The sequence below is a fragment of the Rhizobium mesoamericanum STM3625 genome (assembly GCF_000312665.1).
GTDB classification, from domain to species: Bacteria; Pseudomonadota; Alphaproteobacteria; order Rhizobiales; family Rhizobiaceae; genus Rhizobium; species Rhizobium mesoamericanum.
The window spans coordinates 498798-612525 of record NZ_HF536772.1 but is presented as its reverse complement, the minus strand read 5'-3'; the positions used below and the strand labels follow the sequence as shown (position 1 = coordinate 612525).

The 113728-nt window shown below is 59.6% G+C and carries 110 protein-coding genes and 1 pseudogene (1 of these 111 running past the window's edge); 69 read left to right on the top strand and 42 right to left on the bottom strand.

What is annotated here, in order from left to right:
• From BN77_RS03015 to ffh, 7 genes are all read right to left on the bottom strand, one after another.
• Positions 1 to 486: the 5' portion of a transporter substrate-binding domain-containing protein gene (locus tag BN77_RS03015; RefSeq protein WP_007528260.1), read on the bottom strand. It extends 312 nt beyond the left edge of the window; 486 of the gene's 798 nt are visible here — the first part of the coding sequence; its start codon is at positions 484 to 486; the stop codon falls past the left edge of the window.
• 146 nt (positions 487 to 632) lie between these two features.
• Positions 633 to 1169 carry a 50S ribosomal protein L19 gene (gene rplS / locus BN77_RS03010; RefSeq protein WP_007528259.1) on the bottom strand — a complete coding sequence of 179 codons (537 nt, stop codon included), beginning with the start codon at positions 1167 to 1169 and terminating at the stop codon, positions 633 to 635.
• Between the two features lie 240 nt (positions 1170 to 1409).
• Complete coding sequence (gene trmD, locus BN77_RS03005; protein WP_007528258.1) at positions 1410 to 2090, bottom strand: tRNA (guanosine(37)-N1)-methyltransferase TrmD; 681 nt, start codon at positions 2088 to 2090, stop codon at positions 1410 to 1412.
• Between the two features lie 7 nt (positions 2091 to 2097).
• Entirely contained in the window at positions 2098 to 2667 is a 570-nt protein-coding gene (gene rimM / locus BN77_RS03000) for a ribosome maturation factor RimM (RefSeq protein WP_040677538.1), read from the bottom strand.
• Positions 2668 to 2782: 115 nt separating this feature from the next.
• Positions 2783 to 3142 (bottom strand): 30S ribosomal protein S16, encoded by a 360-nt coding sequence (rpsP, locus tag BN77_RS02995; RefSeq protein ID WP_007528256.1) that lies wholly within the window; start codon positions 3140 to 3142, stop codon positions 2783 to 2785.
• A gap of 48 nt (positions 3143 to 3190) precedes the next feature.
• Positions 3191 to 3511, bottom strand: coding sequence for a chorismate mutase (locus BN77_RS02990; protein WP_007528254.1), 321 nt, complete (start codon positions 3509 to 3511; stop codon positions 3191 to 3193).
• A gap of 15 nt (positions 3512 to 3526) precedes the next feature.
• Positions 3527 to 5101: a signal recognition particle protein gene (gene ffh, locus BN77_RS02985; protein WP_007528252.1), complete on the bottom strand. Its 1575-nt coding sequence runs from the start codon at positions 5099 to 5101 to the stop codon at positions 3527 to 3529.
• A gap of 305 nt (positions 5102 to 5406) precedes the next feature.
• On the opposite strand from ffh, the gene BN77_RS02980 reads away from it, so the two are divergent.
• Positions 5407 to 6411, top strand: a complete 1005-nt coding sequence (locus BN77_RS02980; RefSeq protein ID WP_007528251.1) for an MBL fold metallo-hydrolase — start codon at positions 5407 to 5409, stop codon at positions 6409 to 6411.
• 3 nt (positions 6412 to 6414) lie between these two features.
• On the opposite strand, the gene BN77_RS02975 is transcribed toward BN77_RS02980, so the two are convergent.
• Entirely contained in the window at positions 6415 to 8373 is a 1959-nt protein-coding gene (locus BN77_RS02975; RefSeq protein WP_007528249.1) for an elongation factor G, read from the bottom strand.
• Positions 8374 to 8573: 200 nt separating this feature from the next.
• Here BN77_RS02975 and dapF point away from each other — a divergent pair, with 200 nt between their 5' ends.
• The 5 genes from dapF (at position 8574) to BN77_RS02950 (ending at position 13633) form a co-directional block, all read left to right on the top strand.
• Positions 8574 to 9479 carry a diaminopimelate epimerase gene (gene dapF, locus BN77_RS02970; protein WP_007528247.1) on the top strand — a complete coding sequence of 302 codons (906 nt, stop codon included), beginning with the start codon at positions 8574 to 8576 and terminating at the stop codon, positions 9477 to 9479.
• Complete coding sequence (gene mtaB, locus BN77_RS02965) at positions 9476 to 10750, top strand: tRNA (N(6)-L-threonylcarbamoyladenosine(37)-C(2))-methylthiotransferase MtaB (RefSeq protein WP_007528245.1); 1275 nt, start codon at positions 9476 to 9478, stop codon at positions 10748 to 10750. Before dapF ends, mtaB begins: the two co-directional genes overlap by 4 nt.
• Positions 10751 to 10765: 15 nt before the next feature.
• Complete coding sequence (gene ftsY, locus BN77_RS02960; protein ID WP_007528243.1) at positions 10766 to 12340, top strand: signal recognition particle-docking protein FtsY; 1575 nt, start codon at positions 10766 to 10768, stop codon at positions 12338 to 12340.
• Between the two features lie 64 nt (positions 12341 to 12404).
• The gene (locus BN77_RS02955) at positions 12405 to 13049 is read left to right on the top strand and encodes a septation protein A (protein ID WP_007528241.1); all 645 of its coding nucleotides are present in this window, start codon (positions 12405 to 12407) and stop codon (positions 13047 to 13049) included.
• Complete coding sequence (locus BN77_RS02950; RefSeq protein WP_007528238.1) at positions 13046 to 13633, top strand: DUF2585 domain-containing protein; 588 nt, start codon at positions 13046 to 13048, stop codon at positions 13631 to 13633. Before BN77_RS02955 ends, BN77_RS02950 begins: the two co-directional genes overlap by 4 nt.
• Here the strand turns inward: BN77_RS02950 and BN77_RS02945 are convergent, their stop codons facing one another.
• From BN77_RS02945 to ccmA, 5 genes are read right to left on the bottom strand one after another with little or no spacing between them, the layout of a single operon-like run.
• The gene (locus BN77_RS02945; RefSeq protein WP_007528236.1) at positions 13634 to 14239 is read right to left on the bottom strand and encodes a DsbE family thiol:disulfide interchange protein; all 606 of its coding nucleotides are present in this window, start codon (positions 14237 to 14239) and stop codon (positions 13634 to 13636) included. It abuts the gene before it with no gap.
• Positions 14236 to 14403 carry a heme exporter protein CcmD gene (gene ccmD / locus BN77_RS02940; protein WP_007528234.1) on the bottom strand — a complete coding sequence of 56 codons (168 nt, stop codon included), beginning with the start codon at positions 14401 to 14403 and terminating at the stop codon, positions 14236 to 14238. Before ccmD ends, BN77_RS02945 begins: the two co-directional genes overlap by 4 nt.
• A gap of 2 nt (positions 14404 to 14405) precedes the next feature.
• Positions 14406 to 15167 (bottom strand): heme ABC transporter permease, encoded by a 762-nt coding sequence (locus BN77_RS02935; RefSeq protein ID WP_007528232.1) that lies wholly within the window; start codon positions 15165 to 15167, stop codon positions 14406 to 14408.
• A 47-nt stretch (positions 15168 to 15214) separates the two neighbouring features.
• Positions 15215 to 15874: a heme exporter protein CcmB gene (gene ccmB, locus BN77_RS02930; RefSeq protein WP_007528230.1), complete on the bottom strand. Its 660-nt coding sequence runs from the start codon at positions 15872 to 15874 to the stop codon at positions 15215 to 15217.
• Entirely contained in the window at positions 15871 to 16512 is a 642-nt protein-coding gene (ccmA, locus tag BN77_RS02925) for a heme ABC exporter ATP-binding protein CcmA (RefSeq protein ID WP_007528229.1), read from the bottom strand. The genes ccmB and ccmA overlap by 4 nt, the downstream gene beginning before the upstream one ends.
• A gap of 258 nt (positions 16513 to 16770) precedes the next feature.
• Between ccmA and acnA the strand changes: the two genes are divergently transcribed.
• The 3 genes from acnA to BN77_RS02910 all read left to right on the top strand — a co-directional run bounded on the left by acnA (position 16771) and on the right by BN77_RS02910 (position 21195).
• Positions 16771 to 19461 carry an aconitate hydratase AcnA gene (gene acnA / locus BN77_RS02920; RefSeq protein WP_040676655.1) on the top strand — a complete coding sequence of 897 codons (2691 nt, stop codon included), beginning with the start codon at positions 16771 to 16773 and terminating at the stop codon, positions 19459 to 19461.
• A 231-nt stretch (positions 19462 to 19692) separates the two neighbouring features.
• A complete protein-coding gene (locus BN77_RS02915; protein WP_007528227.1) occupies positions 19693 to 20430 on the top strand; it encodes a DUF1223 domain-containing protein in 738 nt (245 codons plus the stop codon).
• Positions 20431 to 20793: 363 nt separating this feature from the next.
• Positions 20794 to 21195 carry a DUF2794 domain-containing protein gene (locus tag BN77_RS02910; protein ID WP_007528226.1) on the top strand — a complete coding sequence of 134 codons (402 nt, stop codon included), beginning with the start codon at positions 20794 to 20796 and terminating at the stop codon, positions 21193 to 21195.
• 6 nt (positions 21196 to 21201) lie between these two features.
• Here the strand turns inward: BN77_RS02910 and BN77_RS02905 are convergent, their stop codons facing one another.
• From BN77_RS02905 to BN77_RS02890, 4 genes are all read right to left on the bottom strand, one after another.
• Complete coding sequence (locus BN77_RS02905) at positions 21202 to 21759, bottom strand: GNAT family N-acetyltransferase (RefSeq protein WP_007528225.1); 558 nt, start codon at positions 21757 to 21759, stop codon at positions 21202 to 21204.
• 110 nt (positions 21760 to 21869) lie between these two features.
• Positions 21870 to 22598 (bottom strand): Bax inhibitor-1/YccA family protein, encoded by a 729-nt coding sequence (locus tag BN77_RS02900; RefSeq protein ID WP_007528223.1) that lies wholly within the window; start codon positions 22596 to 22598, stop codon positions 21870 to 21872.
• 180 nt (positions 22599 to 22778) lie between these two features.
• Positions 22779 to 25322: an ABC transporter permease gene (locus BN77_RS02895; RefSeq protein ID WP_007528222.1), complete on the bottom strand. Its 2544-nt coding sequence runs from the start codon at positions 25320 to 25322 to the stop codon at positions 22779 to 22781.
• Positions 25319 to 26026: an ABC transporter ATP-binding protein gene (locus tag BN77_RS02890; protein ID WP_007528221.1), complete on the bottom strand. Its 708-nt coding sequence runs from the start codon at positions 26024 to 26026 to the stop codon at positions 25319 to 25321. Before BN77_RS02890 ends, BN77_RS02895 begins: the two co-directional genes overlap by 4 nt.
• Positions 26027 to 26079: 53 nt before the next feature.
• On the opposite strand from BN77_RS02890, the gene BN77_RS02885 reads away from it, so the two are divergent.
• Positions 26080 to 26724, top strand: coding sequence for an arylesterase (locus BN77_RS02885; RefSeq protein ID WP_007528220.1), 645 nt, complete (start codon positions 26080 to 26082; stop codon positions 26722 to 26724).
• Between the two features lie 68 nt (positions 26725 to 26792).
• Positions 26793 to 27386 carry an RNA 2',3'-cyclic phosphodiesterase gene (gene thpR, locus BN77_RS31850; protein ID WP_007528219.1) on the top strand — a complete coding sequence of 198 codons (594 nt, stop codon included), beginning with the start codon at positions 26793 to 26795 and terminating at the stop codon, positions 27384 to 27386.
• Here the strand turns inward: thpR and BN77_RS02875 are convergent.
• A complete protein-coding gene (locus BN77_RS02875; protein ID WP_007528218.1) occupies positions 27293 to 27793 on the bottom strand; it encodes a low molecular weight protein-tyrosine-phosphatase in 501 nt (166 codons plus the stop codon). The genes thpR and BN77_RS02875 overlap by 94 nt on opposite strands.
• 35 nt (positions 27794 to 27828) lie before the next feature.
• Here BN77_RS02875 and BN77_RS02870 point away from each other — a divergent pair, with 35 nt between their 5' ends.
• Together BN77_RS02870 and BN77_RS02865 are read left to right on the top strand one after the other, a co-directional pair.
• On the top strand, positions 27829 to 28134 hold the full coding sequence (locus BN77_RS02870; protein WP_007528217.1) for a 4a-hydroxytetrahydrobiopterin dehydratase: 306 nt from the start codon (positions 27829 to 27831) through the stop codon (positions 28132 to 28134).
• 51 nt (positions 28135 to 28185) lie between these two features.
• Complete coding sequence (locus BN77_RS02865) at positions 28186 to 28575, top strand: YkvA family protein (protein WP_007528216.1); 390 nt, start codon at positions 28186 to 28188, stop codon at positions 28573 to 28575.
• A gap of 13 nt (positions 28576 to 28588) precedes the next feature.
• Here the strand turns inward: BN77_RS02865 and BN77_RS02860 are convergent, their stop codons facing one another.
• The gene (locus tag BN77_RS02860) at positions 28589 to 29149 is read right to left on the bottom strand and encodes a sigma-70 family RNA polymerase sigma factor (RefSeq protein WP_007528215.1); all 561 of its coding nucleotides are present in this window, start codon (positions 29147 to 29149) and stop codon (positions 28589 to 28591) included.
• A gap of 334 nt (positions 29150 to 29483) precedes the next feature.
• Here BN77_RS02860 and BN77_RS02855 point away from each other — a divergent pair, with 334 nt between their 5' ends.
• The 5 genes from BN77_RS02855 to BN77_RS02835 all read left to right on the top strand — a co-directional run bounded on the left by BN77_RS02855 (position 29484) and on the right by BN77_RS02835 (position 34346).
• Positions 29484 to 30047, top strand: a complete 564-nt coding sequence (locus BN77_RS02855; RefSeq protein ID WP_028747499.1) for an invasion associated locus B family protein — start codon at positions 29484 to 29486, stop codon at positions 30045 to 30047.
• Between the two features lie 229 nt (positions 30048 to 30276).
• The gene (gene rlmN / locus BN77_RS02850; protein WP_007528211.1) at positions 30277 to 31509 is read left to right on the top strand and encodes a dual-specificity RNA methyltransferase RlmN; all 1233 of its coding nucleotides are present in this window, start codon (positions 30277 to 30279) and stop codon (positions 31507 to 31509) included.
• 94 nt (positions 31510 to 31603) lie between these two features.
• Positions 31604 to 32557, top strand: a complete 954-nt coding sequence (locus BN77_RS02845) for an ABC transporter substrate-binding protein (RefSeq protein WP_007528210.1) — start codon at positions 31604 to 31606, stop codon at positions 32555 to 32557.
• A 116-nt stretch (positions 32558 to 32673) separates the two neighbouring features.
• Positions 32674 to 33555, top strand: coding sequence for an ABC transporter permease (locus BN77_RS02840; RefSeq protein WP_007528209.1), 882 nt, complete (start codon positions 32674 to 32676; stop codon positions 33553 to 33555).
• Positions 33552 to 34346 (top strand): ABC transporter ATP-binding protein, encoded by a 795-nt coding sequence (locus BN77_RS02835; RefSeq protein ID WP_007528208.1) that lies wholly within the window; start codon positions 33552 to 33554, stop codon positions 34344 to 34346. Before BN77_RS02840 ends, BN77_RS02835 begins: the two co-directional genes overlap by 4 nt.
• A gap of 40 nt (positions 34347 to 34386) precedes the next feature.
• Here BN77_RS02835 and BN77_RS02830 read toward each other — a convergent pair whose 3' ends face one another.
• Entirely contained in the window at positions 34387 to 35028 is a 642-nt protein-coding gene (locus BN77_RS02830; protein WP_007528207.1) for a LysE family translocator, read from the bottom strand.
• A gap of 82 nt (positions 35029 to 35110) precedes the next feature.
• Positions 35111 to 35965, bottom strand: a complete 855-nt coding sequence (locus BN77_RS02825; RefSeq protein WP_007528206.1) for an SDR family NAD(P)-dependent oxidoreductase — start codon at positions 35963 to 35965, stop codon at positions 35111 to 35113.
• A gap of 186 nt (positions 35966 to 36151) precedes the next feature.
• On the opposite strand from BN77_RS02825, the gene BN77_RS02820 reads away from it, so the two are divergent.
• Positions 36152 to 37375, top strand: coding sequence for an argininosuccinate synthase (locus tag BN77_RS02820; protein WP_007528205.1), 1224 nt, complete (start codon positions 36152 to 36154; stop codon positions 37373 to 37375).
• Positions 37376 to 37423: 48 nt separating this feature from the next.
• Here BN77_RS02820 and BN77_RS02815 read toward each other — a convergent pair whose 3' ends face one another.
• Positions 37424 to 38608, bottom strand: a complete 1185-nt coding sequence (locus BN77_RS02815; RefSeq protein WP_007528204.1) for a multidrug effflux MFS transporter — start codon at positions 38606 to 38608, stop codon at positions 37424 to 37426.
• 202 nt (positions 38609 to 38810) lie between these two features.
• Between BN77_RS02815 and BN77_RS02810 the strand changes: the two genes are divergently transcribed.
• Positions 38811 to 39452, top strand: coding sequence for a LysE family translocator (locus tag BN77_RS02810; protein ID WP_007528202.1), 642 nt, complete (start codon positions 38811 to 38813; stop codon positions 39450 to 39452).
• A 2-nt stretch (positions 39453 to 39454) separates the two neighbouring features.
• Here BN77_RS02810 and BN77_RS02805 read toward each other — a convergent pair whose 3' ends face one another.
• Positions 39455 to 39880 (bottom strand): hypothetical protein, encoded by a 426-nt coding sequence (locus tag BN77_RS02805; protein ID WP_007528201.1) that lies wholly within the window; start codon positions 39878 to 39880, stop codon positions 39455 to 39457.
• 213 nt (positions 39881 to 40093) lie between these two features.
• Between BN77_RS02805 and BN77_RS02800 the strand changes: the two genes are divergently transcribed.
• The 5 genes and pseudogenes from BN77_RS02800 (at position 40094) to ppa (ending at position 45792) form a co-directional block, all read left to right on the top strand.
• Positions 40094 to 42181, top strand: coding sequence for a M3 family metallopeptidase (locus BN77_RS02800; protein ID WP_007528200.1), 2088 nt, complete (start codon positions 40094 to 40096; stop codon positions 42179 to 42181).
• A 69-nt stretch (positions 42182 to 42250) separates the two neighbouring features.
• Positions 42251 to 42421 (top strand): annotated as a pseudogene (locus BN77_RS02795) (alkaline phosphatase D family protein); the annotation flags it as partial.
• Between the two features lie 122 nt (positions 42422 to 42543).
• Entirely contained in the window at positions 42544 to 44364 is a 1821-nt protein-coding gene (gene typA / locus BN77_RS02790; RefSeq protein ID WP_007528198.1) for a translational GTPase TypA, read from the top strand.
• A 201-nt stretch (positions 44365 to 44565) separates the two neighbouring features.
• Positions 44566 to 45072 carry a GNAT family N-acetyltransferase gene (locus BN77_RS02785; RefSeq protein WP_007528197.1) on the top strand — a complete coding sequence of 169 codons (507 nt, stop codon included), beginning with the start codon at positions 44566 to 44568 and terminating at the stop codon, positions 45070 to 45072.
• 183 nt (positions 45073 to 45255) lie between these two features.
• A complete protein-coding gene (ppa, locus tag BN77_RS02780; RefSeq protein ID WP_007528196.1) occupies positions 45256 to 45792 on the top strand; it encodes an inorganic diphosphatase in 537 nt (178 codons plus the stop codon).
• On the opposite strand, the gene BN77_RS02775 is transcribed toward ppa, so the two are convergent.
• Positions 45793 to 46107 carry a DUF167 domain-containing protein gene (locus tag BN77_RS02775; protein ID WP_007528195.1) on the bottom strand — a complete coding sequence of 105 codons (315 nt, stop codon included), beginning with the start codon at positions 46105 to 46107 and terminating at the stop codon, positions 45793 to 45795.
• Positions 46104 to 46394 carry a YggT family protein gene (locus tag BN77_RS02770; protein ID WP_016556606.1) on the bottom strand — a complete coding sequence of 97 codons (291 nt, stop codon included), beginning with the start codon at positions 46392 to 46394 and terminating at the stop codon, positions 46104 to 46106. The genes BN77_RS02775 and BN77_RS02770 overlap by 4 nt, the downstream gene beginning before the upstream one ends.
• A 139-nt stretch (positions 46395 to 46533) precedes the next feature.
• Here BN77_RS02770 and BN77_RS02765 point away from each other — a divergent pair, with 139 nt between their 5' ends.
• Complete coding sequence (locus BN77_RS02765; protein ID WP_007528190.1) at positions 46534 to 47775, top strand: MFS transporter; 1242 nt, start codon at positions 46534 to 46536, stop codon at positions 47773 to 47775.
• 12 nt (positions 47776 to 47787) lie between these two features.
• On the opposite strand, the gene BN77_RS02760 is transcribed toward BN77_RS02765, so the two are convergent.
• From BN77_RS02760 to hemC, 7 genes are all read right to left on the bottom strand, one after another.
• Positions 47788 to 48273, bottom strand: coding sequence for a RidA family protein (locus BN77_RS02760; protein WP_007528188.1), 486 nt, complete (start codon positions 48271 to 48273; stop codon positions 47788 to 47790).
• A 145-nt stretch (positions 48274 to 48418) separates the two neighbouring features.
• Entirely contained in the window at positions 48419 to 49177 is a 759-nt protein-coding gene (locus BN77_RS02755) for a glutamine amidotransferase (RefSeq protein ID WP_007528187.1), read from the bottom strand.
• Positions 49167 to 49652: a tellurite resistance TerB family protein gene (locus BN77_RS02750; protein ID WP_007528185.1), complete on the bottom strand. Its 486-nt coding sequence runs from the start codon at positions 49650 to 49652 to the stop codon at positions 49167 to 49169. Before BN77_RS02750 ends, BN77_RS02755 begins: the two co-directional genes overlap by 11 nt.
• Positions 49653 to 49667: 15 nt before the next feature.
• Positions 49668 to 51260 (bottom strand): heme biosynthesis protein HemY, encoded by a 1593-nt coding sequence (locus BN77_RS02745; protein ID WP_007528184.1) that lies wholly within the window; start codon positions 51258 to 51260, stop codon positions 49668 to 49670.
• A gap of 3 nt (positions 51261 to 51263) precedes the next feature.
• Positions 51264 to 52493 carry a COG4223 family protein gene (locus tag BN77_RS02740; RefSeq protein WP_007528182.1) on the bottom strand — a complete coding sequence of 410 codons (1230 nt, stop codon included), beginning with the start codon at positions 52491 to 52493 and terminating at the stop codon, positions 51264 to 51266.
• Positions 52494 to 52581: 88 nt separating this feature from the next.
• Positions 52582 to 53289 (bottom strand): uroporphyrinogen-III synthase, encoded by a 708-nt coding sequence (locus BN77_RS02735; protein ID WP_007528181.1) that lies wholly within the window; start codon positions 53287 to 53289, stop codon positions 52582 to 52584.
• Between the two features lie 7 nt (positions 53290 to 53296).
• Positions 53297 to 54226: a hydroxymethylbilane synthase gene (gene hemC, locus BN77_RS02730; RefSeq protein WP_040676645.1), complete on the bottom strand. Its 930-nt coding sequence runs from the start codon at positions 54224 to 54226 to the stop codon at positions 53297 to 53299.
• 73 nt (positions 54227 to 54299) lie between these two features.
• Here hemC and tsaD point away from each other — a divergent pair, with 73 nt between their 5' ends.
• Genes tsaD through BN77_RS02705 form a run of 5 tightly spaced genes read left to right on the top strand, consistent with a single transcriptional unit; the run spans position 54300 to position 57771 of the window.
• Positions 54300 to 55397, top strand: a complete 1098-nt coding sequence (gene tsaD, locus BN77_RS02725; RefSeq protein ID WP_007528177.1) for a tRNA (adenosine(37)-N6)-threonylcarbamoyltransferase complex transferase subunit TsaD — start codon at positions 54300 to 54302, stop codon at positions 55395 to 55397.
• Positions 55394 to 56377 (top strand): NAD(P)H-dependent glycerol-3-phosphate dehydrogenase, encoded by a 984-nt coding sequence (locus BN77_RS02720; RefSeq protein ID WP_007528175.1) that lies wholly within the window; start codon positions 55394 to 55396, stop codon positions 56375 to 56377. Before tsaD ends, BN77_RS02720 begins: the two co-directional genes overlap by 4 nt.
• Before the next feature lie 10 nt (positions 56378 to 56387).
• Entirely contained in the window at positions 56388 to 56681 is a 294-nt protein-coding gene (locus BN77_RS02715; RefSeq protein WP_007528173.1) for a YciI-like protein, read from the top strand.
• Between the two features lie 2 nt (positions 56682 to 56683).
• Entirely contained in the window at positions 56684 to 57115 is a 432-nt protein-coding gene (locus BN77_RS02710) for an EVE domain-containing protein (protein WP_040677534.1), read from the top strand.
• A gap of 8 nt (positions 57116 to 57123) precedes the next feature.
• Positions 57124 to 57771 (top strand): class I SAM-dependent methyltransferase, encoded by a 648-nt coding sequence (locus tag BN77_RS02705; RefSeq protein WP_007528169.1) that lies wholly within the window; start codon positions 57124 to 57126, stop codon positions 57769 to 57771.
• Here the strand turns inward: BN77_RS02705 and BN77_RS02700 are convergent.
• A complete protein-coding gene (locus tag BN77_RS02700) occupies positions 57761 to 58282 on the bottom strand; it encodes a hypothetical protein (protein WP_040676642.1) in 522 nt (173 codons plus the stop codon). The two genes, BN77_RS02705 and BN77_RS02700, sit on opposite strands and share 11 nt — an antisense overlap.
• Positions 58283 to 58594: 312 nt before the next feature.
• On the opposite strand from BN77_RS02700, the gene sdhC reads away from it, so the two are divergent.
• The 17 genes from sdhC to BN77_RS02615 all read left to right on the top strand — a co-directional run bounded on the left by sdhC (position 58595) and on the right by BN77_RS02615 (position 76626).
• Complete coding sequence (gene sdhC, locus BN77_RS02695) at positions 58595 to 58990, top strand: succinate dehydrogenase, cytochrome b556 subunit (protein ID WP_028747470.1); 396 nt, start codon at positions 58595 to 58597, stop codon at positions 58988 to 58990.
• An 11-nt stretch (positions 58991 to 59001) separates the two neighbouring features.
• Positions 59002 to 59382 carry a succinate dehydrogenase, hydrophobic membrane anchor protein gene (gene sdhD, locus BN77_RS02690; RefSeq protein ID WP_007528163.1) on the top strand — a complete coding sequence of 127 codons (381 nt, stop codon included), beginning with the start codon at positions 59002 to 59004 and terminating at the stop codon, positions 59380 to 59382.
• A gap of 7 nt (positions 59383 to 59389) precedes the next feature.
• Entirely contained in the window at positions 59390 to 61231 is a 1842-nt protein-coding gene (gene sdhA, locus BN77_RS02685; protein WP_007528161.1) for a succinate dehydrogenase flavoprotein subunit, read from the top strand.
• A gap of 342 nt (positions 61232 to 61573) precedes the next feature.
• A complete protein-coding gene (locus BN77_RS02680; protein ID WP_007528158.1) occupies positions 61574 to 62353 on the top strand; it encodes a succinate dehydrogenase iron-sulfur subunit in 780 nt (259 codons plus the stop codon).
• Positions 62354 to 62809: 456 nt separating this feature from the next.
• Positions 62810 to 63319: a protease inhibitor Inh/omp19 family protein gene (locus BN77_RS02675; RefSeq protein WP_007528157.1), complete on the top strand. Its 510-nt coding sequence runs from the start codon at positions 62810 to 62812 to the stop codon at positions 63317 to 63319.
• A 50-nt stretch (positions 63320 to 63369) separates the two neighbouring features.
• Positions 63370 to 64533 carry a cell division protein ZapE gene (gene zapE / locus BN77_RS02670; protein ID WP_007528156.1) on the top strand — a complete coding sequence of 388 codons (1164 nt, stop codon included), beginning with the start codon at positions 63370 to 63372 and terminating at the stop codon, positions 64531 to 64533.
• A 178-nt stretch (positions 64534 to 64711) separates the two neighbouring features.
• The gene (gene mdh, locus BN77_RS02665) at positions 64712 to 65674 is read left to right on the top strand and encodes a malate dehydrogenase (RefSeq protein WP_007528155.1); all 963 of its coding nucleotides are present in this window, start codon (positions 64712 to 64714) and stop codon (positions 65672 to 65674) included.
• Between the two features lie 39 nt (positions 65675 to 65713).
• Positions 65714 to 66907: an ADP-forming succinate--CoA ligase subunit beta gene (gene sucC / locus BN77_RS02660; RefSeq protein WP_007528154.1), complete on the top strand. Its 1194-nt coding sequence runs from the start codon at positions 65714 to 65716 to the stop codon at positions 66905 to 66907.
• Positions 66908 to 66926: 19 nt separating this feature from the next.
• Positions 66927 to 67832: a succinate--CoA ligase subunit alpha gene (sucD, locus tag BN77_RS02655; RefSeq protein ID WP_007528153.1), complete on the top strand. Its 906-nt coding sequence runs from the start codon at positions 66927 to 66929 to the stop codon at positions 67830 to 67832.
• Positions 67833 to 67990: 158 nt separating this feature from the next.
• Positions 67991 to 70975, top strand: a complete 2985-nt coding sequence (locus BN77_RS02650) for a 2-oxoglutarate dehydrogenase E1 component (protein WP_007528152.1) — start codon at positions 67991 to 67993, stop codon at positions 70973 to 70975.
• 12 nt (positions 70976 to 70987) lie between these two features.
• Positions 70988 to 71305 carry a YciI family protein gene (locus BN77_RS02645; protein ID WP_007528151.1) on the top strand — a complete coding sequence of 106 codons (318 nt, stop codon included), beginning with the start codon at positions 70988 to 70990 and terminating at the stop codon, positions 71303 to 71305.
• Between the two features lie 29 nt (positions 71306 to 71334).
• Positions 71335 to 72582, top strand: coding sequence for a 2-oxoglutarate dehydrogenase complex dihydrolipoyllysine-residue succinyltransferase (gene odhB, locus BN77_RS02640; protein ID WP_007528148.1), 1248 nt, complete (start codon positions 71335 to 71337; stop codon positions 72580 to 72582).
• 51 nt (positions 72583 to 72633) lie between these two features.
• Positions 72634 to 73185, top strand: coding sequence for a hypothetical protein (locus tag BN77_RS02635; RefSeq protein WP_007528146.1), 552 nt, complete (start codon positions 72634 to 72636; stop codon positions 73183 to 73185).
• Positions 73182 to 73934 (top strand): SDR family oxidoreductase, encoded by a 753-nt coding sequence (locus BN77_RS02630; RefSeq protein ID WP_007528144.1) that lies wholly within the window; start codon positions 73182 to 73184, stop codon positions 73932 to 73934. The genes BN77_RS02635 and BN77_RS02630 overlap by 4 nt, the downstream gene beginning before the upstream one ends.
• Before the next feature lie 20 nt (positions 73935 to 73954).
• Positions 73955 to 74593 (top strand): LysE family translocator, encoded by a 639-nt coding sequence (locus tag BN77_RS02625; protein WP_007528142.1) that lies wholly within the window; start codon positions 73955 to 73957, stop codon positions 74591 to 74593.
• 26 nt (positions 74594 to 74619) lie between these two features.
• Positions 74620 to 76026, top strand: coding sequence for a dihydrolipoyl dehydrogenase (gene lpdA, locus BN77_RS02620; protein WP_007528140.1), 1407 nt, complete (start codon positions 74620 to 74622; stop codon positions 76024 to 76026).
• 96 nt (positions 76027 to 76122) lie between these two features.
• On the top strand, positions 76123 to 76626 hold the full coding sequence (locus BN77_RS02615) for a cytochrome b (protein ID WP_007528138.1): 504 nt from the start codon (positions 76123 to 76125) through the stop codon (positions 76624 to 76626).
• Here the strand turns inward: BN77_RS02615 and BN77_RS02610 are convergent.
• Together BN77_RS02610 and BN77_RS02605 are read right to left on the bottom strand one after the other, a co-directional pair.
• A complete protein-coding gene (locus BN77_RS02610) occupies positions 76623 to 77702 on the bottom strand; it encodes a TraB/GumN family protein (RefSeq protein ID WP_007528137.1) in 1080 nt (359 codons plus the stop codon). The two genes, BN77_RS02615 and BN77_RS02610, sit on opposite strands and share 4 nt — an antisense overlap.
• 81 nt (positions 77703 to 77783) lie before the next feature.
• Positions 77784 to 78716, bottom strand: a complete 933-nt coding sequence (locus tag BN77_RS02605) for a tyrosine recombinase XerC (RefSeq protein ID WP_007528136.1) — start codon at positions 78714 to 78716, stop codon at positions 77784 to 77786.
• A gap of 141 nt (positions 78717 to 78857) precedes the next feature.
• On the opposite strand from BN77_RS02605, the gene BN77_RS02600 reads away from it, so the two are divergent.
• The 17 genes from BN77_RS02600 (at position 78858) to BN77_RS02515 (ending at position 96631) form a co-directional block, all read left to right on the top strand.
• Complete coding sequence (locus tag BN77_RS02600) at positions 78858 to 79805, top strand: GNAT family N-acetyltransferase (protein ID WP_007528135.1); 948 nt, start codon at positions 78858 to 78860, stop codon at positions 79803 to 79805.
• Positions 79806 to 79925: 120 nt separating this feature from the next.
• Positions 79926 to 82142, top strand: coding sequence for a primosomal protein N' (locus BN77_RS02595; protein WP_007528134.1), 2217 nt, complete (start codon positions 79926 to 79928; stop codon positions 82140 to 82142).
• A gap of 79 nt (positions 82143 to 82221) precedes the next feature.
• Complete coding sequence (locus BN77_RS02590) at positions 82222 to 82611, top strand: AGROH133_08824 family phage infection protein (RefSeq protein WP_007528133.1); 390 nt, start codon at positions 82222 to 82224, stop codon at positions 82609 to 82611.
• Between the two features lie 259 nt (positions 82612 to 82870).
• Positions 82871 to 83431 (top strand): F0F1 ATP synthase subunit delta, encoded by a 561-nt coding sequence (locus BN77_RS02585; RefSeq protein WP_007528132.1) that lies wholly within the window; start codon positions 82871 to 82873, stop codon positions 83429 to 83431.
• Positions 83431 to 84960, top strand: a complete 1530-nt coding sequence (atpA, locus tag BN77_RS02580; protein ID WP_007528131.1) for a F0F1 ATP synthase subunit alpha — start codon at positions 83431 to 83433, stop codon at positions 84958 to 84960. Before BN77_RS02585 ends, atpA begins: the two co-directional genes overlap by 1 nt.
• Before the next feature lie 23 nt (positions 84961 to 84983).
• Positions 84984 to 85868 carry a F0F1 ATP synthase subunit gamma gene (locus BN77_RS02575; protein WP_007528129.1) on the top strand — a complete coding sequence of 295 codons (885 nt, stop codon included), beginning with the start codon at positions 84984 to 84986 and terminating at the stop codon, positions 85866 to 85868.
• 23 nt (positions 85869 to 85891) lie between these two features.
• A complete protein-coding gene (gene atpD, locus BN77_RS02570) occupies positions 85892 to 87340 on the top strand; it encodes a F0F1 ATP synthase subunit beta (RefSeq protein WP_007528128.1) in 1449 nt (482 codons plus the stop codon).
• The gene (locus tag BN77_RS02565) at positions 87340 to 87576 is read left to right on the top strand and encodes a hypothetical protein (RefSeq protein ID WP_007528127.1); all 237 of its coding nucleotides are present in this window, start codon (positions 87340 to 87342) and stop codon (positions 87574 to 87576) included. Before atpD ends, BN77_RS02565 begins: the two co-directional genes overlap by 1 nt.
• Entirely contained in the window at positions 87576 to 87983 is a 408-nt protein-coding gene (locus BN77_RS02560; RefSeq protein ID WP_007528126.1) for a F0F1 ATP synthase subunit epsilon, read from the top strand. Before BN77_RS02565 ends, BN77_RS02560 begins: the two co-directional genes overlap by 1 nt.
• 317 nt (positions 87984 to 88300) lie before the next feature.
• A complete protein-coding gene (locus BN77_RS02550) occupies positions 88301 to 89071 on the top strand; it encodes an SDR family NAD(P)-dependent oxidoreductase (protein WP_007528124.1) in 771 nt (256 codons plus the stop codon).
• Between the two features lie 105 nt (positions 89072 to 89176).
• Entirely contained in the window at positions 89177 to 89518 is a 342-nt protein-coding gene (locus BN77_RS02545) for an ArsR/SmtB family transcription factor (protein ID WP_040676636.1), read from the top strand.
• Positions 89519 to 89588: 70 nt separating this feature from the next.
• Complete coding sequence (locus tag BN77_RS02540; protein ID WP_007528122.1) at positions 89589 to 90482, top strand: LysR family transcriptional regulator; 894 nt, start codon at positions 89589 to 89591, stop codon at positions 90480 to 90482.
• Positions 90483 to 90651: 169 nt separating this feature from the next.
• Positions 90652 to 91131, top strand: a complete 480-nt coding sequence (locus tag BN77_RS02535; RefSeq protein WP_007528120.1) for a formate dehydrogenase subunit gamma — start codon at positions 90652 to 90654, stop codon at positions 91129 to 91131.
• A complete protein-coding gene (locus BN77_RS02530; protein ID WP_007528118.1) occupies positions 91128 to 92684 on the top strand; it encodes a formate dehydrogenase beta subunit in 1557 nt (518 codons plus the stop codon). Before BN77_RS02535 ends, BN77_RS02530 begins: the two co-directional genes overlap by 4 nt.
• A 5-nt stretch (positions 92685 to 92689) precedes the next feature.
• Positions 92690 to 95569: a formate dehydrogenase subunit alpha gene (gene fdhF, locus BN77_RS02525; protein WP_007528115.1), complete on the top strand. Its 2880-nt coding sequence runs from the start codon at positions 92690 to 92692 to the stop codon at positions 95567 to 95569.
• A complete protein-coding gene (gene fdhD / locus BN77_RS02520; RefSeq protein WP_007528114.1) occupies positions 95569 to 96396 on the top strand; it encodes a formate dehydrogenase accessory sulfurtransferase FdhD in 828 nt (275 codons plus the stop codon). Before fdhF ends, fdhD begins: the two co-directional genes overlap by 1 nt.
• A complete protein-coding gene (locus tag BN77_RS02515; protein WP_040676633.1) occupies positions 96386 to 96631 on the top strand; it encodes a formate dehydrogenase subunit delta in 246 nt (81 codons plus the stop codon). Before fdhD ends, BN77_RS02515 begins: the two co-directional genes overlap by 11 nt.
• 111 nt (positions 96632 to 96742) lie before the next feature.
• On the opposite strand, the gene BN77_RS02510 is transcribed toward BN77_RS02515, so the two are convergent.
• The 4 genes from BN77_RS02510 to rocF all read right to left on the bottom strand — a co-directional run bounded on the left by BN77_RS02510 (position 96743) and on the right by rocF (position 100389).
• Positions 96743 to 97219 (bottom strand): chemotaxis protein CheW, encoded by a 477-nt coding sequence (locus BN77_RS02510; protein ID WP_007528110.1) that lies wholly within the window; start codon positions 97217 to 97219, stop codon positions 96743 to 96745.
• A gap of 175 nt (positions 97220 to 97394) precedes the next feature.
• On the bottom strand, positions 97395 to 98156 hold the full coding sequence (locus BN77_RS02505) for a glycerophosphodiester phosphodiesterase (protein ID WP_007528109.1): 762 nt from the start codon (positions 98154 to 98156) through the stop codon (positions 97395 to 97397).
• Positions 98157 to 98242: 86 nt separating this feature from the next.
• Positions 98243 to 99442 (bottom strand): ornithine--oxo-acid transaminase, encoded by a 1200-nt coding sequence (gene rocD, locus BN77_RS02500; RefSeq protein ID WP_007528108.1) that lies wholly within the window; start codon positions 99440 to 99442, stop codon positions 98243 to 98245.
• Between the two features lie 11 nt (positions 99443 to 99453).
• On the bottom strand, positions 99454 to 100389 hold the full coding sequence (rocF, locus tag BN77_RS02495) for an arginase (protein WP_007528107.1): 936 nt from the start codon (positions 100387 to 100389) through the stop codon (positions 99454 to 99456).
• Positions 100390 to 100523: 134 nt separating this feature from the next.
• Between rocF and BN77_RS02490 the strand changes: the two genes are divergently transcribed.
• The gene (locus BN77_RS02490; RefSeq protein ID WP_007528105.1) at positions 100524 to 100952 is read left to right on the top strand and encodes an Lrp/AsnC family transcriptional regulator; all 429 of its coding nucleotides are present in this window, start codon (positions 100524 to 100526) and stop codon (positions 100950 to 100952) included.
• On the opposite strand, the gene BN77_RS02485 is transcribed toward BN77_RS02490, so the two are convergent.
• From BN77_RS02485 to BN77_RS02475, 3 genes are all read right to left on the bottom strand, one after another.
• Entirely contained in the window at positions 100949 to 107056 is a 6108-nt protein-coding gene (locus BN77_RS02485) for a translocation/assembly module TamB domain-containing protein (protein ID WP_007528103.1), read from the bottom strand. The genes BN77_RS02490 and BN77_RS02485 overlap by 4 nt on opposite strands.
• Before the next feature lie 67 nt (positions 107057 to 107123).
• On the bottom strand, positions 107124 to 109055 hold the full coding sequence (locus BN77_RS02480; RefSeq protein WP_208856418.1) for an autotransporter assembly complex protein TamA: 1932 nt from the start codon (positions 109053 to 109055) through the stop codon (positions 107124 to 107126).
• Between the two features lie 172 nt (positions 109056 to 109227).
• On the bottom strand, positions 109228 to 109491 hold the full coding sequence (locus tag BN77_RS02475) for a glycine zipper domain-containing protein (RefSeq protein WP_028747436.1): 264 nt from the start codon (positions 109489 to 109491) through the stop codon (positions 109228 to 109230).
• 267 nt (positions 109492 to 109758) lie between these two features.
• Between BN77_RS02475 and BN77_RS02470 the strand changes: the two genes are divergently transcribed.
• The 3 genes from BN77_RS02470 to BN77_RS02460 all read left to right on the top strand — a co-directional run bounded on the left by BN77_RS02470 (position 109759) and on the right by BN77_RS02460 (position 113488).
• On the top strand, positions 109759 to 110250 hold the full coding sequence (locus BN77_RS02470) for a (2Fe-2S)-binding protein (protein WP_007528097.1): 492 nt from the start codon (positions 109759 to 109761) through the stop codon (positions 110248 to 110250).
• 82 nt (positions 110251 to 110332) lie between these two features.
• A complete protein-coding gene (locus BN77_RS02465; protein ID WP_007528095.1) occupies positions 110333 to 112678 on the top strand; it encodes a xanthine dehydrogenase family protein molybdopterin-binding subunit in 2346 nt (781 codons plus the stop codon).
• Positions 112679 to 112690: 12 nt separating this feature from the next.
• Positions 112691 to 113488, top strand: a complete 798-nt coding sequence (locus BN77_RS02460; protein WP_007528093.1) for an FAD binding domain-containing protein — start codon at positions 112691 to 112693, stop codon at positions 113486 to 113488.
• Positions 113489 to 113728 lie beyond the last annotated feature (240 nt).

Genomic DNA, 113728 nt, shown 5'->3' with positions numbered 1-113728 from the left:
AATCTCGTAAACGGCAGTGTAGAATGGTGACGTGCCCGGTTGGGCACCGACGAGGCCTTCATTGAAGGCACCGAAACTCTTGGCATCGGTAAAGCGTTTCTCGTCTCCGCGCACCAGCATGAACTGCTGCGAGCGCATGTAGGGATCGGAGAAATCAACCTTGGCCTTGCGTTCATCCTTGATGGTGATGCCGGTCATGCCGATGTTGTACTGGTTGTCGGAGACTGCCTGGATCATCGCGTCCCAGCTGGTGTTCTGGTACTCGACCTTGAAATTCAGCCGCTTGGCGATCTCGTTCATCGCATCATATTCCCAGCCGATCGCCTTGCCGGACTTCGGGTCGACAAACTGCAGCGGCGGATAGGCATTCTCGGTCACGACGATTACTGACCTGCCCTTGAGGTCTGGAAGGTCGGCGGCGAGGGCGGCCAACGGCGACATGACGAGAGCGGTCAGTCCGGCAAGGACGGCGCGGCGAAATGGCATGAAGTATCTCCCCGAAATATAGCTCGCGAAACTGTCACAGTTGCGATGTGGATGGCAAGAGCATTGCCGTAGGCGAATGCCCAAAAACAGAAAAGGCGGCTCGAAGACCGCCTTTCCATGCAAAGATTTTTGCGTTGCCGCAGAACTTACTCTGCTGCCGGCTCTGCCGCTGCTGCAGCTTCTGCCGCTGCCTTGGCTTCTGCGGCTTCCTGTGCTGCCTTTTCGGCTGCGAGCGCCTGAGCTGCTGCAACCTTCTCGGCTTCCAGGCGTGCCTTTTCGTCTGCCACAGCCTGACGCTCGGCGTCGTTGAGCTTACGGGCGCGGGTGCCGGTGTTCTCGACGATACGAGCCGACTTGCCGCGACGGTCGCGCAGGTAGTAGAGCTTCGCGCGACGGACCTTACCGCGGCGAACGACTTCTACGCTCTCGATAGCCGGGGAGCAGACCGGGAATACGCGCTCGACGCCTTCGCCGTAGGAGATCTTGCGAACCGTGAAGTTCTCCTGCAGGCCGCCGCCGGAGCGAGCGATGCAAACGCCTTCGTAGGCCTGTACACGGGTACGGTTGCCTTCCTTGACGCGAACGTTGACGCGAACGGTGTCGCCCGGGGAGAATTCCGGAAGCGTGCGCTGGGCTTCGATCTTGGCGATCTGTTCGGCCTCAAGCTGCTGAATGATGTTCATGACTCAACCTCTTTGTTGGTTCAACAGCCAGAGCGCTCTGAACGATCTATCCTTGGTCGAGCCGCAGATATTTGCCTGTGAGGGCAGGAGCGAATTCGTCTGTTTTTCTTTACGTGGCTGATGGGAGTTTTCCCATTCCGGGCGTGCGCATACCGTATTGCGCAGGCTTTGTCACCCCTTTGGGCCGGAAATATTGTCTGCCCGGCCGTTAAATTTGGCCGCCTGGTTGCCGACCATCTCTCATTCTTCCAAAAGGTCTGGTCTTCGTGCCCGGGTCAGCTCAAGTGCCTGCTCGCGGCGCCATTCGTCGATGGCACCGTGATTGCCGGATGTGAGAACCGCCGGAATCTTGTGGCCCTCCCATTCCTGCGGCCGGGTATAGTGCGGATGCTCGAGAAGGCCGGCTTCGAAGCTCTCATGCTGTCCGGAAAGATCATTGCCCATGACGCCTGGCAGAACGCGGACGATCGCATCCAGTACCGTCAGTGCCGCCGGTTCGCCGCCCGATAGCACGTAATCGCCGATCGAGACTTCTTCCAACTCGCGAGCATCAATAACGCGCTGGTCGACACCCTCGAAGCGACCGCAAACGATGATGATCCCATTGCCGGACGCCAGTTCGCGCACCCGCTCCTGCGTCAGCGGCTTGCCGCGCGGGCTCATCAGCAGGCGCGGACGGCTATCATTCTGCGAAGCACTGTCGATGGCGCGGGCAAGCACGTCGGGCTTGAGGACCATGCCGGCACCGCCGCCGGCGGGCGTATCGTCGACGGTCCGGTGCTTGTCGGTGGCAAAATCGCGGATCTGGACGGTATCGAGCGACCATTGGCCACGCTCCATCGCCTTCCCGGCCAGGGAGTATCCGAGATGACCCGGAAACATCTCCGGGTAGAGGGTCAGCACGGTCGCACGAAACGCCATCGACACCTCACTTCTTCTTTTTCGGCTTTTCAGGTGCGAATTTCGGGCCTTCGTCCTCGTCATCGACAAGTCCGGCAGCCAACGGATCGATCGTGATCTTGCCGCTTTCAAGGTCGATGTCGAGAACCGAGGCTTCGGAGAAGGGGATCAAAACGGGACGCTTGCCGGGACCTTTCAACTCCAGGAGATCGCCGGCGCCAAAATCGAAAACACCGGTGATGGTGCCGTAGCTGACGCCCTGGTCGTCGAGCGCCTCCAGCCCCTCGAGGTCGGCATAGAAGAATTCATCCTCCTCCAGCTCCTCGTCCGGCAGGTTCTCGCGCTCGATGTAGAGCTCCAGTCCGTTCAGCGCCTCGGCGGCATTGCGGTCGTTGATCCCGCGGAAGCGGACGACGACGACGTTCTTCATTTCTCGGATGTCGAGAATCTCGAAGGTACGTCCGTCCATGCTGTGCAGGTTGCCGTAGTCGCCAAGCGCTGTCGGGTCTGCGGTGTAGGCCTTGGCGCGCACTTCTCCGCGCAGGCCTTGAGCGCCACCGATCGTTGCCATCAGAACCGGATTTTCAAGCTTTGCCATGACGTCCTTCACATGAAGCCGCAAATCTGGGCTTCTCTTAAACGAAGTGCGGCGGATTGGAAATGAAAACGGGCGGCATGTCGCCATGCCGCCCGTTTGATAGGAACGTTACCGATTATTCTGCGGAAGCAGCAGCGTCGGCGGCCTTCTGAGCCTTTTCAGCAGCGCGCTCCTGAGCCTTCTTACCCGGCTTTGCCTTTTCAGGGTTGTTCTTGGCGTCGCGCTTTGCGAGGCCGGCCTCGTTGAGGAAGCGAAGAACGCGGTCGGTCGGCTGTGCGCCCTGCTCGAGCCAGTGCTTGATGCGGTCGTTGTTCAACGTGACGCGAGCGTCGTTCTCCTTGGCGAGCATAGGGTTCCAGGAACCGAGGTTCTCGAGGAAGCGGCCATCACGCGGTGAACGGGCGTCGGCAAGAACGATGTGGTAGTACGGGCGCTTCTTGGAACCACCGCGGGCGAGACGAATTTTCAGTGCCATTTTCTTTACTCCTTGGACTTTCTGGACCGCCTGATTGGGCGGTACGGTTCATTTTGCTGCGGCGCCGTTTTCAGCGTGGTCGGCAGCGATCTGCTCATGATGCCGGATGACTTCCTTGATGATGAAGTTCAGGAACTTCTCGGCGAAATCCGGATCCAGATTGGCATCCTTCGCCAGCCGGCGGAGGCGTTCGATCTGGTATTCTTCGCGCGCCGGATCGGCCGGCGGCAACTTGTACTTGGCCTTGAGAACGCCGACCTCTTTGGTGCAGCGGAAGCGTTCGGCCAGGATGTGGACCAGCGCCGCATCGATGTTGTCGATCGACTGGCGATAGTTCGAAAGTCGGGCTTTGATTTCAGGATCAATCATCGTTCATGCGACCCTTCACTTCTTCTTAGGCAAGCCGGGAAGCCCCGGGAAACCACCACCAAGGCCCGGCAGCTTTGCGCCGCCGAGACCTGGCAAACCACCGGACATGCCGCCGAGACCAGGTAGGCCGCCGCCCGGCTTTCCAAGACCAGCAGCTTCAGCCTGCTTTTGGAGCGCTTCGAGTTGCTTGGGATCGATATTCGAAAGATCGGGCATGCCAGCGCCGAGGCCACCAAAGCCCATCTTGCCGGCAAGGCCGCCCATCATCTGCTTCATCAGGCCGCCCTTGCCCTTGCCGCCAATCATCTTCATCATGTCCGCCATCTGGCGATGCATCTTCAGAAGCTTGTTGATGTCGGCGGCATCGGTGCCGGAGCCGGCGGCGATGCGCTTCTTGCGGGAGTGCTTGAGAATATCGGGGTTGGCGCGCTCGGCCTTGGTCATCGAGGAGATGATGGCGAGCTGGCGACCGAAGAGACTGTCGCTGAGACCGGCCGAAGCCATCTTGTCTTTCATGCCTGCCATGCCGGGCATCATGCTCATGATACCGCCCATGCCGCCCATCTTCTGCATCTGGCGCAGCTGGTCGGCGAGGTCGTTCAGGTCAAACTTGCCCTTGGCCATCTTGGCGGCCATGGCCGCCGCCTTTTCGGCGTCGATATTTTCGGCGGCGCGCTCGACCAGCGAAACGATGTCGCCCATGCCGAGGATGCGGTCAGCGATACGGCGAGGATGGAACTCCTCAAGCTCGCCCATGCGCTCACCGACACCGATGAGCTTGATCGGCTTGCCGGTTACGGCTCGCATCGAGAGCGCCGCACCGCCCCGGCCGTCGCCGTCCATGCGGGTCAGCACGAGACCGGTGATGCCGACGCGTTCATCGAAGTTGCGGGCAAGATTGACGGCGTCCTGACCAGTCAGTGAATCCGCGACCAGCAGGATTTCATGCGGGTTCGACTTCTTCTTGATGTCGGCCATTTCGACCATCAAGGGTTCATCGATATGCGTGCGGCCGGCGGTGTCGAGAATGACGACATCGTGGCCGCCAAGTTTTGCTGCCTGCACCGCGCGGGCGGCAATGTCGGTCGGCGACTGGCCTGAGATCACGGGAAGCGTGTCGACACCAGTCTGTACGCCGAGCTGGCGAAGCTGCTCTTGTGCTGCCGGACGGCGCGTATCGAGCGACGCCATCAGCACCTTCTTCTTCTCGCGGTCGGCGAGCCGCTTGGCGATCTTCGCCGTGGTCGTCGTCTTGCCGGAGCCCTGCAGGCCGACCATCATGATGACGACGGGGGCTACGGCATGCAGATCGACGCCGACACCTTCGCCGCCGAGCATCTCGATCAGCTCGTCGTGGACGATCTTGACGACCATCTGGCCTGGCTTGATCGACTTCAGGATTTCAGCACCGACGGCTTTTTCGCGGACACGATCGGTGAAGGAGCGCACGACATCGAGCGCCACGTCTGCCTCCAGCAACGCGCGGCGCACCTCGCGCAGCGCTGCGGAAACATCGCTTTCCGAAAGTGCGCCACGGCCTGTCAGTCCATTCAGAATGGATCCAAGACGGTCCTGGAGGTTTTCAAACATCGGCTCTTCCTTGTGATTTCCGCGATGGCGGAAACCTTGTGCTTTTCCTTGACGAAAACAAGACGCAAAGCCAAAAAGCACCCGAGGGCGCATCGCGCTGTCGGGTGTGGACCTCCGGGATCTCTTTATACCTTTGCGGGTCCCAGTCGGTGGCTCGAGTCTTGAAGCTCGTCGCAGATTGAGCGGCGGTAAACAGGAAAACGGGCCGAGAGTCAAGGGAAAGCCGAGAAAAGACTGCCTTTGGATCTTTCAAAAGCACGCGCCCAATCCCAGATCTGTTTTTCGTTCAAACGGAATATTTCTGTATGCCCACTGGCCAGCGACGCAATCCCTACTATCAAGGGCCTGTCTCCGATCATTTTGATGGCACGTATTTTTTCAATCCGGATGGTATCGAGCCTCTCGGCTTTCGAGACTTGATGCGATGGCAGTTCGGCGGCGGCCGAGATCGCTGGCCGAGGTTGGTTCCGAGTCCCTATGTACGAGCCAAGCCAGATGCGCGCGTGGATGGCGAGGCTCTACGGGTGACCATGGTCGGCCATGCGACGATGCTGGTGCAGGTCGCGGGGCTCAATATCCTGACTGATCCCGTCTGGTCTGACCGCGCCAGCCCCTTTGCCTTCGCCGGACCCAAGCGCGTTGTGGCGCCCGGGATCGCGTTTGACGACCTGCCGCCGATCGATCTCGTGCTCGTTTCGCATAACCATTACGATCACCTCGATATCACGACACTCAAGCGGTTACAGGAAAGACATCGGCCGCATGTCGTAACGCCGCTTGGCAACGATACGATCATTCGTCGCGCCGTTCCTACCATTCAGGTTACGGCGCTGGATTGGGGCGAGCGCATTCCTTTTGCCGGCATCAGGATCGACGCCGAGCCTGCCCATCATTGGTCGGCGCGCGGTACCGGGGATCGGCGCATGGCGCTATGGGCGGCCTTCGTCCTGTCGACACCGGCAGGGAAGATCTATCATGTCGGGGATACCGGCTTTCACGGCGGCGTCAACTACAAGGCCGCTCAACAGAAGCATGGCGCCTTTCGCCTCGCCGTCCTGCCGTTCGGAGCCTATGAACCGCGCTGGTTCATGAAGGGTCAGCATCAGAACCCTCAAGAAGCGGTGATGGGAATGCAGCTTGCCAACGCCGCCTATGTTGCCGGGCACCACTTCGCCACGTTCCAGCTGACGGACGAGGCGATCGATGCGCCGGTCAAGGCACTGAAGGCAGCCATGGCCGATCACAGCGTCTCACCTGAGCGGTTTCGGCCGCTCAGGGCGGGCGAGGTCTTTGACGTGCCGGTCGCATGAGAATCAGTGCGACTGAGCCCCTGAACCATGCGTATTGATGATGGTGTCGGCCTCCTTGCCGTAAAGCTCCTCGAAATGATCGAACGTCTTCGAGAAATGGCCGATGCCCTGGGTCGCGGATTTCAGGGACCGTGCCAACTCTTCCAGTACACCGCCCGGTACTAGTGCTCGGAACACGTCCCAACCCTTCGCATTCTCGTCTCGGTCGAAGCCGAGCACCTGTCCTTTGAGCGAGGAGACGAGCGTCACCATGCCGCCGGAATAGACCGAGGGGATGTGGATATCGACCCTGATGACAGGCTGCATGAGAACGGCGGATGCCTGCGACAGTGCCTGCTTGACACCCATCTTTCCCGCCGCACGGAAGGCGAAATCGGAGCTGTCGACCGAGTGATACTGGCCGTCTGTTAATGTCACATCTACGTCGATGACCTGGAAGCCGAGCGGCCCCTTTTCCATAGCTTCGCGGGCACCGGCCTCGACGGCCGGTATATAGTTTCGCGGCACGGTACCGCCCTTGACGCTTTCGCCGAACGTGAAGCCCTGGCCGCGCTCGTTCGGTCGGACGCTAAGCTGCACATCGGCGAATTGGCCGGCTCCGCCCGTTTGCTTGCGGTGCCGGTATCTCACGTCCGAGGGCTTGGAAATGGTTTCCCGGTAGACGGGGTTTGGTGCCCGTTCGGACACCTCTACCCGAAAGACCTCCAACAGCGTCTTTCGTAGATCGCGCAGATGGACCGGTCCCTGAGCGCAGATCAATGCTGCACCGGTGCCTTCCTCCTGCATCACCTTCAGGCCGCGATCGGTTTCCGCCAGTTTCGCCAGTGTTGCCGAGAGCTTGGTTTCGTCACGCTCACTGCCGGGAATGAGAATTCTCTCCAGCATCGGTGTCGGCGGTGTAGTCCAGTCTGGGGGGCCGACGCTGGCCGACTGCGTCAGCAGGGCGGGTGCGGGCAGATGATCCGATTTCAGAGCGGCAAACACACTCCCTGCCTGCACAGTGCCGCCGATTGGTTTTCCGCTGCCGGCCTCCTGCAAGGGACCCAGAGTACCGCCGCCGAGGGAGGCACCCTGCTTCAAGCCATCTGCAAACGCGCGTATGAGCACTGTCTTGCCGACGTTGGCCCTGTGGTAGGCGTGGAAACTCGCGGCGGAAATTGCCGTCTCCTGTGCGGCGGAACTTCCAGCGAGCCTCTTCCGCAGCGCTGCTGCCGGTGGCGCCTCGTGGCGAAGGGCCTTCATTAGGCGCATGATGCCGTTGCTGTGCGAGGCGGCACCGAACAGCACGGGGATGACTCGATTTTCTTTAAGAATGCGTGAGGAGATTGCAAATATTGTATCACTTGCTGGTTCGCGGTCCTCGATTAGCTCCTCCAGCAGCCAGTCGTCGAACTCCGAAAGCTGCTCCAGCATCTCTGACCGCGCCTCGTGCTCGCGCTCGATGGTATCCGGCGGCAGTTCGATGAGTGCCGAGGGCTGCCCCTCCCGGTAGCGCCAAGCGCGTTCGGAAATGAGGTCGCAGCTGCCGACAATCGTGTCGCCCTCGCGGATCGGGACCTGCCGCAGGACAAGGGGATGGTTGGAATAGGTCTGAAGAGCGGCGATGACGTCGCGCAATCGGCCGCGCGGCTCGTCTATCCTGTTGATGAAGACCAGGCAAGGTGTGCCCGAGGCCTCGATTGCGCGCAGGTAGGGCGCGGTCAACACGGCATCGTCAGGTGTCGGCGAAATGCAAAGAATACAGGCGTCGCTAGCGAGCAGGGCATCCTGGGCGAGGGCGAGAGCCTCGTTTGCCCCGGGCGTATCGATTGCACACCATGATTCGTTCTTGAAATCGAACTCTGTGAGGCTTGTTCCGTATGGAGAGGCTGACTTTCTGGGCATTCCCTCGAGCGAGGCCAGCTTTGCGACGAGTGTCGTTTTGCCCGTCTGCGAGGGCCCAAGTACGGTGAAGCAGCGCATCGGCGATCCTCCCTGCCAAAAGCACGCATCCGAGACCAAAGAATGCCTCCAAGCGAAGAAAAGCGCCAGATAGTTGCGATCACTTGAGGCTTCGGAATGGCTCTCCATGAATGTGTCGCAGTGCTCGGGTCCGTCAAGCCACTGGTAATTCCTCGGCATTTCCGCCATATACAACGCAGACAGAGACGGACATGATACCTATGAGCGCAACGGTCGAATTCGCGAAGATGAACGGGCTTGGCAACAAGATCCTGGTCGTTGATATGCGCGGCCGTGGCGACAGAGTGACGCCTGCCGCTGCGATCGCGTTGAATGCCGGGCCGGATACGCAGTTCGACCAGATCATGGCGATTCACGACCCGAAGGCGGCGGGTACTGATGCCTGGATCGATATCCTCAATTCGGACGGCTCGAAGGCGCAGGCCTGCGGCAACGGCACGCGCTGTGTCGTACAGGCGCTTGCTTCCGAAACCGGAAAGAAAGTGTATACCTTTCAGACGGTGGCAGGCATTCTGAATGCTATTGAGCACGAGGACGGGACGATCTCCGTCGATATGGGCAAGCCGGTCTTCGAGTGGGACAAGATCCCGCTTGCCGAAGAGTTCCAAGATACCAGCCGCATCGAGCTGCAGATCGGGCCTATCGACAATCCCGTGCTGCATTCGCCCTCCGTCGCGTCGATGGGCAATCCGCATGCGATCTTCTGGGTTGACCGCGATCCGATGTCATTCGATCTCGGCCGCTTTGGACCGCTGCTTGAAAACCATCCGATGTTTCCCGAGCGTGCCAACATTACACTGGCTCAAGTCACTTCTCAAAGTTCGATCACGACTCGTACCTGGGAGCGGGGCGCGGGATTGACGCTAGCCTGCGGTTCTGCCGCTTGTGCGACGGCCGTTTCCGCCGCTCGCACCCGACGGACCGGGCGCGAGGTCGCGGTGAAGGTTGCAAGCAGCCCTAACCAGGGTGTTCTGACGATCGAATGGCGTGAACGCGACGGGCACGTCATCATGACGGGTCCGGCCGAATGGGAATGGTCAGGGACGCTCGATCCGTCGACGGGTGCTTGGTCGCGCGATGCGGCGCATGGAGCGGAAGCACGGTGAGCGGCGTCGAGGTCATCACTTTCGGCTGTCGTCTCAATACGTACGAATCCGAAGTGATGCGGACGGAGGCCGAAAAGGCCGGGCTCAACAATGCCATCCTCGTGAACACCTGTGCTGTTACCGGGGAAGCTGTGCGGCAGGCTCGCCAGGCGATCCGACGTGCTCGGCGCGACAATCCGCATGCCCGAATCATCGTGACCGGTTGTGCGGCCCAGACGGAAAAAAAGGCTTTCGCCGACATGGCCGAGGTCGATGCCGTCCTCGGCAACGAGGAGAAACTGAAGAGCGCTTCCTATCGCGCTCTGCCGGATTTCGGAGTTTCGGCGGAAGAGAAGCTGCGCGTCAACGACATCATGAGCGTGCGCCAGACGGCGCCACAGATGGTCAAGCACATCGATGGTCATGTGCGGGCTTTCATCCAAGTCCAGAATGGTTGCGACCACCGTTGCACTTTCTGCATCATTCCCTATGGCCGTGGCAATTCGCGCTCCGTGCCGATGGGGGCGGTCGTTGACCAGGCGCGCAAGCTCGTCGAAAGCGGCTACCGGGAGATTGTGCTGACCGGAGTCGACGCAACCAGCTATGGCGCCGACCTGCCCGGTGAGCCGACGCTCGGGTTGCTTGCGAAGACGCTTCTGAAACAGGTGCCCGATATTCGCCGCCTGAGGCTTTCATCGATCGATAGCATCGAGGCGGACAAACATCTGCTCGATCTGATCGCTGATGAGGTCCGGTTCATGTCGCATCTTCATCTTTCGCTTCAGCATGGCGACGACATGATCTTGAAGCGGATGAAGCGCCGCCACTCGAGCGCGGATGCCTTGGCTTTCGTCAACGACGTGCGTCGCCTGCGACCGGAGATGAGCTTCGGTGCTGACATGATCGCCGGCTTTCCGACCGAGAGCGAAGCGATGTTCGCCAATGCAGTACGCCTGGCGGAAGAGGCCAATATCGCCCATCTCCACGTCTTTCCCTATAGCCCGCGACCGGGAACGCCTGCCGCGCGCATGCCGCAGCTCGATCGTGTGCTGGTCAAGGAACGGGCGGCGCGACTCCGCGCCACTGGACATCGCCTACATCAGTCCCATCTCGACGGGATGGTCGGAACGCAGCAATGGCTGCTGGTGGAAAACAACGGTTTGGCGCATACGGAGAATTTCACGCTTGTCGCGGCGGTGGGTCTGGCACCTCGCAGCTTCGTGCAGGCGATTATTACCGGGCACAACGGCAAACACCTCGACATGCAATTGACGGCCGCCGACGCGGCCTGAATTTACGGAATCCTCATGGCGTTCAATTTCATCAAAAAGGTCTTCACCTTCGGCCCGAAGCCTGAGGAGGAGCGGGCGCCGGAGCCGGACGAGACAAAGGCGCTCGAATCGGAGCTGGAGCCACGTTCGCGCGAAGAGAACCTTCCTGTTGCCGCCGACCCGGTTCTGGCAGAGGAGATGGATACTGCTGGCGGTCCCGCCGATGACGTAGGCCAAGATACCCTTGAGGAGCTTGCCGAGCGGGCCGAAGCGCTCGCTAATGAGGACGACGTTTCAGAGATCGTGCCCTCTGAGGTGCAGACGAGCAATGTAGGCGTGGTGCCGCTCTCTCCGCTTGAAGCGGAAGCCGAGGTCGATACTCTTTCTGAAAGCGCGCTGGGAGAGACGATTCCCGTCCTGCCGCCGGAAGTCGGCGAACAGGCAGAGGAAGAAGTCTCGGAAGCAGCATCCGATGCCGAAACCGAAGTGATATCGGCTGCAGAGCTTGCAGCGGAAGCCGATGCGGAGCAGCAGCCCCTGACCGATCGGGCCTCTCAGGCCGAGCAAGAAATACCTTCACCGGCGGAGCACGACGACGTCTCGAGCGACACCCCCGCCGCTCCGGTCCTTCCGAAGGGATTCGCCACCGGCCCCGCGGCTTCCGAGGCCGCGTCTCTGGTGCCAGCGCTAAAACTCTCATGGTTCCAGCGCCTACGCGCCGGCCTTGCCCGCACCTCGTCGCAGCTCACCGGTCAGATTGCCGCCCTCTTCACCAAACGCAAGCTCGACGACGATACGCTGCAGGATCTCGAGGATCTGCTGATCCAAGCGGATCTTGGCGTCGAAACGGCAATGCGGGTCACCGATACGCTAGCCTCTGAGCGCTATGGCAAGGACGTGACGGGCGAAGATGTCAGCCGCATCATGGCAAGCGAGATCGCCAAGGTGCTGAAGCCAGTTGCCAAGCCGTTGCAGCTCGATCTCAGCCATAAGCCGCACGTCATCCTCGTCGTCGGCGTCAACGGAACCGGCAAGACGACGACGATCGGCAAGTTAGCGGCGAAGCTGTCTGGCGCCGGCCTAAAGGTGATGGTGGCTGCTGGCGATACATTCCGCGCCGCTGCCATCGAGCAGCTGAAAATCTGGGCCGAACGCACCAACTCGCAGTTCATCGGTACCAAGCTCGGTGCAGATGCGGCGGGTCTCGCCTATGATGCATTCGAGCAGGCCAAGGCGAAAAAGTGCGATGTGTTGATCATCGATACGGCCGGTCGCCTGCAGAACAAGGCGGAGCTGATGGCCGAACTCGAGAAGATCGTTCGTGTTCTTGGCAAGCTCGATCCGGATGCGCCGCATACGGTGCTGCAAACGCTCGATGCGACGACGGGGCAGAACGCCCTGTCGCAGGTGGAGATCTTCCGCAACGTCGCCGGTGTCAACGGCCTGATCATGACGAAGCTCGACGGCACGGCGCGGGGTGGCATCCTGGTGGCGATCTCCGCCAAGCACAAGCTGCCGGTCTATTTCATCGGCGTCGGCGAAGGCGTCGAAGATCTCGAACCTTTCGAGGCCGAGGATTTCGCGCACGCCATTGCCGGGCTCGGCCAATAATGCCACAGATATGCCGACAAGCACAGGCAAGCGTCTCGTGTGGCACAAACGGATTTGAGATAGAATGACGACAGAGAGCGATATCACCCCAAGCGCGGCCGACCGGCATCACCCGATGCTGAAGTTGGCGCTGGAGCTTGGCCCGCTGCTGATCTTCTTCTTCGCCAACCTGCGCGGCGCATGGCTGGTCGAGCGGTTTCCGGCCCTTTCGGAGCTTGGCGGGCCACTGTTCGTCGCAACGGCCCTCTTCATGGCGGCGACGGTGCTCTCGCTGGTCGTTTCGAAGGTCGTACTCGGGCATCTTCCAATCATGCCCTTCGTGTCGGGTATCGTGGTCGTGATCTTCGGATCGCTGTCGATCTACCTGCAGAATGAGACCTTCATCAAGATGAAGCCGACCATCGTCAACGCGCTTTTCGGTGTTGCGCTGCTTGGGGGTCTCGCTTTCGGCAAATCGTTGCTCGGCTACGTCTTCAACGCGGCCTTTCAGCTTGACGCCGAGGGGTGGCGCAAGCTGACGATCCGCTGGGGCATCTTCTTCCTCTTCCTCGCTGTGTTAAACGAGGTCGTCTGGCGCAATTTCTCCGATGATTTCTGGGTTGCCTTCAAGGTTTGGGGCACCATGCCGATCACCATCATCTTCACGATGGCGCAGATGCCCCTCATCATGAAGCACACGGTGACGCCGGCTGGAGAGGCTGAGAAGTGACAGTCGCAGAGACGCAGACCAGGGTTCGGCATCAGACGTTCTGGTTTGTTGCCTGCCTACTTGTTCTTTTGGCGCAGGTGGTCGTCGAATATCTGATGGGCCGCACGCCGATCTGCACCTGCGGCTATGTCAAACTGTGGGAAGGTGTCGTCAAATCCAGCGGCAATTCCCAGCACCTGTCGGACTGGTACACGCCCTCGCATATCATTCATGGGTTTATCTTTTATGGCGTGACCCATCTCGTGCTGCGCGGAAAACCGTTGGCGGCCCGCCTGCTGCTGGCGCTGGTCATCGAGTCCGGATGGGAGCTGCTGGAGAATTCGCCAATCATCATCGATCGCTATCGTTCGGTAACGATCTCGCTCGATTATTACGGCGACAGCATCATCAATTCGTTGATGGACACGGTGTTCATGATGGTAGGCTTTGTGTTCGCCTCGCGGGCCCCGGTTGCGTTGACGGTGGCCATCGCGATCTTCTTCGAGCTTTTGACCGGTTACCTGATCCGCGACAACCTGACGCTTAACGTGCTGATGCTGATCTGGCCGGTCGATGCGATCAAGACCTGGCAAAGCGCGATCTGATCACGAAGCCGGCTTGCCGAGCGCCTTTTCCATGGCGGGGAAGAGACCTTCCTTCAAACTGATATCGTCGAACGGGCCGACCCTCTTGTAGAGGATCGTGCCGTCAGGAGCGACGAGATAGCTTTCCGGGATGCCGTAGACACCCCAATCGATGGCTGCCTGTCCCTTGGGATCAACACCGATGGCGGCAAAGGGATTGCCGAGTTCGCCGAGGAAGCGAAGCGCGTTGTCGTTCTTATCCTTGTAGTTGATGGCAACCACGTTGAGGCGGCTGTCCTTTGCCAGTTCCATCAAGATCGGATGCTCTTCTCGACAAGGAACGCACCACGAGGCAAAGACGTTGACGAGCGTCAGTTTTCCCTTGATGGCACTGTCGGTCATGGCCGGCCGGTTGGCGCCTTCGAGCGGCGGCAGGTTCAACGTCGGCGCTTTCGTGCCGATGAGCGCCGAGGGGATTTCCGAGATATCTTTGCCGTGGACATCCTGATCGTAAAGCATCTTGGCCGCGGTCGCTGCGATGCCGGCAAAGACCACCAAAGGGATCAAGGCGACGGCATAGCGTCCGAATCGGCGCTTGGCGGGGCTCGTTTCAGGCGCGGGACTCATTCGCCATCCTTTGCTCTTGTCGAGCGGCGGCGGATCCCGGAAGCCTCAAGGGCTGCAAGTTCGTTGCGGCGAGCGCGCCCGTCTGCCCAGGTCCAAAGGGTGACCGCCACGGTAACAAGCGCGGCGAAGCCGTAGGAGCCATAGACATAGAAAGTGTGTGTCATGGCTATCCCTCGCGATTCGCTAGGCGGGCCGCCATGCGGCGTTGTGCCGCGACGCGGCGACGCCAGATTTCGTTGCGCATGGCCATGATGTGCAACGTGAAAAAGAGCGCGGTGAATGCAACCGCCATCACCAGCAGTGGCCGCAGAAACTCCGGATCGATAGCGGGGCCGCCGAGGCGCAGAACGCTCGCGGACTGATGCAAGGTGTTCCACCAGTCGACCGAGAACTTGATAATCGGGATGTTGACGAAGCCAACGAGGATGAGGACGGCACTGACGCGGGCGGCCTTCGAAGGGTCGTCGATCGCGCGATTAAGGGCGATGAGTCCGAGATACATAAGGAACAGGATGAAAACGGATGTTAGCCTTGCGTCCCAGACCCACCAGGTACCCCACATCGGCTTGCCCCATAAGGATCCTGTCACCAGGGCAATCAGCGTGAAGGCGGCGCCGAGTGGGGCGGCGGCCTTCGCCGATACATCCGCCAGCGGGTGGCGCCAGACCAGCGTGCCGATCGCTGAGAGACTCATGATCGTATAGCCCATCATCGCCAGCCACGCGGTCGGCACGTGGATATACATGATGCGAACCGTTTCTCCTTGCTGGTAGTCGCCTTCGGTCGTGAAGCTGAGATACAGCCCCATGATAAAACAGAGGGCCGTGAAACCGGCCATCCAGGGAAGGATGCGTGCAGCCAGCGCCAGAAACCGCGTGGGGTTGGCGAGATCGCTGAATTTCGTGATGGCAAGGCTCGTTTCGCTCATGCCGTTTCCTTACCGCGATATACCTTATGCCGCAATCGGGCGCTCCATCAATCCGATGTGTTGCGCAGCGCCAATGCCGCCGCCGCCGGACCTATGACGGCGAAGAACAACGTGAGTGCGACGAGGATTAGGAAAGGCGGCAGGAAGGGCGACGGTTCCTCGACGGCCGCATAAGTAGCGCTAACCCCAAAGATCAGCACGGGGATGGTCAGGGGTAGCACCAGGATTGAGACGAGCAGGCCGCCGCGGGGCAGGGCGACGGCAACGGCCGCGCCGACGGCGCCGATAAAAGTAATAGCAGGCGAACCGACCAGCAGCGTCAACATCGTCGCGCCGATCGCCGTCTCGCTCATGTTCATGAAAAGGCCGAGCAACGGTGAGGCGATGACGAGCGGCAGGCTGGTGGCGACCCAGTGTGCCAGGCACTTGACCAGCACCGTCAGGACAAGCGGGGTCTCCTGCATCAACATGAGATCGAGCGAGCCGTCGTCACGCTCGGCCTGAAACAGCCGGTCAAGGCCGAGAAGAGCTGCAAGCAGTGCGCCGATCCAGACGATGGCCGGGCCAATGCGAGACAGCAGTGCCAGATCGGGCCCGACGCCGAAGGGGATGACTGCGACGACGGTCAGGAAGAAGAGGACGCCGATCAGCGCGCCGCCGCCCGCGCGGATCGAGAGTCTGAGATCGCGCAACAGAAGTGCGGTCATTCCCATACTCCCGGTCCGGAATGGGAAAATCCCGCCATCCGCAATTCCTGTGCCTCGGCCAGACCAAGGGGCTGGTGGGTTGCTGCAAGCACGATCCCGCCCTTGCGGCGATGGGCCTCGACAAGTTCGGCAAAGAGGTGGTCGCCGCTTGCGTCCAGCGCTGCGGTCGGTTCGTCAAGGATCCATACCGGTCGGTAGGTGATAAGCAGCTTGGCAAAAGCAAAGCGGCGTTGCTGGCCGGCCGAGAGGTAGCCGAAGGGGAGGTGCGTGATCCCTCCAAGCCCAACCGCCTCGGCGGCCTCATCTATGGAAACGGCAGTGTGCGTTTGTCCAAGAAAGCGGCGCCAGAAATCGAGGTTTTCGGCGACCGTCAGTTCGCTCTTCATTGCATTGCGATGGCCTAGATAGTGACTGATTTCGCCGACCCGGCGGAGAGTGTTGCCCTGCGCATCGGTGAAGCTCACCGAGCCTCTTTCCTGATGCAGTAGACCGGCAACCACGCGCAGCAAAGTGGACTTTCCGGATCCATTTTTGCCTGTCAGAACCAGTGCTTCGCCAGATTCCAGGCGAAAGGATACGCCCTCGAAGATCAGGTCTTCTCCTCGGCGCGCGGCCAGATTGGCGGCCGCCAGATGCATGACTTTTCCGTGGTTTAATTTTTCAGTCATCGCAATGCAAAAAAATCCGAAATGGGTCACGCACTCTCTGGCACCTTTCATAGAAATTATCTATAAGACCCGCAACCACGCCAGCGGTCGGCGTGAATTTCATCCTTGCGCCGAACATGGGCTTCGCTCCACGTGCGGACAGCGGAAATGGCCGTACCCGCATCCTGATGTGCATTACGTGCATAGGCGTCCGCACGATTGTGTTCGCTATCAGAAACGGGGTCTCTCGTGTCTAAATCTCTTGACAGCTTCAATTGTCGTTCCACGCTCACCGTGAACGGAAAGGACTACGTCTATTTCAGCCTGCCGAAGGCTGAGGCGAATGGCCTGCCGGGTGTCTCGAAGCTTCCCTACTCGATGAAGGTTCTGCTCGAGAACCTGCTTCGCTTCGAAGACGGTCAGTCGGTGACCAGGGAACACATTCTGGCCGTTGCCGAATGGCTTAATAACAAGGGTGCTGTCGAAAACGAAATCGCTTATCGTCCCGCGCGTGTGCTGATGCAGGACTTCACCGGCGTTCCGGCCGTCGTCGACCTGGCCGCCATGCGTGACGCGATGGTTTCGCTCGGTGGCGACCCCGAGAAGATCAACCCGCTGGTTCCCGTCGACCTCGTCATCGATCATTCCGTTATCGTCGACGAATTCGGCACGCCGCAGGCTTTCGCCAAGAACGTCGAGCTGGAATATCAGCGCAACGGCGAGCGCTATCGCTTCCTGAAGTGGGGCCAGCAGGCATTCAAGAACTTCCGCGTCGTTCCTCCTGGCACTGGCATCTGTCACCAAGTCAACCTCGAATATCTCGGCCAGACCGTGTGGACGAAAGAAGAGGACGGCGAGACCATCGCTTACCCCGACACCTGCGTCGGCACCGACTCGCACACGACGATGATCAACGGTCTTGGCGTTCTTGGCTGGGGTGTCGGTGGTATCGAAGCGGAAGCGGCCATGCTCGGCCAGCCGGTCTCGATGCTCCTGCCTGAAGTCATCGGCTTCAAGCTCACCGGCAAGCTGAAGGAAGGCGTCACGGCGACCGACCTCGTGCTGATGGTCGTGCAGATGCTGCGCAAGAAAGGCGTGGTTTCCAAGTTCGTTGAATTCTTCGGGCCGGGCCTTGACAACATGCCGCTCGCCGACCGTGCGACGATCGGCAACATGGGGCCGGAATACGGTGCGACCTGCGGTTTCTTCCCGGTCGACGGCGAAACCATCAACTACCTCAACATGTCGGGCCGCACCAAGGACCGCATCGCTCTCGTTGAAGCCTATTCGAAGGCGCAGGGCATGTGGCGCCAAGGCGACGGTTCGGACCTCGTCTTCAGCGACACGCTGGAACTCGACCTCGGCGACGTCGTGCCTGCCATGGCCGGCCCGAAGCGTCCGGAGGGCCGCATCCCGCTTGAAAACATCGCTTCCGGTTTTGCCGGTTCGATGGATGCCGACTATAAGAAGCCCGGCCAGCTCGCCAACCGCTACCCGGTTGAAGGCACCGACTTCGATCTCGGCCATGGCGACGTTGCCATCGCTGCCATCACTTCCTGCACCAACACCTCCAATCCGTCGGTTCTGATCGCCGCCGGCCTTCTCGCTCGCAACGCAGTTGCCAAGGGCCTGAAGTCCAAGCCGTGGGTCAAGACCTCGCTGGCACCGGGATCGCAGGTCGTAGGCGAATACCTCGCCAAGTCCGGCCTTCAAGCCGACCTCGACAAGCTCGGCTTCAACCTCGTCGGCTTCGGCTGCACGACCTGCATCGGCAACTCCGGTCCGCTGCCGGCGCCGATCTCGAAGACGATCAACGACAAGGGCCTGATCGTTTCTGGCGTTCTCTCTGGCAACCGTAACTTCGAAGGCCGCATCTCGCCGGACGTCCAGGCGAACTACCTGGCCTCGCCGCCACTCGTCGTCGCCTACGCGCTCGCAGGATCGGTCCAAAAGGATCTGACCAAGGAGCCCATCGGCGAGGACCAGAACGGCAACCCGGTCTATCTCAAGGACATCTGGCCGACCTCGCACGAGGTGCAGGACTTCATCCAGAAGTATGTCACCCGCGAACTCTACGAAACGAAGTATGCCGACGTCTTTAAGGGCGACGCCAACTGGCAGGCTGTCGACGTTCCTGCCGGCAAGACCTATGCTTGGGACGATAAGTCGACTTACGTGCAGAACCCACCGTACTTCGTTGGCATGGGCAAAAAGGGTGCCGGCACCTCCGACATCAAGGGCGCTCGTGTTCTTGGCCTCTTCGGCGATAAGATCACGACCGACCACATTTCGCCGGCTGGCTCGATCAAGGCTGCCTCACCGGCAGGTTCCTATCTGCTCGGCAACGGCGTCACCGTGGCCGACTTCAATCAGTACGGCACGCGGCGCGGTAACCATGAAGTGATGATGCGCGGCACGTTTGCCAACATCCGCATCCGCAACCACATGCTCGGCCCGAACGGCAAGGAAGGCGGCTACACCATCCACTATCCGTCGAAGGAAGAGGAATCGATCTACGACGCGGCCATGCAGTACAAGGCTGAGGGCGTTCCGCTCGTCATCTTCGCTGGTGTCGAGTATGGCAACGGCTCGTCGCGCGACTGGGCGGCGAAGGGCACCAACCTGCTCGGTGTCAAGGCAGTGATCGCTCAGTCCTTCGAGCGTATTCACCGTTCGAACCTGGTCGGTATGGGCGTCATCCCCTTCGTGTTCGAAGAGGGTACGACTTGGCAGAGTCTCGGGCTTAAGGGCGACGAACTCGTCACCATCGAAGGCCTTGAGAACATCAAGCCGCGCGAAAAGAAGATCGCCAAGATTACCTACGGTGACGGCACGGTGAAGGAAGTTCCGCTGCTGTCGCGTGTCGATACGCTCGACGAAGTGATCTACCTCAACAACGGCGGCATCCTGCAGACGGTTCTGCGCGACCTCGCTGCCTGATTGTTAACAGACGTCCATGACAATGGCCGCCGGAAAGGGATTTCCGGCGGCTTTTGTTTGAGCGCAACGTATTAAATGCCCGGTCACGCTGATGTGTTTCTGTTAGCTTCTCCGGAGCTTGGTCTCACCCCTTCGTGACTTTCCGTTTCGGTTCAGAACCATTATCTCTACGTTCAGACATCGGAACCTGCGGCGAAGCGTGGCAGTGGGTGCTGAAGAAAAGGTGCATGAATGTCCCCGCGGTTTCTGATTTCTCTGGTTGCAAGTGTGGCGCTTGCCAGCCCACTTTTTGCCCAGGACGCGCCGAAAGGTGTCGTTGAACTCTTCACCTCACAGGGATGTTCTTCTTGTCCTCCAGCCGATGCGGCTTTCCGTAGGCTCGTCGAGGCCGGGGGCGTCATCGCTCTCGCCTATCATGTCGATTATTGGAACTACATGGGATGGGCCGATACGCTGAGTTCCAAGGAAAATACCGAGCGGCAGTATGGTTACGCGCAGTCGATGGGCCGTGCCAACGTCTATACGCCTCAGGTCATCATCAATGGCCGTGACCACGTCGCAGGCGCCGATCTCAGCACGATCAATAAGAAGATAGATGATTATGCAGCCGAAGGCATGGGCCTGACAGTGCCGGTGAAGGCTGAGATGCGCGACGACCAACTCGAGATCAAGATCGGGGCAGGGCAAGGCAAGGCCAATGTCGTCATGGTCTATTTCAACCGGGAGAAAACTATCGACGTGGAGAAGGGCGAAAACAGCGGCCAGAAGATTGCCTACCTCAACAGCGTTGCCGATGTGGAGACCGTTGGCATGTGGGAAGGCAAGGAAACGAGCTTGACGCTGCCGGCAAGCGTAATGCAGAAGCCGGACCTTGAGGGCTGTGCTATTCTACTTCAAACCTCCACTGCTGACGGCAATCCATCTGCGATCCTGGGAGCGGCAGTCGTCATGGCCGGGAAGAACATCTGATGTTTCATCTGCATGAGCGGATGGAAAAGGGGCGGCCCGGCTGAACGTATTCGGGGCTGGGGTTAAGGTCGATACGGTCAGCCGGGCCCTTTGGCGCGCTGGCGCCAAACTCGCACACAACCCCTTTGGCAGACCGATCTGGCAAAATGATCATGCGCAATTCGTGTACAACGCCGGGCCGAATGGCCCCGCGGCGCAGTCGTGAGGGAATTTCCCTTGCAAATGAGGCGCTGTTTTGACTGAATTGCGGCACTCGGGAGATTGCACAGACTATGATTAATGTGACTGATCGCCCGCTTGCAATTTATAAACGCTAAGGCAAACTGTCATTCTCCTGTCACGAGCGGAGGCACAGGGAGACTGATGACAGATCAGCAGGATTTGCGGCGCGGCGAAAGCCGATCGGCCGAGAACAGTTCCTCAGTCGTCGTAGATCTCAAGGAATACAAGCAGAGCAAGGACCCACCGCCGGTCACCTTTCACCGTCGCGAGCTGGACGCAATCCTGTGGATCTACGGCCGCATGGTCGGGGATGGTGAGTGGCGGGATTATGCGATCGATCATCTGAAAGACCGCGCGATCTTCTCGGTTTTCAAGCGATCGGGCGAAATGCCGCTCTTTCGTATCGAGAAGAATCCGAGGCTCGCCGCCAAGCAGGGTGCCTACTCCGTCATTAACACGCACGGCGTCATCCTGAAGCGCGGGCACGAATTACAGCAGGTCTTGAAGGTCTTCAACAAGGTCTTGAAGCTGGTGGAGACGTAGCTCGGCTCAAGCTTTGAACAGAGTGCCCGGATAGGTCGAGGTGTCGGGGTCTGATGCCGACCCATCACCCAAGGGGCGCTGCATGATCATGGTATCGAGCCAGCGGCCATGCTTGTAGCCCGTTCCTTTCAGGCGGCCGGTTTCCTCGAAGCCGAGTGCCTGATGCAAGGCGATCGACGCCGGATGTGCGCCGCCGATGACGGCCACCATCTGGCGAAAGCCAAGATCCGTGCAACGTCGGATCAGTTCGGTGAGCAGCAGCGTTCCAATTCCCCTGCCGCGTGCCTCAGGCCCCAGGTAGATCGAATCCTCGACCATCCAACGGTAGGCCGGCCGTGTGCGGAAGGCTGAGGCATAGGCGTAACCAAGCAGGCTGCCACCCTCGTCGATCGCGGCGATGTACGGATAACCCTGGCCGGTGATTGCGGAAAAGCGCGCCGCCATCTCGCCCTGTTCAGGCGGGGCGATCTCATAACTTGCGACACCATTCAGGACGGCTTCTCGATAGATCGCTGTGATCGTGGGAAGGTCGAATGAGCAAGCATCGCGGAGGAAGATGGGCATTCAGTCAGCCATCGGAAATGACAATGGGCTCCTTCAGAAATCATTCTCCGCAGAGCCAGGCAACAAAAAAAGGCGGCCGAAGCCGCCTTTTTCGATAGCGTTCCTATTTCTTACTTGCGGTCGCCCATGAACTGCAGGAGGAACATGAAAAGGTTGATGAAGTCTAGATAAAGCGTCAGTGCACCCATAATGGCCTTGCGGCCGGCAACATCCGCACCGTCGGCTTCGTAGTACAGTTCTTTGATGCGCTGCGTATCGTAAGCGGTAAGGCCTGCGAAGATCAGGACGCCGATCACCGAAACTGCGAACTGAAGTGCCGACGATGCCAGGAATATGTTCACGATCGACGCGATGATCAGACCGAAGAGGCCCATGATCAGGAATGAGCCCATCGCGGAGAGATCACGCTTGGTCGTGTAGCCGTACAGCGAGAGTGCACCGAAAGAAGCTGCCGTTACGAAGAACGTCTGTGTGATGCTCGACTGCGTATAGACCAGGAAGATCGACGAAAGCGATAGCCCCACCAATGCGGCGTAGACCCAGAAGGTCGTCTGCGCGGCGGCAACGCTCATCCGATTGATCCTGAAGCTCAGGAAGAACACGGCAGCCAGCGGTGCAAGAATGACCACCCAGCGGAGCGGCGACTGGAAAAGCAAAACGCCAAACTGCGTCAGTTGACCGTCTTGGACGGCGAAATTGAAGCCTAGATAGGCGGCTACACCCGTGATCGCCAGACCGAGCGCCATCAGGTTGTAGACCTTGAGCATATAGCTGCGCAGTCCCTGGTCGATCATCTCGCCAGTCTGTACGCGGCCTTGGTAGTTACGAAGGTCAGCCATAGTTTCCTCTTACAAGCTCCGGTGTGTACACGGTTGGCGGGCGCAACAACCCGGGCGCCGCTGCGGAGCCCCAGCATGCCTGCATACAATATGAGCCTTTCGGCTTTCGCAAACAAGGCCCTTGCAACCCGAGATCGGGTTAAATCGCCGTAAGGTGAGGTGAATTTCTGGGTCGGCCGATTAGAGTTCGCGCAAAACGGGTGCCGCCTTCTGGCCCAAGATGCGCCAGGTGCCGATAAGACCGATACCGACGGTCAGCACCAGGGCCGTCACCAACGTCAGGAAGGCAACGTCAGGCAGGAAGTGCGAGGGAATACGCATGATCCTTGCGGTGATGAACCAGGCCGCAACGCCGCCGGCAAAAAGGGCGAATACGGCGGTCGCGGCACCAAGAATGAGGTATTCATAGCAAAAAGCGCGGATCAGCATTCGCCGCGTCGCGCCCAGCGTCTTGAGGACGACTGCATCGTGGGTGCGAGCACGGTTGCCCGCGGCCAGCGCGCCGGCAAGGACGAGGACCGATGCGATGAGTGCGACCGAGGCGGCTGCGCGGATCGCCGTTGCTAACTGCGCCACCAGGGTATTTACGATGTCGATCGCATCCTTGACGCGCACGCTCGTGATCGTCGGATATGTATTTGTCACGGACTTGAGGATCCAGGCCTCTTGGGCAGTGGTCGCCGTCGGGTCAGTGAGTGTCGCCAGCCAAGCGTGCGGGGCGTTGCGGAATGTATTTGGTGAGAAGATCATCACGAAGTTGATGGAAAGCGATTCCCACTCGACCTTGCGCAGATTGGCGATCCTGGCTGTGATGCTGCGGCCGAGCACGTTGACGGTAACGGTATCGCCGATTTTCAGGCCGAGTTCCTTTGCCTCCTCGGCAGAGAAGGAAACCAGAGGTTCACCGCTGTAATCCTTCGCCCACCACGAACCCTCGGTCAACGATGCATTTTCCGGTACTGCTTCTGAATAGGTGATGCCGCGGTCACCTCGCAGCACCCACTGGCCGGCCGGCGGGACCTTCCGCTTCGTCACGTCCTCACCGTTGAAGGCGAGGATGCGACCGCGCAGCATTGGGACCTCGACCAAGTGTCCAGCTGGGGAACCGGTTTTGATGACGTTGCGGAATTTCGCGAGTTCGGAACCCTGAATGTCGACGAAAAAGAAGTTTGGCGCGCCGGCGGCCATGCGTCCGGTCAATTGTTGGCGCATGTTGCCATCAATCAGGGTGAGGGTGACGAGCAGTGCAAGGCCAAGACCGAGCGACAGGACGACTGAGGGCGTCAGTGCACCAGGCCGATGGATGTTCCCGATCGCGAGGCGCAAGGCTGGCGAGTTGACGCGTGGACTGCGACGAGCGAGCCAAGCAATGGCGGCAGCGACCAGCCGCAGGATCACAAAGGCGAAGGCGATCGCCCCGACAAAGATGACCGCAATGAAGCGATCGTAGGCGGTTGCGACAGCAAGGCCGGCAAGCGCAAGGAGAAAGACCGCGGCAAGAAGGATGTAGGGCCAGGAGGGCAGCCCGCGCGCTTCAAAACTCTGCTCGCGGAAGAGCGCTGTCGCAGGAACCTCGCGGGAGTGTCCGAGCGGCATGATGGCAAAGGCCAATGTTGTCAAAATGCCAAACAGGACTGCGAGGGCCAAGGCCCCGGGATAGAATGTCAGCTCGGTGGAAACAGGCAGAAATTGCGCCAGGAATTGCGACGCAACGATCGGTGCCAGAGCTCCGATGACCAAGCCCACAATTATGCCGCCGAAAGCAATGATTGCGATCTGAAAGAGATAGATCAGCACGACGGTTGCCGCCGGTGCGCCGAGACATTTGAACGTCGCTATCGTTGTGCGCTTGGAATCGAGGAAAGCCCGCACGGCATTGGCAACGCCGACGCCGCCGACGATCAGTGCTGTCAGTCCAACGAGAGTCAGGAACTGCGAGAACCGCTCAATGTTCTCGGTTAGTGACGGGGCTGCCCGGTCGCTGGTGCGAATCGACCAGCCGGCCGACGGAAATTCCTTCGCGGCCCGATCGCCGACCGTGGTTCTCTCGACGGGGTCATCCATGCGGATCTTGTAATCGTGTTCGACCAAGCTGCCAGTCTGGATGAGGCCGGACGCCTTCAGCGCCTCCCGGCTTACCAGGAGACGCGGTGCAAAGCCGAAGCCTTCCGAAACAGCATCCGGCTCCGCCTTGATTGTACCGGTGATGTTTAGAATGGCATTGCCGAGCAGGATCTCGTCGCCAACGGAAAGACCGAGCCGCTCCAAAAGAAGCGGCGCGGCTACGGCGCCATAGGTGCCGCTCTGTCCGGAAAGGAGCGCGTGCAAAGGATAGTTCGGTTCCGCTTCGAAGGTGCCGTAGAGCGGATAGGCGCTGTCGACCGCTTTGAGTTCGACCAAGGCCTGATCCGAGCCGTCGGGCTTGCGTACCATCGAGCGCAGACCGGTCGAAACCGACACATCTCCGAAGCCGCGCAGAAATGCTATTTCCGCTTCGGTCGCCTCGCGATTATTGAGTTCGAATCGGACGTCGCCGGCCAGTATCTCCTGGCCTTGCGTGGCGATCGTATCGGTAATCGATTGCGAAACCGAATTGACTGCCGCAATGGCACCGGTCCCGAGAGCGATGCAGGCCAGAAAAATGTAGAAGCCGTTTAGCCCGCCGCGCAACTCGCGCAGCGCGAGACGGAAGGCGAGGGAGACGAGCGGGCTCAGCAATGTCATGCAATGGCCGCCTCAGGCTGCACTGGCGCGGTGTCTCCCTCGACCTGGCCGGAACGAACCCTGATCTGCCTGGAGCAACGCTTAGCGAGTGCAGAATCATGGGTAACGAGCAGCAGCGTCATGCCGCGCTCGGCCTGCTTTGAAAAAAGGAGATCGGCAATCTGACGGCCGGTGTCGGTGTCGAGATTGCCGGTCGGTTCGTCAGCAATCAGCAACGCCGGCGAGGGCGCAAGGGCGCGCGCAATTGCTACGCGCTGCTGTTCGCCGCCGGACAACTGACCGGGATAATGGTTCAATCGATCGCCAAGCCCTACAGATTTTAGTTCGCGGCGTGCGATCTCAAAGGGATTGGGAAGGTTCGCGAGTTCCAGCGGCACAGCGACGTTTTCCAGCGCCGTCATGTTGGCAATCAAGTGGAAGGATTGGAAAACGATGCCGATATTGCGGCCGCGGAAGTCTGCCACCTCGTCTTCGCTCAGGGCATGCAAGGGTGTGCCGCTGACGTTGATCTCGCCACTGTCAAGCCTTTCCAACCCGGCAAGCACCATAAGCAGGGTGGATTTTCCGGAGCCCGACGGCCCCACGATGCCGACCGATTCGCCGGCGGCAATTGTCAGGTCAATGCCTTTCAGCACATGGACGGACGCGGCTGCGTTGCCAAGCGTCAAATCGGCGCGCTTCAACTCGATGATGGTTTTTGCCAACAGTATTCGCCCTATATAAATGCCGATCGTCCTGCCAATCTAGGGAAAGCGGAATGAGTTTTAAAGTTGCCGGCCTTCACATCGCCGTCATTGTCGCTTCGCTGACCTTTACGGTCGCGGCAAATGCAAGGACAATCAGCCTAGTCGGTTTTGGAGACAGCCTGATGGCGGGCTATCAGCTCCCTCCCGGCGACGGCTTTCCGGAAAAACTCCAAGCAGCTCTGAAAGCTAAGGGAGTGGATGTATCAATCGCCAATGCTGGTGTGTCGGGCGATACAACGACAGGCGGTCTTGCGCGAATCGACTGGTCGGTTCCAGACAGCACCGACGGCGTAATCCTCGAACTTGGGGCCAATGATGCGCTGCGCGGCATTCCTCCTGAGGAAAGCGAGAAGAATCTGGAGCAGATGATTGCCCGGCTAAAGGAGCGCGGGATAGCCGTCCTTCTTGTCGGTATGCGGGCGCCGCCCAACATGGGTGGCGACTATGCCGCACGTTTCAACCAGATCTACCAGAAACTCGCGCAAAAACATGGCGTTGCGCTCTATCCATTCTTTCTGGACGGTGTCGCTCTTGAGGCCGGTTTAAAGCTCGAGGACGGGATGCACCCCAACAGCAAGGGTGTCGATGTGATGGTCGAAAAGATGGAGCCGGCTATCACGCAATTCTTGGGAACGATTTCTAGTGTGAAGAATTAGGGGCTTGCACAGGTGCCCAATGCATGATTCCGTGTGAGCACCTGCAAAAGATTCGGGGAGTGCTCGTTATGCCGAGACTGTTTACCGCCCTCGAAATTCCGCGCAATGCCGCGATGAGCCTTTCATTGCTGCGCGGTGGTCTCCCTGGTGCAAGATGGATCGATGTGGAGAACTACCACATTACTTTGCGGTTCATCGGCGATGTCGATGGACGGACGGCAGACGAAATTGTCGATCGGCTTGACCGCATCGACCGCCCCGAATTCCAGATACGCCTTGATGGTATCGGCGCATTCGGATCCAAGAAGCCGCATTCGGTTTGGGCAGGTGTCTCGCCTTCACCGGAAATGTACGCCCTTCAGGCGGAAATCGAACGGATCTGCCAGCGTATCGGATTGCCGCCGGATCCCCGAAAGTTCACACCTCATGTCACGCTCGCGCGGCTGAAATCATCGCGAGTCGACGATGTCGTGCATTATCTCGCGGGTCGCGGCAATTTCCAGACCGCGGCCTTCACAGTGCCCCGTTTCGTTCTGCTGTCGTCGAGAGAATCGGTTGGGGGCGGGCCCTATCTGACAGAGGAGATCTTCCCGCTCCACGAGGCATTGTCGGTGCCCAGCGTCTCGAGCAGGTTCTTGCAGCCAGCAAAGAGCATGGCGTAGACGAGTTCGAAGCTGTCGCTGCTGCCGAAGTAGGGGTCGGGTATATCCTCGCCGTTTGCCAATGCGAAATCGCCGAACAGGCGGATGTTTGCGGCTCCCGGGCTCATCCGACGCAGGTCGGCGATATTCGCACGATCCATCGCGAGTATCAGGTCGACGTCGCTGAAATCTTTCCTCCTAATCTGGCGGGCGCGTTGCTGAGAAATATCGATCCCGTGGCCCTTGGCTGTTGCGATCGATCGCCGATCCGGACGATCGCCTTCGTGCCAACCGCCGGTGCCAGCCGAGTCGATCTCGAAGCGATCAGCAAGGCCAGCCTCATCGACGAGGTGCGAGAAGATTCCCTCGGCAAGAGGAGAACGGCAGATATTGCCCATGCAAACAAACAGAATGCTAATACGTTTCATCTGTAGTCCATGACGGAAGAGAAAGGGACAATCGCATGAAACGGGAAAAACTGGAACGGCAAGCCATCGCCTCCGAACTCGCCAAGCTTGATGGCTGGTCACTTGATGACACTGGCACGTCGATATCGCGAACCTTCAAGTTTCAAAATTTCGTTAATGCTTTCGGCTTCATGACGGAAGCGGCGCTTGCGGCAGAGCGGCTCAATCATCATCCGGAATGGTTCAATGTCTATTCGCGCGTCGACGTGAAACTGAATACCCATGATGCCGGCGGGCTGACCGAGCTCGACTTCAAGCTGGCTGCGGCAATGGAAAAGGCGGCAGCGCGCCGGCTTGATTGAATCCGTTACCACCATCACCATATGTGCGCGTGAATGAGAGGACCAATCGGAATGGACGAGGTCAAATTCGGTGAAATCCTGCTGCCGGGCGATGATGATACGCAGAACCGGCGCGAAGAGACCGTGCGCAAGAAATTCTGGCCGACCTTCAAGAAGGCGGTTCGCCAAATCCCTTTCTCGCGCGACGTCGTTGCCGCTTTCTATTGCGCCATGGACCCACAGACACCGACAAGGGTCCGCGGCGTGCTTCTGGCTGCACTCGCCTATTTTGTGATGCCGGTCGACATGATCCCCGATGTCTTTGCCGTAATCGGGTTTTCGGACGACGTGGCAGTCCTCTCCGCTGCCTTTGCAATGGTCAGCCGGCACCTGCAGCCGAAGCACTATGAAGCGGCAGACCGCGCACTAGCCGACAGGCCTGAAGGCATGAAGACAATCTAGCCGGGCCTTTAGGTCAGGTGCTTTCCGCCTCAAGAGCCTTCCGGAGCTTTCCGAAGGCGAGCCGGATCCGGGACTTTACGGTGCCGAGCGGCAAGCCCGTCGCCTCAGCGATCTGCGAATGGGATTGGCCGAGAAAGAATGCTGCGCGGAGCATTTCCCGTTGCTCTTCCGGGAGCTGACTGAGGGCGGCGCGTACGCGCGCGTCGCGATCGTCATTTGCGAGGATCTCGTCTGCGCCAATTTCGGCTACCGGCTGCAATCCCGGGTCGGCCTCATCCAGTGTCCGCGTTCTCGCCCGACGCTGAAGATCAATCCGGCGGTTGCGGGCGATGCGAAAAAGCCAGGTGGAAAGAGACGATCTCGCCGCATCGTAGAGTTCGGCCTTGTGCCAGAGCACGACCATGACTTCCTGAACAAGCTCCTCAGCTTCGCCACTCGCCATCCTTTGGCGCAGTAACCAGGATTTGAGGCGAGGCGCAAAGTAATCGAATAGCACGGCGAATGCCTCTTGGTCATGGCGTTCCGCAACAGCCCTGGCGAGGGCAGCGAAGCGCTGTTTTTCCTCGACATTCATGTCCGTCCAAAGTCCCCTGGCTCAGCGAATTCTCCAACGGATTTCTAAGCTTATTGACGTACAACGGTTTCTGAAAACGTCAAACTCTTGCCTGAATCTTTATGTCTTAAATTCAATTCATGACGATGGTCTGTGCGCTCACGCAGCATCACGTCATACGGCGAGGCGCCAGCGCCCGGCGTTGACACTTGGGCGAAAATGAGACAGGCAGGGACTTCTCGCGGTCCCTGTTGACGCTTTGGTAACCTGAATTAAGTCAAAATAAAGCAGATCGTGATTATGCGCCGCCCGTTCGCTTCGGGCTCGAGTCGCAAGAACCGGCAGGATATCCATGTTGTTCGTAAGAAGTACCGCAATCGCCCTTTCACTCGTTCTCATTGGTGCCGGCATTGCATCCGCTCAGTCTAAGAAATCGCAGCCCGCAGCACCGGCAGCGCAGCAGCAGGCCACGCCGGCTTCAGCGGCGCCGACTCGCATACAGCAGTTCCAGGCCTGGGGCGCCTATTCCTACAAGTCCGGTGCGAATACCGTCTGCTACGTGCTGTCGGTGCCGACGGAAAAGAAGCCGGCTGGCATCGATCACGGCGATAACTTCTTCATCGTTTCGCAGCGCCCCGGCCAGAACATTTCATACGAGCCGCAGGCAATGATGGGTTATACCGTCAAGGAGAACTCGAAGATCGATGTCGTCATCGACAACAAGACCTTCGTGATGTTCACCAAGGACAAAGCTGGTTGGGTCGAGAATGCGGCCCAGGAGCCGGCGCTCGTCGCGGCCATGAAGAGCGGCCACTCGATGACCGTCAACGCGACATCGCGCAAGGGCACATCGACATCGTATAGCTACTCGCTGTCTGGCATTTCCGCTGCACTGAAGCAGGTTGAAGGCTGCAAGTAAGATTCCTGTCACCGGTGACGAAATTTCAAGAGGCCGGCCTTGCGCCGGCCTTCGTCGTTTCCATCTATAGTGACGCGCGGCGAAAATGATGCTAAAGGCACGCGCAACAGCGGATGGATCGCGGCTTTGCCGCCGGTTCCGCATTTCAATTTCTGCAATCATGCCTATTGTGCCCGCAAGTCATCAGGCTTACCGGGGCGATCGCATGTTGAGTTCGGGATAAGAGACTATGTCCGTCATGGATGCGATGACTGTTACCAAGCCTGCCGGCGTGTTGCCGCAGCTCGACGCCGGCCAGAAGCCGTCGCTGATCGGCCTCAGCCGCGAAGAGATGGGCGCTGCGCTGCGCGAAAAAGGCGTGCCGGACAAGCAGATCAAGATGCGGGTCGCCCAGCTGTGGAACTGGATCTACGTGCGCGGGGTCTCCGATTTCGACCACATGACGAATGTGGCCAAGGACATGCGCGAGATGCTGAAGCAGCATTTTAGCATCGCGCGTCCTGAAATCGTCGAGGAACAGGTTTCCAATGACGGCACACGGAAGTGGCTTTTGCGTTTCCCACCGCGCGGGGCCGGGCGTCCAGTCGAGATCGAAGCCGTCTACATCCCGGAAGAGGGCCGCGGCACACTCTGCATCTCTAGCCAGGTCGGCTGCACGCTGACCTGTTCCTTCTGTCACACGGGTACTCAACGGCTGGTCCGCAATTTGACTGCAGAGGAAATCCTGTCGCAGCTTCTGCTCGCGCGCGATCGGCTGGGCGATTTCCCAGACCGTGAAGCGCCGCAAGGCACCATCATGCCGGCGGAAGGCCGCAAGGTCAGCAACATCGTCATGATGGGCATGGGCGAGCCGCTCTATAATTTCGATGCCGTGAAACAGGCATTGCTGATCGCAACCGATGGCGACGGGCTGTCGCTCTCCAAGCGCCGCGTGACGCTCTCCACCTCGGGTGTCGTGCCCGAAATCTTCCGTACCGGCGATGAGATCGGCGTGATGCTGGCGATCTCGCTGCATGCTGTTCGCGACGATCTGCGCGACATCCTGGTGCCGATCAACAAGAAGTACCCGCTCAAGGAACTGATTGACGCTTGCCGGAAATATCCCGGTCTGTCGAACGCCCGCCGCATCACCTTCGAATATGTGATGCTGAAGGACGTCAACGATAGCCTGGAGGACGCCAAGGGTCTCGTTCAGCTGCTGAAGGGCGTGCCGGCGAAGATCAACCTCATTCCGTTCAACCCATGGCCCGGCACCAACTACCAGTGTTCTGACTGGGAACAGATCGAGAAATTTGCCGATTTCATCAACTCGGCCGGTTACGCGTCGCCGATCCGCACGCCGCGGGGCCGCGACATTCTCGCAGCCTGCGGTCAGCTGAAATCGGAGTCGGAGCGCATGCGAAAGACCGAGCGGCTGGCCTTCGAGGCGATGATGATCGCCAACCATGGCGCGGACGATTGATCAGCAAGTTTGATCCTTCGAACACCTCCTGACGATTGATTTCATGGCCTGCTTTTCCTAGAAGCAGGCCAAAATCATATCTGGAGGATACCCAATGCGATCAATTCTGCTTGCTGTCGCGGCCACGCTGGCACTGACCCTGCCTGCCAAGGCCGAAGACGTAACCGTCGCAGTCACGGCGATCGTCGAGCATCCGGCCCTTGATGCCGCGCGCAAGGGCGTCCTCGATGTGTTGACGGCGGCCGGCTACAAGGAAGGCGAGAACCTGAAGTTCATGTTCGAATCGGCCCAGGGCAACCCGGCAACGGCTGCGCAAATTGCCCGCCAGTTCGCAGGCGAAGGTCCGAATGTCATCGTGCCGATCTCCACACCATCAGCACAGGCCGTCGTTTCCGCCACGCGCGACATTCCGGTTGTCTTCACCGCCGTTTCCGATCCGCTCGGTGCGCAGCTCGTGAAGAGCATGGACAAACCCGGCGGTAACGTCACCGGTCTGTCCGATATGTCGCCGGTTGCCGAGCACGTTGCGCTCATCAAGGAAATCCTGCCGAACGCCAAGACGATCGGCTACCTCTACAATTCCGGCGAAGCAAATTCGGTGTCTTTGCTTGCGGTTCTGAAGAGCGAAGCCGAGAAGGCCGGCTTGAAGGTCGTTGAATCGGCCGCCACCAAGTCCGCGGAAGTGCAGGGCGCGGCCCGCGCGCTCGTCGGCCGTGCCGACGCTATCTACGTCCCGACCGACAACACGATCATTTCCGCGCTGGAAGGTGCGGTATCCGTTGCCGAAGAAAGCAAGTTGCCGCTCTTTACCGCTGATACGGACTCCGTTTCGCGCGGCGCGATCGCTGCGCTCGGCTTTAATTACTACGACGTCGGCAAGCAGACCGGCGAAATCGTCGTTCGCATCCTCAAGGGCGAGAACCCCGGCGACATTCCGGTGAAGGTTGCTGCTGGCAGCGATCTCGTCGTTAACAACGGTGCGGCGACGCGGATGGGTGTCACGCTGCCGGAGACCGTTTTGAAACGCGCGACGAAGACGATCGACTGATCGCCGCATACTGGAAATTTGCCATTCAGCCGCTCTCGTTTTACGCGGGGGCGGCTAATGGTATTAGAAGCCTGGGTCCGCGAGAGGCGGGACAAGTCAGAGAAAGGGCAGAAGCCTTGAGTCAGATCGCATTCTGGGGAGCCGTGGAGCTAGGGCTGGTCTATGCTTTCGTCGCCATCGGCGTGTACCTCGCATTTAGAGTGCTGGATTTTCCGGATCTGACGGTTGACGGCTCTTTCCCGCTGGGTGCTGCGGTAACGGCGGTTCTCATCATCGCCGGAGTCAATGCCTGGCTTGCGGCGCTCGTCGCTATGGTAGCGGGTGCTTCGGCCGGCATGGTTACGGCGATGCTCAATGTGCGGTTCAAGATCCTCAACCTGCTTGCCTCGATCCTGACGATGATTGCGCTCTTTTCGGTGAACCTGCGTGTCATGGGCAAGCCGAATGTCGCACTGATCAACGCGGATACGATGATCAGCCCGTTCTTTGGTCATGGCCTGCGCGACTTTTACGTTCGACCACTCTTCGTCGGCGTCCTCGTCGTCATCGCTGTGATCGTTGTCTGGCGCTTCCTCGAGAGCGACTTGGGTCTGGCGATGCGCGCGACCGGTGCGAATGCCCGCATGGCCCGCGCGCAGGGTGTCGACACGAGCCGCCAGATCTATCTCGGCATGGCAATTTCCAACGCACTGGTTGCCTTCGGTGGCGCGCTGTTTGCGCAAACGAATGGCTTTGCCGACGTCACGTCGGGCGTTGGAACGATCGTTGTCGGCCTTGCGGCCGTCATTATCGGTGAAACGCTGCTCGGTCGGCGCGGGCTGCTGATCGCACTGATCGGGTGTGTGCTCGGCTCGATCCTCTATCGAATCGCCATCCAACTCGCTCTCTCGACCGATGTCATCGGGCTGCAGGCGTCTGACCTCAATTTCGTGACGGCCGTGCTGGTGACGATCGCCCTCATTCTTCCCCGTCTCCATCGCGGAGGTGCCGCATTGTGATCACGCTCAAGGATATCAAGGTCATCTTCGGCAAGGGTACGCCGCTGCAGAAACAGGCGTTGAACGGTGTCACCCTGACGATTGAGGAAGGCTCGTTCGTCACTGTCATTGGCTCGAACGGCGCGGGCAAGTCGACGCTGCTTGGCGTTCTTGCCGGAGATGTGCTTGCCAGCGAAGGCCAGGTTCTGATCGGCCATGCCGATGTTACGCGAAAGTCGACCGCCGCTCGCGCCGGGCTTGTTGCCCGTGTCTTCCAGGATCCGCTTACGGGAAGCTGCGGCTCGCTCTCGATCGAGGAGAATCTTGCCCTTGCCGCGCGCCGCGGGGAAAAGCGGGCGCTTGTCTCGGCGCTCGGTCCGAAGCGGCGCGAGCATTTTCGCGAGCGGATCGCCGAACTCAATCTTGGCCTCGAGAACCGGATGCGGGACCGCATGGACCTGCTGTCCGGCGGTCAGCGTCAGGCGGTTTCCCTCGTCATGGCGACACTCGCTGGTTCCGAAGTGCTACTGCTCGACGAGCATACCGCGGCGCTCGACCCCGGGATGGCCGAGTTCGTCATGGGCCTTACGCAGAAGATTGTTTCCGAGCGCAAGCTGACGACGTTGATGGTGACGCACTCCATGCGGCAGGCGCTCGATTACGGCCACCGCACCATTATGCTGCACGGCGGCGAGATCGTTCTCGACGTTAGCGGCGACAGCCGCAAAACGTTGCAGGTCGAAGACCTGATCGCGATGTTCCGCAAGATGCGCGGCCAGACGCTGGACGACGATGCGCTTCTGATCGGCTGAGGATAGGCATTCCGGGAAGCCTGAGCTTCCCGCGGGTCGCTTAACGCGCCTGCGTCAACAGAATTTTTGCCGCGAACACCGAGAAGACGCCTGCGAAGGTAAAATCCATGCCGCGCAAGACCTTCTTGTTGTTCTGCAGCCAGCTGGCCAGCCAGTCGGCCGCAAAGACCACAGCAGCGTTCACAGGCATGCCGATTAAGATAAAGCAGAACCCAAGAAACAGCAGCTTCTGCGTCACCGTGGGGTCACCGGCGCTGACGAACTGCGGCAGGAAGGTCATGAAGAAGATGATGACCTTCGGGTTCAGAAGGTTGACCCAGAAGCCCGAGGAGATGTTGGCAAGCGGTGTACCCTTTACGGCTTCCACCTTGTTGACCGAAAACTTCGAGCCATACCGGATCGCCTGGACGGCTAGCCAGAGCAGGTAGGCGGCGCCGCCCGTCTTCAGGATCAGGAAGGCAGTGGGCGATGCGGTGATCAGCGCCGAAACGCCAAAAGCAACGAGCATGGTGTGGACAACGATACCGAGGCTGGTGCCGAGGACGACGAAGAGGGCCGCCTTCTTGCCCTGCGCCAGCGCACGGCTGATAGACAGCGTCATGTCCGGGCCCGGCGTTGCCGCAAGCAGAAGAGTCGCGGCAGCGAAGGCGAGAAGCGTTGCAAAGCTCGGAAGGAAGTCCATGTTACACTCTGAAAGCCGGAAAACGTCGGTTTGCTTTTTATCCGGCTTTCAGAAAATGTCTAATCAAACCTTCTAATGCGACCTATTCCTTCCGCTCAAGATAGGCCTTGAACTTGTCGGCATAATCCTTGTGCCAGCGCGACAGCGGCGGACGGTTCTCGATGATGTCACCCATCGCCCAGGCCATGCGGCGTTCGTCCACCGGTCGCGCAACGTCATTGTCGGGGCACAGGATGTAAAAGTCGCCACGTTCCAGGCTCTCGATCATGAAATCGACCGTCTGTTCCGGAGTCCATGCGGCGGTCGGCTTTTCGGCGCGATCGCCCTTGGTAAGGCCGGTAAAAACGAAGCCGGGGATCAAGAGGTGGGCTGAGATCTTCGAGCCTTCGGTGTTGCGCAACTCATGCTCAAGGGCTTCGGTGAACACCTTCACGCCGGCCTTTGACACGTTATAGGCCGGATTGCCGGGCGGCGTGGTGATGCCCTGCTTGGAGCCGGTGTTGATGATCAGGCCCGGTTCACCGTGCGCGAGCATGTGCTGGCCGAAGGTTCGCGTTCCGTTGATGACGCCAAGCAGGTTGACGCCGAAGATGCTATCCCAATCGGCCTGGGCACTGAAGATTGACGTCTCGGGGCCGATGCCGGCGTTGTTCATGAGAATATGCACGCGGCCGAAGCGCTGGATCACGGTGCGTTCAAGGGCCTCCAGAGAGTCCTTCTGCGCCACGTCGGTTTCGACGGCAAGGACGTGCTCCTCTCCGGAGATGGATTTCAGTTCCTTTGCGGCTTCTGCCAGCCGGTCGCCCCCCAGATCGGCAATGGCGACGCTCATGCCCGCCCGCGCAAAGTGCTTTGCTGCGGCAAGTCCGATGCCGGAAGCACCGCCGGTGACGACGGCAACATTGGATTTCCTGATGATGTCTTGGATTCTTGTCACGGCCGGCTCTCCTCAGCATTGTCACGACGCTGGCAGATATGGGTTGCGCTTTCAACCTGTCAATCAATATCCGAGCCGCCTGTGGTTGCCGTTCCCCTTGCGTCCTGCGTCGATCTCGCTAAAAGTGCCCAGCCATACCGGGCTTGGCGGGTTTGCCGCTGCCCTTTTGCAACGGACCTCATCATCATGGCATCGCACAAAGACGTAAAGAAAGTCGTCCTCGCCTATTCCGGCGGTCTCGACACCTCGATCATCCTGAAGTGGCTGCAGACCGAACTCGGCGCAGAAGTCGTGACCTTCACCGCCGACCTCGGCCAGGGCGAAGAGCTGGAGCCGGCACGCAAGAAGGCCGAAATGCTCGGCATCAAGGAGATCTACATCGAGGATGTCCGGGAAGAGTTCGTCAAGGATTTCGTGTTCCCGATGTTCCGCGCCAATGCGGTCTATGAGGGAGTCTATCTGCTCGGCACCTCGATCGCGCGTCCGCTGATCTCCAAGCACCTGATCGATATCGCCCGCAAGACCGGTGCCGATGCAATCGCCCATGGCGCCACCGGCAAGGGCAACGACCAGGTTCGTTTTGAGCTTTCCGCCTATGCACTGAACCCCGATATCAAGATCATCGCGCCGTGGCGTGACTGGTCGTTCAAGAGCCGTACCGATCTGCTGGAATTCGCCGAGAAGCACCAGATCCCGGTCGCCAAGGACAAGAAGGGCGAGGCACCGTTCTCCGTCGACGCCAACCTGCTGCACTCGTCGTCCGAGGGCAAGGTTCTCGAAGATCCGGCACAGGAAGCACCCGAATACGTTCATATGCGCACGATTTCTCCGGAAGCCGCGCCTGACAAGGCAACGACGATCAAGGTCGGCTTCGAGAATGGTGATGCTGTTTCGATCAACGGCGTACGGATGAGTCCGGCGACGTTGCTCGCGACGCTCAACAATTACGGCCGTGACAACGGCATCGGTCGCCTGGACCTCGTGGAAAACCGATTCGTTGGCATGAAGTCCCGTGGTGTCTACGAGACGCCCGGCGGCACGATCCTACTTGCCGCGCATCGCGCCATCGAATCCATCACGCTCGACCGCGGCGCCGCGCACCTCAAGGATGAGCTGATGCCGCGCTACGCGGAGCTGATCTACTACGGCTTCTGGTTCTCGCCGGAACGCGAAATGCTGCAGGCGCTGATCGACAAGAGCCAGGAGCATGTCGAAGGCGAAGTGACGCTGAAGCTCTACAAGGGTAATGTCACGGTAATCGGCCGTGAGAGCTCCAAGTCGCTCTACTCCGACAAGCTGGTTACCTTTGAAGATGACCAAGGCGCCTACGACCAGAAGGATGCCGCTGGTTTCATCAAGCTCAACGCGCTACGTTTGCGCACCCTCGCCAAGCGCAACCTCTCGAAGTAATCGAGAGCAGCTGCAAGAGATTAAAGGCCCGCCTCGTGTGGGCCTTTTTCATTCGCGTGTTCTGGCGTTTGAGAGCTCTGCGGCGCGTCGCGAGGCGCGCACGAACCAGACGTAGCTTACGATCGAAATCAGCGCCATGGCGGGGATTACGGTTCCGAAGGCAAGCAGCGGCATGCCGACCAGCGAACCCGCAACGCCGCCTGCAAATCCGCCACCCATCTGAATAAAGCCCATCATCGCGGATGCCGAGCCGGCGATATGCGGGAAGGGGTAAAGGCCCGATGTCGTCATGTGCGGGGTGAGGAATGCCAATCCGAAGGCCAGGAACGCGATGGGCCCCATGATCGAAAGATAGGAGGGCGTGACGAAGTGGACGGACAGCGCGATCATGGTACCGGCAAGCCCGAGCAGGCTAAGTCCGACGCGCACGGAGCCGTCGCCGCCCAGGCGCGGCGCCGCATAGCGTAAACAGACCGAGCCGAGGAAGTAGGAACCCGATTGCATCAACATGCCCAAGCCGAAGGCGGTCGGTGAAAGACCGACGACCTTGATGAGGATGAAGGGAAGAAGTGTCGCCTGTGCATAAAGGGCGCCGATCGAGCCGCCGAGAACAAGCGAGGCGGAGACGAAACGGCTTTCGCGCGCAAGCTCCAGATAGGCGCAAAGCAGCGGAACCGGGAGCGCGCGGCGCGGGTCCGGCACGGTGGTTTCGCGCATAAAGACGATCACCCCAAAACAGATCAGCAGTCCGAAGCCGATCAGAAGGAAGAAGACCGACTGCCAGCCGAGGGCCGCCAGCGCCAATCCGCCGATCGTTGGTGCAGCAGCCGGTCCGATCGCGATCATGATGCCGATGAGGTTCATGATGCGGGAGGCTTCCGTCCCGGTGAACTGGTCACGCACGATAGCCCGCGCCACCGTAATCCCGATGGAGGCGCCAGTCCCCTGGATCAACCGGCCGACAAGCAGCCATTCAATGTCGGGCGCAAAGGCGGCGAGCAGGCTGCCGACCACATAGATGCCGATAAAGAGAAGAGTCGCCGCACGGCGGCCGAAGGCATCCGAGAGCGGACCGGCAAGCAGTTGCGCAACCGAGAAGCCTGCGAAATAGACGGAGAGCGTCATCTTGATCGCGGAATCCGACGTCTGAAACGCATGGACGAGCTCCGGCATTGCCGGCGTGTAAATCGACATCGAGATCGGGCCGATGGTTGCAAGAAGCGCTCCGAGCATGCTCGTTCGCCGTTCGCTCATCCGGAATGGGGGCATAGGGTACTCGGTGTTTGTTGACATGCGCGACCCGCGCAAGGGCGGCCAGTTCCCTTCTGTCGGAAGCCGCGTGATACGGCAATTCAAAAATCTGATGGATCGCCATGATAGCTTGACGCCCTTTGAGTGGCGCATAAGCTGCGGCTGTCCTTTTCGGAGTTTGTCGATGACGCAACCCTTGCTCGCGGGCGCCTTTCTGGCAGCCCTTCTCTACGTGCTCATTCCAGGGCCTGCCTTTCTCGCTTTGCTTGGCATCGGCGCGGGGCAGGGCCGCCGTGCCGGTGCAATGTTCGTCAGCGGCCATCTGGTCGGCGATCTGCTCTGGGCATCGCTGGCGTTGATCGCGATCATCGGTGCGAAGACGATCGGCACCTTTGTCTTCGACGCGCTTGGCCTTCTCTGTGGTTTCTACCTTGCCTGGATCGGTTGGAATGCCGTGCGGGCAAAGCCGAAGAGTGAGGGGCAGGCCCTGATGGTGGTGGAGCGACCGTTCCGCCGCGGTCTGATCTTCGGCGTCACCAACCCGAAGGGATATCCAGTCGCGCTTGCGACGTTCACGGCGCTTGTTGCGGGTTCGGCGAGCGCATTGCAGTTTCACGCGCTGCCGGTCCTGCTGGCAGTTTCGTTTTTGGGCTTTATCGTGGCGGACACGATCCTGATCACGATCATTGGCGCGGGAACGGTCCGGCGTTTCTATCGTTCGCACGAACGGCTAATCGTGCGCTGCTCCGGTGTTCTCTTCATGGGCTTTGCAGCTCAGGCGCTCTGGCATGCGACGCCCGGCCTGCTCGGATGGCGGAAAGCCTGAGATCAGACGTTGAGGAAGCTGACAACGGAATCGAGCCGTGCCACCGCTTGCGGGTCGCCGATCGATGTCGCGATCTGGAGCTGGTCCTTGTAGTAATCCCGGAAATTGAAGCTTGTCGCGTCGGAAATATCTGATAGGTCGAGAATGTTGCCTGACGGATCGATCGTCCGCATCGGCAGCGGCTCGGAGATCGCGGCAAACGTATCCTGATCGATCGCACCGGCATCGAGGCTCTGCCTTGCATATTGACGCAGTTCGCTGGCGCTGATGGCGGAAAAATCCGGCGTATCAGCGTTCGGTTCATCGATGTGGAATGCCGTCGGGGATTTCGTCGCCGTGCCGAATTGCGCTTCGTTGTAATTGTTAGATTTATCGGAGTTTCTTCTGAAAAGAAAATTCGGCGAAGACCGCACAGAAAGGATTTCCATGACGCGTATCCACTTGCAAAAAGATGATGGCCTGAAGCTACCGCGCGCGGCGAACCTACGTCAATCGTCAACGATTAGTTAATTCTTATGCATCATTTCTTGCCGTGAACTTTTCGCAGTTTGGCCTGGAGATGAGCGTCTGATCGGCAATACCAATTGCGGATGCGCATCCCTATATTGCCTGTTCAGCTTTCTGCCACAAAGGATCCCCTCATGCCTTCCACCCCAGAAATCAACCCGGCACTTATCGAATGGAATGGTCTCCACGGTCTGCCGCGTTTCGATGCTCTCAACGATAGCGACTTTGCTCCTGCCTTCGATGCAGCGCTTTCAGCGCATGAGAGAGAGATTGACGCGATCGCGGGTAACCCCGAGGTGCCGACATTCGAGAACACCGTCGTTGCGCTCGAGATTGCGGGCGATGAGCTGTCGCGCGTTTCGGCCCTTTTCTGGAACCGGGCGGGTGCACATACCAACGATACGATCCAGGCGCTGGAACGGGACATCTCGCCAAAGATGTCCCGACACTATTCCAAGATCGGCATGAACGCGGCGCTCTTTGCCCGTATCGATGCGTTGTGGGAAGCGCGCGAAAGCCTTGGGCTGACCCTGGAGCAGACGCGCGTTTTGGAGCGCCACTGGAAGGGCTTCGTCAAATCGGGCGCGAAGTTGCCGAAAACGGAGCAGGAGAAGCTCGCGGGAATCAACGAGAAGCTTGCCGGTCTCGGCACCCAGTTCGGTCAGAACGTACTCGCCGACGAGAAAAACTGGGCGCTGATCCTTTCCGACGGCGCTGATCTCGACGGCATTCCCGATTTCCTAAAGGATGCGATGGCGGCGGCTGCGCGAGAGCGTGGGGAAGAAGGCAAGTTTGCCGTGACCCTCTCACGCTCGATCATCGAGCCGTTTCTTACCTTCTCGGAGCGGCGGGACCTGAGGGAACTGACCTTCAAGGCCTGGGTTGCGCGCGGCGAGAATGATGGCGCGAGCGATAATCGCGGCATCATCCGTGATGCGCTCGCGCTCCGCAACGAGGTAGCAAAGCTGCTCGGTTATGCCAACTTTGCTGAACTTAAACTCGACAACACGATGGCAAAGACGCCCGAAGCCGTGAACCATTTGCTGCGGCAGGTTTGGGCAAAGGCGGTCAAGCGTGCAGGCGAGGAAGAAGCAGACATTGCCAAGCTGATCGCCGCCGAAGGCAAGAACCACGACGTCATGCCCTGGGATTGGCGGCACTATGCCGAAAAGATCCGGGCGCAGCGGTTCAATTTCTCCGAGGCTGAGCTGAAGCCTTATCTGCAGCTTGAGAAGATCATCGACGCCAGCTTCGATGTTGCCGGCCGGTTGTTCGGCATTCGCGCCGTCGAGAAGAAGGGGGTTCCGGCCTATCATCCCGATGTGCGCGTCTTCGAGATCCGCGATCGCGAAGATAGGCTGGTGGCGCTCTTCCTTGGCGACTATTTCGCCCGCGGTTCGAAGCGTTCCGGCGCCTGGATGAGTTCGTTTCAGTCGCAGCACAAGCTGCCGTTGAAGAACGGCCGTCACGGCGAACTGCCGATCATCTACAATGTCTGCAATTTCGCGAAGCCTGCTGAAGGCAAGCCGGCGCTCCTGTCGCTGGACGACGCACGCACGCTGTTCCACGAATTCGGCCATGCGCTCCATGGGATGCTATCTAATGTTACCTATCCCTCAGTTTCGGGCACGGGCGTCTCGCGAGATTTCGTGGAATTGCCGTCACAGCTTTACGAACACTGGCTGACAGTGCCCGCGATCCTGAAGCAATATGCCGTGCACTTTGAAACCGGCGAGCCGATGCCGCAGGCTTTGCTCGACAAGGTTCTGGCGGCGCGGACGTTCAATTCCGGCTTCAATACGGTCGAGTTTACCTCGTCTGCGCTTGTCGACATGGCGTTCCACACTCGCGACAAGGTCGAGGATCCAATGGCAGTGCAGTCCGAGGTGCTGTCGGAGCTCGGCATGCCGAAGTCGATTGTCATGCGTCATGCGTCGCCGCACTTCCAACACATCTTCTCCGGCGGTTATTCAGCCGGCTACTATTCCTACATGTGGTCCGAAGTTCTCGATGCGGATGCCTTTGCCGCGTTCGAGGAAACCGGCGACGCATTCAATCGCGAGATGGCCGTCAAGCTCAAGGACAACATCTATTCCGTCGGCGGCGCGATTGATCCCGAGGAGGCCTACAAGGCCTTTCGCGGCAAATTGCCGAGCCCGGATGCCATGCTGGTGAAGAAGGGGCTTGCGACCTTCGAGGAACTGTCCGGCAGTGATGCTTGAGGCGATCGCTTAATAAAACTGTCGTCGAAGTTTGCAACAACCGTCATGCCATCTTCAAGAGAGGATGACATGACGGGCGCCATAGGGTCGGCGCAGCAAAAGCTGCCACCGTCGGCCGGCATGCAGTTCTTTGGGATCGTCGACATCGACGGGCAGACCCAGCAACCGACCGTAAGGTTGATGGATCGGAACGACACGGAACTGTGGCGAACGGTTATCGCCCCGCAGGTATCGAGCTGAGCATACAAGCAGTCAATCAGGGGCTCCCCCCTTTCGCAAAAGCGAAAAACACTGTATGAGCCGCCCAAATGAAATTGGCGCCTTCTCCCAGCGCGGCGCCCCAGCCTCAGAGATCTAGACATATGGCACTTCGCAACATCGCGATTATCGCGCACGTTGACCATGGCAAGACGACCTTGGTTGACGAGCTCCTGAAACAGTCCGGTTCGTTCCGCGAGAACCAGCGCGTCATGGAACGCGTCATGGACTCCAACGACATCGAAAAGGAACGCGGCATCACGATTCTAGCCAAGGCGACGTCGATCGAGTGGAAGGACACCCGCATCAACATCGTGGACACTCCCGGTCACGCCGACTTCGGCGGTGAAGTCGAGCGTATTCTCTCGATGGTGGATGGTGCGATCGTTCTCGTGGACGCCGCAGAGGGTCCGATGCCGCAGACCAAGTTCGTTGTCGGCAAGGCGCTGAAGGTCGGGCTTCGCCCGATCGTTGCGATTAACAAGGTCGACCGTCCGGACGCCCGTATCGATGAAGTCGTTAACGAAGTGTTCGATCTGTTCGCGGCACTCGACGCAACCGACGAGCAGCTCGACTTCCCGATCCTCTACGGTTCGGGCCGCTCTGGCTGGATGAACACCGATCCGAACGGTTCGCAGGAAGAAGGTCTGAAGCCGCTGCTCGACCTCGTCATTCAGCACGTTCCGGAGCCGAAGGTCGAAGAAGGTCCGTTCCGCATGATCGGCACGATCCTTGAAGCCAACAACTTCCTCGGCCGCATTATCACCGGCCGTATCGCTTCCGGCTCGATCAAGCCGAACCAGGCGGTCAAGGTTCTCGGCCAGGACGGTAAGCTGATCGAAAGCGGTCGCATCTCGAAGATCCTCGCATTCCGAGGCATCGAGCGCACGCCGATCGAAGAAGCGCATGCCGGCGACATCGTCGCGATCGCCGGCCTCTCCAAGGGCACCGTCGCCGACACGTTCTGCGATCCTGCCATCACCGAGCCGATGGCGGCACAGCCGATCGACCCGCCGACCGTTACCATGTCCTTCATCGTCAACGACAGCCCGCTTGCCGGCACCGAAGGCGACAAGGTCACCTCGCGCGTCATCCGTGACCGCCTATTCAAGGAAGCCGAAGGCAATGTCGCGCTGAAGATCGAAGAGTCTCCGGACAAGGATTCGTTCTTCGTGTCGGGCCGCGGCGAACTGCAGCTCGCCGTTCTGATCGAAAACATGCGTCGCGAAGGCTTCGAGCTTGCCGTGTCGCGTCCGCGCGTCGTCATGCACAAGGACGAAGCGACAGGCCAGATGATGGAGCCGATCGAAGAAGTCGTCATCGACGTCGACGAAGAGCATTCCGGCGTCGTTGTCCAGAAGATGTCCGAGCGCAAGGCCGAGATGGTCGAGCTGCGTCCGTCGGGCGGCAACCGCGTTCGCCTGCGCTTCTACGCGCCGACCCGCGGCCTGATCGGCTACCAGTCGGAACTCCTGACGGATACTCGCGGCACTGCCGTGATGAACCGTCTGTTCCATGACTACCAGCCATACAAGGGTGAGATCGGTGGCCGCATCAACGGTGTTCTGCTCGCAAACGAAGCCGGCGAAGCCGTTGCCTACGCTCTGTTCAACCTGGAAGACCGTGGTCCGATGATCATCGACGCCGGCGAAAAGGTCTACATGGGCATGATCATCGGCATCCACAGCCGTGACAACGACCTCGAGGTCAACGTGCTGAAGGGCAAGAAGCTCACGAACATCCGCGCTGCCGGCAAGGACGAAGCCGTCAAGCTTACGCCGCCGATCCGTATGACGCTCGAGCGCGCACTCTCCTGGATCCAGGATGACGAGCTGGTCGAAGTGACGCCGAAATCGATCCGTCTGCGCAAGATGTATCTTGACGCCAACGACCGCAAGCGCTTCGAAAAGGCCAAGTCGGCCTAAGCCGCTGAAGTCTTTCAGCCTTCAACCCCGGCCATTGAGCCGGGGTTTTTTATTTGTGCAGTTTGCCGAATCTCGCTTGTCGCAATAGTTAAAAAAGCGTTAAATTTCAGGTGTCGTCCACATGTTAAGCCTGTGGGCAAGAGGCCTGAATGCGCGGCGCGCATATGGTTAATTGCCGCCAATGGGACCAGAGTACGCGTTATGAAGACGTTGTCGATCGATGTTCGGCGGGCCGAACCGCACGATTCCCGAGCCATATCGGAAGTGCATCGGCTTGCGTGGCAGCACACTTACGCGGGGATTATTCCGCATCGTGCATTGCGGCAGATGATCGAGCGTCGCGGTGAGAATTGGTGGCGCAAGGCGACCCGCGGGCCTGCCACGCTGCTCGTTCTGGATGTCGCTGGTACGGTCGCGGGCTATGCTACGCTTGGTCTCAATCGTGCTCGTGCGCTTCCCCAGGAAGGTGAGATCTACGAGCTCTATCTTCGGCCGGAATACCAGGGCATTGGGCTCGGACACATGCTTTTTGGTGAAGCAAGACGGCTTTTGAAGTCGCTTGGTTGCAATGGTCTGGTTGTCTGGTGTCTCGAAGAAAATGAGACCGGCGCGCAGTTCTATCGCAGCCACGGTGGTATCGACTATTGCGAGGGCATGGAAACGTTCGACCAGAAGCAGCTGAAGAAAATCGGCTTCATCTGGGGTTGATGCCGATTTCCTAGTCTACGCTCTTTCGCGAAAATCGAACTCGAAAGTCAGGCCGGGTTACTCGCTTCAAGCAACATGGCGACGAGCCTTGGCGGCGACGCAAATTGCCGACTTGGCATGTTGCGTTGCGGGATGATTCCCAGTATCTGGCAACCATCGACTCAACCTTTAGAGGGAAGCTCTATGCGCATTGACGCGATTTCCATCGGCAAGAACCCGCCGGAAGATGTCAACGTAATCGTTGAGGTGCCCGTCGGCGGCCACCCGATCAAGTACGAGATGGACAAGGAAGCAGGTACGCTCGTCGTCGATCGTTTCCTCTATACGCCGATGACCTATCCAGGCAATTACGGTTTCGTGCCGCATACGCTATCTGAGGACGGCGATCCGATCGACGTCTTGATCGCCAGTACGCGTCCGCTCGTTCCTGGCTGTGTCATCAACGTGCGCCCGATCGGCGTGCTCAAGATGGAAGACAATTCCGGCAAGGACGAGAAGATCATCGCCGTCCCGTCGCCGAAGCTGACGCTGCGTTACGAAAAGGTGAAAGACCACACCGATCTTCCGGAGATCACCTTGAAGCAGATCGAGCACTTTTTCGAGCACTACAAGGATCTCGAGCCGGGCAAGTGGGTGAAGATCTACGGTTGGGGTGACTCAACAGAAGCCGGACAGCTGATCCTTGAGGCGATCGAACGCTTCAAGAAAAAAAAGGCGTGATCAGCACTCGATAAGGTCTTTCAGTTTCCTGATCAAATCCTCCGGATCGCCATCGATCCGGAGGATTTTTTTACGCGACGTCTCGCCTGACGCGAGACTGACCAACGACTTTGGGACACTAAGCGACTTGGCCATCAGTGCGACCAACGCTTTGTTCGCCTTGCCCTTCTCGGGAACGGCAGTCACTTTTACTTTGAGGTGGGGCTTGCCGTCGCCGTCCGTCTCCACGCCGTCGATAGCATCGCGTCCGCCGTTTGGCGTCAGACGAACCGTCAGAGCTATATGGTCGGTGAATACAGCCCAGGGCCGGTTCATGCTACCAACGGGAAGATCGAATTCCACATCAGCGAGCGCACGAAGAAGATGATCAGCAGTAGGATGATTGGCGAGATATCGATGCCGCCGAGGTTCGGCAGCACGCGGCGGATCGGTCGCAGCAGCGGTTCGGTCACGTTGTAGAGGAACATGCCGACCGAATTGACGAACTGATTGCTGGAGTTGATTACGTTGAACGCATACAGCCAGGAAAAGATGGCGCTGGCAATCAGCACCCAAGTGTAGAGATTCAACGCCAAATCAATGGTTTGAAAAAGCGCAAGCATTGCCGTCTCCAGTTCGTTGTTGACAGACATGTAGACATTGGCGACTAAACGGGCAAGTGCTGTCTCGAAACGCATTGTAAATCATGTTTAATCGCGGCGTCGTGCGTTGGCGTCTGGCTTGTTGTCCTGGAAAACTTCCATGTCCTTTTCGCCAACCGGAGATCGTTTTGCCGCGTTCCGGCATCCGTCTTACACCCGGTTCTTTTTCGCGCGGTTTCTTCTGTCCTTTTCGCAGCAGATCGTCAGTGTAGCCGTCGGCTGGCAGATGTATGATCAGACGCGCAGTGCGATTTACCTTGGCCTGATTGGCCTTGTGCAATTTTTGCCGTCGCTGGTCCTGATCCTAGTCACCGGATCCGTCGCCGACCAGCACAATCGGCGTGTTATCGCCGCCCTCTGCTCGCTCGTCAGCGCGCTTTGTACGCTGGCGCTGCTGTTGATGACGATAACCGGCACGTTCTCACCGCTGCCTGTGTTTGCCGTTCTGCTGGTCTTCGGCGTCGAGCGTGCCTTCATGTCGCCGGCCGTGCAGTCGCTGGCGCCGAACCTTGTGCCGCCACAGGATCTGTCGAATGCCATCGCCTGGAATTCGTCTTCATGGCAGCTGGCGGCAATCACGGGCCCTGTTCTTGGCGGTCTGTTGTACGGGATCAACCCTCATACGGCCTACACAGTTGCTGTCGTCTTCGCTGCTCTGGGTGCGGCCCTGCTCTATATGATCCCCAAACCGCCGCAGAAGACAATGGGTGAAGCCAAGAGTTGGGATATGATCCTTGGCGGCTTCCGCTTCATCCGTGCCGAGAAAGTCGTTCTGGGTGCGATATCGCTCGATCTCTTCGCGGTACTGCTCGGCGGCGCGACGGCGCTGATGCCTATCTTTGCGCGCGATATCCTGACACTCGGCCCTTGGGGCCTCGGCCTGTTGCGTTCGGCGCCCGGGGTTGGCGCCATCGCGATGGCTATATTTCTAGCTGCCTATCCCCTCAAGCATAGTGTGGGCATTGCGATGTTCATCGGCGTCGCCCTGTTCGGCATCGGCACCGTCATATTCGGGTTCTCGACCAGTAGGGAACTGTCGATCGCGGCATTGGCCATTATGGGGGCGGCAGATATGGTCTCCGTCTATGTGCGGGAGAGCCTGATCGCCCTCTGGACGCCGGACGAATTGCGCGGCCGGGTTAACGCCGTCAACATGGTCTTCGTCGGCGCCTCCAACGAGCTCGGCGAATTTCGAGCAGGCACGATGGCTTCCATCTTCGGCGCCGTGCCTGCTGTCGTCATCGGTGGCATTGGAACACTTGCCGTCGCGGCAATCTGGGCCACGAGCTTTCCAAAGCTGCGCAGAATCGACACACTTGATGCGCCGGAGCGGGTGGGATAAGCGTGGCAGTCTTCAGGTCGAGATAATGAGTTCTGCTTCTATTTCGACCGGAAAGTTCAGCGGCAGGCCGGCAACGCCGATCGCAGATCGGGAGTGACTGCCCACCTCCGGCCCGAACACTTCAATGATCAATTCGGTGAAACCGTTGATTACGGCTGGTGGATTGGCAAAGCGCGGCGCGCAATTCACCATGCCGAACACGCGGCACCAGCCGGTAATCCGATCGAGGCTGCCCAACTCCCGCTTCAGGCTTCCCAACATGGAAAGAGCTACTTTCCGAGCAGATGCCTTGGCCTCCTCAATGGAGATGTTCTCGCCGACGGCTCCGAACGGGCCGGCGGGCGTGCCATCGGTATTTTGCGGACCATGGCCTGACACGAATGCGCGATTGCCGCGCACATTCACCCAGGGAAATGGAAGGACCATGTTGGAAGGCAGCTTCAGGGGTTGCGGTAGAACCAATCCCATCGCGGCAAGTCTCTGCTCGTAGTTAGCCATGGAACTCCTCCGGAAATAGCTTTGGTCGTCACTGGGCGGGCACGGCAAATTCCAAGATCTCATTCGGACCGGAAAGCATTGCTGGTCAGTATCGCCAGAGTGGCAGTGCACTCGATTCTAGCACGACGTGGTGCATGGCGCACGTTTAAGCGGGGAGAGCGGCTCTGGATGTTGCGACAGAATTGGACGTCTTGCCCTCGAAAACAATATCGAGGAACTCATTCAACCATGCTTTCAGCGGCGCGTCGAAGAGCATTCGTCCTTCGAGATGTTCACGGCCCTGCTGCGCGTTCGGAAGGATGAAGCGATGCGCGCCGTGAACCACCCACCGATGCATCATCGCGCGCGTAAGCTCAGCATGGAACTGGAGACCCCAGGCATGGCCGTCATAGCGAAAAGCCTGATTGGGATAGGTGTCGCCTTCCGCCAGCAACTCCGCGCCGTGCGGCAGGTCAAAGCCTTCGCGGTGAAAGTGATAAACCATCCTCGGCCAGTGCATCAGCAGGCGGCCTTTCTCGGTCGGGCGTAGAGGATACCAGCCAATCTCGGTGGAACCATCAACGTTCGCCTGGACCTTGCCGCCGAGTTGCCTGACCAGCATCTGTGCGCCAAGGCAGATGCCGAGCAGTGGGCGTTTTTCTCTTAGTGGCACATCGAGCCAATTGATCTCCGTCTTGACGAAATCATCCGTATCGTTAGCGCTCATTGGTCCGCCGAAGACGACGGCGCCCGCATGTTCGGCAAGCGTCGAGGGAAGCTTATCGCCAAGAACCGGGCGCCGGATATCGAGCCGATACCCCTTCTCGACCAGCAGGTGACCTACCCGGCCAGGACTCGAGTGCTCCTGATGGAGAACAATCAGGACCGGGCGTGGGTCGTGCTCGGGTAAGCGGTCAGTCGGCATCGTCCTGGATCACCTCGGCATCTGTCACTCGGCGGGCTGCCTCCTGCCTCTTTTGGATCCGTTCGCGCGCGGAAACCCCGAGAAGTTCGGCTATGCGCCAGATCGCGTCATCCTCCATCTCGCTGCGCTCGCCATCGGCATAGACGATGTCCCAGAGAACTCCGATCAGTTCAAGCCGTTGTTCCGTGTTGAGATGACGCTTGAGATCCGACGTGAAGCGGTAGTAATCGACCGCATCGCTTTCCGCCTCCTGACCCGCTGCCATCAGGGCGTCGAGCTGCTTACGGTCGAGTCCGTACTGGTCCTTAAGCAGCTTGCGAAGTCGTTTCGTCTCACTGTCCTTGACCTGCCCGTCCGCTTCCATGACCTGCATGCAAAGCGCAGCGACCGCAATGCGCGGGTCATCCGGGGCGAAACCTTTCTTTGAATTGTCGGAGGTCAGATTTTGAAAGAATTCCTGAAAGCGTTCGAACATTTAGGTCCTGTTTGTCTAGAAAAGGCGAAGCCGTGTCTTGGACTCTGGCTTGGCCACCGGGTTGCGGACGCCGGGATCGTCCGGCAGGCCACCAAAGAATGGGCGTGGTTCGGGTGAGGTTGCAGTTTCTGCCGGCTGCTTGCCTGGCGCCGGCGGCTTAGGCGACGGGCGCGCGGCCTCGGCTATAGTGGCAGCCCGTTCGAGTTCGATGATGCGGTGATCGCTGACCGGGCTTTCCGAACGGACTTCGCGCACCGGCGGCAGCGTCTTCAGGGCACTGTCGATCGAGATCGCCATACCTTGGTCGCCAGCGTTCTCCACGTGGTCGAATGGCACCTTCCAGACAAATGCATCCAGTCGACCGGTGACGGGTGAAAGTGGTAGCCATTTATCTGAAACGAAACCATCCGCCACCCATGCCGGATCGCGCGGCGCTCTGAGGGCCTGAGCGAGCCAATGACGGACGCGGCCTTGGTCTCCCGTTTCTGCTTCCTCGATATCGGCGAGCAGCAGGAAGGCGGCTTCGCGCGGCTGGATACGCGCAGCGGCTTCTGCTTTGGCGCGAGCTTTTGCGAAATCCTGCGCGTCGAGCGCCGCCTGCGCCACGAGAAGCAGCGACTCCACGTTGTTTGGTCGCATCCCCTCCAAGCGCTCCGCGCGTTTCAGACGGTCTGCAGCAGTGTCGCCGCCGCGACCTCGCACGTAGGTGCGGCCGATGTCCGGGTGGGGGGCCGATTTCCATGCTTGCTCGAGGATCGATGCTGCCTTGCGCAGCTTGTCTTCCCGGAACAGCGCTTTCGCCGCTATGATCGCGGAAGGCTCGAGATCCGGAGCGAGCTTTAAAGCATGCGTGGCATCGTCCCGCGCACCCGCCGGGTCATTCTCCAGCTTGTCGGTCGCGCGAGCGGTTAGCAGTATGGCGCGAAGCCGGTCGGCCTCTGTCTTGTCGATAGCGCGGCCGGCCTTTTGCAGTTCCAGCAGCCGCAAGGCATCGTCCCATTGACCTGCCTGGCTGCGATATTCGAGCGTCGCCTGGGCGGCCCATGGCAGATAGGGTGCGCTATCAGCGGCTCTTTCTGCAAATTGGCGGGCGGCCTCATTGGCGCCGAGCCGCTTCGCTTCTAGATACAGGCCGCGCAAACCGAGTTCACGGGTTTCAGGATCGTTGGTCATCGCCTCGAACTTGGCGCGGGCCTCCTCATGACGGCCTTCGATCAAAGCCGCCTGCGCTTCCAGGAGAGCAATCAGCGGCTCCTGATTCGCACGTATCAAACCGCGGGAACGTGCGGCCATCTTGCGCGCCATCAGCGCATTTCCGGCACCCGCTGCAATAAGACCGGTCGACAGCGCCTGATATCCGCGGTCGCGCTTGCGAGCGCGAAAATAGCGAGTGACGGAATTGGGCGACATCCAGAGCGTTCGCAGCAGCCACCACAGGACCATCACGGCCGCGATGAGCGCGATCAAGGCGCTCGCCGCAACAATCAACCGGGTCTCATAGAGCTGCCCTTCCCAGGTCAATGATAGATCGCCGGGGCGATCGGCAAGCCAGGAAAATCCGTAACCTAAAGCGAGGATGAGGAGGGCAAAAATGACGAGCCTGACCATGTCTCAGCCCTCCTTGCCGGCGTTCGAGACGGCCTTGGAAAGGGCACTGCTAACCAGATCCTCGACGCGAATGCGGGCTTCCAGCGATTGTCTGAAGGCGGCGGATGCCTTTTTCGCCGGCTCCGGAAGACCGGCCCACTCGGAGACAGCGCCCTGCAGATCACCGTTCTTGACCTTGTCTTCTATGCGCGCGGCAATTGCCTCTACGCTCGCACCTTCGATATTACCCACGGGACGGACCTTCACCAACGATTTGGCGCTCGCCATCAACCGGTCCGACCAGCTCTGGTCGGGGGCGGCCTGGTCGACGGACTCTATGATTGCGTTCGCAACATCCGGAACTTGGCGGATCAGCTCCGTGCGCGAGGGGACGCCGGTTTGGGCGAAGTTGCGCAGATCCGCGGTAACCGGATCATCCGGGGATACGCTGGCGAACGTGTCAAGCTCTGCAATGAATGGCCCGCCGCGGTCGATTGCTGCCTTCAACTCGGCGGCCGCGATCGCCTTGGCAACGGCAACGTCCTGCCGTGGCTCGTTCAGCTTCTTCTCCGCGTCGGCCAGACGTTGCTGGATATCGGCACCGACGGAGGTCTTCTGTTCCGCGGCTTGAGTAACGGCGCGACGCAGCTGATCGATCTGGCCGGTCAAGTCGGCGATCTTCTGGTTGAGAGCGTCGACCGCCGTCGTGTCGGCTGCAGCAGCAGTAGGTGTGGTCTTGGCCACTGTCTCTAATGCCGCGATGCGTCGTTCCAGCGCATCATTATCGGGCGTTGAAGGGGTAGCGGCGAGATTGGCAACGAATTGCTTGAGGCCGTCCACCTCGGCCGACAAATTGGCGACATCAGCCGATGGTGTCGCGGGCGCGGATGAGCCTGGCAGGTATCCGGCATATTGAACAGCGCCTGCGCCGGCCAGCGCGATCAGCCCGCCCACAATACCGGCGGCGATCAGGCCTGATGTACTGCGCTGGGGGGCGGGCGGCGTGGGCGGAACCGGCTCATTCGTTTCGGGCTCGGGTTCAGCCGCGGCGGACGACGTTTCGTCAGGCAACGGCTTGCCCGACAGTTCAGGCTGCGCCGGAGGCTCATCCGCGGCGCCGGTACCCAGCACATCGGCAGGCTCCTCGGCTTTCGTTTCGGCATCCCCGGCAGTGGCAAATTCCTGCGCTTCCAGATCGAGCGTAACCGGCTCTTCGGTGCTCTTCGAGTGGCGAGGCGGATTTCCTGGTGCCATGAGATCCTCTTACATATGCAATGTAACGAAACTAGTCAGTGACGGGAGTTAAGGAAAGAGGTTAGATAAAATTTGGGCGCGCAAGCGCTCAAAGGAGCGACAGAAGGCTGCTTTCCTCCGGCATGCTGGCGATGCTCACTGCGCCTTGGAAAGACACTGGGACAACCTCGGCAACTGCCTTGCTGAGACAAAGAAGACGTATTCCATCTGTGCGGCCGGAACGCATCTGCGCGCCGGCGGTACGGAAGAAAATTTCGGCTGTCTGGCGTGAATAAAGGAGGATCGCGTGCGGCAACTGATGTGTGAAGATCACTTCGAGTGTTTGTTGGGCGATCGACGTCGGCTCCATCCGATAGCATTCCGCCACGGTGATCTGCAGGCCGAGTTCGTGAGCGCGTTTCTCGAAGCTCTCGGCTCTCGGCGAGCCAGCGAGATAGAAAACGGGGCCGCCCGCCTCGTTAGCAATCATTTCGGCTAGCTCGGTGCCGCTGCCGCCCGATGCGGTCACGGACGTAAAACCGATCGCCCGCGCTTCCTCGGCTGTTGCATCGCCGACCGCAAAGACGGGACGTGCGAGATGAATGGCGAGTTCGGCCGCATGTGTTGGAAGGACTCTGATCGCTTCGGCGCTGGTGATCGCAATGCTTCCCTTGGTCATGTTCAAGCCACCTAGCGCCGCACTTGCGTCGTGAACCGGCTGCGACAGCGGCAACAATATCGGCTCGTGTCCCAGCTCGCGAAGACGCCTGGCGGTGCGCTCGCCCGAATGCTGAGGACGGGTCACGAGCACGCGCATCGGGACGTCAACTCCAGTCGTCGAAGAAGGTGCTGCCGGCGCGTGCGCGGATCTCCTGCCCGGCACGGGTGCCCAATGCCGCCGCATCGCGCCTGTGGCCATCGGCGGTAACGGCATGCTGGTTACGACCGTCCGGTGTGATAATCAAACCAGAAAAGCGCACCTGGTCACCTTCGCAAAAGGCATAGCCGGCGATCGGCGTGCGGCAGGAGCCGTCCAAGGCAGCGAGAAAGGCTCTTTCGCAGGAAACGGCATCGAAGGTTGGCGCATCGTTAACGGAAGCAAGGAGCGCGTCTATGCGGGCGTCACCAATGCGGCTTTCAATGCAGATCGCGCCTTGCGCGGGTGCGGGCGGAAAGGTTTCCACGGCGAGGATATCGGTTATCACCTCGACTTTGCCGAGCCGTTTCAATCCGGCAAGCGCAAGAAGCGTCGCGTCGACCTTGCCTTCCTGCAGCTTTCTAAGCCGCGTATCGACGAGGCCGCGAAAGGTGATGACGTTAATGTCAGGTCGTATGCGGCGGATCAGGGCCTGGCGACGAAGTGACGAGGAACCCACCGTCGCGCCTTGGGGCAGGTCGATCAACTTTGGCGCCGTGCGCCCGATTACCGCGTCCCGGACATCCTCGCGCGGCAGATAGGCTGACAGACAGAGTCCTTCCGGAAGCTGTGTCGGCATGTCCTTGGCGGAATGCACCGCAATGTCGAGGTCACCGCTCGCGAGCTGCTGCTCCAGTTCTTCCGTGAAAAGTCCCTTGCCGCCAATCTCGGCAAGGGAGCGGTCGGTGATACGATCGCCCTTGGTGCTCAGCACGACGATTTCGAACATTTCTTCTGGCAGTCCATGCGCCGCCATCAGCCTGTCGCGTGCCTCGTGAGCCTGGGCGAGCGCCAACGGGCTGCCTCGAGTGCCGATCCGGAAAGGTTTTGTTTGCATCCGCATTGATCCGTTGTTACCGGAGTTCCTCGTAAACAGGTTTAAGACCCATCGCAATCAACGATCAGGTTACATGGCGCCCTTTCTACGCATCCTCGGCATCGAAACAAGCTGCGACGAAACCGCTGCTGCAGTGGTCGAACGAGCTGTCGACGGGCAACCGACGGTGCGTTCGGATGTCGTCCTGAGCCAGCTTGAGGAGCACAGCGCCTATGGCGGCGTCGTGCCGGAGATCGCCGCTCGCGCCCATGTTGAAGCCCTCGATACGTTGATCGACGAAGCCTTAAAACGTGCCAACGTATCGCTCTCCGATATCGATGCGATCGCGGCAACCTCGGGGCCTGGCCTCATCGGCGGTCTACTCGTCGGCCTGATGACCGGGAAGGCGATCGCTAGGGCGTCCGGGAAACCGCTCTATGCAGTCAACCACCTCGAGGGCCACGCCTTGACGGCGCGGCTGACGAATGGGCTCGCATTCCCGTATCTGATGTTGCTCGTTTCGGGCGGCCATACGCAGCTTATTCTCGTCCGCGGTGTTGGGCAATATGAACGCTGGGGCACGACGATCGACGATGCGCTCGGCGAAGCCTTCGACAAAACGGCGAAATTACTGAGCCTGCCCTACCCTGGTGGGCCGGCGGTCGAGCGAGCGGCCAAGAGCGGCGATCCGGATCGCTTCAATTTTCCCCGGCCGCTCGTCGGAGAGACCAAGCTCAACTTTTCATTTTCCGGTTTGAAGACGGCGGTGCGTCAGGCGGCAACCGAGATAGCTCCGTTGACGGAGCAGGATGTCGCTGACATCTGTGCATCCTTCCAGAAGGCGATCTCGCGAACGCTGAAAGATCGGATAGGGCGCGGGCTCGAGCGGTTCAAGGCTGAGTTTCCGCGGGTCGACGGTGGGCGAGCCCTCGTAGTCGCCGGCGGCGTGGCCGCCAATATGGAAGTTCGGAGCACCCTGCAGTCGCTTTGCGACAAGCATGGTTTTTGCTTTGTCGCGCCGCCACTGCGATTGTGCACCGACAACGCAGTCATGATCGCCTGGGCAGGTCTGGAGCGGATGGCGACAGGCGTCGCCCCCGATGATCTCGATGTGCAGCCGCGCTCGCGCTGGCCTCTGGATTCCAAGGCCGAAACGATGCTTGGCTTCGGCAAACGGGGAGCGAAAGCATGAGCGAAAGGATTGCCGTTATCGGAGCTGGTGCTTTCGGGACCGCGCTTGCCGCCGTGATCGCGCTGACCGAGCGTAACGCGGTGACACTCGTCGGTCGAGATCCGCAACTGATCGCGGACCTGAGAGCAGAGCATTTGCACGATGCCGTCTTGCCGGGTATCGCGTTGCCGGAGTCGCTTGTCTTTTCCGCCGAACCCGATGCGATCGCCGATGCCGACATCGTACTCTTCGCGATGCCTTCACAAGCGCAGGCCGATGCGGCGAGACAATATCGACCCTATCTGGCGAGCAATGCCATAGTCGTTACCTGCGCCAAGGGAATCGAGCGGGCGACAGGCAATCTGCTGACTGACATGCTCGAGCGCGAAATACCGGGTCATCGCGTTGCCGTTCTGTCAGGACCTGGCTTTGCGGCCGATATCGCCAAGGGACTGCCGACGGCCATGGCGATTGCTGCAGTCGAAATAGGTGTCGCCGAAAGGCTGGCCAACGCGATTTCCGGCCGGACGTTCCGGCTCTATGCCTCGTCTGACCGGATTGGCGTGCAGCTCGGTGGCGCACTGAAGAATGTTCTGGCGATCGCCTGCGGCATCGTCGAGGGCGCCGGCATCGGCGACTCGGCGCGCGCGGCGCTGATTGCTCGCGGGCTTGCCGAAATGTCGCGTTTCGTGTTCGCCAAGGGCGGACAGGCGGATACCGTGCGTGGGCTGTCCGGTCTCGGCGACCTAGTGCTGACGGCGACCAGTCATCAATCCCGTAACCTGCGCTTTGGCATTGCTCTCGGTCGCGGCGAGACCGTTGACGCTGCCCATGGCGAGCTCGTCGAGGGCGCATTTGCGGCAGCCGTCGCATCGCGTCTTGCACAATCGCTCGGTGTCAGCATGCCGATTACCGATGCCGTTTCCGCTATCATCGAAGGCAAACTCGGCATTGCCGAGGCCATCGATCAGCTCATGACGCGCCCAATTACGACCGAATAGGAGTTCCGATATGCTTTTTGCTCTCCTCTGCAAGGACAAGCCCGATCATCTCAACGTCCGCATGGAGACACGGCCCGCCCATGTGGAATATCTCAACAAGCTCAATGCGGAAGGCGCCTTGAAGATGGCCGGACCGTTTCTGGATGGCGAGGGCAAACCGTGCGGCACTCTCGCCATTATGCACGCCGATACGATCGAGGCGGCGAAAGCTCTTGCAGACGGCGATCCCTACGCCAAGGCAGGGCTTTTCGAGAGCGTCGATATCAAGCCCTTCAATTGGGTCTTCAATAATCCGGAGGCATGAGCGTGGCGCACTGGCTCTACAAATCCGAACCGGCTGCCTGGTCCTGGGAGCAACAAAAGGCGGCCGGCGAGAAAGGCACCGAATGGACCGGTGTTAGAAACTATCTCGCGCGCAACAACATGCGGGCGATGCAGCTGGGCGACAAGGGCTTCTTCTATCACTCAAACGAAGGACTCGAGATCGTCGGCATCGTCGAGGTCTGCGCTCTGTCTCACCCGGACTCAACGGCAAAGGGCGACGATCGCTGGGACTGTGTCGATATTCGTGCCGTTTGCGACATCCCCAAACCGGTTTCGCTGAAGGATATCAAGGCGAATGAAAAGTTTGCCAAGATGTCGCTCGTCACGTCGATGCGGCTTTCGGTGCAGCCGGTGACGGACGAGGAGTATCTTGAGATCTGCCGGCTTGGTGGTCTCGACAAGCCGCCGCAGTGAGCCGTTCATTGAAAACCGATCACGAGATCTTCATCCGCGCCAACACCAGTCTGACGACGCCGCCGCATGTGCCGGAAATTCGGCTGCATCTGGCGGACGAAGCGCATGGCCTGTGGCTGAAGACAGAAGAGGAACTTGCGGAGATCGGCCTGCCGCCGCCATACTGGGCATTCGCCTGGGCAGGTGGTCAGGGCCTGGCGCGGTACATACTCGACCATCCGCACATAGTTGCGAGCAAGCGCGTTCTCGACTTCGCCACAGGTTCAGGCCTGGTGGCGATTGCGGCAAAGATCGCTGGGGCGGCCAAGGTCGTTGCCGCCGACATAGATCCGTGGAGCGAAACCGCCGTGCGACTGAACGCCGGATTGAACCAGGTCGAGGTCGATTTCATCGGTGCTAATCTGATCGACTGCACCGTCGAGGCTGATGTTCTGCTTGCCGGCGACGTCTTCTACGACAGCGACTTTGCCGCTGCCATCGTTCCATGGTTCGAGACGCTCAGTCGCCAAGGCATCGCGGTCATGGTCGGCGACCCCGGACGCAGTTACCTTCCCAAGGAGAAGCTGGAATTCCGCGCGGTCTATCAGGTTCCGGTCACCCGGGCGCTTGAAGACAGCGAGGTAAAGAAAACGACTGTTTGGCGCTTCACGGCCTGATCACGCAGACGCCGGCCTCGAATGAGCAGTCGCTACCATTTGCCGTGACGTTGATCACCTTAGCCATGGGCGCGAGGGTGATAACACGCTGGGAACCAAGGCTATAGCCGCTTGCGCTCACATAGGTGCCACCGTTGGTATCATAAACATAGGAAGAGCCTGCATAGGTGCCGCTAATGCCCCCGCTCACCGGTGGCTGAACGAGGACGATGACACTGCGTCCGCCATAGCCACCAAAGCCACTGTTGCCGCGATACGGAAATGACGCGCGTTTGATCAAAGGCCTCCGGCCGTGGCGATGGTCGAAGCGACCGGACCCATCCGAGAAACGAAGGCGCCCATCGCTCCATCCACGAAAAGGTCGGCCTAAAATAGTGGGCACACGATGTCTCATGAATCCCCTACCATCGTGGTGAAAGAGTGAGTCCTTGCCGAAATCGGTTGCCGAGGCCGGCAGTGCGATCAAAGCCGCGGCGATAAATGAAACGAGCATGGACAGGGTCTTCATCATCGCGCGGATCTCCAGAAATGAGTTGGTTAACAAAGCGTTAACAGCAAAATGCGCCAAAAGCCGCCTGTTGTCCAGAAGCCGTCTGGAAGGCACGCTCGCGTGAGGAAGCGGCAGTATCGTCAAGCGCGGTTCGCGCCACTCAGAGACGCAAATCGATTAAATTAAATTAGGGGTGCAATTATACTTGTCGTTAGGGGCTTACGTGATTAAACGTCGCCCTTGATGCGACGCACACAAACAAATTTGTCATTGGTGTGGTTGCCTTGAATGCTCCGAAATTCGGGAGCGCAGAGAAGACGCCGCGAGGTTCTGATGGCGAATGTGACAAATAACCGGCCCCTGTCGCCGCATTTGCAAATTTATAAGCCTATTCCCACCATGGTCATGTCGATTGTTCACCGTATTACTGGTAGCGCGCTTTATTTTGGCACGCTGCTGGTCGCCTGGTGGCTGATCGCCGCCGCGACCGGCCAGGCCTATTACGACTGGGTCAACTGGATCCTCGGCAGCATCGTCGGAAAGCTCGTGCTGCTCGGTTACACATGGGCGCTGCTGCACCACATGCTCGGCGGTCTGCGCCACCTTATGTGGGACCTCGGTCGTGGCTTCGAGAAGGAATTCTCCACCAAGCTCGCCATCGCCAATATCATCGGATCACTCTGTCTGACCGTGCTGGTCTGGGTGATCGGCTTCCTTGTTCGTATCTGAAGGTCGCTCTCATGGATATGCGCACCCCCCTGGGCAAAGTTCGCGGCCTCGGCTCCGCCAAGGACGGCACCGAACATTTCTGGCGCCAGCGGCTGACGGCCGTCGCCAACGTCCCCCTCATTATCTTCTTTGTGATCTTCATGATCGTCCATGCCGGCGCGCCGTACGCGGAAGTCGTGCATGCGCTGTCGAATCCCCTCGTCGCCGTTATCATGGCCCTGATGGTCGTCTCGGGCACCATCCATATGAGACTTGGCATGCAGGTCATTATCGAGGACTACGTACACGGCGAATTCGGCAAGGTCTTCCTGCTGATGCTGAATACCTTTTTCGCGATCCTGGTCGCCGGCCTCTGTCTTTTCGCCATTCTGAAAATTGCATTCGTAGGATAACCGTATCATGGCACCGACTTCACCCGCTCAGAATGGGAAGGCCTACAAATACGTCGATCACTCATACGATGTGATCGTCGTCGGCGCTGGTGGCGCTGGCCTTCGCGCCACGCTTGGGATGGCCGAACAGGGTTTCCGCACGGCCTGCATCACCAAGGTATTCCCGACCCGCTCGCACACGGTCGCGGCCCAGGGAGGCATTGCCGCCTCGCTGCAGAACATGACCCCGGATAGCTGGCAGTGGCACCTCTACGACACCGTCAAGGGTTCCGACTGGCTCGGCGACGTCGATGCCATGCAGTATCTCGCCATGGAAGCTCCGAAGGCGGTCTACGAGTTGGAGCACTATGGAGTGCCATTTTCGCGCAACGAGGAAGGCAAGATTTACCAGCGCCCGTTCGGCGGCCACATGCAGAACTTCGGCGAGGGCCCGCCGGTGCAGCGCACCTGCGCCGTCGCCGACCGCACAGGTCACGCAATCCTGCATACGCTCTACGGCCAATCGCTGCGCAACAACGCCGAATTCTTCATCGAGTATTTCGCGCTCGACCTGATCATGTCGGAAGACGGCAGCCGCTGCACCGGTGTCGTCGCCTGGTGCCTTGATGACGGTACGATCCATCGCTTCGCCGCCAAGATGGTGGTGCTGGCGACCGGTGGCTATGGCCGCGCCTATTTCTCGGCGACGTCAGCCCATACCTGCACCGGCGACGGCGGCGGCATGGTGGCACGCGCCGGCCTGCCGCTGCAGGACATGGAATTCGTGCAGTTCCACCCGACCGGCATCTACGGCTCGGGCTGTCTCATTACCGAAGGTGCGCGCGGCGAGGGCGGTTACCTCGTGAACTCCGAGGGCGAGCGCTTCATGGAGCGTTATGCGCCTTCGGCCAAGGACCTTGCCTCGCGCGACGTCGTTTCGCGCTGCATGACGCTTGAGATCCGCGAAGGCCGCGGCGTCGGCAAGAACAAGGACCATATCTTCCTGCATCTCGACCATCTGGATCCGGCTGTTCTGCACGAGCGCCTGCCGGGCATTTCCGAGAGCGCGAAGATCTTCGCCGGCGTCGACGTGACGCGCGAGCCGATCCCTGTGTTGCCAACGGTTCACTACAACATGGGAGGCATTCCGACCAACTACTGGGGTGAGGTACTCAATGCCGACAGCTCCAATCCGGAGCGCATCATTCCTGGCCTCATGGCCGTCGGTGAAGCCGGCTGTGCCTCGGTGCACGGCGCCAATCGCCTCGGCTCTAACTCGCTGATCGACCTCGTGGTTTTCGGCCGTGCCGCCGCAATCCGTGCCGGTGAGGTCATCGATCGTGGAGCACCCGTTCCGCACCTGAATGTCGCCGCATGCGACAAGATCATGGAGCGCTTCGATGGTCTGCGCCACGCCAGCGGCGGCACGCCGACGGCGGTGCTGCGCGAGAAGATGCAGCGCGCTATGCAGGAAGATGCTGCCGTGTTCCGCACGCAGGAATCGCTGGAATCCGGTTGCAAGCGCATCTCTGCCATCTGGCAGGATATGCGTGACATCAAGGTCACCGACCGATCGATGATCTGGAATTCTGACCTCGTGGAAACGCTCGAGTTGCAGAACCTGATGGCCAACGCGATCACGACAATCTACGGCGCCGAGGCCCGCAAGGAGAGCCGCGGTTCTCATGCACGCGAAGACTACACGGAAGGCGCTTTTGCCGGCCGCGACGACGTCAACTGGCGCAAGCATACGCTCGCCTGGGTCAGCGACGCTGGCGACGTCAAGCTCGATTACCGCCCGGTTCACACCGAACTCATTGCAGAGGGCATCGATCCCAAGAAGATCGCGCCCAAGGCTCGCGTGTACTAATCAATGGCAGAAGCCCTCTCACAGAATGGTACTCGCGGCACAGCCCATGGGGCTGCACCGAGGATGATCCATGAGAGGTCACTCGGAATCCATGCGATCAACTTTGCTGAAAGCACCATGGCGAGCGATCGCGCGTCAAATAAACCTCAGCAACGGAACGCAGCCCTGCTTTGGAATATCTGGCTTGCCGCCCGCCGCTTTGGCTTTCGACCCTCCGTCTGGTGGCATGCGCTGGAGGGTCGCCCCCGACGCCTGCTTAGAGCGCGGATTGCGGCGTGGTCTCCAGCAGATTTATCATACAACGAAGGGGCGGCAATGGCCGCCAAGGATTGAGGTCCAGCAATGGTTGAACTCGCTCTTCCCAAAAATTCTCAGATGCGCGAAGGCAAGGTGTGGCCGAAGCCGGCAGGGGCTACCAACACCCGCGAATTTCGCGTTTACCGCTGGAGCCCGGATGATGGCCAGAACCCGTCGATCGACACCTTCTACATCGACGTCGACGATTGCGGCCCGATGGTGCTTGACGGCCTGCTCTACATCAAGAACAAGATCGACCCGACGCTGACGCTGCGCCGTTCCTGTCGCGAAGGCATATGCGGTTCCTGCGCGATGAACATCGACGGCACGAACACGCTCGCCTGCACGAAGGGCATGGACGAGATCAAGGGCTCGGTGAAGATTTACCCGCTGCCGCATATGCCCGTGGTCAAGGATCTCGTTCCCGACCTTACCAATTTCTACGCACAGCATCGTTCGATCGAGCCGTGGCTGAAGACGGTTTCGCCGACGCCGGCAAAGGAATGGAAGCAAAGCCATGAGGATCGCCAGAAGCTCGACGGCCTTTATGAATGCATCCTGTGCGCCTGCTGCTCGACCTCCTGTCCGAGCTACTGGTGGAACGGTGACCGCTATCTCGGTCCGGCCGTTCTCCTACAAGCCTACCGCTGGCTGATCGACAGCCGCGACGAAGCGACCGGCGAACGCCTCGACAATCTCGAGGATCCCTTCCGCCTCTATCGCTGCCACACGATCATGAACTGCGCGCAGACCTGCCCAAAGGGTCTGAACCCGGCAAAGGCGATCGCCGAGATCAAGAAGATGATGGTCGAGCGCAGAGTTTGATCGATCCAACACGAGGGCCGCAGATGCGGCCCTCGGATCGCTGAGAAATCCCTGGCGGCATCGCTCTGCGCGCTTCGAGGTCTCACTCGCGTCGCATGCCAGTGCCTGCTGGGAGCGGCAGCCCAAAACATCAAGAAGATCGCAATGGTGCTCATAAAGGCTCGCAGACCCAGCCCGGCGTGAGGCCACCCAAAAACCGCCCCGCAAAAGACACCCTGCCGAAAATATGAACGGTTTGTCAGTGGTCTGTTAGCTGCAGATGTGGCCCTCTTTTAGTAGGTCACGAAGCCTTAATTTGCGCGGCATTGCGCCAAATTTGTCTCGGCGGTACGGCGTTGCTCCCGCATCGACACAATTTCTCCTCGCGCTGGCTTGATTCAACACAGCCTTTCAAGATAATTCCGCCGTGATTGCGCGGCAACTTCGGACAATACTGGAAAAATCAGGAGTATCATGATGCAGTTCAGACATGTGGCGACAGGTTTCGTGGTTATTCTGTCGTTAGCTGGCTGCCAGCGCACCGCCTATAATGATGCAAGCTATTCTGCTCCGGCGCCGCTGACCGCCCAGCCGGTTCCCTCGGTGCAGGGTGGTCAGCTTCCGCCGCCTTCCGGCTCCTCGCAGTTTCCTGCCGCTCCGACGGCCTCGGCACCTGTCGCTGGCGGTCAGCCCGGCGCGATGACGGCGAATGCGATGGATGTCACCAAGGAATCGATGGTCGGTAGCTGGCGCGTCAACGGCTCCTGCGACATGTTCCTGACACTCACCAATCTCGGCAGCGGCTCGCGCGGTGGTACGCGCGGCTGCGTTGGTGAGTTGACGGCGATGGGTTCCTGGGAGGTTTCCGGCAAGCAGGTTCTCCTGAAGGACCGAAGCGGCAACCAGATCGGCAGCGTCTACAAGACAGCCGACAATGCCTTTAGCGGCCAGACCAATACCGGCCAGCCGATCAGCCTCAGCCGTTAAAAAAGATTGGGCGGCGAAGGCCGCCGATCCTGCATAGGCGGACCTCCTTTATGCAACCCATGCCAGACTACTCCCTGAGCGTCAGCGAACAGTTGAAGTCGCTGACGGTTTCTGGCGCGCTTCAAATCGATGCGGCCCAGATACATGTGGCGAAGTGCCTGGATCGGGTGCTGTCGGGATTGAAGCGGCGACTGCCCGCGGCAAAGGCGAGTGCTCTGGGCTGGCTGTTCGCCAACAAGAAGAAGCCGTCGGAGGCAGTCAAGGGGCTCTACATTCATGGCAGCGTCGGCCGCGGCAAGACGATGCTGATGGATATGTTCTTCGCAATGGCGCCCTGCGCGAAGAAGCGGCGCGCGCATTTCCATGAGTTCATGACCGACGTGCACAACCGCATTGCGGCGCACCGGCTGAAATTAAAGCAGGGAAAGACCAAGCAAGCCGATCCGATCCCGATCGTCGCTGCGGCACTCTATGACGAGGCCGAACTGCTTTGCTTCGATGAGTTCACCGTCACTGATATCGCCGACGCAATGATCCTCTCTCGGCTCTTCTCCGAGCTCTTCCGCAGGGGATGCCTGCTGGTCGCCACCTCGAACGTCGAGCCGGACAATCTCTACAGGGATGGCCTCAATCGGAGCCTGTTCCTACCCTTCGTCGATCTCCTGAAGCAGTACGTCGAGATCGTGACCCTCGACTCGCCAACCGACTACCGGATGGAGAAGCTCGACAGCCAGCCAGTCTATCTCACGCCCATTAACGAGCGCACAGACATGGCTATGGAAGCATCCTGGACCCAAGCACTGCATGGGCGAAAGGCGCAACCCCTCGCAATTCCAATGAAGGGGCGTTCGATCCACGTTCCCCTCGCAGCGGATCGCATCGCGCGTTTCTCCTTTGCTGACCTTTGCGAAAAACCGCTCGGCCCGGCCGACTTTCTCGCGATTTCAAAGCGTTTCGATGCGATCTTCCTCGAGCACGTACCACTTTTGGGTCCCGACAAACGGAATCAGATCAAGCGCTTCATCATCCTAATCGACACGCTTTACGATCACGGGGTTCGGCTCTATGTCTCCGCAGCAGCGATGCCCGAAAATTTGCTGACACACGCAGGTGGTACCGAGGATTTCGAATTTCACCGGACCGTCTCGCGCCTTTTCGAAATGCGCAGTGCCGAGTATCTCGCGTTGCATCACGAGCGGCGAGCCGCCGAGTAACGTTTCGGCTATATTTGTCTTACGTTTACGTAAGAATTTTATGATCTAAACGATTGAATTTGCTTGCTCAAAAATAATCGTTTGCCATTTTTTGGCTTTGGGGCTATGCGGTTGCGGCATTGGGCGATGCCCCTCCGCGCGTCGCCTGACGAATTTTGATCGCAAAGGAAACAGCGAAATGGCGCGTAACAAGATCGCACTCATTGGTTCTGGCATGATTGGTGGCACTCTGGCGCATCTCGCCGGCCTGAAGGAGCTGGGCGACATCGTTCTATTCGATATCGCAGACGGCATTCCTCAGGGTAAGGGCCTCGACATTGCTCAGTCCTCTCCGGTCGAGGGCTTCGACGCCAACCTGACGGGCGCCAGTGACTATTCGGCGATCGAAGGCGCGGATGTCTGCATCGTCACCGCCGGCGTGCCGCGCAAGCCGGGCATGAGCCGCGACGATCTTCTCGGCATCAATCTCAAGGTCATGGAGCAGGTCGGCGCCGGCATCAAGAAGTATGCCCCGAATGCTTTCGTCATCTGCATCACCAACCCGCTCGACGCAATGGTCTGGGCGCTGCAGAAGTTCTCCGGTCTCCCGGCCAACAAGGTCGTCGGCATGGCCGGTGTGCTGGACAGCTCGCGCTTCCGCCTGTTCCTCTCCAAGGAATTCAACGTTTCCGTACAGGACGTCACCGCATTCGTTCTTGGCGGTCACGGTGACACCATGGTCCCGCTCGCCCGTTACTCTACCGTTGCCGGCATCCCCTTGACTGACCTCGTCACCATGGGCTGGGTTACCAAGGAGCGCCTCGAAGAAATCATTCAGCGCACCCGTGATGGCGGTGCCGAAATCGTCGGCCTGCTGAAGACCGGCTCGGCCTATTATGCGCCGGCTGCTTCCGCGATCGAAATGGCAGAATCCTATCTCAAGGACAAAAAGCGCGTCCTGCCCTGCGCGGCGCAGCTGACCGGGCAGTACGGTGTCAAGGACATGTATGTCGGCGTTCCCACCGTCATCGGTGCCGGCGGCGTCGAGCGCGTCATCGAGATCGACCTCAACAAGGCCGAAAAAGAAGCCTTCGACAAGTCGGTCGCTGCGGTCGCCGGTCTTTGCGAAGCCTGCATCAACATCGCGCCGGCGCTCAAGTAATAGACTGCGCGCTGACGCAATCCAAACAGGAATAGACCCATGAATATTCATGAATATCAGGCCAAGGCTCTGCTGAAGGGCTATGGCGCGCCGGTCGCGGAAGGTGTGGCGATCCTCAAGGTCGAGGAAGCTGAAGCTGCTGCCAAGTCGCTGCCCGGTCCGCTTTACGTGGTGAAGAGCCAGATCCACGCTGGGGGCCGCGGCAAGGGCAAGTTCAAGGAACTGTCGCCGGAAGCCAAGGGCGGTGTTCGTCTCGCCAAGTCGATCGACGAAGTCATTGCTAATGCCAAGGAAATGCTCGGCAACACGCTTGTGACCGCGCAGACAGGCCCGGCCGGCAAGCAGGTCAACCGCCTCTACATCGAAGACGGCGCCGACATTGCCCGCGAACTCTATTGCTCGCTGCTGGTCGATCGTTCGGTCGGCAAAGTTGCTTTCGTCGTATCCACCGAAGGCGGCATGGATATCGAAGCCGTTGCCCACGACACGCCGGAGAAGATTCACACGATCGCTATCGAGCCGGCAGCTGGCGTGACGGCTGACGATGTCGCCAAGATCTCGAAGGCTCTCGCACTCGAAGGCGCGGCCGCAGAAGACGCCAAGATGCTCTTCCCGGCGCTCTACAAGGCCTTCGACGAGAAGGACATGTCGCTGCTCGAGGTCAATCCGCTGATCGTCATGACCAATGGCCATCTACGCGTTCTCGACGCCAAGATGTCCTTCGACGGTAACGCGCTCTTCCGCCACGACGACGTTAAGGCGCTGCGTGACGAGACCGAGGAAGATTCCAAGGAAATCGAAGCTTCCAAGTGGGATCTCGCCTACGTCGCTCTCGACGGCAACATCGGCTGCATGGTCAATGGTGCTGGTCTCGCTATGGCGACGATGGACATCATCAAGCTCTACGGCAAGGAGCCAGCAAACTTCTGCGACGTCGGAGGGGGCGCCGGCAAGGAGAAGGTGGCGGCAGCGTTCAAGATCATTACTGCAGACCCGAAGGTCGAGGGCATCCTCGTCAATATCTTCGGCGGCATCATGCGCTGTGACGTCATCGCCGAAGGCGTTGTCGCAGCTGTGCAGGAAGTCGGTCTGAAGGTTCCGCTCGTCGTTCGCCTCGAAGGCACCAATGTCGAGCTCGGCAAGAAGATCCTCAACGAGTCCGGTCTGGCGATTACCGCGGCTGACGATCTTGACGATGCGGCGAAGAAGATCGTCGCGGCGATCAAAGCTTAATCTGGAAGGACCGGAAAGAATGTCTATCCTCGTCAACAAAGACACGAAGGTCCTCGTTCAGGGCCTGACCGGCAAGACCGGCACCTTCCATACCGAACAGGCGCTTGCCTATTATGGCACCAAGATGGTCGGCGGTATTCATCCGAAGAAGGGCGGCGAGTCGTGGTCCTCGGGCGTCGACGGCACGTCCCTGCCGATCTTCGCCTCCGTCGCCGAAGCCAAGGACAAGACCGGCGCCGATGCGACCGTGATCTATGTTCCGCCGGCAGGTGCTGCCGACGCGATCATCGAGGCGATCGAGGCCGAAATCCCGTTCATCACCTGCATCACCGAGGGCATCCCGGTTATGGATATGGTGCGCGTGAAGGCCAAGCTCGACAAGTCGAAGTCGCGCCTGCTGGGCCCGAACTGCCCGGGCATCCTGACGCCGGAAGAATGCAAGATTGGTATCATGCCGGGCTCGATCTTCCGCAAGGGTTCAGTCGGTATCGTCTCCCGCTCCGGCACACTGACCTACGAAGCCGTCTTCCAGACATCCAACGAAGGCCTCGGCCAGACGACGGCTGTCGGCATCGGCGGCGACCCGGTCAAGGGCACCGAGTTCATCGACGTGCTGGAAATGTTCCTGGCTGACGAAGCCACCACCTCGATCATCATGATCGGTGAAATCGGCGGTTCGGCTGAAGAAGATGCGGCACAGTTCCTGATCGATGAAGCCAAGAAAGGCCGCAAGAAGCCAATGGCAGGCTTCATTGCGGGGCGGACGGCTCCGAAGGGCCGCACCATGGGGCATGCCGGCGCCGTCGTTTCCGGCGGCAAGGGCGATGCGGAATCGAAGATCGCTGCCATGGAAGCAGCTGGCATCCGTGTCTCTCCGTCGCCGGCCCGCCTCGGCAAGACGCTGGTTGAAGTCCTCAAGGGCTAATCCAGTCTATGACCCGGGCAGCGATTTTCACTGCCTGGGCCTTTACTTCGAAATAAAAATGAGCCGCGAATAGGCGGCGAATGACAGATGCGGCAAGCCGGTCGAGTATCCGGCGGAATCACAAGTCAGGAGGCGGACCAAGACGTCCGCGTGTAACCATGGCACGGCAAGAAGCCAACGAGCAGTTTCAGATTACCTCGTTCCTGGATGGCGCCAATGCTGCCTATATCGAGCAGCTTTATGCGCGCTATGAGGAAGACCCGAACTCGGTCGGCGAGGAATGGCGGTCTTTCTTCAAGGCGCTGGAAGACAATCCGGAAGATGTGAAGAAGGCGGCCAAGGGCGCATCCTGGCGCAAGAAGGATTGGCCGCTGCAGCCCAAAAGCGACCTCGTTTCGGCGCTCGACGGCGATTGGGGCACTGTAGAAAAGATCATCGAGACCAAGATGAAGGCCAAGGCCGAGGAGGCTGGCAAGCCGACCGGCGGAGCCGATATCCTGCAGGCGACGCGTGATTCGGTCCGCGCCATCATGATGATCCGCGCCTACCGCATGCGTGGCCACCTGCATGCCAAGCTCGATCCGCTCGGGATCGCAGTGCCCGTGGAAGACTACAAGGAACTGTCGCCGGAAGCTTACGGCTTCACCGAGGCCGACTATTCCCGCAAGATCTTCATCGACAACGTTCTCGGCCTGGAATATGCCACGCTGCCTGAGATGATCGAGATCCTCGAGCGCACCTATTGCTCGACGCTTGGTGTCGAATTCATGCATATCTCGAATCCGGAAGAAAAAGCCTGGATCCAGGAACGCATCGAAGGTCCCGACAAGGGCGTTGCTTTCAGCCCTGAGGGCAAGAAGGCGATCCTCGCCAAGCTGGTCGAAGCCGAAGGCTACGAGCAGTTCCTCGACGTCAAGTTCAAGGGTACCAAGCGCTTCGGTCTCGATGGCGGCGAATCCCTCATCCCGGCGCTGGAGCAGATCCTCAAGCGCGGCGGTCATCTCGGCCTTCGCGAAGCCGTGTTCGGCATGGCTCACCGAGGACGTCTCAACGTTCTTTCCCAGGTCATGGGCAAGCCTCATCGCGCCATCTTCCACGAGTTCAAGGGCGGCTCCTACGCGCCTGACGAGGTCGAAGGTTCGGGCGACGTGAAGTACCACCTTGGCGCCTCCTCGGACCGCGAGTTCGATGGCAACAAGGTTCACGTATCACTCACGGCCAACCCGTCGCACCTTGAAATCGTCGACCCCGTTGTCATGGGCAAGGCCCGTGCCAAGCAGGACATGGGCGCCACGGTCTGGGACGGCGACATCATTCCGCTGTCCGAGCGCGCCAAGGTTCTGCCGCTGCTAATCCACGGCGATGCCGCGTTCGCCGGTCAGGGCGTCATCGCCGAAATTCTTGGCCTGTCGGGCCTGCGTGGTCACCGCGTTGCCGGCACCATGCATGTCATCATCAATAACCAGATCGGGTTCACCACGAACCCCGCCTTCTCGCGCTCGTCGCCCTATCCCTCCGATGTTGCGAAGATGATCGAAGCGCCAATCTTCCACGTCAACGGCGACGATCCGGAAGCAGTCGTTTACGCGGCGAAGATCGCAACCGAGTTCCGCATGAAGTTCCACAAGCCCGTTGTGGTCGACATGTTCTGCTATCGCCGCTACGGCCATAACGAAGGCGATGAGCCATCCTTCACGCAGCCGAAGATGTACAAGGTCATCCGTGGCCACAAGACGGTTCTGCAGATCTATGCGGATCGTCTCATTGCTGAGGGCCTGTTGACTGATGGCGAAGTCGAGAAGATGAAGGCCGACTGGCGCGCCCACCTCGAACAGGAGTTCGACGCTGGCCAGAGCTACAAGCCGAACAAGGCGGACTGGCTAGACGGCGAGTGGTCGGGCCTGCGCACCGCCGACAACGCCGACGAACAGCGCCGCGGCAAGACCGCCGTTCCGATGAAGACGCTCAAGGATATCGGCCGCAAGCTCTCGGAAATTCCGGAAGGCTTCCATGCGCACCGCACGATCCAGCGCTTCATGGAAAACCGCGCCAGCATGGTCCAGACGGGTGAGAACCTAGATTGGGCGATGGCGGAAGCGCTTGCCTTCGGTTCGCTGGTTGTCGAAGGCCACAAGATCCGCCTTTCCGGCCAGGATTGCGAGCGTGGCACCTTCTCGCAGCGTCATTCGGTTCTCTACGATCAGGAAACGGAGGAGCGCTATATCCCGCTTGCTAACCTGTCGCCTAACCAGGCCCGCTACGAAGTCATCAACTCGATGCTCTCGGAAGAAGCAGTTCTTGGCTTCGAATACGGTTACTCGCTGGCTCGTCCGAATGCGCTGACCCTTTGGGAAGCCCAGTTCGGTGATTTTGCCAATGGGGCGCAGGTCGTGTTCGACCAGTTCATCTCGTCTGGCGAACGCAAGTGGCTGCGTATGTCGGGTCTGGTCTGCCTGCTGCCGCACGGCTACGAAGGTCAGGGCCCGGAACACTCTTCGGCCCGCCTCGAGCGTTACCTGCAGCTTTGCGCCGAAGACAACATGCAGGTCGCCAACGTCACGACGCCGGCGAACTACTTCCACATCCTGCGCCGGCAGCTGAAGCGTGACTTCCGCAAGCCGCTCGTGCTGATGACGCCGAAGTCGCTTCTGCGCCATAAGCGGGCTGTTTCCAGCCTCGCTGAACTTGCTGGTGAATCCTCCTTCCATCGCCTGCTTTGGGACGATGCAGAGGTTATCAAAGACGGCCCGATCAAGCTGCAGAAGGATGCCAAGATCCGCCGCGTCGTCATGTGCACCGGCAAGGTCTACTACGACCTCCTGGAAGAGCGCGAAAAACGCGGCATTGACGACATCTACCTGCTGCGCGTCGAACAGCTCTATCCGTTCCCGGCAAAGGCCCTTATCAACGAGCTCAGCCGCTTCCGGAACGCAGAGATGGTCTGGTGCCAGGAAGAGCCGAAGAACATGGGCGCATGGTCGTTCATCGACCCGTATTTGGAATGGGTGCTCGCCCATATCGATGCTAAGTACCAGCGCGTCCGTTACACCGGTCGCCCGGCTGCCGCTTCGCCGGCAACGGGTCTGATGTCCAAGCATCTGTCGCAGCTCGCCGCATTCCTCGAGGATGCGCTGGGCGGCTAAGGGATCGTGGCGATGGCATATTTCTTCCTTAGACTTGTGCCGCCTCGCCCGAGCTTCCCGCATGACGCGACCGGGGAGGAAATGGCTGCGATGAGCCGCCATGCCGCTTATTGGCGCCGCAACGCAGAAGAGGGATCGGCGATTGCCGTCGGTCCCGTCTTCGAAAGCGAGGGAGCCTGGGGCATGGCAGTCGTTTCGGCAGCGGATCAGAAGGCGGCGCAAGTGCTTGCCGATGCCGATCCGATCATCCAGTCCGGTTACGGCTTTCGCTTTGACATATTGCCAATGCCCTCGATCATTCTCCGGCCATCTGGTGCCGGAAACGAATAAACGAACACAAGCAAATCAGGATTTGAACAATGGCCACAGAAATCCGCGTTCCAACTCTCGGTGAATCCGTCAGCGAGGCAACCGTCGGTACCTGGTTCAAGAAGGTCGGCGACGCCATCAAGGCTGACGAGCCGATTCTCGAGCTTGAAACCGACAAGGTGACCATCGAAGTGCCGGCTCCGGCTTCCGGCACGCTCTCTGAAATCGTTGCCCAGGCTGGTGAAACCGTCGGTCTAGGCGCGCTGCTCGGCCAGATCGCAGCGGGGGCCGGCGCTGCCGCTGCCCCGGCTGCTGCTGCCGCTCCCGCCAAGGCTGCCGAGCCCGCTGCCGCAGCCCCTGCACCGGTCGCTTCTGCTGCTGCACCTTCTGCGTCCGTATCTGCCATGCCGCCCGCGCCGGCTGCCGCCAAGATGCTCGCCGAGAACAATCTGTCGGCCGATCAGATCGACGGCACTGGCAAGCGTGGCCAGGTTCTGAAGGGCGACGTGATCGCTGCTGTTGCCAAGGGCATCTCCGCTCCGGCAGCCGCTCCCGTCGTTCCGGCTGCCGCCCGTGGCCCATCGACGATTGAGGATGCGGCTCGCGAAGAGCGCGTGAAGATGACGCGCCTGCGCCAGACGATCGCCAAACGCCTGAAGGACGCTCAGAACACGGCGGCAATGCTGACCACCTACAACGAGGTGGACATGAAGGCCGTCATGGACCTGCGCGCCAAGTACAAGGATGTCTTCGAAAAGAAGCACGGCGTGAAGCTAGGCTTCATGGGCTTCTTCACCAAGGCTATCACGCATGCCCTGAAGGAACTGCCGGCCGTTAACGCTGAGATTGATGGTACCGACATCATCTACAAGAATTTCTGCCACATCGGCATGGCCGTCGGCACGGACAAGGGTCTTGTTGTTCCTGTCATCCGCGACGCCGACCAGATGTCAATCGCCGAAGTTGAAAAGGAACTTGCACGTCTGGCAAAGGCTGCCCGCGACGGCTCGCTTTCGATGGCCGATATGCAGGGCGGCACCTTTACGATCACCAATGGCGGCGTCTACGGTTCGCTGATGTCTTCGCCGATCCTGAACGCCCCGCAGTCCGGCATCCTCGGCATGCACAAGATCCAGGACCGTCCGGTTGTCGTCGGGGGCCAGATCGTCATCCGTCCGATGATGTATCTGGCACTCTCCTACGATCACCGGATCGTCGACGGCAAGGAAGCTGTGACCTTCCTCGTTCGCGTCAAGGAAAGCCTGGAAGATCCGGAGCGTCTGGTTCTCGATCTCTAAGCAATCGACAGGGCCGCGCGAGCGGCCCTTTCCACCTCAGCGGGGCGCGCGATGTCGCTGGCAATCTCCACAGGGCGAAAGACCAAGCTGACTCCCCTTGTCAAAGGCAGGGCGGGGATGTCGCTCGCGTTCTTGTTGGTACTTCCTGCTACCGCTGTGGCGGCTCCCGACTGCAGCCAGGCAAGTGCTGTCTACGCTGACCGAGATGGCGCCTACGAATTGCGCTTCACACCGATTTATTCTGAAGCGGCGGCCGCCAACAACCGGTTCAAGCTGAAGGTGCTGAAGACCCCGATCGAACTCGACGGCTATGTGATGCCGTCAGACGATCCGGAACGCTCTATCGGTATCCTGATGTTCAAATGCCCAGGTGGTGACGTGACCGGCGCCGATCTGGACGCCTGCACTGTCTGGCGGGGCGCGGTCTACGGCGCGAATGCAAAGGGCGAGATCGACAATCTCCAGCCGGAACCAGCGGCAGCGGCTGAGAACGTCTTTCTGCCGGGTCTCGGTCCGGCAATCCGCCATTCACAGATCTGGGGCAACGACAAGGCGACGGTTGCACCGTGGGACGTCTTGGCATTCAAGGGGTGCGCGAAATGACGCAACGACCGGTCCTTCTCGTTACCGGCGGCAGCCGGGGTATCGGTGCGGCCGTCTGCCGCCTCGCCGCGCGTCAGGGCTGGAACGTCGCAGTGAACTACGCGGCCAACAGCGCCGCTGCCGACGCTGTCGTCTCCGAGGTCAAAGCTGAGGGTGGTGACGCCATCGCGATCAAGGGCGATGTGGGCAGCGCGCCGGATATTGTTTCGATGTTCCGGACCGTAGACAGGCATTTCGGACGGCTGGATGGTTTGGTCAACAATGCCGGCATCGTCGATGCACAGCAGCGCGTCGACGAGATGAGCGTCGGGCGCGTTGAGCGGATGATGCGAATCAACGTGACCGGCTCGATCCTCTGCGCGGCCGAGGCCGTCCGCCGCATGTCGTCAAGGCATGGCGGCAAGGGCGGGGCGATCGTCAACATCTCGTCTATGGCAGCAGTTCTGGGTTCGGCCTCGCAGTATGTTGACTACGCCGCATCGAAGGCCGCGATCGATACGTTCACAGTGGGTCTGTCGCGCGAGGTGGCAAACGAGGGCGTGCGTGTGAACGCCATCCGTCCCGGCGTCATCGATACCGACATTCATGCATCAGGCGGCCTGCCGAACCGCGCACGCGATCTGGCGCCGAGCATTCCGATGCAAAGGCCCGGCACGGCAGAGGAGATCGCCGATGCAGTCCTCTACCTTCTCTCGCCGACGGCTTCCTATATAACGGGCGCCATACTCAATGTTAGCGGTGGCCGTTAGGGCGCGGAGACCATATCGCCATGCAATACTTCTTAGAATTTCTGGGCCTGATGGCTGTCTTTTCAATCTTCATCGTGGTGCCCGGCGCCGACTTCGCGGTCATCCTGCGTCAGAGTATCGTGCATGGCCGGCGTGCCGCAATCATGACTGGCCTTGGTATGGGCTTCTCGCTGCTCTTTCACGTTAGCTACACAATCCTCGGCCTTGGCCTGATCGTCTCCAAATCGCTGATGCTGTTTGCCATGATCAAGTGGGCGGGCGTCGCCTATCTTGTCTATCTCGGCATCAAGTCTTTCCGCGAACCGGGTTTCAAGGTGAATGAGATTGAGGTGACGGAGGAAGACCGCAAGCCGATCTCGGCGCGGAAATGCCTCGGCATGGGCTTCATCACCAATGCGCTCAATCCGAAACCGGTCCTGTTTTTCTTGTCGCTGTTCTCGACGCTGGTGCATCACGATACGCCGGCGCTAATCCAGTTGGGCTACGGGATTGGCATGGCCACTGCGCTCGTCGCCTGGTTCGCCGGCGTCTCCACCTTCTTCACCGTTAAGCCTATCCGAGACCGCTTCATTGCAAGCGGCAAGTGGTTCAACCGCATCACCGGCGCCGCACTGGTCGGCTTCGGTTTCCGCCTCGCGCTCGCGCGCGCGGCTGATTAAACAAATAACGCAAAGGGAAAGAAACAATGTCCTATGATGTGATCGTTATCGGAACTGGCCCCGGTGGCTACGTGGCTGCCATCAAGGCGGCGCAGCTTGGCCTCAAGGTCGCTGTCGTTGAAAAGCGCGCAACCTTCGGCGGTACCTGCCTGAACGTCGGCTGCATTCCGTCTAAGGCGCTGCTGCACGCGTCCGAAATGTTCCATCAGGCTGGCCACGGCATGGACGCGCTCGGCATCGAGGTTACTGCGCCGAAGCTGAACCTTGAAAAGATGCTGGCGCACAAGGATGTGACGGTGAAGGCCAATGTCGATGGCGTTGCCTTCCTCTTCAAGAAAAACAAGATCGATGCCTTCCAGGGGACCGGCAAGATCGTATCGGCTGGGAAGGTTTCCGTGACAGGCCAGGACGGCAAGGTTCAGGACATCGAAGGCAAGAACATTGTCATCGCGACCGGCTCCGACGTGGCGGGCATTCCTGGCGTCAAGGTCGATCTCGACGAGAAGGTGATCATCTCCTCGACGGGTGCAATCGCTCTTCAGAAGGTGCCGGAAACGATGGTCGTTGTCGGCGGCGGCGTCATCGGCCTCGAGCTCGGCTCTGTCTGGTCGCGCCTCGGCGCCAAGGTCACTGTCGTCGAATATCTCGACACGATTCTCGGAGGCATGGATGGGGAAGTCTCCAAGCAGTTCCACCGGATGCTCGCCAAGCAGGGTGTCACCATTAACCTGAGCTCCAAGGTGACGGGCGTTGAGAAGGGTGGCAAAGGTGCGAAGGTGACCTTCGAGCCGGTCAAGGGTGGCGATGCGCAGACGCTCGAAGCCGAGGTCGTCCTGATCGCGACCGGCCGCACGCCCTACACCGCAGGCCTTGGCCTGGAGGAAGCAGGCGTCAAGCTCGACAATCGTGGTCGCGTCGAAATCGACGGTCATTTCCGCACCAATGTTGCCGGCATCTACGCGATTGGCGATGTCGTGAAGGGCCCGATGCTTGCTCACAAGGCCGAAGACGAAGGCGTCGCGCTCGCTGAAATCCTCGCAGGACAGCATGGCCACGTGAACTATGACGTCATCCCGAGCGTCGTCTACACGCAGCCGGAAGTCGCCTCCGTCGGTAAGACCGAGGAAGAATTGAAGGCGGCTGGTATCGCCTACAAGGTCGGCAAGTTCCCGTTCACTGCGAACGGCCGCGCCCGCGCCATGCTTGAAACCGACGGCTTCGTGAAGATCCTGTCCGACAAGGAGAACGATCGCGTTCTCGGCGGTCATATCGTCGGCTTCGGCGCCGGTGAGATGATCCACGAGATTGCCGTTTTGATGGAGTTCGGTGGTTCAGCGGAAGATCTCGGCCGCACGTGCCACGCGCACCCGACCATGTCGGAAGCGGTCAAGGAAGCAGCACTCGCCGCCTTCTTCAAGCCGATCCATATGTAATATTAAATTTTAGCAACATGGGATGGGCCGCTTGCTTCACAGCAGGCAGCCCATTTACCTTAGAACTGTTCTAATTGCGGTTTTAAGGATAGATACATGCCTACCGATTCTCGTGATGCATACAGCCTCCCGCAGCGATTGCTGCATTGGGTGATGGCGGTCGCGATCTTTTTCAACCTGCTCTTTCCAGATGGTATGAACGCCTGGAACCGGACGATTCGTCATGGTGGCGTCCCATCGGCCGATCAGATTGCGTCTGCCAATGTGCACGCCTATGTAGGCATCGGCATTCTCGTTCTAGCAATCCTGCGTGTTAGCCTGCGCCTTATTCAGGGTGCGCCGGCTGAACCGGCGGTGGGGCCGAAGACAGTCCGGATTGGGGCCAAGGTAGCGCACGCCGCGCTGTATCTGCTCATCTTCCTCCTGCCGCTGACTGGCATGGCGGCGTACTATCTAGGGATCGATATTTCCGGTGAACTGCATGGCGGGATTCTCAAAGCGATCCTATGGGCCTTTATCGCGGCGCATGTTGCCGGCGCGCTGGCCCACCAGTTTTACTGGAAGACCAATGTTCTCAGGCGCATGACCGTCGGGGGCTAGTTGACAGACGTCACTGTGAAGCCCTGCTTGCGCAGAAGTTCGATGACACCGCCTTCGCCGGGCAGATGCAGAGCGCCGACGGCCATGAAGACATTGCCTTTGGCAAGGATAGGTTCAGCGCGCTTTGCCATCACCTTGTTGCGGTCGAGGATGATGCGCTGCTCGAAAGCTGCATAGTCGCTTTCCTCGTCCTTGCCATCGGGCGAGACGGTCTTCAGCATCGGGATCGTCATGCCGATATCGCCGGTGAGATAGAGGTCGGTCATTGTCTCGACGACATCGTTCATCTTGGAGCCAAGGGCCAGCGTTTCGATCAACGATTTCAGATGGAACTCGGTGGGTAGTTCCGACATCGCCTGCAGTTGCTCTGCCAGCGTTTCCAGGCCCTTGACCTGCTTGCCCTCCGCAACGCCATCTGCGGCAATCTTCTGATCGAGGAACTGTACGCCGTTGGCTTTGCGGGCCATTTCGCAGCCAGGCAGGGCAACGACACTCGATATCATCCAGGGGCGCATACGCGCCACCGCGGCAAGCGGGATGCCGCGCTGCCTCAGTCCTTCCTCCAGACGAATGTAGTCGTCGTGAGATAGAAGCTTTTCAATCGTCGTTCCGTCCGTGAACATCATCAGCTCGGGCTTCATAAGCAAAGCGGCGGACGCCTTTTTCTCGTCGAGGATCTCATCGGATTCGATAATGATAGTGTCGGCGGCATCATGGGCAGCCTTCGCGCGCGGCGGAAGGTTCAGCACGCGGGGATCAGTCACATGCATGCTGCCGAGCAGCCACGACGGGGTTATCCCCACCTTCTCTATTTTCCAGAAAATGCCCTTGCCGTTCGGCACCGCGTCCGCTTCTTTCACGACCTCGGCGTAGCGCGTGGGGTCGCTCTGCTTGAGATCGGTCAGGATATTGTGGCCGGTGCAGACATCATCATTTGCGGCTGCGGCCGAGGAAACAGAGAACAGAACGGCGATCAGCGTTGTCGCGAGCAACATATGAAATGCGGCGATCAGCCAAAGCAGGAGATTGCCCGGCGATGCGATATGCAGGCTGCGGTGGCCGATGGAGATCGTCATGATGGTTTTCCGGTCACTATGATCGCTAAGCTCTACGCTCTGCGTGCGGATATTCCTTTAAGAGAAGCCGTTAACAAAAGATTACGCCCGAGGATGGGCACGGTCGTAAACTTCAAGCAATCGTGACGAATCCACACCTGTATATACCTGGGTGGTGGAAAGACTGGCGTGGCCGAGCAATTCCTGAATGGTTCTGAGATCACCGCCGCCGGCCAGCAGGTGAGTTGCAAAGGAATGGCGTAGCGCGTGCGGTGTCGCCGTTTCCGGAAGGCCGAAGGCGCTGCGCATCTTCTGCATGGTGCGCTGGATGATCGCAGCCTGCAGTTTGCCGCCGCGCGCGCCGCGAAATAGAGGGTTTTCGCCTTCAAGATGATAGGGGCACAGTGAACGGTATTTTGTTACGGCCTCGAGGACGACTGTGAGCAGCGGCACGAGCCGGGTCTTGTTGCCTTTGCCGGTGATGCGCAACGTGGTAGCGCCGCTAAAATCATTGAGTGTCAGATCGAGTGCTTCTGATATGCGCAGTCCGCAGCCATAGAGCAGGGCAAAAACGGCGGCGTCGCGGGCCGCAATCCACGGCTCCTCGTGCAACTGAGCCTTGTCGCTGACGACGGTGATGGCTTGCCGGTCGGATAGGGGTTTGGGCAGCGACTTCGGCTGTTTTGGCGAGCGCACGGCGCCCACGCCAGCGGCATTTACCAGCCCCTTCTTTTCGAGGTAGCGCAGGAGTGAGCGCAGCCCGGCGAGGTTGCGGCCCAGCGAACGCGGCCCGGATCCCTCTTTTCGGCGCGCGGCGAGGAAAGAGCGGAAATCGGCAGGCCGCAGCAGCTGGATGTCATTCAGCGTTGGGGGGCCGCCGAGATGACCGGTCAGAAAGGTCAGGAACTGACGGGTGTCGCGCTCGTAGGCATGGAGCGTGTGATCCGACAGGCGTCGCTCCCGCGCCAAGCTATCGAGCCAGGCTGAGCGCTCGTCCATCAGGCGAGGGTCGGCGATGATCAGGAGTTCGTTCACTTGTTCGGCCTTGAATTTGCCAATCCTGCTGCCAATTTTGAAGCAGCGACAGTTATGGAATTCCTAATGCCGGCCAAGTGCTTGTCATGCTTCCATCATAATTATCGACGTAACCGGTTTTCCAACGACGCAGGATCTTGAATGCCACGGCGCCAACCAACGACCGCTATCGGACAGTTCGCGGAAGCGATCGCGCTCGTCTCCCATGGCAGGCCGGGCCATATCGTCGATACCTTGATCGCCGAGCGCGGACGAAAAATCGTCAAGCATCCACTCTGGCCGATCATGCGACCCTTCCTCCACACGCTGCTGCGCTACAATAGAGCGATCAGCTTCGCCAATGACGTCGCGAATATGCCGGGACTGCAGTGCTTCGAGTACATGAGCAACCTGTTGAAGCTCGATATCAGTGTCCGGCATGGCGAACGAATCCCAGATAGCGGCGGCTTCATTCTCGTCAGCAATCATCCGACTGGCATTGCCGACGGGGTGGCCGTCTTCGATCTTTTGAAGAACAAGCGGCCCGACATCATGGTATTCGCCAATCGCGACGCCATACGCGTCAATCCGCGCTTTGCCGAGGTCATCATTCCGGTCGAATGGCGGGAAGAGTTTAAGAGCAAGCTCAAGACCCGTGAGACGCTGCTAATTACCAACCGTGCGGTCAGGGAAGGCAAGGCGACGGTTCTCTTTCCGTCCGGGCGGATTGCCCATTGGGCAAATGGACGGCTGAACGAGCGCCCGTGGAAAACCTCGGCTGTCGGGCTTGCCCGCAAATATAATCTGCCAATTCTGCCCGTGCATATGACGGCGCGGAATTCGGGCCTGTTCTATTGGCTCGCAAAGTGGTCGACGGAACTCAGGGATATGACGGTCTTTCATGAGCTTCTCAATAAGCGGGGCGACCGCTTTGACTTCGTAGTGGGTAATCTGATCCCGGTGGAACATCTCGACGGCGATATTAATGAGGTGACCAAGGCACTGGAGAATCATACCGTGCATAAGCTTGACGCGGATGGCGACGCGCAATTCCTGCCCTTGGTCTCGTTGGCCGAGCCGGAAGTGGCTAGCGTCCATTCAATGCACTAATCGGCTCTTGCTGCTTCGCATGTGTCTGCTGAACGATAGCTGCCGTCGATCAATCCGCGGGTCGGCGTCGATGATCTTGCAGGTTTTCTTTTCCTGCCGATCCGGGCATGGTCTCGCCCGATGAGCACAGATTCGTCCGATCTCTTTGGAGCGCTGTTTGAGACGCCGCCGGCAAACCGCACGGTTCCGGTTCTCGTTCCCATGCCTGCGCCGAAGCCCTATTCCTATGCCGTGCCAGAGGGCATGGCCGTCGGTCCCGGCTCGGTCGTGCAGGTACCGCTTGGGCCGAGACAGGTGATCGGCGTCGTCTGGGATGGAGATGAGGATGGCATCGATCCGAAGAAGCTTAGGCCCATTAGCCATGTTTTCGATTGCCCGCCATTGACCAAGGAAATGCGCGACTTCGTTGATTGGGTCGCGAGCTATACCTTGTCGCCGCCCGGGCTCGTTGCCCGGATGGCGCTCCGTGCGCCGAATGCGTTGGAGCCGGAGCCGATGGTGGAGGGCCTGCGATTCGTCGGTGGCGAGCCGGAGCGGATGACGCCGGCGCGCGCCCGTGTTCTCGATATTGCCAGAGATGGTCTGTCCTGGACGCGAAGCGGACTTGCGCATGCCGCCGGCGTATCGACAAGCGTCATCGATGGCTTGGTCGGCCAGGGTCTCTTCGAGACAGTATTCCTGCCGCCGCCGCCGGCCGTTGCGAGACCTGATCCAGATTTCGTGGCAGCACGGCTGGAAGGCCCGCAAAGGGAAGCGGCAGACGAGATTCTTGCCGAGGTTCGAAAGGGCGAGTTTGCGGTGTCGCTGATTGATGGCGTCACCGGTTCCGGCAAGACGGAAGTTTATTTCGAGGCGATCGCGGAAACGCTGAAGCGTGGCAAGCAGGTGCTGATCCTACTGCCGGAGATCGCGCTGACGGCTAGCTTCCTTGAGCGTTTTCAGGATCGTTTTGGTGCCAAGCCGGCGGAATGGCATTCCGATCTGGCGCCGCGCACCCGCGAGAAGGTCTGGCGCCAGGCGGTTACGGGCGAGGTTCGCGTCGTTGCCGGCGCGCGCTCGGCGCTGTTCTTGCCTTTTGAGGACCTTGGCCTCATCATCGTCGATGAAGAGCATGATCCGGCCTACAAGCAGGAAGATCGCGTCTATTATAATGCTCGCGACATGGCCGTGGTCCGCGCTCGCATTGGCGATTTCCCCGTGGTTCTGGTCTCCGCCACACCGTCGGTCGAAAGCAAGGTCAATGGGCAGAGCGGCCGTTACAGCACCATTCACATGCCGACCCGTTTTGGCGATGCGGCGCTGCCGGACCTGCACCTCATTGACATGCGTCGCCACGCGCCCGAGCGCGGCGGCTTCCTTTCGCCGGTCTTGGTCCGGGCGATTGGCAAGACGGTCGAGAAGCAGCAGCAGGCCCTCCTCTTCCTCAATCGGCGCGGCTATGCGCCGTTGACACTTTGCCGGGTTTGCGGCCACCGCTTTCAGTGCCCACAGTGCTCTAGCTGGCTCGTTGAACATCGCTTCAAGAAACAGTTGCAGTGCCATCAGTGTGGTCATGCCGAGCGCTCGCCGGAGGCCTGTCCTGAATGCGGAACCTTCGATCACCTTGTTGCCTGTGGTCCCGGCGTCGAGCGCATTGCCGAAGAGGTTGAGCGTCACTTTCCCGAGGCGCGAACGATCGTGCTCTCATCCGACATGATGGGCGGCGTTAAACGGCTGCGTCTAGAGCTGGAGGCCATAGCCAAGGGTGAGGCTGACATTGTCATCGGCACACAGCTTGTCGCCAAGGGGCATAACTTCCCGTTGATGACGCTGGTCGGTATTGTCGACGCCGATCTCGGCCTTGCCAACGGCGATCCACGTGCAGCCGAGCGCACCTTCCAGCTGCTGTCGCAGGTAACGGGCCGCGCCGGGCGTACCGGCCTCAAGAGCCACGGTCTCCTCCAAACCTATCAGCCGCAGCATCCTGTTATGCAGGCAATCGTCTCAGGCGATGCGAGTGCCTTCTACGAAAGAGAGATTGCCGAGCGCGAGCGCGCCGTCCTGCCACCTTTCGGACGCCTCGCGTCGATTATCGTCTCCGCGGAAACCCGCCACGACGCGGAAAACCACGCGCGGGGTATTCGAAACGCCGCCCCAAATATCTCCGGCATTTCCGTCCTTGGGCCTGCTGAAGCGCCGCTTGCGCTGGTGCGAGGCCGCTATCGGTTCCGGCTTCTCGTGCATGGGCGGCGAAATTCCGATATGCAGGCGTTCCTCAGGGCGACGCTTGCGCAGGCGCCCAAGGAGCGCGGCTCGGTGCATGTGCAGCTTGACGTCGACCCGCAAAGCTTCCTGTAGATCGCTTTCCGACGGGCTTTTGCCGGACACGTCAATCATGCCATAAGGACGACGAAGCAGGGGATTCGGGGTCGGTCGAATGGATTTTTATTTCCCAACGGAATTGGGCGAACAGCTCGCCTTCGCGGCAGCCGCCTTCACGGCCCTGGCGGGCTTTGTCATTATGTTCGCGCCAGGTTATGCGATGCGGCTCTTCGGCCTCATGCCTCGCGATGGTCGCCGCGATGGCTATGCGGATCAACGCTCCGTCGGCGGCTTCTATCTAGGCTTTGGTCTTTCGGCAATCATGCTGGCGCAGAACTGGACCTACATGGCGCTTGGCGCCGCGTTTGCCATGGCCGCATTTGCGCGCATCATCTCGCTTCTTTCGGATAAGGGGAGCACAATTCTCAACTATTTACTTCTGGTTGTGCAAATCATCCTTGCTGCCCTCCCGCTCGCCTATGTTTTTGGCCTGTTTTCCGCTTGAGTTGAGTGGGTATATCTTGCGCTGAGCTCTTTGCCGTCGGGCTTTGAGCATTTTTGCGTTAGAAATCGATGGGAAAGCCGTATTCGGGCATTACGCGTGTTGCGAGTCTGAACATCCTATGTTAGACGGACCCCGAATTCGGAAGAAGCAAGAGGCTTCTCTTGCGATTTCTGGGGGAAATCATAACGAATTCAAGGTCCTGGGTCAGGCTTCCGCCGGCAACCGGATTCTTGAGTTGAAATCAGGGAAATTTGGGCCAGTGGCAGACACATCCCAGCTTACTTCTGGTGTTGCAGAGCGCTATGCCTCGTCGCTGTTTGAGTTGGCGCTCGAGCAAGGCGCCGTCGAAAGCGTCACCAAGGACCTCGACCGGTTCCAGGCGATGCTCGACGAGAGCGACGACCTGAAGCGTTTCGTTTTGAGCCCTGTTTTTTCGGCCGACGATCAGCTTAAGGCGATCGTCGCCATCAGCGAGAAGGCTGGTATCAGCGGCTTCTTCGCGAATTTCCTGAAGGTCGTGGCGCGCAATCGCCGCCTCTTTGCCCTACCGGGCATGATTAGGGCCTTCCGCATCATCGCTGCAAGCCAGCGGGGCGAAATTACTGCCGAGGTTACTGCGGCGCATGCACTTGATGCGGCTCAGGAAACCGAACTGAAGGCGGCGCTCAAGGGCGTCACCGGAAAAGACGTGGCGATTGCCGTCACGGTTGATCCGTCAATTCTTGGTGGTCTGATCGTGAAGGTCGGGTCCCGTCAGATTGATACGTCTCTTCGTACGAAACTCTCTACCCTTAAGCTTGCATTGAAAGAGGTCGGCTGATGGATATCCGCGCTGCGGAAATTTCCGCAATTCTCAAAGACCAGATCAAAAACTTCGGCAAAGAGGCAGAAGTCTCGGAAGTCGGTCAGGTTCTCTCCGTCGGTGACGGTATCGCCCGTGTTTACGGCCTGGACAATGTCCAGGCAGGTGAAATGGTCGAGTTCCCCGGTGGCATCCGTGGTATGGCGCTGAACCTGGAATCGGACAACGTCGGTGTTGTTATTTTCGGTTCGGACCGCGACATTAAGGAAGGCGACACCGTCAAGCGGACAGGCGCCATTGTTGACGTTCCAGTTGGTCCGGAGCTGCTCGGCCGCGTTGTCGACGCTCTCGGCAATCCGATCGACGGCAAGGGCCCGATCAACGCGACCCGCCGCGCCCGCGTCGACGTCAAGGCTCCGGGCATCATTCCGCGTAAGTCGGTTCACGAGCCGATGTCGACCGGTCTCAAGGCTATCGATGCGCTTATCCCGGTCGGTCGCGGCCAGCGCGAGCTCGTCATCGGCGACCGCCAGACCGGCAAGACTGCCATCATTCTCGACACGATCCTGAACCAGAAGCCGATCCACGATAACGGCCCGGACAGCGAGAAGCTGTTTTGCGTTTACGTCGCTATCGGCCAGAAGCGTTCGACTGTTGCCCAGTTCGTCAAGGTTCTCGAAGAACGCGGCGCCATGAAGTATTCGATCGTTGTTGCCGCGACGGCTTCCGATCCGGCGCCGATGCAGTACCTGGCGCCGTTCGCTGGCTGCACGATGGGTGAATACTTCCGTGACAACGGTCAGCACGCACTGATTGGTTACGACGACCTGTCCAAACAGGCTGTTGCTTACCGCCAGATGTCGCTGCTGCTACGCCGCCCCCCGGGCCGCGAAGCATATCCGGGTGACGTTTTCTATCTGCATTCGCGTCTCCTCGAGCGCGCTGCGAAGCTCTCCGACGAAAAAGGCGCCGGCTCGCTGACGGCTCTGCCTGTTATCGAAACCCAGGGTAATGACGTTTCGGCGTTCATTCCGACCAACGTGATTTCGATCACGGATGGCCAGATCTTCCTCGAAACCGACCTGTTCTATCAGGGTATCCGTCCGGCCGTTAACGTCGGGCTGTCGGTTTCGCGCGTCGGTTCCTCCGCGCAGATCAAGGCGATGAAGCAGGTTGCCGGCTCGATCAAGGGCGAACTTGCCCAGTATCGCGAAATGGCCGCCTTCGCCCAGTTCGGTTCGGACCTCGATGCCGCTACGCAGCGCCTGCTGAACCGCGGTGCGCGCTTGACCGAACTCCTGAAGCAGCCACAGTTCTCGCCGCTAAAGACGGAAGAGCAGGTCGCGGTGATCTTCGCCGGCGTCAACGGCTATCTCGACAAGATCCCGGTCGCGCAGGTCGGCAAGTTCGAACAGGGGCTGCTGTCGTACCTTCGTTCGGAAGGCTCGGCTATCCTCGACACGATCCGTACGGACAAGGCAATCAGCGACGATACGAGGGGCAAGCTCACGGCTGCCCTCGATAGCTTCGCGAAGTCCTTCGCCTAATCGGACCAAAGGACGGATAACGGATGCCTTCACTTAAGGATCTGAAAAACCGGATCGCCTCCGTCAAGGCGACGCAGAAGATTACCAAGGCGATGAAAATGGTCGCCGCGGCTAAGCTTCGGCGTGCCCAGGAGGCGGCCGAGGCCGCCCGTCCGTATTCGCAGCGCATGGGTGCCGTTCTGGCAAACATTGCTGGAGCGATGACGGAGGCCGACGGTGCGCCGGCTCTGATGACGGGCAACGGCAAGGACGAGGTCCACCTGCTGGTCGTCTGCACCGCCGAACGCGGCCTGTGCGGCGGCTTCAACTCGCAGATCTCGCGTTTTGCGCGCGATCACGCTCGCAAGCTTCTCGCCGAAGGCAAGACAGTCAAGTTCTTTACTGTCGGCAAGAAGGGCTACGATGTTCTGCGCCGTGAGTTCGCTTCGCTCATCGTCGAGCGCAAGGAATTGCGTGAGGTGAAGAAGGTCGGTTTCGAGAACGCCGACCAGATCGGCAAGCGCATCATCGAGATGTTTGAAGCCGATGAGTTCGACGTCTGCACGTTGTTCTATTCCGAATTCAAGTCGGTCATCTCGCAGGTTCCGACGGCACAGCAGCTCATTCCCGCATCCGCTCCAACCGCGGTAGCAGAGGACGAGGAGCATGCCGGCGCAGTCTACGAATACGAGCCGGATCCGGCATCGATCCTCGAGGATCTGATCCCGCGTAACATCTCCGTCCAGATCTTCCGCGCGCTCCTTGAGAACGTCGCCGGCGAGATGGGCGCTAAGATGAGCGCGATGGACAATGCAACGCGCAACGCTGGTGAAATGATCAACAAGCTGACGCTCAATTACAACCGTCAGCGTCAGGCTCAGATCACCAAGGAACTCATTGAAATCATTTCGGGCGCGGAAGCGCTCTGAGGTTAGGGAAAGAGGGTAAGAAGATGGCTAAGGCAGCTACCCCCAAGAAGACTGCGGCAGGCTCTGCCGGCAAGGTCACGCAGGTTATCGGCGCCGTCGTGGACGTTGCTTTCGAAGGCGAACTGCCGGCGATTTTGAATGCGCTCGAAACGACGAATGCGGGTCAGCGCCTGGTTCTCGAAGTCGCGCAGCACCTCGGCGAGAACGAAGTTCGCACGATCGCCATGGACTCGACCGAAGGTCTGGTTCGTGGTCAGTCTGTGACGGATACCGGTGCTCCGATCGCCGTGCCGGTTGGTCCTGAAACGCTCGGCCGTATTATGAACGTCATCGGCGAGCCGGTTGACGAAGCTGGTCCGCTGGTGACCGCCTCCAAGCGTGAAATCCACCAGGATGCGCCGGCGTACGTCGATCAGTCGACGGAAGCACAGATCCTCGTGACGGGCATTAAGGTCGTCGACCTTCTCGCTCCTTACGCAAAGGGTGGTAAGATCGGCCTCTTCGGCGGTGCAGGCGTTGGCAAGACCGTTCTCATCATGGAACTGATCAACAACGTCGCCAAGGCGCACGGTGGTTACTCGGTTTTTGCAGGCGTCGGTGAACGTACCCGCGAAGGCAACGACCTCTATCACGAAATGATCGAGTCGGGCGTTAACAAGCACGGCGGTGGCGAAGGCTCGAAGGCTGCCCTCGTTTACGGCCAGATGAACGAACCGCCGGGTGCACGTGCTCGCGTCGCTTTGACCGGCCTGACGGTGGCAGAAAGCTTCCGCGACCAGGGCCAGGACGTTCTGTTCTTCGTTGACAACATCTTCCGCTTCACGCAGGCAGGTTCCGAAGTGTCGGCTCTGCTTGGCCGTATTCCTTCGGCCGTTGGTTATCAGCCGACGCTGGCAACCGACATGGGTCAGATGCAGGAGCGCATCACCACGACAACCACCGGCTCGATCACCTCGGTTCAGGCGATTTACGTGCCGGCCGACGACTTGACCGACCCGGCCCCGGCAACCTCATTCGCCCACTTGGACGCAACGACCGTTCTGTCGCGCTCGATTGCGGAAAAGGGCATTTACCCGGCTGTTGACCCGCTCGACTCCACGTCGCGCATGCTCGACCCGATCGTCGTCGGCGAAGAGCACTACGAAGTGGCTCGTAAGGTTCAGTCGACGCTTCAGCGCTACAAGGCCCTGCAGGATATCATCGCCATTCTGGGCATGGACGAACTGTCCGAAGAGGATAAGCTGGCCGTTGCCCGCGCTCGTAAGATCGAGCGCTTCCTGTCGCAGCCGTTCTTCGTTGCTGAAGTCTTCACTGGCTCGCCGGGCAAGCTCGTCGCTCTCGAAGACACGATCAAGGGCTTCAAGGGCTTGGTCAACGGCGAATACGACCACCTGCCCGAAGCTGCCTTCTACATGGTTGGTTCGATTGACGAAGCCATCGAGAAGGCCAAGAAGCTGTCCGCAGCTGCCTGATGAGCGACGCTCACGCCGAGATCTTCTGCTGCGACGCCCTTCGGGAGGTCGCAGCGGAGCTTCCTACACCCGCAGCGCCAACGATCTACAGGTCGGATGATGGCGTGATGATGATGGTGGTGGGATTGATCCAGACCGAAGAGGGGCTTGGATATCTCGATCAAGCGATCGTGCACTGCCCGTTCTGCGGGACTAATTTGCAAGACACAAATGCCGCCGAGAAGGTAAGTCACTGATGGCTGACAATTTCAATTTTGAACTCGTATCTCCCGAGCGCCTGCTCCTTTCGGAGATGGTGACAGAAGTTGTCATTCCGGCAGCCGACGGCGAGATGACCGTTATGGCGAACCACGCGCCGACTATGACGACCATCAAGCCCGGGATCGTCAGCGTTCGTTCCGCCAACGGTTCGAAGCAGGACTACGTCGTTTTTGGCGGCTTCGCCGATATTCTACCGACCGGCTGCACGCTTTTGGCTGAATCTGCTGTCATCATTCAGGATCTCTCCAAGGATGAGTTGACGCTTCGCATCGAAGCAGCACAGAGAGAGATCGCAGATACTGTGCATCACGAGCACAAGTCGCGCCTGGAGCACTACGTCATGGAACTGACGCATCTTCGGGGTGTGATCGATCAAGATTGATTGGTATGGGGCATCCGATACTGAAGCAAAGCGGCTTTTCGGCCGCTTTTTTTATTTTCTGCTGGTTCTCCGCGGCCCTCTGGAAGGAGTATCTTGATACGCGCACCGATCGGCTCAACGCCTTGCGCGACCGGTTGACGGATTGCCTCGGCTGTGGTTGCCTCTCGGTTGAAAGATGCTCGCTTCGCAATCCCTATGATCGGCTGGCAGAGGATGGGCCGGGTTCGCGTCTGCTGGAAACCGACCCTAGGCAACGTTCCTCGCTGCATCAGAGTAATGCGACAGCCGCAACGGCTAATCGCGCCGTGGAGGACTGAATGTTTCACCCCAAGCTGTTTGATAACCGCAATGTGGTCGTCACTGGCGGTGGCAGAGGTATCGGCCTTGAAGTGGCCCGGCAATTTCTCGATTGTGGAGCGAGAGTGTTGGTGCATCTCGGTCGCAGCGCCAAACGTGATTTGCCCGATTTTCTGCTGACGGCGGAAGCTGACAGGCGAGCTTTTCTGGTCGCCGCCGATTTTTCGACATCGGGTGGAACCGGCCAATTTGCCGAGAAGGCGCTTGCGACCTTCGACCGGATCGATGTGCTCATCAACAATGCCGGAACCATGGTTGGCCGCTTTGCGGCGGGTGACCTAAGCGACGAGCAGTACCAAACGATAGTGCGCCTGAACCAGACGTCGGTGGTCGAGGTGACCCGTGCCCTTCTTCCTGCGCTGCGCGCATCGCAGGAAGCGGCAATCGTCAACACCGTTTCTATTTCTGCCGTCACGGGCGGCAGCCCGGGGTCGGCAATCTATTCGGCATCGAAGGCATTTGTCGCAACCTATTCCAAGGCGCTCGCAAGAGAACTCGCGCCAGATGGCATCCGGGTGAATTGCGTGTCCCCTGGAACGATTAAGACCGACTTCCATCAGCGGTATTCGTCGCCGGAGAAGCTGGAGCAGACTCGCAAGGCTATTCCCCTGCAGCGATTGGGCACCTCTGAGGATTGCGCGCCGGCATACCTCTTCCTTTCGGCGCCCTCTCTCTCCGGGTATATCACCGGGCAAGTGCTGGAGATCAATGGCGGTCAGCTCATCTGCTGAGATGCGGGACTTTTTTTGGTATTTTGACAGATCCAAACAGCTGGCTGCCGCGAATATGTTATGATTTAGCTTCATTCATATTGTTTCTGCAATCAGAGATAAATAATGTACTTGCTTACACCGAGATCGAGCATGGCCGATCGGGATCTGCAGAAGCTTTTTGCAAGAGCGCGAGAAGCGAGCGACTTCCTCAAAGCACTCTCCCACCATACGCGACTGATTATCCTTTGCCTTCTGACAGAGGGAGAAAGAACGGTAGGCCAACTCGAGGAAAGCCTCGGCATACAGCAGGCGATGGTGTCGCAGCAGTTGGCGCGCCTGAGGCTGGATGGGCTCGTATCCAGCCGTCGTGATGGTCGTTTGATCTATTATAGCGTTGCTCGTCAGGATACGGCCGAGCTGCTGCAATTTTTGTTCGGGATGTTTCCTGGAACGCAGGACAATTGACAATCGGCCTTGCCGGCTGCTCTCTCTGACCTGAAGATGACGGCATGCCGCAGCTCGGCAGAGAGACTGAATGATCGATAAGCTGGAATTCTTTATCGCGCTCGCCAATGAGAAGCACTTCGGCCGTGCCGCAGAAGAGTGCGGCATTTCACAGCCGACCCTGTCAGCCGCCATCCGCCAGCTCGAGGACCAGCTCGGCGTCATGCTTGTGCAGCGCGGCTCGCGTTTCCAGGGGCTGACGCCCGAAGGCCAGCGCGTGTTGGAATGGGCGCGCCGCATCGTCGGCGATGCCCGTACGATGCGCGAGGAGATGCGGGCGGCTCGCAAAGGCCTGTCGGGACATATCAAGATCGCTGTCATCCCGACAGCGCTCGCAATGTTGCCGCGCATCACAACTCCGTTTCAGGAGCGGCATCCGGACGTGACCTTTTCCATCGTGTCCCGCAATTCTCTGCAGGTGCTCAGCATGCTGGAGAATCTCGAGATCGACGCCGGCATTACTTATCTCGAAAACGAGCCTCTTGGACGCGTGACGAGCGTGCCGCTCTATGCAGAGCACTATAACCTGATCACCGCCGCCGGTAGCCCTTTGTCTGATCGCGATAGCGTAACCTGGATGGAAGTGGGTAGTCTTCGGCTTTGTCTATTGACTGCGGACATGCAGAACCGCCGCATCATCAATCATCATCTGGCCGAAGCCGGCGTAACGGCGCATCCGACGCTCGAGTCCAACTCGATGATCGTGCTCTTCTCGCATGTTCGGACCGGACGCTGGGCGAGCATCATGCCTCGCAATGTTGCGAAATCCTTTGGCTTTCCTGCCGAAATACGGATGATTCCAATTGTCGAGCCGCATGCGCACCATCTTGTCGGTCTTGTTGCGACGCATCGTGAACCGTTCACGCCGCTGGTCTCCGCCCTGTTGCACGTGGCCCGAATTCTCGCCGAAGAGCCGGAATTTTGATAGGAATCTTCTATCGTTTGACGGAACAGCATTATTGATCGCTTCGTCCATCCCTGAGAAAGTTCTATAATGAACGTACGCGAGCGGTTCTGTCGGCCATATGGTTCTGAAGAAAGCCCGCTGCCCAGGCCCGCGACGTGTAACTTGCAGGCCGTGGGAGGAGCTTCTGATGAATATTCATGCCGCCAAAGGCGATATTACAACGCGTACCACAGCGATCATCGATCACCTCAAGCATCTTGAAGGCGCGCTGCTGCCAATCCTCCACGAGATCCAGCATGAATTCGGCTATGTGCCGCAGGATGCACTCCCTGTCATTGCGAAAGAACTCAATCTTTCGCGTGCCGAAGTGCATGGCGTCGTCACCTTCTACCATGACTATCGCGATCATCCTGCCGGCCGGCATGTGCTGAGGCTCTGTCGCGCCGAGGCCTGCCAATCGATGGGCGGCGATGCACTGGCCGAGCACGTCAAGACGCTGCTTGGCGTTGATTGGCACGGCACGACGCCTGACGGAGCGATCACCCTCGAACCGGTCTTCTGCCTTGGGCTATGTTCGTGCTCGCCATCCGCGATGATGGACGGCGAGGTTCATGGCCGGGTGGATGCCGCCGATCTAGAGGCGCTGATTTCGGAGGCCCGCCGATGACCATCCGGATCTATGTTCCCTGTGATGCCGCGGCCCTAGCATTGGGCGCGGAGCGTGTGGCAAAGGCGATCTCCGAGCAGATCGCCGTGCGCGGGCTTGACGCCAAGATCGTGCGCAACGGCTCGCGCGGCATGCATTGGCTGGAGCCGTTGGTCGAGGTTGAATTCTCGGGCCAGCGCATCGGCTACGGACCGGTGAAGGCGAAGGACGTTGTTTCGCTGTTCGACGCCGGATTGATCACCGGCGGAGACCATCCCCTCTTTCTTGGCAAGGTGGAGGAACTGCCGTTCCTCAAGCGTCAGACGCGCCTGACCTTTGCCCGCTGCGGAATTACTGATCCGCTATCCCTCGATGACTATGAGGCCCATGGAGGGCTCGCCGGTTTACGTCGTGCCGTTACGATGTTGCCTGCCGATGTCGTCAAGGAAGTTACCGATTCCGGTTTGCGCGGCCGTGGTGGCGCGGGTTTCCCGACCGGGGTCAAGTGGAAGACGGTGCTTGATGCGCGAGGTGAGCGCAAATACATCGTCTGCAACGCCGACGAAGGCGACAGTGGCACCTTCGCCGACCGGATGATCATGGAAGGCGATCCTTTCGTGCTGATCGAAGGCATGGCGATCGCTGGCCTTGCGACGGGTGCCACCAAGGGCTTCGTCTACACGCGCTCGGAATATCCGCATGCGATCGCGGCGATGAACCGGGCGATCGATATTGCTCGGAGCGCCGGGATCCTAGGCACGTCGGTACTGGGCTCGGGCAAGACTTTCGATATGGAAGTCCGTACCGGTGCGGGTGCCTATGTCTGCGGCGAGGAGACGGCGCTTCTAAACAGTCTGGAAGGCAAGCGCGGTCTCGTCCGCGCCAAGCCACCGCTACCGGCGCATAGGGGTCTCTTCGACTGTCCAACCGTCATCAACAATGTCATTTCGCTCGCCTCCGTGCCTGTGATCATGGACAAGGGAGCGGCCTATTATCGCGACTTCGGCCTTGGCCGGTCGCGCGGCACCATCCCGATCCAGATCGCCGGCAATGTGAAGCATGGCGGTTTGTTCGAGACGGCATTCGGCATTTCGCTTGGCGATCTAGTCGATGACATTGCCGGCGGAACCGCATCCGGGCGGCCGATTAAGGCGGTTCAGGTCGGCGGTCCGCTCGGCGCTTACTTCCCGCGGGCGCTGTTCGATACGCCATTCGATTACGAGGCTTTCGCGGCCAAGGATGGACTGATCGGCCATGCCGGTATTGTTGTCTTCGACGAGACAGCCGATATGTTGAAGCAGGCGCGGTTCGCGATGGAGTTCTGTGCCGTGGAAAGCTGCGGCAAGTGCACGCCCTGTCGAATCGGCTCGACGCGCGGCGTTGAAACGGCAGACAAGATCGCGCGCGGCATCGAGCCTGAGAAAAACCGCGAGTTGCTTGTCGATCTCTGCAATACCATGAAATTCGGGTCGCTCTGCGCGCTCGGGGGCTTCACACCCTATCCCGTGATGAGTGCCATGACGCATTTCCCGGAAGATTTCGTTCCCACACCTCTTATCGAAGCGGCGGAGTAAGACCTATGCCTCTCGTCCACGAAACCGATTACGGCACGCCAGCCTCGACCTCCGAAACCATGGTAACGCTTACTATCGACGGCAGCCAGGTGACGGTGCCGGAGGGAACATCCGTCATGCGCGCGTCGATGGATGCGGGCATCGAGATCCCGAAGCTCTGCGCTACTGATATGATGGACGCCTTCGGCTCCTGCCGGCTATGTCTCGTCGAAATCGAGGGTAGGGCCGGTCTGCCGGCCTCGTGTACAACGCCGGTTGCACCGGGCATGGTGGTCTCGACGCAGACGAACCGGCTGAAAGATGTGCGTCGCGGGGTGATGGAACTCTATATCTCCGACCACCCCCTCGACTGTCTGACGTGTGCTGCCAACGGTGATTGCGAACTGCAGGACATGGCGGGCGCCGTCGGTTTGCGCGACGTGCGCTATGGCTATGATGGCGACAATCACGTCAAGGCGCGCAACAACGGCGATCTCAATCTCAAATGGGCGCCGAAGGACGAGTCCAATCCCTATTTCACCTTCGATCCGGCAAAGTGCATCGTCTGTTCCCGCTGCGTGCGCGCCTGCGAGGAAGTGCAGGGGACTTTCGCGTTGACGATCGAAGGCCGTGGCTTCAATTCACGTGTTTCGGCCGGCATGCATGAAGATTTCATCTCGTCGGAATGTGTTTCCTGCGGAGCGTGCGTCCAAGCCTGCCCGACGGCGACACTGATCGAAAAGTCGGTGATCGAAATCGGTCAGCCAGAGCATTCCGTCGTCACGACCTGCGCCTATTGCGGCGTCGGCTGCTCCTTCAAGGCGGAGATGCGCGGCGAGGAACTGGTGCGTATGGTGCCCTGGAAAGATGGACAGGCGAACCGTGGCCACTCCTGCGTAAAAGGCCGCTTCGCTTATGGCTATTCCAGCCACAAGGACCGCATTCTCAATCCGATGATCCGCGAGAAAATCACCGATCCCTGGCGCGAAGTAACCTGGGACGAGGCCTTCGCGCACGTGGCGTCGGAATTCCGCCGCATCCAGTATCAGTACGGGCGCGATTCCGTCGGCGGCATCACATCGTCTCGCTGCACCAACGAGGAAACCTATCTGGTACAGAAGCTGGTGCGCGCCGGCTTCCGCAACAACAACGTCGATACCTGCGCCCGCGTCTGCCATTCGCCGACCGGCTACGGTCTCGGCCAGGCCTTCGGCACCTCGGCCGGCACTCAGAACTTCGATAGCGTGGAAAAAAGCGATGTCGTCGTCATCATCGGAGCCAATCCGACCGATGGCCACCCGGTCTTCGCCTCGCGCCTCAAAAAGCGGTTGCGGCAGGGAGCCAAGCTGATCGTAATCGATCCCCGCCGCATCGATATAGTGCGCACGCCGCATGTCGAGGCCTCCTATCACCTCCCACTAAAACCCGGCACGAATGTCGCAATTCTAACGTCGCTCGCGCATGTCATCGTGACGGAAGGGCTGTTCAACGAGGCGTTTATCCGCGAGCGCTGCGACTGGTCGGAGTTCGAGGACTGGGCAAGCTTCGTGGCCGAGCCGCATCATAGCCCCGAAGCGTCGGAGAAGTTCACCGGTGTTCCGGCCGATATTGTGCGCGGTGCCGCGCGCCTCTATGCCACCGGCGGCAACGGCGCGATCTACTACGGCCTGGGCGTTACCGAGCACAGCCAGGGCTCGACGACTGTCATGGCGATCGCCAACCTTGCCATGGTGACCGGCAATATCGGCCGACCAGGCGTCGGCGTGAACCCGCTGCGTGGCCAGAACAATGTGCAAGGCTCCTGCGACATGGGTTCCTTCCCGCATGAGCTACCCGGCTATCGACATATCTCGGACGACGCGACGCGCGACATCTTCGAGAAGCTCTGGGGCGTCGAGATCAGCAATGAGCCGGGCCTGCGCATTCCGAACATGCTGGATGCGGCGGTCGACGGAACGTTCAAGGGTCTCTACGTCCAAGGCGAGGATATCCTGCAGTCCGATCCTGATACGAAGCACGTTGCGGCTGGCCTTGCCGCCATGGAGTGCGTCGTCGTTCACGACCTCTTCTTGAACGAGACGGCGAACTACGCCCATGTCTTCCTGCCGGGCTCCAGCTTCCTTGAGAAGGATGGCACCTTCACCAATGCCGAGCGCCGCATCAACCGCGTTCGCAAGGTCATGAGCCCCCGCAATGGCTATGCCGATTGGGAGGTCACGCAGAAGATGGCGCAAGCAATGGGGCTTGCCTGGAACTACACGCATCCTTCCGAGATCATGGATGAGATCGCCGCGACGACGCCGAGCTTCGCCCTTGTCTCCTATGACTATCTCGATCAGGTGGGCTCGGTGCAGTGGCCCTGCAATGAAGCACATCCGCAGGGTTCTCCGATCATGCATGTCGACGGGTTCGTCCGCGGCAAAGGCAAGTTCATCCGCACCGAATATGTCGCGACCGATGAGCGGACGGGACCGCGCTTCCCGCTGCTACTGACGACCGGACGTATCCTCAGCCAGTACAATGTCGGCGCGCAAACGCGTCGCACCGAAAATGTTGTCTGGCATCCCGAAGACCGCCTGGAGATTCACTCGCACGACGCCGAGCAGCGCGGCATCCGCGATGGTGACTGGATAAAGCTGATGAGCCGGTCGGGCGACACGACGCTGCGCGCACTGATCACCGACCGCGTTGCGCCCGGAGTCGTCTACACCACGTTCCACCACCCGGATACGCAGGCGAACGTCATCACCACCGACTTTTCGGACTGGGCGACGAACTGTCCGGAATATAAGGTGACGGCAGTCCAGGTTTCGCCTTCCAACGGTCCGACCGACTGGCAGCGAGACTACGACGAGCAGGCACGTCAGAGCCGCCGGATCGCGAGCAAGCTGGAGCCCGCGGAGTGATGACAGACCGCCCGACCCGCATTGCCGTCAGACGCACCGCCCGCAGCGGCCGCGTCGCCATGCCCGGCGAGCGGCTCGTTCCAGAGGAGGTGCCGATCGCATTTTCCTATGGCGGCAGCACGCATGCCGTGATGATGGGAACGCCCGGCGATCTTAAGGATTTCGCCATCGGCTTCAGCCTCACCGAAGGGATCATTTCCGATATCGGGCAGATCGAGGGGATCGAGATCTTTGATAGCGAGAAGGGCATCGACATCCAGATCGCACTGGTCGACGAGGTTGCTGCGGCGTTGACAGCCCGGAGACGCAGCATGGCCGGACCCGTCGGCTGCGGTCTCTGCGGGATTGAATCAATCGAACAGGCCGTCCGCAAGGTTCCTGATGTTGGCGATGTGTCGCTTCATTTGACTTACCGCGATATCATCCAGGCCGTTTCGTCGCTGAATGCGGCGCAGCCATTACATCGCGAGACGCGCGCCGTGCACGGCGCCGGCTTCTACCTGCCTGGCAGGGGGCTGCTTGAGGTGCGCGAGGATGTCGGCCGGCATAACGCGCTCGATAAGCTTTGCGGCGCGATCGTGCGCCAACGGCAATCCGCAGCGGAAGGCATGATTGCAGTTACCAGCCGTCTGTCTGTCGAGATGGTGCAGAAAGCTGCAATCCTCGGCAGTTCCGTACTCGCTGCCATTTCCGCTCCGACCGCCCTTGCCATTCGCACGGCCGATGAAGCCGGCATGACCCTCGTTGCGCTCGTGCGTGGAGAGGACTTCGAGATTTTCACGCATCCCCACCGCATCCAGCCAGGAAGCATATCCGATGTCGCATGATACCCGGTCGAAACTCGTCTACATGGCCAATCAGATTGCGACCTTCTTCAAGAGTCAGCCGGAGAGCGAAGCTGCCCAGGGCGTGGCGACTCATATCAACAAATTCTGGGAGCCGCGCATGCGGCGGCAACTGTTTGAGATGCTGGAGGGTGAAGCCCATGGTCTCAGCCCACTCGTTATCCAGGCTGCACCGCTGATCAACCGGCCCGAACCGTCAGCGAGTGCACCTAACTAGGACCTCGGTGACGAAGGCGGATCTGCTGCCGCTACGGCTTTCCTGCAATTGCGGTGTGAACAAAAAAGCCGCCTCGAGGACGGCTTCTTTCATTTCGACAAGGGGCCCACATCAGGCGGCGAGATCGTCTGTCTCGCTTTCCTTGAACATCTTGGCGAGGTTCAGGAAGCAGATCATGCCGTTTTCCGAGGCGATGATGCCCTCGCAGAAAGCACGATCGAAGGAGGCAGTGACTTCAGGAACTGGCTGAACCTGGCTGGAGGAGATCGTCAGGATGTCCGAGACGCGATCGACCAGCATGCCAATGACCATATTGTGGACTTCCGCCACGACGATTGCGCTGCGCTCATTGGCGACCGTGCTCTTCATGCCGAGCTTGAAGGCGAGGTCGATGATCGGGATTACCGAGCCGCGCAGGTTCATGACTCCGATGACGTCGGCCGGCGCATGCGGGATCGGCGTTGAAGGTGCCCAGCCGCGAATTTCGCGGATTGTCGTCGTCTTAACGCAAAATTCCTGATCGTGCAGTCTGAAGGCAATGATCTCCAGCATATCGCCGCTGAAGTTTGTGGAATTGATCGTAGCCATAGGTATTGTCCCAACCGTCAAAAGCCAGGGCAGAAGCAACCGCGCCACCATTGGCGCGGATGGACTTTGCCTTCAAACCGCGCGTGCTCTCCCAAGGGAGTTGTATCGATGCGGTTACTCCGGACCTTAACGGAAGAGTGTTGCCCAAATCTAAATTGAGGCAGCTGATTTTTGGTCAGGTGGAAGCGGTAGGCGCCCGTGTGATCATTCGTGGATCGTCAAGGAGAATTGCATCCGGTGCGATCGCGAGGATGCGCTCAAGGCCCTGCTGATCGACCCGGCCCACCGGAAAGGGCGGATATTCCGACACCGCGATCGAACGAGGTTGCCCGACCATGACAGCGACGCGCATCCCTGCCTCACGAACGGCGTCGGATAATGGCGGGGTCGCCGACGCCTGCCACAATCTGAACCAGTCGGCTCCGGCTGCTCGTGCCGCATCAGCACACGCGGGATCTTCGAGAAAGGCCAGGATTGCGACGTCGTCCGACAGACGGCGTGCGCTGTCGATCAATGTAATTTTACGCAGTCCAATGAGCGAGCGTCGCGTTGCGTCATGCTGCGCAACATCGGCAATGATTTGCGCAATCTGATCCTCGTGGCTTAGTTTGATGTCCAACAGGACGCCCAAAGGGTCAGAGGCTTCCAGGGCTTCCCCAAGGGTCATTACGCTTGGCAGCAGGCTGCGCAGTGTCGCAAGATCGAGATCCGACACGGCCCGTGGGTCGTTGCAGAGTCTGTGGAGGTCCGCGTCGTGGACGCAAACGGGAACGCCATCCCGCGTCGACCGGACATCAGTTTCTATCGCGTCAGCCCCAGCTGCCGCGGCAGCCTTGAAGGCAGAGATGCTGTTCTCCGCGGCCAATGCTGCACCCCCGCGATGGGCTACTGCAAGCGGGCCACGTCCCGGCGTGCGTTTCCATAGGTCAATGGCCATATGTTCCCCTATAGCGAACCCGACTCCTTCGATCGGGCTCACCATAAGTTTCAAACAGGAGCTGCACCACTTGTCTTTTCGCGGGCCTACGCGAGCGTCTTTTCGATCTGCTCCACCGCCCAGTCGACCTGGCTCTTGGTGATAACAAGCGGTGGGGCGAGGCGGATGGTGTTCTCGTGCGTGTCCTTGGCAAGCAGACCGTGATCCTTGAGGGTGTAGCAGAATTGACGGGCGCCGCCGGCTTCCGGCACGAGCTCGACCGCCATCATCAGTCCGCGACCGCGCACGTCCTTGACTATGTTGGAGCGGATGGAGCGCAGTCCTTCCAGGAAGTAGTCGCCCATCTTTTCGCCGTTTTCGATCATGCCTTCTTCGGTCAGAACCTTGAGCGCGGCGCGCGCCACCGCGCAGGCAAGCGGGTTACCACCGAAGGTCGAGCCGTGCTGCCCGGGCTTCAGGACACCGAGCACTTCGGAATTGGAAAGTACCGCCGAGACCGGATAGAAGCCGCCGGAGAGCGCCTTGCCGATCAGCGTCACGTCGGCCTCGATCCCCTCGTGCTCTTCGGCCAGCAGCTTTCCGGTGCGGCCAAGGCCGGTCTGGATCTCGTCGAGGATCAGCGTCACCTTGTTCTCGGTGCAGAGTTCACGCACGCGCTTGAAGTAGCCGGTCGGCGGAATGATGACGCCGGCTTCGCCCTGGATCGGCTCGATCAGCGCAGCGACCGTGTTCTCGTTGATGGCGGCAGCAAATGCGTCGGCATCGCCGAAAGGAACCGTTCGGAAGCCAGGCGTATAAGGACCAAAGCCGGTGCGCGCGTCAGGATCCGTCGAGAAGCTGATGATGCTTAGCGTACGGCCATGAAAGTTATCCGCGCAGACGATGATCTCGGCCTTGCCATCCGGTACGCCCTTGACCTCGTAGCCCCACTTGCGCACCGCCTTGATGGCAGTTTCCACCGCCTCGGCGCCCGAGTTCATCGGCAGGATCTTGTGCGAGCCGGTCAGGGCCGCGAGTTCTTCATAGAGATACGCGAGTTGGTCGTTGCGGAAGGCGCGTGAGGTCAGCGTCAGCTTACCGGCCTGCTCGACCATGGCGGCCAGGATCTTCGGATGGCAATGTCCCTGGTTCACAGCCGAATAGGCAGACAGGCAGTCGAGATACCGCTTGCCGTCGGTATCCCAGACGTAGACGCCTTCACCCCGTGTGAGGACGACATCAAGCGGCTTGTAGTTGTGGGCGCCGAGGCGCTGTTCGGTATCGATCAGGTTCTTGGAATTGTTCATCTCTGTTCTCCTCAGGCGGCGCGGGTCGGACGGTCGAAGATGCGGCGGCCAAAGAGGCTTGCGGTCAGCTCCACCAGAATCCGGGCGCTCTTGCCGCGGTCGTCGAGGAAGGGGTTGAGCTCGACGAGGTCGAGCGAGGAGACAAGGCCGCTATCGCACAGCATTTCCATGATGAGATGCGCTTCACGGAAAGTCGCGCCGCCGGGAACAGTCGTGCCGACGCCGGGCGCAATGTCCGGATCGAGGAAATCGACATCAAGGCTTACATGCAGCAGACCGTTTGCATCGGACACGACGGCAAGGATCTGGCGGATCGCTGCGGCAACGCCTTGTTCGTCAAGCCAGCGCATGTCGAAGACGTTGACACCATGTTCCTTGATGAGTTCCCGTTCAGACGCATCGACCGAACGGATGCCGACCTGGAAGACGTTGCGCGGATCAACAAACGGGCGATCCTTCGGCAGGATCTCGGCAAGTTCGGCCTGGCCACAGAAATAGGCGACTGGCATACCGTGAATGTTGCCTGAGGGAGAGGTATCAGGCGTGTTGAAGTCGGAGTGAGCATCAAGCCAGAGGACGAAGAGGGGCCGGCCCTTTTGGGCGGCGTAGCGAGCCATTCCTGACACAGTACCCATCGAAAGGCTGTGATCGCCACCGAGGATCAGCGGAAAGCGGCCGGCGTCGGCGGCCTCATAGACGCCGGCTTCGAGCGCACGTGTGAATGCGCCGACGACACGCAGGTTGTGGGCTTTCGGATTGTTCGGCAGATCACGTGCGGGAACGACATGCACGTCCCCGGCATCGACCACGTCATGGCCAAGATCGATAAGCGTCTGATCGACGCCTGCAATGCGAAGTGCAGCTGGACCCATGGCGGCGCCCCGGCGTCCGGAACCTTCTTCCAGCGGTGCTCCAATGAGCGTAACCGATCTTGCTTGTGGCTGCATGTGTCCTCTCCAGCTCGTGCTTTGGTGAGGCATATTGAAATATCGGCGCGGCGACAAATAGATGAAAAATTGCCGATAATGCGCTATGATTGATCAGTTTGGTAAGCCCATTTTGACAAAGTGATAGTGAAGCTATGGACGATCTCGATCAAGAACTACTCAGCGCATTGAGGCACAATGCGCGTACTTCGGTTTCATCGCTCGCGGCAATGACCGGTGCGTCGCGTGCCACGGTCGCGGCACGCATCGACCGGCTGGTTGCCAACGGCACCATTACCGCGTTCACGGTCCGCACGGGCCACGAAACCCGCGCGGCGGGCGTGCGCGCGATCGTCATGATCGAAGTGCTCGGCAAGCTCGCGGACAAGGTTGCCGATCAGCTTCGCGGTCTGCCGCAGGTCCGTGCGCTGCACAGCACGAACGGGAAATGGGATTTCATCGCCGAACTCGAGGACCGCGATCTCGTCTCCTTCGACGAGACGCTGCGCCGGATACGGCTGATCAATGGCATCAACACCACGGAAACCAACATCCTGCTGAAGACCAGCAAGACCAGCTTCTAATACTCGTGCTCGTAGACGACGCCGGCTTCCCCTTCGCCTTCGCCGCCCGCGCCGGCACGCAGCTTCACACCCCGACCGATGTCGAAATTGATGATCGCCTTGGCGCCGCCCTTGCCAGTGGTCTGCTGCAGTTCGAAATAGGTACGGTCGTTGAGATAGCGGCCAACGCTTACCGTTGTGCGGCCTTTCGTATCGGTACTAACATCGAAATCGTCGACGCCAAGTTGATTGCGGAGGCCCTGGAACAGTGATCCGGAACGGCCGCCGGCCAGCTGCGCAATGGCATCTGCAAGCTGGGCGATCTGAACCGGCGACAGCCTCGACATCGACTGCCCGAAGATCAGCTGTGCCAGAACCTCGTCTTGCGGCAAGGCTGGAGACGAAGAGAAGGTGATCGAGGGATCGGTCGCCAGCCCAGTGACGTCCACTGTCAGCGTCGTCGAGCCGGAGGTGGAGCTGGCTTCCAAGTCAAGCGCGGGCGTCAGGTCACCCGCAAATGTGATACGGCTCCGGTTGGTGAAATCGAGGCGCCGGTTGAGAATCGTCAGGCGACCGCGCCGCATGGTGAAGCCGCCCGAAACGATCGGCGCCGCTGCCGTTCCCCTGATCGTGACACTGCCGCCAAGTTCAGCGTCGATGCCGCGACCGCGCACGAAGATCTGTGAAGGAGCGTCGAGCTGAAGATCGAGATTGATCGTATTGGACTTGGTGCGCGCGCCCTGTTGCATCGTGGCGCGCAGCTGTGCGAGAACCGCCTTCGGCGCGTTGACGTGCCTAATGTCGATTTCACGCAGCGAGGTCGGGAGCGTCTCAGGGACGGTGATCGAGACCCTTTCCAGCTGCAGCCTGCCGCTCAGAGTGGGAGTCCCGAGCAGCGGGCCACGTAAGCCGATTGTTCCGTTGACAGTTGCCACCACGAGCGTTCCATCGACATAGACGGCCCTGTCGAGCTTAACGTCGATGTTGGCCGGGAAGTTGGAGCCGGGCTGTATCCCGACGCTACCTGATGCCGAGACGCTACCGCCGCTGGCGAGCTGGCCGGTGAGGCGCGAGATCACGGCTTCGTTCCCGTTGAACCGGATGTCTGCAGTCAGATTGTTGATCGCAAGGTTGCGGCGCACATCGACGATCCTTGCGCCGCTGGTCGTCACCGTACCGTTGATGGATGGCGCGGCAGTAGTTCCGCTGATCTGCAAATTGAGGTTCGCCGTGCCATCGGCGACGAAGCCCTGGGCTGCAAGCTGCGCGCTGAGCACGGCGAATGGTAGATTGCCAGAAAAGCGCAAATCAAGCGCACGATTGCCTGTGATGGTAATGCTGCCACCGCCGCGCAGAGAGAGGCCGCTGTCGCCGGTGAGATTGGTATCGATGGTCAACCGGTCATCTCTTAGTCTGCCGTTTGCAGCGATACTTAAAGGCGAAAGTCCGGCGCTCCTGGTTTGCCTGGTCGCGGCGCCCCTCCAGTCAAGATTGAAGTCCACGGCGGGCAAAGGCAGCTTGCCCGACGCCTTGAGCGAGCCTGAAACATTGCCTTCGGCGGCGAGCCCGGGCACGAATGCGTTGGCGATACCGGCAGGCAGGTTGGAAATATCGACATCAAGCGCGAGCGACTGTGCATTCTGCCCAGCGATCACGAAGTTGCCGCTGGCCTTCATGGACACGCCGCTGCCGCTCAAACTCGTCGTGAAGTCGAGGCTGCCGTTCGCAAGCTTTCCATTGGCGTTCGCTGAAAGCGGCTGGATGCCGGATGCCCTGGTCTGTGTGGTCGCCGCGTCTTTCCAGTCCAGCTTGAAATCAATGATCGGATTGGTCGGCGTCCCTGATGTCTTAGCAGTGCCTGATATCGTTCCTTCAGCGCCGAGGCTCGGGACAAAACCATTGGCGAGGCTGGCAGGCAGATTCGCGATGTCGGCATCGACCGAGAGGCCCTGGACGCTCGCGCCTTGCAGGTTTGCCGTTCCCTTTGCCTTCAGAAGCGTACTGCGGCTGCTGTTTAACGTGGCGTCAAAGGAGATCTTGTTGCCGGCAAGGTTGCCGGCCGCATTCAGCCGAAGACCGGAAAGGCCGGCAGCCCTCGTCTGACGGGTCCCGGCATTGCTCCAGTCGAGCTTGAAGTCGACGGCAGGAATGGGCAGCGAGCCGGATACGGTCGCCGTGCCCGAGATCGTTCCTTCGGCACCAAGATCCGGCATGACATTGTTGACCAGCGCGGCGGGTAGGTCGCTGAGCGTCGCATCCGCTTGCAGGCCCTTCACGACCGTTCCTTCAATCGTAACCTTTCCCTTCGCTTTCAGAGCAGAGCCGCCATCGCCGTCGAGATTTGTCTCGAATTCGAGGATGTTGTTGGCGAAAGTGCCTTTGGCAGCGAGCGCAAGGGAGGAGAGGCGCGCCGCTTTGGTCTGAGTGGTCGCAAGATCCTTCCAGCTGAGGTCGAAGTTTGCCACTGGCTGTTGCAGCGTTCCGGAAGCGGATGCCTTGCCGGAAATCGTGCCGCTAGCGCCGAGGTCGGGAACGAAGGCGTTTGCGAGGCTTGCCGGAATGTTGTGGATCGTCGCGTCTGCTGTCAGGTTCCCGATTTTCGTCCCCGCCAGCGTAACGTTGCCGGAGGCGTTCAGCGTCACGCCGCCATTCGCCGTCAGCTCGCTCTGTACGGTCAGTTTTTGATCCGCGAAATTGCCCTTAGCCGTCAACCTGATGCCGGTTAGGCGGGCTTCCTTGGTGTGGCTCGTCGCGGCATCCGCCCAGGTGAGATCGAAGGTCGCTGTTGGTGTCGGCAACTTGCCAAAGGCCGACACCGTACCTGATATCATGCCCTCCGCAGCAAGGTTCGGGACAAAGCTGTTGGCTAGAGCAGCCGGTATGTTGGCGAGTTGCCCGTCGACTTTCAACGTTTGGGCGTCGGTACCGGCAACGATGAAATTGCCGTTCGCTTGTATAGACATGCCGCCGCTTGCGCGCGCATCGGCGTCGAAGTTGAGAACATTGTCTTTGAGGTTGCCGCTTGCCGTCAGCCCAAGCGAAGAAAGCTTGGCGCTTCTGGTCTGGCTCGTTGCGGCGTTCTTCCAGTTCAGCTTGAAATCAAGTGCAGGGGCGGGTAGCGTTCCGGCTGCCGTGATTGTGCCGGAGATCGAGCCTTCGGCGGCAAGGTTGGGAACGAAGGCATTCGCCAATCCGGCCGGGATGTTGACGATATCGGCGTCGACTTTCAGTGACTGTGCATTCGGGCCAGTCACGATACTGCCGTCTGCCTTCAGCGAAACGCCGCCCTTGCCCGTGAGGCTCGTTTCAAAATGGAGCGTGTTGTCGGCAAACGTCCCGTTTGCAGCGATCGCCAGTGACGAAAGACCGGCACCCTTTGTCTGGCTGGTGGCCGCATCCTTCCAATCCAGGTCAAAGTTGGCGATCGGTGCTGCCGGCGTGCCGGTCACGGTAACTTTGCCCGAGATTGTGCCTGCGGCATCGAGTTTAGGGACGAAGCTATTGGCGAGGCTTGCGGGGAGGTCGCGTATGTCAGCCTTGATATCGAGAGTTTCGCCGATTGTACCGCTGACGTGAATCGAGCCGTCGCCAGTCTTCAGTTCCACGGCGCTCAGCGTTATGGTGCCGCCACTGATCGACACCTCTGACGGTAATGCAAGCTCTACCGGGATTTTGCGGGGTTTCGCCAGGAAGCGGTCGAGGCGAAGCAGCGTCGTGCCGGCATTCACCTCGATGCTGCCGGATGCGATCAGCGGATTGGCGTCATAGGTGGCGCCGAGATCGAAGTTTGTCCGATTCTGCTGCTGCGTGAAACTGATTGCTAGGCTCTCCACCTTGTTAGACCCGGAGGAAATCTCTTGTGCCGTGATTGTGCCCGTCGCAGCAAAAGCCTTGAGGTCGGTAACCATGACGTTGATATCAGGTCCGACGATGGCAAAGGTATCGCGCTTCAGGCCGCTTCCGGATGCGACCACCTTGAGGGCGATGTTACCGTTGTCGTTGTCGATATCGACCGATCCCTTCAGGTCACCCTCCGCCTTCTGTCCGCCCAGTGCCGCGAGAAGACCGATATCCGGAAAGTCAAACGTCGCCTGCCCGGTTGGCTCGAAACCAGGCGATAGTTCGATGTGGCCCGTCAGGCGATTGTTGCCGACGTCGGCGGCGACCGACGGAAGTTGCACTTTCCCGTCCACTACTTGAACAGCCGTGGCCACATTGATTGGCTGCCCGTCGATCGTGCCCTTGGCGATGATTTGCGCCAGTGGCGCCTTCGGGTCTGCGGTTCCGGAGACGTTGATGTCGAGCTGTTTGACCTGACGGCCGGCCATCATGAGGGACGGCCCTTTAATATCGGCGGTCACCGCCAGCGCTGCCAGATTGCCTTTTGCGTTCAGATGATAGTTGAGCTCGCCCTTCGCGCCTTGCAGCAGGGTCTGAATATCTGAAACGCGACCGGAGAGAGTGGCATCGAGCGTGTCTCCATCGAGCATGACGCCGCCGGTAGCTTGAAGAGCGCTCGATTGAATCGAGAGGTTCGAAACGTTGAACTTCGAGGGAAGCGTCCCGGCGACCTGGCCCTCGATCACGATCGGTGCGTTGAAACGCGGCGCGAGTGCCGGTGGCAGCGCCGACGGCTGAACGGTCAGCTTGACGTTCCCGGTCAGCGAGCTGGCACTCAGTTTAAACGACCCGTTGACGTTGGCGTTCGCGGCTGCGCTTTCGATCGTCGCGCCATTGAAGCCAAGCGCGTCGGCCGAAATTTGCAGCGGAAGCGTGATCGTGACGGGGGCTTGAACTGCCCGGTTGATATCACGATTGACGAAGGACGCGTCACCCGCGGCGAGTGTAATCTGAACGCTTCCAGCGCGACCGGCGAGGTTGAAGTTGTCGCTCTTTGCCGTCAGCTTCACATTCCCCATCGTCGCCTGCGGCAAGGCTGCGGAATCGAGGGAAGCGCTCGCATTGAGGCGGGAGGCCTTGGCGTCACCGGTCAACGAAAGATTGATACCCGAGATCAGGAAACGCGCTTCGCCGTCTGTTAACGGCCAGCGGAAATCGACCGGTCCCGACGTTCCAAGGAGATTGGCGTTCAGACTATTCTTGCCCTTCGGGTCCAGCGTGCCCGATGCGGCAATGACCACCGCCCCGGTTGCCAGATTGCCCGTCTGGATGTCGATCTTGCCCCTGTTGTCGAAGTTCGCGGCGACATCGATGTTCGTCTGCCCGGCAAAGAGCGGCCGGAAGGCAGCCGGCAGCAGCGAGCTAAGATCGCCACCACCCTTGAGGTCGAGGTGATGAAGGTTTTCCGGGGTCAGGGTGTGGTGCGCTTCAATCGAGGCTCGTTGCTGCCCGTCGAGAGCGGCAAGCAATTGACCTCGCCAGTCAGAGATCGGCCCGTCTCCTGTTAGGCTGATTTCCACCGCGGGGTTTCCGGGCAATGCAAGGACACCTGCGAGCAACCCGCCCTTTGGTTCCGTCAGTTTTGCCTTCAATCGCAACTGATTGCGATCAGGCATGAACGCGACGTCGGCGATCAGCCTGGCATCGGGAGCATCGTGACGGCGGACGTTGAGCGATGCATTTCCGCCTTCGCTGTCGGCGCGTACGTTGCCGTCCGCTGCAAGCGAGAAGGCCCGCCCGATCAAGGGCTGGGCGAGGTTGATCTCGGGCAAGGAAATCTTGTCGATGTCGATCTTGATCGGCAGCGAAAAGCCGGTGTCGCGTTCACCTGCGGCGGTCTGGCGCGAGGGAAGCGTGCGCACCGGTTGTCTCATCAGATGGATTGCCGTGGCTTCGACGCTCCTGGCGTGGAACCTGCCCGTGAGGAGTGCCAGGGGATTCCAGCTTACAGCAAGACCGTCAATCCGCGCGAAAACGCCTCTCGTGTCGGAGAGCACGATCTGGCTGGCGCGCAGTCCACCCGTCAGGAGGCCCCCCGGGTCCTGAACCGTGATGGTCATATCCCGGTTGGAGAGGCTCGAGGCGACCCTGTCGGTGACGATGCGCGCCCCAAAAGACGTGAAGCCGAACACACCGATGGCGATGGCAAGCAGGATCAGGAGGGCGCCGGCGGAATAGCCCAACAACCGCACGATCCAGTTCAAGATTTTCGCCAATGTCTGCATCGCGCGGACATTACTCCGTTTCATTGGCGGCTCAAAGCGAACGAAGGCGCTAAGCCGCGGGGTGCGTTTAGAATGACTGACCAATCCCGGCATAGATGCCGTAATTCGTGCCACCCTCGTACTTGTTGAGCGGTACGGCAAAATCAAGCCGCAGGGGACCAAACGGTGTCGCATAGCGAATACCGATGCCCGCACCGGCCCGAACGTCGGAAAAGTCGGGTGCTATATCGGCTGAAACGGTCCCGACATCGATGAACGGCACGATACCGATCGTGTCGGTGATCTTCACCCGAGTCTCGAACGAGGCGGTGACGTAAGATGCGCCACCGGTCTCCTCATTGTTAGCGTTGCGCGGCGAGATCTCCTGATAACCGAATCCGCGAACCGAGCCGCCACCGCCGGCAAAGAATCTGCGCGTGGCAGGAATGTTCTGGAGATCGTCCGCCCCTACGAGAACACCCGCGGCAAGCTTGCCGGCGAGAACAACGCGATCCTCCGCGCCCAGGCCGTGATACCCGGTGATCGAGCCCTCGAAGCTGGAGAAAAAGGTTCCGTTGTAGGTCTCGTAGCTGGGCGTTGCCTTGAGCAGCGCGCGGTAACCTTCTGTCGGATCGAACTTGTTGTCGCGTGCATCGCGTTCGTACTGAAATGGCAACGAGACAGTCAGATAGCTGTTGGTGCCGAAGGCATCATCATCCCGTTCCCAGCTGACCTCACCGGAACCTGTGATCGTATCCACATCAGACAGCTCGTAAGAGAGCCCGAGCGAGGCAGTGACGAGCTTTGCAGTGTAGGCGTCGGGATTCTCGGTCTTGGCCAATATACTCGCCCGCAACGTCGCGGCCGGGGAGAACGCACCAGGCTTGGTGAAGGCAATGCCGGCGGAATAGTCGAGATCGCCGACGTTGGTTGTTTCACCCAGCCGCCCCACCGACCCTTCGATGCGAAGCGCTTCCGCTTCCCCGAAGAGATTGCGGTGACCCCAGTAGCCGTTGACGCCGAAGCCGTCCGTGGTCGAATACTGAGCACCGATACCGAGGTAGCGTTGCTTGCCTTCCGATACCTCGATTGTCATTGGTAGCGTGCCGTCCGCTGCTAGAGCGTCGGCCTCATGAATCGTGACGCTGGAGAAGACTCCCAATGCGCGGAGCCGGTCTCCCGCCTTCCTCAAGGCCTCCGGCGAATACTGCTCACCCCTGTTCAGCCTTGAATAGCGCTGGATAAAGCCAGCCCGGACGTTTTTTTCCCCGCGGACGCCGACGTCGCCGATCGGCGCGACGGGACCACCTTCGGCGGCGAGCACGATGTTGACCGTGTTCGTTCTGTGGTCGGCTATGACTTTGCGGGTCGTCAACTTGGCCAGCGGACGGCCTTCGCTTTTCAGTTGCTCGACGATCTTGTCACCAGCTTTGATGATCGTGAGCGAACCGGCGGTCTCGCCCGGAGCAAGATCGTAATCTGCTGGATTGCGGCGGGCGGCGTCCCCGCCGAATTGCACTTCATGGACTTTGAAGACAGGACCCGCCGCTACGCTGATCGTCACGGGGACGGGACGTGAGCGATTGAACGTCGGATTAGGCGGGAGGGAGTCTATATCGCGGCCGTCGACCCTGATCGTCACCACACCACCGTAGCGGGCTTTCTCGAAGAGTGCGGCAATTAGCCGTTCGCGGTCGTCCCTGGCCTTGACGACAACGCCCAGGTCGCCGGAGACGGGCCGGTCCTTGTCACCGACGAGACGGGAACTGTTTTCCAGTGCTTTCTTGAGATCGGGATCGTTGCTGTCGGTTGTCAGCGTCACGTCATAGCGAACCGGATCCGGGACCTGGTCGTTGGCCGATTCGTCGTCCCTGCCCCACAATGTGATGCCGAAAAGCCTGAAGGCGAAAGCCTCCGAAATAAGAGCCGGCGAAAACGCGAAAGCAGTCGCGACGACCAACATGGTGCTTACGCGCCGATACGCTGTACCCGGTTTCGGTGCCGTCCCTCTAATTTGCATCCACCGCTTTTGGTTACACTGGAATTAAGCTTCGCGCCCCCCGGCCGGTGGCAACCTTAGCGGCAAAATTCCTTAACGTGTATCGTTTTAAATCGCGCAGCCACCGAAATGGTGGAAAAAATGAAAAATCCCGGGCCACAAACCCGGGATTTCGACATGATTTTGCCCTGGCTTAATAGCCGCCGCGGCAATCGTCGATGTAACGTCGGCCATATTGGTCGCGATAATAGCACTGCCCCGGCTGCTCTGCGACGTGGCCGATAAGGCCACCGGAAACGCCGCCGATCGCCGCGCCGACGGCAGCTCCGCGTACATTTCCCGTCACCGCACCCCCGATGATTGCGCCGGATGCAGCGCCGATGCCAGCGCCCTGCTGGGTTGGCGTGCAGCTTGCGATCGAAAGTCCAATCAAAGCGAATGCAACAATCTTCTTAATCAAATTCTTCTCCTAGATGGTCGCCCTCAAAGAGCGGTGGCCGTCCCTGATTCTTGTTTTTTTCATGCTAGTCGTCAAACTGTGGCGCAAAAAGAGCAAGCTGCGTCCGCCGCTCATTTTTCGCAGAATTGTCGCTGCAACTTTGGCCTCAATTCAGTACAACCGAACACGGCGAATTTAAGAAGCCTCCCTAAAGTAGTGGTTGATCCCAAAGCGAAAACGTCAAATGATACCATCCGCGCCTGGAGGAGGCGCGAGGAGGAAATCATGGCGATAGTGAAACTGACGGTGAATGGCCGGGCAGTGAGTGGCGACTGTGAAGAGCGCACGCTTCTTGTCCATTTTATCCGCGAAAAACTCGGTCTGACCGGGACGCACGTCGGCTGCGATACCACCCAATGCGGTGCCTGTGTCGTTCACATGGACGGCAAGTCGGTGAAGAGCTGTTCGGTCCTTGCCGTCCAGGCATCCGGTTCGACGGTCACCACCATAGAGGGCCTTGCCAGCGACGGTGAATTGCATCCTGTCCAGGCAGCCTTCAAGGAGCATCACGGTCTGCAATGCGGTTTCTGCACGCCGGGCATGGTGATGACGGCTGTCGACATGATTTCGCGTCACGGCGGCGATCTGGACGAAAAGACGGTTCGTCATGAACTCGACGGCAATATCTGTCGATGCACCGGCTACCACAACATCGTCAAAGCCGTTCTGTCTGCCAACGAGCAGATGAACGGCGCTGCCAATCAGGCTGCCGAATAGCTCTCAGGAATTGTCTGGCTGACTGCCGAACATGACTAATTTTGGCGGAATGCCAGGCCCGAAACCCCATTGGGAGGACATTATGGGTGTTGAAGGAATTGGTGCACGGGTCGCGCGAAAGGAAGACAAACGGTTCTTGACCGGCAAGGGCCGTTATACGGACGATATGGTCGTGCCGGGCATGAAATTCGCCTATTTCATACGCAGTCCGTATGCGCACGCCAAGATCAAAGGGATCGATGCAGCATCGGCAAAGGCAATGTCCGGCGTCATCGACGTGCTCGACGGCAAGCAGTTGCTTGCTGATGGCATCGGCAATCTCATCTGCGGCTGGATGATTCATTCGAAGGACGGTTCGCCGATGAAGATGGGCGCCTGGCGCCCGCTTGCGGTGGAAACCGTCCGCTATGTCGGCGATGCCGTCGCTGTGGTCGTCGCCGATTCGCTTGGCGAAGCACGGGATGCCGCAGAAGCCGTTGTCGTAGACTATGAGGAGTTGCCGGTTGTAGTCGAGGCGGTCGAGGCATTGAAATCAGGGGCGCCGCAGCTTCACCCTGAAGCTCAGAACAACTTGATCTTCGACTGGGAACTTGGCGACGGCGCGGCGACCGACAAGGCTATTTCCGAAGCGGCACACGTCACCGAGATCGAGATTCACAACAATCGCCTGTCACCCAATCCCATGGAACCGCGCGCAGCGCTCGGGATCTATGACGCCGCCGAAGATCATTACACCTGCTATACGACCAGCCAGAACCCGCATGTCGCCCGTCTGGTGATGAGCGCCTTCTACAACGTTGCGCCGGAGAACAAGCTGCGGGTGATTGCTCCGGATGTCGGCGGCGGCTTTGGATCGAAGATCTACATCTACCCCGAAGAGATCGTCTGTCTCTGGGCTTCCAAGAAGACAGGCGTGCCGGTGAAATGGAACTCCGACCGCACCGAAGCCTTCCTGACGGATGCGCATGGCCGCGACCACGTCTCCAAGGTGAAAATGGCCTTTGATAGCGACCACCGCATCATCGCGCTGAAGGTCGACACCATCTGCAATCTCGGCGCTTATATGTCGCTGTTTTCGTCGGCGGTCCCGACATACCTCTATGCAACTCTGCTATCCGGCCAATACGATATCCCGGCCATTCACGCCAATGTGCGCGCGGTCTATACCAATACCGCGCCCGTCGACGCTTATCGCGGCGCCGGCCGGCCGGAGGCGACCTTCTTGCTCGAGCGGACGATGGAAACGGCAGCCCGCGAGCTCGGCATCTCGCCGGCGGAGCTGCGGCGGAAGAATTTCATCCGCTCCTTCCCGCATCAGACACCTGTCATCATGAACTATGACGCAGGTGATTATGAAGCATCTCTTAATGCCGCGATGCAGGCTGCCGACTGGAACGGCTTCCAGGCGCGCAAGGCGGAAGCAGCCAGCCGTGGCATGAAGCGGGGTCTCGGCATGAGTTGCTACATCGAGGCTTGTGGAATTGCGCCCTCGCAGGCAGTTGGTTCGCTTGGCGCTGGCGTCGGCTTGTGGGAATCGGCAGAGGTGCGCGTCAATGCGGTCGGCACGATAGAAGTGCTCACCGGATCCCACAGCCACGGGCAGGGCCACGAGACGACCTTCGCCCAGCTGGTTTCGGATCGCCTCGGCGTTCCGCTGGAAAGCGTGTCGATTGTTCACGGTGACACGGACAAGGTGCAGATGGGCATGGGTACTTACGGCTCACGCTCGGGCGCCGTCGGGATGTCCGCCGTCGTCAAGGCGCTCGACAAGGTCGAAGCCAAGGCCAAAAAGATTGCCGCCCATCTGATGGAGGCCGACGAGGGCGATATCGTCATCGAGAACGGCGAGGTGAAAGTTGCCGGCACCGACAAGAGCCTTCCTTGGTTTCAGGTGGCGCTCGCCGCCTACACCGCGCACAATCTGCCTGGCGGCATGGAGCCGGGGCTGAAGGAGACCGCCTTCTACGACCCCTCCAACTTCACGTTCCCGGCCGGCTGCTACATCTGCGAGGTCGAGGTCGATCCGGAAACCGGCAGGACCGAGATCATCCAGTTCGTCGCCGCGGACGATTTCGGAAACATCATCAATCCAATGATTGTTGAAGGGCAGGTGCATGGTGGTATCGCACAGGGTATCGGTCAGGCCCTGCTCGAGGCCGTGCATTATGACGAGAATGGCCAGCTGTTGACGGCAAGTTTCATGGACTATGCCATGCCGCGCGCCGACGACCTGCCGTCGTTCAAGGTCTCGCATCAGGTAACGCCGTCCCCGAGCAATCCGCTCGGAATCAAGGGGTGCGGGGAGGCCGGTGCGATCGGGTCTCCCCCGGCACTGATCAATGCCATCACCGATGCTATTGGCAACAATATGCTGACGATGCCCGCCACGCCACAGAAGGTGTGGATGGCAGCGCGCGCGGTTCATTGAGGAGAAACGACGATGTATCAGACCAACTATCACCGCGCGTCCTCGGTCGATGAAGCTGTCAGGATGATTTCGGGAACGTCGGAAGGCAAATATGTCTCCGGGGGCATGACGCTGATCCCGACTATGAAGCAACGCCTTGCCGCGCCGAGCGACCTTGTCGATCTCAGGCATATCCCGGCGATGCAGGGTATCAAGATAGACGGCCACAAGGTAACGATCGGGGCAGCGACACCGCACGCCGAAGTTGCCGCCTCAGTGGCATTGCGGGCGGTCTGTCCCGCGATCTGCGATCTCGCCGGCATGATCGGCGATCCGCATGTCCGCCACATGGGCACGATCGGGGGGTCGATTGCCAATAACGACCCTGCCGCGGACTATCCTTCATCGATGCTGGCGTTGAATGCTCGCATCACCACGAACAAGCGTGAGATCCCAGCCGACGACTTTTTCACCGGTCTGTTCGAGACGGCGTTGGAGGATGGTGAGCTGGTCATAGCGATAAGCTTCGAGGTGCCCGAGAAAGCGGGCTACTCGAAGTTTCCTAATCCAGCATCGCGCTATGCAATGACGGGGGTCTTTGTTGCCAAGGGTGCTGATGGCGTCAGGGTTGCCGTCACCGGGGCAGGATCCAACGGGGTCTTTCGCGAGAAGACAATGGAAACAGTACTCAGCGCGAACTGGTCTTCCGGCTCCGTCGCTGGTGTCGATGTCAACCCCGCCGGATTGATGTCGGACCTGCATGCCAGTGCGGAATATCGCGCCAACCTGATCAAAGTAATGGCCAAACGCGCCGTTGCCGAGGCTGGCTAATGAAGCTTGGCTGACCGCGAAGTGGCGTTGCTGTGTCGCGAATTTCGCTATGTCTGGTCAGAACGAGTTTTTTTTGAACTAATATAATTCAGGACTATGGGCCATTTGCCGCAGTTAATGGTAAAGCGGGGGCAAAGGGTTGACGTACGTGCGACCGTTGGCAAAAACGGTCGCACGATACTGGAGCAGATGATGGATTTCGAAGCATTTTTCAAAAGCGAGTTGGACGGGCTTCACGCT

Coding starts and splice junctions, on each gene's coding strand:
- rplS (WP_007528259.1), bottom strand. CDS start 1,169: ATGAACATCATTCAGCAGCTTGAGGCCGAACAGATCGCCAAGATCGAA.
- trmD (WP_007528258.1), bottom strand. CDS start 2,090: ATGGCGTTTCGTGCGACCGTGCTGACCCTCTACCCGGAGATGTTTCCG.
- rimM (WP_040677538.1), bottom strand. CDS start 2,667: ATGGCAAAGCTTGAAAATCCGGTTCTGATGGCAACGATCGGTGGCGCT.
- rpsP (WP_007528256.1), bottom strand. CDS start 3,142: ATGGCACTGAAAATTCGTCTCGCCCGCGGTGGTTCCAAGAAGCGCCCG.
- BN77_RS02990 (WP_007528254.1), bottom strand. CDS start 3,511: ATGATTGATCCTGAAATCAAAGCCCGACTTTCGAACTATCGCCAGTCG.
- ffh (WP_007528252.1), bottom strand. CDS start 5,101: ATGTTTGAAAACCTCCAGGACCGTCTTGGATCCATTCTGAATGGACTG.
- BN77_RS02980 (WP_007528251.1), top strand. CDS start 5,407: ATGCCCACTGGCCAGCGACGCAATCCCTACTATCAAGGGCCTGTCTCC.
- BN77_RS02975 (WP_007528249.1), bottom strand. CDS start 8,373: ATGCGCTGCTTCACCGTACTTGGGCCCTCGCAGACGGGCAAAACGACA.
- dapF (WP_007528247.1), top strand. CDS start 8,574: ATGAGCGCAACGGTCGAATTCGCGAAGATGAACGGGCTTGGCAACAAG.
- ftsY (WP_007528243.1), top strand. CDS start 10,766: ATGGCGTTCAATTTCATCAAAAAGGTCTTCACCTTCGGCCCGAAGCCT.
- BN77_RS02955 (WP_007528241.1), top strand. CDS start 12,405: ATGACGACAGAGAGCGATATCACCCCAAGCGCGGCCGACCGGCATCAC.
- BN77_RS02945 (WP_007528236.1), bottom strand. CDS start 14,239: ATGAGTCCCGCGCCTGAAACGAGCCCCGCCAAGCGCCGATTCGGACGC.
- ccmD (WP_007528234.1), bottom strand. CDS start 14,403: ATGACACACACTTTCTATGTCTATGGCTCCTACGGCTTCGCCGCGCTT.
- BN77_RS02935 (WP_007528232.1), bottom strand. CDS start 15,167: ATGAGCGAAACGAGCCTTGCCATCACGAAATTCAGCGATCTCGCCAAC.
- ccmB (WP_007528230.1), bottom strand. CDS start 15,874: ATGACCGCACTTCTGTTGCGCGATCTCAGACTCTCGATCCGCGCGGGC.
- ccmA (WP_007528229.1), bottom strand. CDS start 16,512: ATGCATCTGGCGGCCGCCAATCTGGCCGCGCGCCGAGGAGAAGACCTG.
- BN77_RS02915 (WP_007528227.1), top strand. CDS start 19,693: ATGTCCCCGCGGTTTCTGATTTCTCTGGTTGCAAGTGTGGCGCTTGCC.
- BN77_RS02910 (WP_007528226.1), top strand. CDS start 20,794: ATGACAGATCAGCAGGATTTGCGGCGCGGCGAAAGCCGATCGGCCGAG.
- BN77_RS02905 (WP_007528225.1), bottom strand. CDS start 21,759: ATGCCCATCTTCCTCCGCGATGCTTGCTCATTCGACCTTCCCACGATC.
- BN77_RS02900 (WP_007528223.1), bottom strand. CDS start 22,598: ATGGCTGACCTTCGTAACTACCAAGGCCGCGTACAGACTGGCGAGATG.
- BN77_RS02895 (WP_007528222.1), bottom strand. CDS start 25,322: ATGACATTGCTGAGCCCGCTCGTCTCCCTCGCCTTCCGTCTCGCGCTG.
- BN77_RS02885 (WP_007528220.1), top strand. CDS start 26,080: ATGAGTTTTAAAGTTGCCGGCCTTCACATCGCCGTCATTGTCGCTTCG.
- thpR (WP_007528219.1), top strand. CDS start 26,793: ATGCCGAGACTGTTTACCGCCCTCGAAATTCCGCGCAATGCCGCGATG.
- BN77_RS02875 (WP_007528218.1), bottom strand. CDS start 27,793: ATGAAACGTATTAGCATTCTGTTTGTTTGCATGGGCAATATCTGCCGT.
- BN77_RS02870 (WP_007528217.1), top strand. CDS start 27,829: ATGAAACGGGAAAAACTGGAACGGCAAGCCATCGCCTCCGAACTCGCC.
- BN77_RS02865 (WP_007528216.1), top strand. CDS start 28,186: ATGGACGAGGTCAAATTCGGTGAAATCCTGCTGCCGGGCGATGATGAT.
- BN77_RS02860 (WP_007528215.1), bottom strand. CDS start 29,149: ATGAATGTCGAGGAAAAACAGCGCTTCGCTGCCCTCGCCAGGGCTGTT.
- rlmN (WP_007528211.1), top strand. CDS start 30,277: ATGTCCGTCATGGATGCGATGACTGTTACCAAGCCTGCCGGCGTGTTG.
- BN77_RS02845 (WP_007528210.1), top strand. CDS start 31,604: ATGCGATCAATTCTGCTTGCTGTCGCGGCCACGCTGGCACTGACCCTG.
- BN77_RS02830 (WP_007528207.1), bottom strand. CDS start 35,028: ATGGACTTCCTTCCGAGCTTTGCAACGCTTCTCGCCTTCGCTGCCGCG.
- BN77_RS02820 (WP_007528205.1), top strand. CDS start 36,152: ATGGCATCGCACAAAGACGTAAAGAAAGTCGTCCTCGCCTATTCCGGC.
- BN77_RS02815 (WP_007528204.1), bottom strand. CDS start 38,608: ATGCTCGGAGCGCTTCTTGCAACCATCGGCCCGATCTCGATGTCGATT.
- BN77_RS02810 (WP_007528202.1), top strand. CDS start 38,811: ATGACGCAACCCTTGCTCGCGGGCGCCTTTCTGGCAGCCCTTCTCTAC.
- BN77_RS02805 (WP_007528201.1), bottom strand. CDS start 39,880: ATGGAAATCCTTTCTGTGCGGTCTTCGCCGAATTTTCTTTTCAGAAGA.
- BN77_RS02800 (WP_007528200.1), top strand. CDS start 40,094: ATGCCTTCCACCCCAGAAATCAACCCGGCACTTATCGAATGGAATGGT.
- typA (WP_007528198.1), top strand. CDS start 42,544: ATGGCACTTCGCAACATCGCGATTATCGCGCACGTTGACCATGGCAAG.
- BN77_RS02785 (WP_007528197.1), top strand. CDS start 44,566: ATGAAGACGTTGTCGATCGATGTTCGGCGGGCCGAACCGCACGATTCC.
- ppa (WP_007528196.1), top strand. CDS start 45,256: ATGCGCATTGACGCGATTTCCATCGGCAAGAACCCGCCGGAAGATGTC.
- BN77_RS02775 (WP_007528195.1), bottom strand. CDS start 46,107: ATGAACCGGCCCTGGGCTGTATTCACCGACCATATAGCTCTGACGGTT.
- BN77_RS02770 (WP_016556606.1), bottom strand. CDS start 46,394: ATGCTTGCGCTTTTTCAAACCATTGATTTGGCGTTGAATCTCTACACT.
- BN77_RS02765 (WP_007528190.1), top strand. CDS start 46,534: ATGTCCTTTTCGCCAACCGGAGATCGTTTTGCCGCGTTCCGGCATCCG.
- BN77_RS02760 (WP_007528188.1), bottom strand. CDS start 48,273: ATGGCTAACTACGAGCAGAGACTTGCCGCGATGGGATTGGTTCTACCG.
- BN77_RS02755 (WP_007528187.1), bottom strand. CDS start 49,177: ATGCCGACTGACCGCTTACCCGAGCACGACCCACGCCCGGTCCTGATT.
- BN77_RS02750 (WP_007528185.1), bottom strand. CDS start 49,652: ATGTTCGAACGCTTTCAGGAATTCTTTCAAAATCTGACCTCCGACAAT.
- BN77_RS02745 (WP_007528184.1), bottom strand. CDS start 51,260: ATGGTCAGGCTCGTCATTTTTGCCCTCCTCATCCTCGCTTTAGGTTAC.
- BN77_RS02740 (WP_007528182.1), bottom strand. CDS start 52,493: ATGGCACCAGGAAATCCGCCTCGCCACTCGAAGAGCACCGAAGAGCCG.
- BN77_RS02735 (WP_007528181.1), bottom strand. CDS start 53,289: ATGCGCGTGCTCGTGACCCGTCCTCAGCATTCGGGCGAGCGCACCGCC.
- hemC (WP_040676645.1), bottom strand. CDS start 54,226: ATGCAAACAAAACCTTTCCGGATCGGCACTCGAGGCAGCCCGTTGGCG.
- tsaD (WP_007528177.1), top strand. CDS start 54,300: ATGGCGCCCTTTCTACGCATCCTCGGCATCGAAACAAGCTGCGACGAA.
- BN77_RS02720 (WP_007528175.1), top strand. CDS start 55,394: ATGAGCGAAAGGATTGCCGTTATCGGAGCTGGTGCTTTCGGGACCGCG.
- BN77_RS02715 (WP_007528173.1), top strand. CDS start 56,388: ATGCTTTTTGCTCTCCTCTGCAAGGACAAGCCCGATCATCTCAACGTC.
- BN77_RS02700 (WP_040676642.1), bottom strand. CDS start 58,282: ATGATGAAGACCCTGTCCATGCTCGTTTCATTTATCGCCGCGGCTTTG.
- sdhC (WP_028747470.1), top strand. CDS start 58,595: ATGGCGAATGTGACAAATAACCGGCCCCTGTCGCCGCATTTGCAAATT.
- sdhD (WP_007528163.1), top strand. CDS start 59,002: ATGGATATGCGCACCCCCCTGGGCAAAGTTCGCGGCCTCGGCTCCGCC.
- sdhA (WP_007528161.1), top strand. CDS start 59,390: ATGGCACCGACTTCACCCGCTCAGAATGGGAAGGCCTACAAATACGTC.
- BN77_RS02680 (WP_007528158.1), top strand. CDS start 61,574: ATGGTTGAACTCGCTCTTCCCAAAAATTCTCAGATGCGCGAAGGCAAG.
- BN77_RS02675 (WP_007528157.1), top strand. CDS start 62,810: ATGCAGTTCAGACATGTGGCGACAGGTTTCGTGGTTATTCTGTCGTTA.
- zapE (WP_007528156.1), top strand. CDS start 63,370: ATGCAACCCATGCCAGACTACTCCCTGAGCGTCAGCGAACAGTTGAAG.
- mdh (WP_007528155.1), top strand. CDS start 64,712: ATGGCGCGTAACAAGATCGCACTCATTGGTTCTGGCATGATTGGTGGC.
- sucC (WP_007528154.1), top strand. CDS start 65,714: ATGAATATTCATGAATATCAGGCCAAGGCTCTGCTGAAGGGCTATGGC.
- sucD (WP_007528153.1), top strand. CDS start 66,927: ATGTCTATCCTCGTCAACAAAGACACGAAGGTCCTCGTTCAGGGCCTG.
- BN77_RS02650 (WP_007528152.1), top strand. CDS start 67,991: ATGGCACGGCAAGAAGCCAACGAGCAGTTTCAGATTACCTCGTTCCTG.
- BN77_RS02645 (WP_007528151.1), top strand. CDS start 70,988: ATGGCATATTTCTTCCTTAGACTTGTGCCGCCTCGCCCGAGCTTCCCG.
- odhB (WP_007528148.1), top strand. CDS start 71,335: ATGGCCACAGAAATCCGCGTTCCAACTCTCGGTGAATCCGTCAGCGAG.
- BN77_RS02635 (WP_007528146.1), top strand. CDS start 72,634: ATGTCGCTGGCAATCTCCACAGGGCGAAAGACCAAGCTGACTCCCCTT.
- BN77_RS02630 (WP_007528144.1), top strand. CDS start 73,182: ATGACGCAACGACCGGTCCTTCTCGTTACCGGCGGCAGCCGGGGTATC.
- BN77_RS02625 (WP_007528142.1), top strand. CDS start 73,955: ATGCAATACTTCTTAGAATTTCTGGGCCTGATGGCTGTCTTTTCAATC.
- lpdA (WP_007528140.1), top strand. CDS start 74,620: ATGTCCTATGATGTGATCGTTATCGGAACTGGCCCCGGTGGCTACGTG.
- BN77_RS02615 (WP_007528138.1), top strand. CDS start 76,123: ATGCCTACCGATTCTCGTGATGCATACAGCCTCCCGCAGCGATTGCTG.
- BN77_RS02610 (WP_007528137.1), bottom strand. CDS start 77,702: ATGACGATCTCCATCGGCCACCGCAGCCTGCATATCGCATCGCCGGGC.
- BN77_RS02600 (WP_007528135.1), top strand. CDS start 78,858: ATGCCACGGCGCCAACCAACGACCGCTATCGGACAGTTCGCGGAAGCG.
- BN77_RS02595 (WP_007528134.1), top strand. CDS start 79,926: ATGAGCACAGATTCGTCCGATCTCTTTGGAGCGCTGTTTGAGACGCCG.
- BN77_RS02590 (WP_007528133.1), top strand. CDS start 82,222: ATGGATTTTTATTTCCCAACGGAATTGGGCGAACAGCTCGCCTTCGCG.
- atpA (WP_007528131.1), top strand. CDS start 83,431: ATGGATATCCGCGCTGCGGAAATTTCCGCAATTCTCAAAGACCAGATC.
- BN77_RS02575 (WP_007528129.1), top strand. CDS start 84,984: ATGCCTTCACTTAAGGATCTGAAAAACCGGATCGCCTCCGTCAAGGCG.
- atpD (WP_007528128.1), top strand. CDS start 85,892: ATGGCTAAGGCAGCTACCCCCAAGAAGACTGCGGCAGGCTCTGCCGGC.
- BN77_RS02565 (WP_007528127.1), top strand. CDS start 87,340: ATGAGCGACGCTCACGCCGAGATCTTCTGCTGCGACGCCCTTCGGGAG.
- BN77_RS02560 (WP_007528126.1), top strand. CDS start 87,576: ATGGCTGACAATTTCAATTTTGAACTCGTATCTCCCGAGCGCCTGCTC.
- BN77_RS02550 (WP_007528124.1), top strand. CDS start 88,301: ATGTTTCACCCCAAGCTGTTTGATAACCGCAATGTGGTCGTCACTGGC.
- BN77_RS02545 (WP_040676636.1), top strand. CDS start 89,177: ATGTACTTGCTTACACCGAGATCGAGCATGGCCGATCGGGATCTGCAG.
- BN77_RS02540 (WP_007528122.1), top strand. CDS start 89,589: ATGATCGATAAGCTGGAATTCTTTATCGCGCTCGCCAATGAGAAGCAC.
- BN77_RS02535 (WP_007528120.1), top strand. CDS start 90,652: ATGAATATTCATGCCGCCAAAGGCGATATTACAACGCGTACCACAGCG.
- BN77_RS02530 (WP_007528118.1), top strand. CDS start 91,128: ATGACCATCCGGATCTATGTTCCCTGTGATGCCGCGGCCCTAGCATTG.
- fdhF (WP_007528115.1), top strand. CDS start 92,690: ATGCCTCTCGTCCACGAAACCGATTACGGCACGCCAGCCTCGACCTCC.
- fdhD (WP_007528114.1), top strand. CDS start 95,569: ATGACAGACCGCCCGACCCGCATTGCCGTCAGACGCACCGCCCGCAGC.
- BN77_RS02515 (WP_040676633.1), top strand. CDS start 96,386: ATGTCGCATGATACCCGGTCGAAACTCGTCTACATGGCCAATCAGATT.
- BN77_RS02510 (WP_007528110.1), bottom strand. CDS start 97,219: ATGGCTACGATCAATTCCACAAACTTCAGCGGCGATATGCTGGAGATC.
- BN77_RS02505 (WP_007528109.1), bottom strand. CDS start 98,156: ATGGCCATTGACCTATGGAAACGCACGCCGGGACGTGGCCCGCTTGCA.
- rocD (WP_007528108.1), bottom strand. CDS start 99,442: ATGAACAATTCCAAGAACCTGATCGATACCGAACAGCGCCTCGGCGCC.
- rocF (WP_007528107.1), bottom strand. CDS start 100,389: ATGCAGCCACAAGCAAGATCGGTTACGCTCATTGGAGCACCGCTGGAA.
- BN77_RS02490 (WP_007528105.1), top strand. CDS start 100,524: ATGGACGATCTCGATCAAGAACTACTCAGCGCATTGAGGCACAATGCG.
- BN77_RS02485 (WP_007528103.1), bottom strand. CDS start 107,056: ATGCAGACATTGGCGAAAATCTTGAACTGGATCGTGCGGTTGTTGGGC.
- BN77_RS02480 (WP_208856418.1), bottom strand. CDS start 109,055: ATGCAAATTAGAGGGACGGCACCGAAACCGGGTACAGCGTATCGGCGC.
- BN77_RS02470 (WP_007528097.1), top strand. CDS start 109,759: ATGGCGATAGTGAAACTGACGGTGAATGGCCGGGCAGTGAGTGGCGAC.
- BN77_RS02465 (WP_007528095.1), top strand. CDS start 110,333: ATGGGTGTTGAAGGAATTGGTGCACGGGTCGCGCGAAAGGAAGACAAA.
- BN77_RS02460 (WP_007528093.1), top strand. CDS start 112,691: ATGTATCAGACCAACTATCACCGCGCGTCCTCGGTCGATGAAGCTGTC.